The organism is Micromonospora rifamycinica, from assembly GCF_900090265.1.
GTDB lineage: Bacteria > Actinomycetota > Actinomycetes > Mycobacteriales > Micromonosporaceae > Micromonospora > Micromonospora rifamycinica.
Window position 1 is genome coordinate 6,434,418 of record NZ_LT607752.1, and the last position, 115,343, is coordinate 6,549,760.

At 72.8% G+C, this 115,343-nt stretch carries 100 protein-coding genes, 1 tRNA gene and 1 pseudogene (2 of these 102 cut by a window edge); 66 read left to right on the forward strand and 36 right to left on the reverse strand.

What is annotated here, in order from left to right:
* Positions 1-424, forward strand: the final stretch of a protein-coding gene (locus tag GA0070623_RS27315) for a rhamnogalacturonan lyase family protein (RefSeq protein ID WP_067303983.1). 1,877 nt of this gene lie to the left of the window's left edge; 424 of the gene's 2,301 nt are visible here — the last part of the coding sequence; its start codon lies off the left edge, out of view; it ends in the stop codon at positions 422-424.
* A 238-nt stretch (positions 425-662) separates the two neighbouring features.
* Here the strand turns inward: GA0070623_RS27315 and GA0070623_RS27320 are convergent, their stop codons facing one another.
* On the reverse strand, positions 663-1,673 hold the full coding sequence (locus GA0070623_RS27320; RefSeq protein ID WP_067303986.1) for an LLM class flavin-dependent oxidoreductase: 1,011 nt from the start codon (positions 1,671-1,673) through the stop codon (positions 663-665).
* Between the two features lie 456 nt (positions 1,674-2,129).
* Here GA0070623_RS27320 and GA0070623_RS27325 point away from each other — a divergent pair, with 456 nt between their 5' ends.
* The gene (locus GA0070623_RS27325) at positions 2,130-2,591 is read left to right on the forward strand and encodes a hypothetical protein (RefSeq protein ID WP_067303989.1); all 462 of its coding nucleotides are present in this window, start codon (positions 2,130-2,132) and stop codon (positions 2,589-2,591) included.
* A 237-nt stretch (positions 2,592-2,828) separates the two neighbouring features.
* Here the strand turns inward: GA0070623_RS27325 and GA0070623_RS27330 are convergent.
* A tRNA-Leu gene (locus GA0070623_RS27330) sits at positions 2,829-2,911 on the reverse strand.
* A gap of 95 nt (positions 2,912-3,006) precedes the next feature.
* On the opposite strand from GA0070623_RS27330, the gene GA0070623_RS27335 reads away from it, so the two are divergent.
* The 9 genes from GA0070623_RS27335 to GA0070623_RS27375 all read left to right on the forward strand — a co-directional run bounded on the left by GA0070623_RS27335 (position 3,007) and on the right by GA0070623_RS27375 (position 13,645).
* The gene (locus tag GA0070623_RS27335) at positions 3,007-3,630 is read left to right on the forward strand and encodes an ANTAR domain-containing response regulator (protein WP_067303992.1); all 624 of its coding nucleotides are present in this window, start codon (positions 3,007-3,009) and stop codon (positions 3,628-3,630) included.
* 61 nt (positions 3,631-3,691) lie between these two features.
* Positions 3,692-4,873, forward strand: coding sequence for a hypothetical protein (locus GA0070623_RS27340; protein ID WP_089004200.1), 1,182 nt, complete (start codon positions 3,692-3,694; stop codon positions 4,871-4,873).
* 262 nt (positions 4,874-5,135) lie between these two features.
* The gene (locus GA0070623_RS27345) at positions 5,136-6,305 is read left to right on the forward strand and encodes a branched-chain amino acid ABC transporter substrate-binding protein (RefSeq protein ID WP_067303997.1); all 1,170 of its coding nucleotides are present in this window, start codon (positions 5,136-5,138) and stop codon (positions 6,303-6,305) included.
* A 91-nt stretch (positions 6,306-6,396) separates the two neighbouring features.
* A complete protein-coding gene (locus tag GA0070623_RS27350) occupies positions 6,397-7,347 on the forward strand; it encodes a branched-chain amino acid ABC transporter permease (RefSeq protein WP_067304054.1) in 951 nt (316 codons plus the stop codon).
* Positions 7,344-8,498 carry a branched-chain amino acid ABC transporter permease gene (locus GA0070623_RS27355; RefSeq protein ID WP_067303999.1) on the forward strand — a complete coding sequence of 385 codons (1,155 nt, stop codon included), beginning with the start codon at positions 7,344-7,346 and terminating at the stop codon, positions 8,496-8,498. Before GA0070623_RS27350 ends, GA0070623_RS27355 begins: the two co-directional genes overlap by 4 nt.
* 7 nt (positions 8,499-8,505) lie before the next feature.
* Positions 8,506-9,411: an ABC transporter ATP-binding protein gene (locus GA0070623_RS27360; RefSeq protein WP_407938015.1), complete on the forward strand. Its 906-nt coding sequence runs from the start codon at positions 8,506-8,508 to the stop codon at positions 9,409-9,411.
* Positions 9,401-10,111, forward strand: a complete 711-nt coding sequence (locus tag GA0070623_RS27365; protein ID WP_067304002.1) for an ABC transporter ATP-binding protein — start codon at positions 9,401-9,403, stop codon at positions 10,109-10,111. The genes GA0070623_RS27360 and GA0070623_RS27365 overlap by 11 nt, the downstream gene beginning before the upstream one ends.
* Before the next feature lie 213 nt (positions 10,112-10,324).
* Positions 10,325-13,024: a DNA polymerase I gene (gene polA, locus GA0070623_RS27370; RefSeq protein WP_067304005.1), complete on the forward strand. Its 2,700-nt coding sequence runs from the start codon at positions 10,325-10,327 to the stop codon at positions 13,022-13,024.
* 60 nt (positions 13,025-13,084) lie between these two features.
* Entirely contained in the window at positions 13,085-13,645 is a 561-nt protein-coding gene (locus GA0070623_RS27375) for a cysteine hydrolase family protein (protein WP_067304008.1), read from the forward strand.
* A 62-nt stretch (positions 13,646-13,707) separates the two neighbouring features.
* Here GA0070623_RS27375 and GA0070623_RS27380 read toward each other — a convergent pair.
* Together GA0070623_RS27380 and GA0070623_RS27385 are read right to left on the reverse strand one after the other, a co-directional pair.
* Positions 13,708-14,052, reverse strand: a pseudogene (locus GA0070623_RS27380) (DUF3140 domain-containing protein); the annotation flags it as partial.
* 133 nt (positions 14,053-14,185) lie between these two features.
* Positions 14,186-14,995 (reverse strand): class I SAM-dependent methyltransferase, encoded by an 810-nt coding sequence (locus GA0070623_RS27385; protein WP_067304057.1) that lies wholly within the window; start codon positions 14,993-14,995, stop codon positions 14,186-14,188.
* A 404-nt stretch (positions 14,996-15,399) separates the two neighbouring features.
* On the opposite strand from GA0070623_RS27385, the gene rpsA reads away from it, so the two are divergent.
* Together rpsA and coaE are read left to right on the forward strand one after the other, a co-directional pair.
* Positions 15,400-16,896: a 30S ribosomal protein S1 gene (gene rpsA, locus GA0070623_RS27390; protein ID WP_067304014.1), complete on the forward strand. Its 1,497-nt coding sequence runs from the start codon at positions 15,400-15,402 to the stop codon at positions 16,894-16,896.
* Between the two features lie 326 nt (positions 16,897-17,222).
* Entirely contained in the window at positions 17,223-18,440 is a 1,218-nt protein-coding gene (gene coaE / locus GA0070623_RS27395) for a dephospho-CoA kinase (RefSeq protein WP_067304060.1), read from the forward strand.
* A gap of 66 nt (positions 18,441-18,506) precedes the next feature.
* Here coaE and GA0070623_RS27400 read toward each other — a convergent pair whose 3' ends face one another.
* Entirely contained in the window at positions 18,507-19,994 is a 1,488-nt protein-coding gene (locus tag GA0070623_RS27400) for a hypothetical protein (RefSeq protein WP_157517474.1), read from the reverse strand.
* A gap of 635 nt (positions 19,995-20,629) precedes the next feature.
* Between GA0070623_RS27400 and uvrB the strand changes: the two genes are divergently transcribed.
* Positions 20,630-22,738, forward strand: a complete 2,109-nt coding sequence (uvrB, locus tag GA0070623_RS27405) for an excinuclease ABC subunit UvrB (RefSeq protein WP_067304063.1) — start codon at positions 20,630-20,632, stop codon at positions 22,736-22,738.
* Between the two features lie 159 nt (positions 22,739-22,897).
* Complete coding sequence (locus tag GA0070623_RS27410; RefSeq protein WP_084261128.1) at positions 22,898-23,917, forward strand: helix-turn-helix domain-containing protein; 1,020 nt, start codon at positions 22,898-22,900, stop codon at positions 23,915-23,917.
* Here GA0070623_RS27410 and GA0070623_RS27415 read toward each other — a convergent pair.
* Both GA0070623_RS27415 and GA0070623_RS27420 read right to left on the reverse strand, forming a co-directional pair.
* Positions 23,901-24,662: an SDR family oxidoreductase gene (locus GA0070623_RS27415; protein ID WP_067304067.1), complete on the reverse strand. Its 762-nt coding sequence runs from the start codon at positions 24,660-24,662 to the stop codon at positions 23,901-23,903. The two genes, GA0070623_RS27410 and GA0070623_RS27415, sit on opposite strands and share 17 nt — an antisense overlap.
* A gap of 204 nt (positions 24,663-24,866) precedes the next feature.
* Positions 24,867-25,160, reverse strand: coding sequence for an antibiotic biosynthesis monooxygenase family protein (locus GA0070623_RS27420; protein WP_067304019.1), 294 nt, complete (start codon positions 25,158-25,160; stop codon positions 24,867-24,869).
* A gap of 425 nt (positions 25,161-25,585) precedes the next feature.
* Here GA0070623_RS27420 and GA0070623_RS27425 point away from each other — a divergent pair, with 425 nt between their 5' ends.
* Positions 25,586-26,584: a TerC family protein gene (locus tag GA0070623_RS27425; RefSeq protein WP_067304022.1), complete on the forward strand. Its 999-nt coding sequence runs from the start codon at positions 25,586-25,588 to the stop codon at positions 26,582-26,584.
* Between the two features lie 48 nt (positions 26,585-26,632).
* Here GA0070623_RS27425 and GA0070623_RS27430 read toward each other — a convergent pair whose 3' ends face one another.
* On the reverse strand, positions 26,633-27,556 hold the full coding sequence (locus GA0070623_RS27430; protein WP_067304025.1) for a C40 family peptidase: 924 nt from the start codon (positions 27,554-27,556) through the stop codon (positions 26,633-26,635).
* 61 nt (positions 27,557-27,617) lie between these two features.
* Positions 27,618-28,715 carry a mandelate racemase/muconate lactonizing enzyme family protein gene (locus tag GA0070623_RS27435; protein WP_067304070.1) on the reverse strand — a complete coding sequence of 366 codons (1,098 nt, stop codon included), beginning with the start codon at positions 28,713-28,715 and terminating at the stop codon, positions 27,618-27,620.
* Positions 28,716-28,758: 43 nt separating this feature from the next.
* Between GA0070623_RS27435 and GA0070623_RS27440 the strand changes: the two genes are divergently transcribed.
* A complete protein-coding gene (locus tag GA0070623_RS27440) occupies positions 28,759-29,556 on the forward strand; it encodes a tyrosine-protein phosphatase (protein WP_067304028.1) in 798 nt (265 codons plus the stop codon).
* 56 nt (positions 29,557-29,612) lie between these two features.
* On the opposite strand, the gene GA0070623_RS27445 is transcribed toward GA0070623_RS27440, so the two are convergent.
* The 3 genes from GA0070623_RS27445 to GA0070623_RS27455 all read right to left on the reverse strand — a co-directional run bounded on the left by GA0070623_RS27445 (position 29,613) and on the right by GA0070623_RS27455 (position 35,408).
* Positions 29,613-30,470 carry a serine hydrolase gene (locus tag GA0070623_RS27445; RefSeq protein ID WP_067304030.1) on the reverse strand — a complete coding sequence of 286 codons (858 nt, stop codon included), beginning with the start codon at positions 30,468-30,470 and terminating at the stop codon, positions 29,613-29,615.
* A 233-nt stretch (positions 30,471-30,703) separates the two neighbouring features.
* Positions 30,704-32,572: a translational GTPase TypA gene (gene typA / locus GA0070623_RS27450; RefSeq protein WP_067304033.1), complete on the reverse strand. Its 1,869-nt coding sequence runs from the start codon at positions 32,570-32,572 to the stop codon at positions 30,704-30,706.
* A 715-nt stretch (positions 32,573-33,287) separates the two neighbouring features.
* Positions 33,288-35,408: an MMPL family transporter gene (locus tag GA0070623_RS27455; protein ID WP_067304036.1), complete on the reverse strand. Its 2,121-nt coding sequence runs from the start codon at positions 35,406-35,408 to the stop codon at positions 33,288-33,290.
* Positions 35,409-35,552: 144 nt separating this feature from the next.
* On the opposite strand from GA0070623_RS27455, the gene GA0070623_RS27460 reads away from it, so the two are divergent.
* The 3 genes from GA0070623_RS27460 (at position 35,553) to GA0070623_RS27470 (ending at position 38,782) form a co-directional block, all read left to right on the forward strand.
* Positions 35,553-36,068: a MarR family winged helix-turn-helix transcriptional regulator gene (locus GA0070623_RS27460; RefSeq protein ID WP_067304040.1), complete on the forward strand. Its 516-nt coding sequence runs from the start codon at positions 35,553-35,555 to the stop codon at positions 36,066-36,068.
* 1 nt (position 36,069) lies between these two features.
* Positions 36,070-37,731, forward strand: coding sequence for a CocE/NonD family hydrolase (locus GA0070623_RS27465; RefSeq protein ID WP_067304044.1), 1,662 nt, complete (start codon positions 36,070-36,072; stop codon positions 37,729-37,731).
* Positions 37,732-37,924: 193 nt separating this feature from the next.
* Positions 37,925-38,782: a hypothetical protein gene (locus GA0070623_RS27470; protein WP_067304047.1), complete on the forward strand. Its 858-nt coding sequence runs from the start codon at positions 37,925-37,927 to the stop codon at positions 38,780-38,782.
* Positions 38,783-39,204: 422 nt separating this feature from the next.
* On the opposite strand, the gene GA0070623_RS27475 is transcribed toward GA0070623_RS27470, so the two are convergent.
* Positions 39,205-39,408, reverse strand: coding sequence for a cold-shock protein (locus GA0070623_RS27475; RefSeq protein WP_067314937.1), 204 nt, complete (start codon positions 39,406-39,408; stop codon positions 39,205-39,207).
* A gap of 205 nt (positions 39,409-39,613) precedes the next feature.
* Here GA0070623_RS27475 and GA0070623_RS27480 point away from each other — a divergent pair, with 205 nt between their 5' ends.
* Positions 39,614-40,273 (forward strand): class I SAM-dependent methyltransferase, encoded by a 660-nt coding sequence (locus GA0070623_RS27480; protein WP_407938016.1) that lies wholly within the window; start codon positions 39,614-39,616, stop codon positions 40,271-40,273.
* A 50-nt stretch (positions 40,274-40,323) separates the two neighbouring features.
* Here the strand turns inward: GA0070623_RS27480 and GA0070623_RS27485 are convergent, their stop codons facing one another.
* On the reverse strand, positions 40,324-40,977 hold the full coding sequence (locus GA0070623_RS27485) for an MBL fold metallo-hydrolase (RefSeq protein WP_067314941.1): 654 nt from the start codon (positions 40,975-40,977) through the stop codon (positions 40,324-40,326).
* Between the two features lie 6 nt (positions 40,978-40,983).
* Entirely contained in the window at positions 40,984-41,703 is a 720-nt protein-coding gene (locus GA0070623_RS27490) for a maleylpyruvate isomerase family mycothiol-dependent enzyme (protein WP_067314944.1), read from the reverse strand.
* 178 nt (positions 41,704-41,881) lie between these two features.
* On the opposite strand from GA0070623_RS27490, the gene rsgA reads away from it, so the two are divergent.
* The 3 genes from rsgA (at position 41,882) to GA0070623_RS27505 (ending at position 46,851) form a co-directional block, all read left to right on the forward strand.
* Positions 41,882-42,961 carry a ribosome small subunit-dependent GTPase A gene (rsgA, locus tag GA0070623_RS27495; RefSeq protein WP_067314946.1) on the forward strand — a complete coding sequence of 360 codons (1,080 nt, stop codon included), beginning with the start codon at positions 41,882-41,884 and terminating at the stop codon, positions 42,959-42,961.
* A gap of 286 nt (positions 42,962-43,247) precedes the next feature.
* A complete protein-coding gene (gene uvrA / locus GA0070623_RS27500; protein ID WP_067314949.1) occupies positions 43,248-46,193 on the forward strand; it encodes an excinuclease ABC subunit UvrA in 2,946 nt (981 codons plus the stop codon).
* A 187-nt stretch (positions 46,194-46,380) separates the two neighbouring features.
* The gene (locus GA0070623_RS27505) at positions 46,381-46,851 is read left to right on the forward strand and encodes a Rieske (2Fe-2S) protein (RefSeq protein ID WP_067314951.1); all 471 of its coding nucleotides are present in this window, start codon (positions 46,381-46,383) and stop codon (positions 46,849-46,851) included.
* Between the two features lie 55 nt (positions 46,852-46,906).
* On the opposite strand, the gene GA0070623_RS27510 is transcribed toward GA0070623_RS27505, so the two are convergent.
* Positions 46,907-50,146 (reverse strand): penicillin acylase family protein, encoded by a 3,240-nt coding sequence (locus tag GA0070623_RS27510; RefSeq protein WP_067304409.1) that lies wholly within the window; start codon positions 50,144-50,146, stop codon positions 46,907-46,909.
* A gap of 180 nt (positions 50,147-50,326) precedes the next feature.
* Between GA0070623_RS27510 and GA0070623_RS27515 the strand changes: the two genes are divergently transcribed.
* Positions 50,327-51,679 carry a jacalin-like lectin gene (locus tag GA0070623_RS27515; protein ID WP_067304406.1) on the forward strand — a complete coding sequence of 451 codons (1,353 nt, stop codon included), beginning with the start codon at positions 50,327-50,329 and terminating at the stop codon, positions 51,677-51,679.
* 10 nt (positions 51,680-51,689) lie between these two features.
* Positions 51,690-53,639, forward strand: a complete 1,950-nt coding sequence (gene uvrC, locus GA0070623_RS27520) for an excinuclease ABC subunit UvrC (protein ID WP_067304403.1) — start codon at positions 51,690-51,692, stop codon at positions 53,637-53,639.
* Between the two features lie 6 nt (positions 53,640-53,645).
* Here the strand turns inward: uvrC and recQ are convergent, their stop codons facing one another.
* Complete coding sequence (gene recQ, locus GA0070623_RS27525; RefSeq protein ID WP_067304400.1) at positions 53,646-55,490, reverse strand: DNA helicase RecQ; 1,845 nt, start codon at positions 55,488-55,490, stop codon at positions 53,646-53,648.
* A gap of 274 nt (positions 55,491-55,764) precedes the next feature.
* Between recQ and GA0070623_RS27530 the strand changes: the two genes are divergently transcribed.
* From GA0070623_RS27530 to GA0070623_RS27570, 9 genes are all read left to right on the forward strand, one after another.
* Positions 55,765-56,250, forward strand: a complete 486-nt coding sequence (locus GA0070623_RS27530; protein ID WP_157517480.1) for a hypothetical protein — start codon at positions 55,765-55,767, stop codon at positions 56,248-56,250.
* A gap of 596 nt (positions 56,251-56,846) precedes the next feature.
* Positions 56,847-57,758 carry an RNase adapter RapZ gene (gene rapZ, locus GA0070623_RS27535; protein ID WP_067304394.1) on the forward strand — a complete coding sequence of 304 codons (912 nt, stop codon included), beginning with the start codon at positions 56,847-56,849 and terminating at the stop codon, positions 57,756-57,758.
* Positions 57,755-58,717 (forward strand): gluconeogenesis factor YvcK family protein, encoded by a 963-nt coding sequence (locus GA0070623_RS27540; protein WP_067304390.1) that lies wholly within the window; start codon positions 57,755-57,757, stop codon positions 58,715-58,717. Before rapZ ends, GA0070623_RS27540 begins: the two co-directional genes overlap by 4 nt.
* Positions 58,718-58,771: 54 nt before the next feature.
* Positions 58,772-59,752, forward strand: coding sequence for a DNA-binding protein WhiA (gene whiA / locus GA0070623_RS27545; RefSeq protein ID WP_067304387.1), 981 nt, complete (start codon positions 58,772-58,774; stop codon positions 59,750-59,752).
* A gap of 338 nt (positions 59,753-60,090) precedes the next feature.
* A complete protein-coding gene (gene gap, locus GA0070623_RS27550; protein ID WP_067304384.1) occupies positions 60,091-61,095 on the forward strand; it encodes a type I glyceraldehyde-3-phosphate dehydrogenase in 1,005 nt (334 codons plus the stop codon).
* A gap of 52 nt (positions 61,096-61,147) precedes the next feature.
* Entirely contained in the window at positions 61,148-62,347 is a 1,200-nt protein-coding gene (locus tag GA0070623_RS27555) for a phosphoglycerate kinase (RefSeq protein WP_067304381.1), read from the forward strand.
* The gene (tpiA, locus tag GA0070623_RS27560) at positions 62,347-63,138 is read left to right on the forward strand and encodes a triose-phosphate isomerase (RefSeq protein WP_067304376.1); all 792 of its coding nucleotides are present in this window, start codon (positions 62,347-62,349) and stop codon (positions 63,136-63,138) included. Before GA0070623_RS27555 ends, tpiA begins: the two co-directional genes overlap by 1 nt.
* Before the next feature lie 95 nt (positions 63,139-63,233).
* Entirely contained in the window at positions 63,234-63,494 is a 261-nt protein-coding gene (gene secG, locus GA0070623_RS27565) for a preprotein translocase subunit SecG (RefSeq protein WP_067304373.1), read from the forward strand.
* A gap of 128 nt (positions 63,495-63,622) precedes the next feature.
* On the forward strand, positions 63,623-63,967 hold the full coding sequence (locus GA0070623_RS27570; protein WP_067304368.1) for an RNA polymerase-binding protein RbpA: 345 nt from the start codon (positions 63,623-63,625) through the stop codon (positions 63,965-63,967).
* Between the two features lie 196 nt (positions 63,968-64,163).
* On the opposite strand, the gene pgl is transcribed toward GA0070623_RS27570, so the two are convergent.
* The 5 genes from pgl to tkt form a co-directional block, all read right to left on the reverse strand.
* Complete coding sequence (gene pgl / locus GA0070623_RS27575; RefSeq protein ID WP_067304451.1) at positions 64,164-64,934, reverse strand: 6-phosphogluconolactonase; 771 nt, start codon at positions 64,932-64,934, stop codon at positions 64,164-64,166.
* 167 nt (positions 64,935-65,101) lie between these two features.
* On the reverse strand, positions 65,102-66,118 hold the full coding sequence (locus GA0070623_RS27580; RefSeq protein WP_067304365.1) for a glucose-6-phosphate dehydrogenase assembly protein OpcA: 1,017 nt from the start codon (positions 66,116-66,118) through the stop codon (positions 65,102-65,104).
* 46 nt (positions 66,119-66,164) lie between these two features.
* Complete coding sequence (gene zwf / locus GA0070623_RS27585) at positions 66,165-67,730, reverse strand: glucose-6-phosphate dehydrogenase (RefSeq protein WP_231932570.1); 1,566 nt, start codon at positions 67,728-67,730, stop codon at positions 66,165-66,167.
* 262 nt (positions 67,731-67,992) lie between these two features.
* Complete coding sequence (gene tal, locus GA0070623_RS27590) at positions 67,993-69,171, reverse strand: transaldolase (protein WP_067304445.1); 1,179 nt, start codon at positions 69,169-69,171, stop codon at positions 67,993-67,995.
* A 16-nt stretch (positions 69,172-69,187) separates the two neighbouring features.
* Positions 69,188-71,317, reverse strand: a complete 2,130-nt coding sequence (gene tkt, locus GA0070623_RS27595; RefSeq protein ID WP_067304362.1) for a transketolase — start codon at positions 71,315-71,317, stop codon at positions 69,188-69,190.
* Between the two features lie 264 nt (positions 71,318-71,581).
* On the opposite strand from tkt, the gene GA0070623_RS27600 reads away from it, so the two are divergent.
* The 3 genes from GA0070623_RS27600 (at position 71,582) to GA0070623_RS27610 (ending at position 74,165) form a co-directional block, all read left to right on the forward strand.
* Positions 71,582-72,541, forward strand: a complete 960-nt coding sequence (locus GA0070623_RS27600; protein WP_067304359.1) for a heme o synthase — start codon at positions 71,582-71,584, stop codon at positions 72,539-72,541.
* A 368-nt stretch (positions 72,542-72,909) separates the two neighbouring features.
* On the forward strand, positions 72,910-73,242 hold the full coding sequence (locus GA0070623_RS27605; protein ID WP_067304356.1) for a hypothetical protein: 333 nt from the start codon (positions 72,910-72,912) through the stop codon (positions 73,240-73,242).
* Positions 73,239-74,165: an ATP-grasp domain-containing protein gene (locus GA0070623_RS27610; protein WP_067304354.1), complete on the forward strand. Its 927-nt coding sequence runs from the start codon at positions 73,239-73,241 to the stop codon at positions 74,163-74,165. Before GA0070623_RS27605 ends, GA0070623_RS27610 begins: the two co-directional genes overlap by 4 nt.
* Positions 74,166-74,429: 264 nt before the next feature.
* Here the strand turns inward: GA0070623_RS27610 and GA0070623_RS27615 are convergent, their stop codons facing one another.
* Positions 74,430-75,413, reverse strand: coding sequence for a COX15/CtaA family protein (locus GA0070623_RS27615; protein WP_407937953.1), 984 nt, complete (start codon positions 75,411-75,413; stop codon positions 74,430-74,432).
* A 115-nt stretch (positions 75,414-75,528) separates the two neighbouring features.
* On the opposite strand from GA0070623_RS27615, the gene GA0070623_RS27620 reads away from it, so the two are divergent.
* The 9 genes from GA0070623_RS27620 to GA0070623_RS27660 all read left to right on the forward strand — a co-directional run bounded on the left by GA0070623_RS27620 (position 75,529) and on the right by GA0070623_RS27660 (position 83,524).
* Positions 75,529-76,356 (forward strand): helix-turn-helix transcriptional regulator, encoded by an 828-nt coding sequence (locus tag GA0070623_RS27620; RefSeq protein ID WP_084261145.1) that lies wholly within the window; start codon positions 75,529-75,531, stop codon positions 76,354-76,356.
* On the forward strand, positions 76,353-77,783 hold the full coding sequence (sufB, locus tag GA0070623_RS27625; protein WP_067304352.1) for a Fe-S cluster assembly protein SufB: 1,431 nt from the start codon (positions 76,353-76,355) through the stop codon (positions 77,781-77,783). Before GA0070623_RS27620 ends, sufB begins: the two co-directional genes overlap by 4 nt.
* Positions 77,784-77,901: 118 nt before the next feature.
* Positions 77,902-79,098, forward strand: coding sequence for a Fe-S cluster assembly protein SufD (sufD, locus tag GA0070623_RS27630; protein ID WP_067304350.1), 1,197 nt, complete (start codon positions 77,902-77,904; stop codon positions 79,096-79,098).
* Between the two features lies 1 nt (position 79,099).
* On the forward strand, positions 79,100-79,444 hold the full coding sequence (locus GA0070623_RS27635; RefSeq protein ID WP_067304347.1) for a non-heme iron oxygenase ferredoxin subunit: 345 nt from the start codon (positions 79,100-79,102) through the stop codon (positions 79,442-79,444).
* Complete coding sequence (sufC, locus tag GA0070623_RS27640; RefSeq protein WP_067304344.1) at positions 79,444-80,217, forward strand: Fe-S cluster assembly ATPase SufC; 774 nt, start codon at positions 79,444-79,446, stop codon at positions 80,215-80,217. Before GA0070623_RS27635 ends, sufC begins: the two co-directional genes overlap by 1 nt.
* A gap of 26 nt (positions 80,218-80,243) precedes the next feature.
* Positions 80,244-81,548: a cysteine desulfurase gene (locus GA0070623_RS27645; protein WP_067304342.1), complete on the forward strand. Its 1,305-nt coding sequence runs from the start codon at positions 80,244-80,246 to the stop codon at positions 81,546-81,548.
* Positions 81,548-82,024 carry a Fe-S cluster assembly sulfur transfer protein SufU gene (gene sufU / locus GA0070623_RS27650; RefSeq protein WP_067304339.1) on the forward strand — a complete coding sequence of 159 codons (477 nt, stop codon included), beginning with the start codon at positions 81,548-81,550 and terminating at the stop codon, positions 82,022-82,024. Before GA0070623_RS27645 ends, sufU begins: the two co-directional genes overlap by 1 nt.
* Positions 82,021-82,503, forward strand: a complete 483-nt coding sequence (locus tag GA0070623_RS27655; RefSeq protein ID WP_067304336.1) for a metal-sulfur cluster assembly factor — start codon at positions 82,021-82,023, stop codon at positions 82,501-82,503. Before sufU ends, GA0070623_RS27655 begins: the two co-directional genes overlap by 4 nt.
* Before the next feature lie 307 nt (positions 82,504-82,810).
* Positions 82,811-83,524 carry an acVLRF1 family peptidyl-tRNA hydrolase gene (locus GA0070623_RS27660; RefSeq protein ID WP_089004379.1) on the forward strand — a complete coding sequence of 238 codons (714 nt, stop codon included), beginning with the start codon at positions 82,811-82,813 and terminating at the stop codon, positions 83,522-83,524.
* Between the two features lie 77 nt (positions 83,525-83,601).
* Here GA0070623_RS27660 and ypfJ read toward each other — a convergent pair whose 3' ends face one another.
* Positions 83,602-84,519, reverse strand: a complete 918-nt coding sequence (gene ypfJ / locus GA0070623_RS27665; protein ID WP_067304431.1) for a KPN_02809 family neutral zinc metallopeptidase — start codon at positions 84,517-84,519, stop codon at positions 83,602-83,604.
* A 243-nt stretch (positions 84,520-84,762) separates the two neighbouring features.
* On the opposite strand from ypfJ, the gene GA0070623_RS27670 reads away from it, so the two are divergent.
* A complete protein-coding gene (locus GA0070623_RS27670; protein ID WP_067304334.1) occupies positions 84,763-86,367 on the forward strand; it encodes an ABC-F family ATP-binding cassette domain-containing protein in 1,605 nt (534 codons plus the stop codon).
* A 92-nt stretch (positions 86,368-86,459) separates the two neighbouring features.
* On the opposite strand, the gene GA0070623_RS27675 is transcribed toward GA0070623_RS27670, so the two are convergent.
* Positions 86,460-87,071, reverse strand: a complete 612-nt coding sequence (locus GA0070623_RS27675; protein WP_231932571.1) for a cadmium resistance transporter — start codon at positions 87,069-87,071, stop codon at positions 86,460-86,462.
* 204 nt (positions 87,072-87,275) lie between these two features.
* Here GA0070623_RS27675 and GA0070623_RS27680 point away from each other — a divergent pair, with 204 nt between their 5' ends.
* The 4 genes from GA0070623_RS27680 (at position 87,276) to GA0070623_RS27695 (ending at position 91,179) form a co-directional block, all read left to right on the forward strand.
* Positions 87,276-87,503: a helix-turn-helix domain-containing protein gene (locus GA0070623_RS27680; protein WP_007072022.1), complete on the forward strand. Its 228-nt coding sequence runs from the start codon at positions 87,276-87,278 to the stop codon at positions 87,501-87,503.
* 43 nt (positions 87,504-87,546) lie between these two features.
* Positions 87,547-88,314 (forward strand): enoyl-CoA hydratase/isomerase family protein, encoded by a 768-nt coding sequence (locus GA0070623_RS27685; protein WP_067304331.1) that lies wholly within the window; start codon positions 87,547-87,549, stop codon positions 88,312-88,314.
* A 222-nt stretch (positions 88,315-88,536) separates the two neighbouring features.
* Complete coding sequence (locus GA0070623_RS27690; RefSeq protein ID WP_172898566.1) at positions 88,537-90,519, forward strand: ABC transporter ATP-binding protein; 1,983 nt, start codon at positions 88,537-88,539, stop codon at positions 90,517-90,519.
* A 222-nt stretch (positions 90,520-90,741) separates the two neighbouring features.
* Entirely contained in the window at positions 90,742-91,179 is a 438-nt protein-coding gene (locus GA0070623_RS27695; RefSeq protein ID WP_157517479.1) for a hypothetical protein, read from the forward strand.
* 3 nt (positions 91,180-91,182) lie between these two features.
* On the opposite strand, the gene mug is transcribed toward GA0070623_RS27695, so the two are convergent.
* The 6 genes from mug to GA0070623_RS27725 all read right to left on the reverse strand — a co-directional run bounded on the left by mug (position 91,183) and on the right by GA0070623_RS27725 (position 95,640).
* Positions 91,183-91,905 (reverse strand): G/U mismatch-specific DNA glycosylase, encoded by a 723-nt coding sequence (gene mug / locus GA0070623_RS27700; protein ID WP_407937954.1) that lies wholly within the window; start codon positions 91,903-91,905, stop codon positions 91,183-91,185.
* Entirely contained in the window at positions 91,902-92,654 is a 753-nt protein-coding gene (locus GA0070623_RS27705) for an SDR family oxidoreductase (RefSeq protein ID WP_067304322.1), read from the reverse strand. The genes mug and GA0070623_RS27705 overlap by 4 nt, the downstream gene beginning before the upstream one ends.
* Before the next feature lie 32 nt (positions 92,655-92,686).
* Positions 92,687-93,121, reverse strand: coding sequence for a hypothetical protein (locus tag GA0070623_RS27710; RefSeq protein WP_067304419.1), 435 nt, complete (start codon positions 93,119-93,121; stop codon positions 92,687-92,689).
* Positions 93,122-93,189: 68 nt separating this feature from the next.
* Positions 93,190-94,008, reverse strand: coding sequence for a DUF692 domain-containing protein (locus tag GA0070623_RS27715; protein ID WP_067304416.1), 819 nt, complete (start codon positions 94,006-94,008; stop codon positions 93,190-93,192).
* Entirely contained in the window at positions 94,005-94,934 is a 930-nt protein-coding gene (locus GA0070623_RS27720) for a TIGR04222 domain-containing membrane protein (RefSeq protein WP_067304422.1), read from the reverse strand. The genes GA0070623_RS27715 and GA0070623_RS27720 overlap by 4 nt, the downstream gene beginning before the upstream one ends.
* A 133-nt stretch (positions 94,935-95,067) precedes the next feature.
* Positions 95,068-95,640, reverse strand: coding sequence for a TetR/AcrR family transcriptional regulator (locus tag GA0070623_RS27725; protein ID WP_067304319.1), 573 nt, complete (start codon positions 95,638-95,640; stop codon positions 95,068-95,070).
* A gap of 217 nt (positions 95,641-95,857) precedes the next feature.
* Here GA0070623_RS27725 and GA0070623_RS27730 point away from each other — a divergent pair, with 217 nt between their 5' ends.
* On the forward strand, positions 95,858-96,505 hold the full coding sequence (locus GA0070623_RS27730) for an HAD family hydrolase (protein WP_067304316.1): 648 nt from the start codon (positions 95,858-95,860) through the stop codon (positions 96,503-96,505).
* Between the two features lie 156 nt (positions 96,506-96,661).
* Entirely contained in the window at positions 96,662-97,585 is a 924-nt protein-coding gene (locus GA0070623_RS27735) for a serine protein kinase RIO (RefSeq protein ID WP_067304314.1), read from the forward strand.
* A 48-nt stretch (positions 97,586-97,633) separates the two neighbouring features.
* Here GA0070623_RS27735 and GA0070623_RS27740 read toward each other — a convergent pair whose 3' ends face one another.
* Entirely contained in the window at positions 97,634-97,888 is a 255-nt protein-coding gene (locus GA0070623_RS27740) for a DUF2630 family protein (protein ID WP_172898470.1), read from the reverse strand.
* Between the two features lie 217 nt (positions 97,889-98,105).
* Between GA0070623_RS27740 and GA0070623_RS27745 the strand changes: the two genes are divergently transcribed.
* The 4 genes from GA0070623_RS27745 to GA0070623_RS27760 all read left to right on the forward strand — a co-directional run bounded on the left by GA0070623_RS27745 (position 98,106) and on the right by GA0070623_RS27760 (position 102,157).
* Positions 98,106-100,616 (forward strand): sensor histidine kinase, encoded by a 2,511-nt coding sequence (locus tag GA0070623_RS27745; RefSeq protein WP_089004201.1) that lies wholly within the window; start codon positions 98,106-98,108, stop codon positions 100,614-100,616.
* Positions 100,617-100,750: 134 nt separating this feature from the next.
* Positions 100,751-101,173, forward strand: a complete 423-nt coding sequence (locus tag GA0070623_RS27750; RefSeq protein ID WP_067311052.1) for a roadblock/LC7 domain-containing protein — start codon at positions 100,751-100,753, stop codon at positions 101,171-101,173.
* Positions 101,174-101,178: 5 nt separating this feature from the next.
* Entirely contained in the window at positions 101,179-101,565 is a 387-nt protein-coding gene (locus GA0070623_RS27755; RefSeq protein ID WP_067311056.1) for a DUF742 domain-containing protein, read from the forward strand.
* Positions 101,546-102,157 carry a GTP-binding protein gene (locus tag GA0070623_RS27760; RefSeq protein ID WP_067311059.1) on the forward strand — a complete coding sequence of 204 codons (612 nt, stop codon included), beginning with the start codon at positions 101,546-101,548 and terminating at the stop codon, positions 102,155-102,157. The genes GA0070623_RS27755 and GA0070623_RS27760 overlap by 20 nt, the downstream gene beginning before the upstream one ends.
* Positions 102,158-102,236: 79 nt before the next feature.
* Here the strand turns inward: GA0070623_RS27760 and GA0070623_RS27765 are convergent, their stop codons facing one another.
* Positions 102,237-105,107 (reverse strand): aconitate hydratase, encoded by a 2,871-nt coding sequence (locus GA0070623_RS27765; protein ID WP_067311062.1) that lies wholly within the window; start codon positions 105,105-105,107, stop codon positions 102,237-102,239.
* Positions 105,108-105,300: 193 nt separating this feature from the next.
* Here GA0070623_RS27765 and GA0070623_RS27770 point away from each other — a divergent pair, with 193 nt between their 5' ends.
* The 3 genes from GA0070623_RS27770 (at position 105,301) to GA0070623_RS27780 (ending at position 106,995) form a co-directional block, all read left to right on the forward strand.
* The gene (locus GA0070623_RS27770) at positions 105,301-105,735 is read left to right on the forward strand and encodes a VOC family protein (RefSeq protein ID WP_067311105.1); all 435 of its coding nucleotides are present in this window, start codon (positions 105,301-105,303) and stop codon (positions 105,733-105,735) included.
* Between the two features lie 34 nt (positions 105,736-105,769).
* Positions 105,770-106,255, forward strand: a complete 486-nt coding sequence (locus GA0070623_RS27775; protein WP_067311065.1) for a YcxB family protein — start codon at positions 105,770-105,772, stop codon at positions 106,253-106,255.
* Positions 106,256-106,338: 83 nt separating this feature from the next.
* On the forward strand, positions 106,339-106,995 hold the full coding sequence (locus GA0070623_RS27780) for a DedA family protein (RefSeq protein WP_067311069.1): 657 nt from the start codon (positions 106,339-106,341) through the stop codon (positions 106,993-106,995).
* A gap of 117 nt (positions 106,996-107,112) precedes the next feature.
* Here the strand turns inward: GA0070623_RS27780 and GA0070623_RS27785 are convergent, their stop codons facing one another.
* The 3 genes from GA0070623_RS27785 to GA0070623_RS27795 all read right to left on the reverse strand — a co-directional run bounded on the left by GA0070623_RS27785 (position 107,113) and on the right by GA0070623_RS27795 (position 109,134).
* Complete coding sequence (locus GA0070623_RS27785; protein ID WP_067311073.1) at positions 107,113-107,769, reverse strand: C39 family peptidase; 657 nt, start codon at positions 107,767-107,769, stop codon at positions 107,113-107,115.
* Between the two features lie 358 nt (positions 107,770-108,127).
* Positions 108,128-108,853 carry an alpha/beta hydrolase gene (locus GA0070623_RS27790; protein ID WP_067311076.1) on the reverse strand — a complete coding sequence of 242 codons (726 nt, stop codon included), beginning with the start codon at positions 108,851-108,853 and terminating at the stop codon, positions 108,128-108,130.
* A gap of 98 nt (positions 108,854-108,951) precedes the next feature.
* Positions 108,952-109,134: a hypothetical protein gene (locus GA0070623_RS27795; RefSeq protein ID WP_067311079.1), complete on the reverse strand. Its 183-nt coding sequence runs from the start codon at positions 109,132-109,134 to the stop codon at positions 108,952-108,954.
* Positions 109,135-109,153: 19 nt separating this feature from the next.
* On the opposite strand from GA0070623_RS27795, the gene GA0070623_RS27800 reads away from it, so the two are divergent.
* From GA0070623_RS27800 to pulA, 5 genes are all read left to right on the forward strand, one after another.
* On the forward strand, positions 109,154-109,828 hold the full coding sequence (locus GA0070623_RS27800) for a hypothetical protein (RefSeq protein ID WP_067311083.1): 675 nt from the start codon (positions 109,154-109,156) through the stop codon (positions 109,826-109,828).
* A 137-nt stretch (positions 109,829-109,965) separates the two neighbouring features.
* A complete protein-coding gene (locus GA0070623_RS27805; RefSeq protein WP_067311087.1) occupies positions 109,966-110,355 on the forward strand; it encodes a hypothetical protein in 390 nt (129 codons plus the stop codon).
* A gap of 163 nt (positions 110,356-110,518) precedes the next feature.
* Positions 110,519-111,271, forward strand: a complete 753-nt coding sequence (locus tag GA0070623_RS27810) for a hypothetical protein (RefSeq protein WP_067311090.1) — start codon at positions 110,519-110,521, stop codon at positions 111,269-111,271.
* Positions 111,272-111,372: 101 nt separating this feature from the next.
* Entirely contained in the window at positions 111,373-112,152 is a 780-nt protein-coding gene (locus GA0070623_RS27815) for a cellulose binding domain-containing protein (protein ID WP_084261427.1), read from the forward strand.
* A 124-nt stretch (positions 112,153-112,276) separates the two neighbouring features.
* Positions 112,277-115,343, forward strand: partial view of a pullulanase-type alpha-1,6-glucosidase gene (gene pulA, locus GA0070623_RS27820; protein WP_067311095.1) — the 5' portion only. It continues 2,429 nt past the right edge of the window; the window shows 3,067 of its 5,496 coding nt (coding positions 1-3,067); it begins with the start codon at positions 112,277-112,279; its stop codon lies beyond the right edge, outside the window.

The following is a 115,343-nucleotide window of genomic DNA, read 5'->3' on the forward strand; positions in this document are numbered from 1 at the left end:
GGGCCAGAACGTCGGCCGCAAGCCGTCGTCGACGAACTTCCTCGCCTGGTGGGACGGTGACCCGGTGCGGGAACTCCTCGACGCCACCAAGATCGACAAGTACGGCACCGGCGGCGAGACCCGGCTGCTCACCGGCAGCGACGTGGCCTCCAACAACGGCACCAAGTCGACCCCGGCGCTCTCCGGCGACATCCTCGGCGACTGGCGCGAGGAGGTGATCTGGCGGACCAGCGACAGCCGGGCGCTGCGGATCTACAGCACGCCCACCCAGACCGGCACCCGGATCTACACGCTGATGCACGACCCGCAGTACCGGGCGGCGATCGCCTGGCAGAACACCGCCTACAACCAGCCGCCGCACCCGGGGTTCTTCATCGGCGACGGCATGTCCACCCCGCCCACGCCCAACATCTACCTGCGCTGACCGCTCCGGTCCGGCGCTGACCGGGCCTGGGCTGCACCGGCCCTGACCAGGCCGGCTGCCGTCGGGGCCGGAAAAGCAGGCACCGGGTCGCCAGCCGCGGAATCCGCTCAGCTGGCGACCCGGTGCACCACACCGCAGCACCCCCGACCCGTCCCGACCGGGAGTGCCGTACCACCACCGGTCATAAAGTTAGAGGTCCTGCGCGACGGTAGGGTGACGTCGCTATGAAGAGCGTGTTTCAGGCGCTCCGGGTGAGCCCGCCGGCCACCTTCTCGGCCACCAGCTCGAAGGAGCGCACCCGGTCGGCCACGTCGTACACCATCGTGGTGAGCATCAGCTCGTTCGCACCGGTGCGGGCCAGCAGCTCGGTGAGCTGCCGGCGGACCGTCTCGGGCGAACCCATCGCCTGGCCGTCGCGGCGCTGCCGGACGAACTCCCGCTCGATCTCGGTGTACGGGTACCGGGCGGCCTCCTCCGGGCTGGTCAGCGGCTCGGGCCGTCCGCTGCGCAGCTTGAGGAACGACAGCGCGCTCGGCCCGGTCAGCCACTCGGCCCGCTCGTCGGTGTCGGCGCAGACCACGTTCACCGCCACCATCGCGTACGGCTCGGCCAGCCAGCGGGAGGGCCGGAAGTGCTGCCGGTAGAGCTGGAGCGCGGGCAGGGTGTGCTGCGCGCTGAAGTGGTGCGCGAAGGAGAACGGCAGGCCGAGCAGGCCGGCGAGCTGTGCGCTGAACCCGCTGGAGCCGAGCAGCCAGACCGCCGGGGACTGGCCCAGCCCCGGGGTGGCGGTGATCGCGCCCGGATCGTCGCCGCTGAAGTAGTTCATCAGGTCGGCCAGCTCCCGGGGGAAGCCCTCCGCCGACAACCCCTCCATGGTGCGGCGCAGGGCCAGCGCGGTCCGCTGGTCGGTGCCCGGCGCGCGGCCGATGCCCAGGTCGATCCGGCCGGGGTGCAGCGCCTCCAGGGTGCCGAACTGCTCGGCGACGACCAGCGGCGCGTGGTTGGGCAGCATCACCCCGCCCGAGCCCAGCCGGATCGTGGTGGTGTGCGCCGCCAGGTGGGCGAGCAGCACTGCCGGCGCGGAGCTGGCGATCGCCGGCATGTTGTGGTGCTCGGCCACCCAGAACCGGCGGTAGCCCAGCTCCTCGGTGCGGCGGGCCAGCTCGGTGGTGTGCCCGAGCGCCTCTGCGGCGGTGGCTCCGGCGGCGACGGGAGCAAGGTCAAGGACAGACAACGGTACGTCGATCACGCCATTTCCCAACCCGTTGCGGCCCGGATGTGTTCCCCGGGGCGATGGCCCGCCGGGGTCGACGGGCACGTCGGGGGCTCCGCGCGGGCTCGGCCGGGCGGGGCCGGCCGGGCGGGGCCGGGGGTAGGCGCGGGCCGGGGGTGGGCGCGGCCGGGCGGGTTCGGCGGGCACGTCGACGGCCCCGGCACCCGTCGCGGCCCACCGCCTTTGTGCCTTTCGCCGGGATCAACACTTATGCGGCTCGGGGATCTCTCGATAGCGGCCGGCATGGTAATTGGTGTGAATGCGCGGAGGGCTGGCGGCGTAATCCCGGCGCACTTTTTCCGGCGCGGGGTTGACGCCCTCCGGCCCCGGCTGCCAGCATCTACCTGCACCATCCGATATCCCGCCGGGCGGTCGGCCCGGGGGGTGATCTCAGAAATAGGATCCTGGTGATCCAGAAGCGGGGGAAAGAAAATGCGAGTCCGGAAACTGTTAGCCACCCTGGCGATCGCCTTCTCGGTGGTCGCCGGCACGATGGTGGTCACGTCGGCTCCGGCCCAGGCCGGCACCTGCGGCACACCGTACTGCGGTGGCGTCGTGGTCAGCCGGGGAGCGAGCGTCGGCTTCAAGGTGGCGAACACCTGGTGTTCGTCTCTCGGGGCGTTCTACGTCGGCAACAAGCTGTCCTGTGTGAGCAAGCCGGACAACTGGTATGCGTGGAATGCCGACGCCACCCTGAACCCGGGCCAGAATACGGCCAGCAGGACCACCTACTATTACGATGTGGACGCTTTCGCGATTCCGGCCGGCTGCCAGATGTGGTGGTATTTCGGGGACAACACCCAGGGTCTGCAAACCGATCAGGCCGGCAGTGTGCGTAAGTGGTTCCGGATCGCCGACGGGGCACGGGTGAGCGTGACGCGCGTCAGTTGCTGACGCGACCGGGTGGGCCACGCTGCCACCGGGGCACCCCCGGCGGCGGGGCCGGTTGACGGCCGGGTCCGATCCAGCGTGTGTTCCGCCGCGGCCGGCGGGTCTCCGGTGCCCGGCTCCTTCGAGTGGGAGGAGTCGGGTGCCGAGGGGCTCGCCGGCCGGTGCGGCGGTGACGCGGCGCAGCGAACCGACCGACGCTGGGTGCAAGCACGCGTACGCTGGACGTACGTATGAAAAGGGTGCCGGGAGCGGGATTCGAACCCGCAAGCCCTTTCGGGCAGAAGTGTTTGAGACTTCCGTGTATGCCGTTCCACCATCCCGGCGTCACCCCGAGGGGCGCGTGGCTCACTGTACCCGACTAGGCTCATGCGGGAGCATGGGTGGTAGCCGTGTGGGATCTATGGTGGGGGTAGGGCTGGTGGCCGAGACGCAGACGGATGCCGAGCGCAGGCGGGTGTTGATCGCCGAGGACGAGGCGCTCATCCGACTGGACCTGGCCGAGATGCTGGTCGAGGAGGGTTACGAGGTCGTCGGCGAGGCCGGGGACGGCGAGACCGCCGTCCGGCTGGCCGAGGAGCTCAAGCCCGATCTGGTCATCCTCGACATCAAGATGCCGATCATGGACGGGTTGGCCGCCGCCGAGCGGATCGCCGGCGCCCGGATCGCCCCGGTGATCATCCTGACCGCGTTCAGCCAGCGTGACCTGGTGGAGCGGGCGCGGGCCGCCGGGGCGATGGCCTACCTGGTCAAGCCGTTCCAGAAGAGCGACCTGGTGCCGGCGGTCGAGATCGCCCTGTCCCGCTACTCCGAGCTGGCCGCCCTGGAGGCGGAGGTGGCCGGGCTCACCGACCGGCTGGAGATCCGCAAGACGGTCGAGCGCGCCAAGGGCGCGCTGATGACGACGTACGGGATGACCGAGCCGCAGGCGTTCAAGTGGATCCAGCGCACCGCGATGGACCACCGGATGACCATGAAGGAGGTCGCCGAGCGGATTCTCGCCGAGACCGCCGGTGGTGACGTCGCGGAGCAGCCCGCCTCCTGATCCGCCCGTCGGGGGCGTGCACGGGTGACCGTCAGTCGTGCCGATCGATACGCTCTGGGGCATGTCTGCTCAGCGCGTACGGGTCGGGTCCGCGGTGGCCGCCGCGACCGTGGTGCTCCTCGCCGGGTGCTGGTCGGCTCCGCAGGCCGCGCCCGCGGCGCCGCTGCGCCCCGGCTGGCAGGCGGTGACCCTGCCCGTCCCGCCGGGCACCCCCGGCCGGCTGCTGCTGCGGGACGTGGCGCAGTGCGGCGGGCGCTGGTTCGCGGTGGGCGCGGTCGCCGACGCGGCGGGCGCGACCCGGCCGGCGGCGTGGTCCAGCCCGGACACGGCGACGTGGACGCCGCTGCGGCTGACGGCGCGCAGCGCGTACGGCGCCGAGAACGTGCTGACGGCGGCGGCCTGCCGCAACGGGCTGTTGGCGGCGGTGGGCGCGAAGAGCGGCGGTGTGCACGGCAACCCCCGGATCAGCACCTGGCGACAGCTCGCCGACGGCACGGCGGTGGAGGTGCCCGCGGAGTTCGAGGTGTTCGGCGGCCCGGACGCGGTGAACGTGGGGCGGATCGCGGGGGGTCCGGCGGGGTGGCTGATCGCCGGCAACCGGGGCACCGGGGCGGCCGTCTGGTCGTCCGCCGACGCGACGGAGTTCCAGCTGGTCAGCGGCGTGGCCCCGTTGGCGTCGGACGCGGCGGGGCGCAGCTGGGCGGCGGACGCGGCAGCCACCGCCTCGGGGTGGGTGCTGGTCGGCTCGCTGCGGTCGCCGGGGCGGCCGGGTGGGGATCCGGCGGTGTGGACGTCGCCGGACGGGCGGGCCTGGCAGCGGCGGGTCCTGCCGGACGCGGCCCCGCCGGGCGATCTGCAGCGGGTGGTCGCGGTGGGGGACCGGCTGGTCGGGCTGGGCCGGCGCGGTGACTCGTTGGCGGCCTGGACCGCCGGCCCCGAGGGGGCGCAGTGGCGCCCCGGCGGATCGCTGCCGGCGGCGGCAGGTGGCCCGACGGCGCAGGTAGCGGCGCTGGCGTCGACCGGCGGCGGGGTGGCGGCGGTGGTGTCGACACCCACCGGCGTCACCGGGTGGTTCTCCCCGGACGCAGGTGGGTGGTCGGCCGTCGAGGTGCCGCGCCCGTTGCCGGGCGGGGCGGACCGGTCGGTCGCCCTGGCCGGCTCGGCGGACCGCCTGGTCCTGGCGGCGGACGACGCGGAGGGCGGCTCCCTGTGGACGGCGCAGGCCCCGGGCCGGCCCGGGTGAGCGGTCCGTCAGCTGTCTCCGAGGGGTGCCGAATGCCCGGTTTCACCCTCGTCCCGGGCGTTCTGTTACAGCACTCCGGTGAAATCGGCCACTCAACGTAACGGTTAGGTCAACCCGGCTTCGTAGGTCTTACGGCGTGCCCCGCTGGTGGGATAACGTCCCGCCCCAGACCGGGTACGCGGTCAGTTCGAGCACCCCCGCAAGGGCCAATTTCCAATTCGCGGCGGGCGTTCGGGCTTTGGGACTGAGGAGGGTACGAGCCGTGAGGCAGAAGCTCGCACGGGTGCTCGGTGGCGTTGCCATCGGCGCGCTCGTTATCAGTGGCACGGCCGCGTGTAAGGCCGACAGTGGCAGCGAAGGTAGCAGCGGGAACTCGGCGGCCTGCGACCTCAAGATCGGCTTCTTCGGCCCGTTGACCGGCGACGCCGCGGGTCTCGGTATTCACATGCGCAACGGCACCAAGCTGGCGATCGACCAGTACAACAAGGACAACGCGGACTGCAAGGTCAACCTGTCCGAGTACGACTCGCAGGGTGACCCGGCCAAGGCCCCGGCCCTGGCGCAGCAGGCGGTGGGCGACACCAAGGTCGTCGGCATGATCGGCCCGGCGTTCTCGGGCGAGTCCGAGGTGGCCGACCCGATCTTCGAAGAGGCCGGCCTGCCGATCATCACCCCGTCGGCGACCCGTCCGAGCCTGAGCACCAAGGGCTGGAAGATCTTCCACCGGGGTGTCGGCAACGACACCTCCCAGGGTCCGGCCGCCGGCCGGTACATCAAGAACGTGCTGAAGTCGGACAAGGTCTACGTCGTCGACGACCAGTCGGCGTACGGCGCGGGCCTGGTGGACGAGGTCAAGAAGGTCCTCGGCACCGTGGCGGGCGAGGACAAGGTCCAGGTCAAGCAGACCAACTTCTCCGCGGTCGTCACCAAGATCGTCGGCAGCGGCGCGAACGTCCTGTTCTTCGGTGGCTACTACACCGAGGCGGGCCTGCTGCTCAAGCAGCTCAAGGGTGCCGGCTGGAAGGGCACCATGGTGGCCGGTGACGGCGTCAACGACGCCAACTTCGTCAAGGTCGCCGGTCAGCAGGTCGCTGAGGGCACCGTCCTGACCTGCCCCTGCGCCCCGGCCACCGCGGCCAAGGGCACCTTCGTGACCGACTACAAGGCGGCCTTCGAGAACGCCGAGCCGGGCACCTACGCCGACGTGTCGTACGACATCACGAAGATCTTCCTTGAGGGCATCAAGAGCGGCAAGGCGTCCCGTGCCGACCTGCTGGCCTTCGTGAAGTCCTACAACAAGGCCGGTGGCGCCACCGGTGTCACCTACAAGTTCGAGCCCACCGGTGAGCTGGACCCTGCCCAGGTGCTGGTCTGGGCGTTCAAGGTCAACGCGGGCCAGGTCGTTCCGGACATCGAGATCCCGAAGGCCTGACCGGTTCGCCGGTCCCGCCAGGGATACCAGACGACGCGGCCGGGAGTGACCCTCCCGGCCGCCTCGTTTGGCCGCACAGTTGGAGCCCTACTTGAACTTCGATGAGTTGCTCGGGAACTTCCCGGCTCTGACCATCACCGGGCTGGAACAGGGCGCGATCTACGCCCTGGTGGCCCTCGGATACACCCTGGTCTATGGCGTTCTGCGCCTGATCAACTTCGCCCACTCCGAGGTCTTCATGGTCGGCACCTTCACCGCCCTGTGGACCTGGGAGGCCCTCGGCTACGACCAGAACTCCCCCTCGCCGGCCATCGGGCCACTGGTGCTCGCGCTGGTCGCCGGACTGATCGTGGCGGGGGTCGCCTCCGCGGCGACCGCCGTGACCGTGGAGCTGGTCGCCTACCGGCCGCTGCGGCGGCGCAACGCGCCCCCGCTGGCCTTCCTCATCACCGCGATCGGCGCGTCGTTCGTGCTCGCCGAGTCGTTCGGCATCGGCACCCGCCGGGCCCCGTTCGGCATGCCGACGCTGCTGCCCTCCGAGACGGTGTTCACCGTCTTCGGTGCCAGCGTGACCAACATCCAGCTGCTCATCCTCGGGGTGACGCTGGTGATGATGATCGGCCTGGACCAGTTCGTGAACCGCAGCCGGCTCGGCCGCGGCATCCGGGCGGTGGCCCAGGACGCGGACACCGCCGCCCTGATGGGCGTCAACAAGAACCGGGTGATCCTGCTGGTGTTCGTGCTCGGTGGCCTGATGGCCGGCGTCGCGGCCCTGCTGTGGAACGTCCGTTACGGCTACACGAAGTTCAACGTGGGCTTCCTGATCGGGCTCAAGGCGTTCGCCGCGGCGGTGCTCGGCGGCATCGGCAACCTCCGCGGCGCGCTGCTCGGCGGCCTGCTGCTCGGGGTGGCGGAGAACTACGCCGCGGGCCTGTTCGGCGGAGACTGGAAGGACTTCACCGGTTTCGTGCTGCTCATCGTGCTGCTGATGTTCCGGCCCACCGGCCTGCTCGGCGAATCTCTCGGGAGGGCGCGCGCATGACCGCCACCGTGAACAAGGGCCGGCTCTCCGGCGCCAAGGGGCGCTGGGCGGCCATGCCGAAGCAGATCCGCTGGGCCGGGATCGCGGCCCTGGTCGTCCTGCTCTACATCCTGCCCAACAAGTGGTTCTACGAGTACCTCGGCTTCCCCATCGGCAGCGAGTACTTCGCCCTCTACACCACCCGCTCGGACTTCGCGGGCGTGCTGTTCGACACCGCGGTCTTCGTGCTGCTGGCCGTGGGCCTGAACGTGGTGGTCGGCTTCGCCGGTCTGCTCGACCTCGGCTACTTCGGCTTCTACGCGCTCGGCGCGTACACGGTGGCGTTGTTGACCTCGCCGGAGAGCCGGCTGGGGACGAACTGGCCGTGGCTGGCGGCGGTGCCGATCGCGGTGATGGTCGCGATGGTCTCCGGTGTCATCCTCGGCGGCCCGACGCTGCGGCTGCGGGGCGACTACCTGGCCATCGTGACGCTCGGCTTCGCCGAGATGATCAGGCTCTACGCGGCCCGCAACGAGGGTGTGCTCCAGGGTCAGCGGGGCATCCCGGCGATCCCGCACCCGCCGGGCACCGGCTCGGACGGCAAGCCGCTGTTCGGCGTGGTGGACTCCCGCCCCTACTACTGGCTGCTGCTGACGCTGATCCTCCTGGTCATCGTGCTGGTCCGGAACCTGGCCAACAGCCGGGTCGGCCGGGCCTGGGTGGCGACCCGGGAGGACGAGGACGCGGCCGAGGTGATGGGCGTGCCGACGTTCAAGTACAAGCTGTGGGCGTTCGCGATCGGGGCGGCGGTGGCCGGCCTGACCGGTGCGGTCTTCGCCGGCAAGCAGACGTTCATCAACTCTGACCAGTTCGTGCTGGAGAGCTCCATCCTGGTGCTCGCCGCGGTCATCCTGGGCGGCGCCGGCAACATCAAGGGCGCCATCGTCGGCGGCGCGATCACCTGGTACCTGCCGGAGTGGCTGCGTGGTGTCGGCGACCTGATCGGGGTGGAGTTCGACGCGGCGGAGTACCGGATCCTGATCTTCGGCCTGGTCATCATCGTGATGATGATCTTCCGACCGCAGGGTATCGTGCCCAACCGGCGGCGGGCGGCGGAGTTCGCCGACCGGCGCCAGGAGGCGGTTCCGCAGGAGAAGGTGCCCAGTGAGTGATCCGCAGATGAAAAGCGAGCGCGACGCCAGCAGCGACCGCGACGTGGTCGCCGACGGCCGCAGCACCGTCGGGGTGCCGCCGGAGCCCGGTTCCGGTGCCCCGACGGCGGCCACCCCGGCGGGGCGGGACGCCGCCGGGCGGGAACCGCTGCTGGAGGTCGACGACGTCACCCTGCGCTTCGGTGGTGTGGTCGCCCTCGACAAGGTCAACTTCACCCTCTACCGGGGGGAGATCCTCGGCCTGATCGGCCCCAACGGCGCCGGCAAGACGACCTGCTTCAACGCGATGACCGGCGTCTACCGGCCCACCGAGGGCGAGATCCGGTTCAAGGGGCAGCGCACCAACGGCAAGCGGCGGTCCTGGATCACCAAGGCCGGCATCGCCCGGACGTTCCAGAACATCCGGCTGTTCCCCGAGATGACGGCGCTGGAGAACGTGATGGTGGGCACGGACGTCCACCACAAGACCAGCGTCATCGCGGCCATGCTCCGGCTGCCGCGGCACTGGCGGGAGGAGCGGGAGGGCCGGGAGAAGGCGTACGAGCTGCTGCGGTTCGTGGGCATCGAACGGCGCGCGAACGACCTGTCCCGCAACCTGTCGTACGGTGAGCAGCGCCGGCTGGAGATCGCCCGGGCTCTCGCGACCGACCCCGCCCTGCTCTGCCTGGACGAGCCGGCCGCCGGCTTCACCCCGGCGGAGAAGGAGGAGCTGCTCGGCCTGATCCGCATGATCCGCGACAAGGGCATCACCGTGCTGCTGATCGAGCACGACATGCGGCTGGTGATGGGCGTGACCGACCGGATCGTCGTGCTGGAGTTCGGCAAGAAGATCGCCGAGGGCCTGCCGGCCGAGGTCCGGGACGACCCGAAGGTGATCGCCGCGTACCTGGGGGTGCCGACCGATGCTGCTTGAGATCAAGGACCTGACCCTGCTCTACGGGCGCATCCAGGCCCTGCACGGGATCAGCCTGGTGGTCAACGAGGGCGAGGTGGTCGCGCTCATCGGCGCCAACGGCGCGGGCAAGACCACCACGATGCGGGCGATCTCCGGGCTGCGTCCGGTGGCCGAGGGCTCGATCGTCTTCGACGGCACCGACGTCACCCGGATGCGCGCCGACCTGCGGGTGACCCGGGGGATCGGGCAGGCACCGGAGGGCCGGGGCGTGTTCCCGGGCATGACGGTGCTGGAGAACCTGGAGATGGGGGCGTACACCCGGCGTGACCGGCCGGAGATCGCCAAGGACCTGGCCATGGTGCTGGACCTCTTCCCCCGGCTGGCCGAACGGCGCAAGCAGGCCGGCGGCACCCTCTCCGGCGGCGAGCAGCAGATGCTGGCCGTGGGGCGGGCGCTGATGGCCCGGCCCCGGCTGCTGCTGCTCGACGAGCCGTCGATGGGGCTCGCGCCGAAGCTGATCCAGCAGATCTTCGAGATCATCACCCGGATCAACGAGCAGGGCACCACGATCCTGCTCGTGGAGCAGAACGCCCAGCAGGCGCTCTCCCGCGCCCACCGGGGCTACGTGCTGGAGACCGGGCGGATCGTGAAGGAGGGCTCCGGTCAGGAGCTGCTGCACGACCCGGCGGTCAAGGAGGCGTACCTCGGCGTCGCCTGAACCCGCTCCACCCGGCTGCCGTCCGTCCCCTCGCGGGGCGGACGGCAGCCGCCGTCGTGGTGCCGGTGCCCCGGTGCGGCCGGCCTCGTGGTGCGGCTCCGCGAGCGCGCTGCGGCTCGGTGCCCCCGGTGCGGCCGGCCTCGCCGTGCCGCTCGGCGGCGCGGGCCGTGCCGAGCGGCGGGGTTGTCGGGGGTACGGACTAGAGTCGCTGCCGTGACAGCTACGACGCCGCGCCTGCTCCTCGTCGACGGACACTCCCTGGCATACCGGGCGTTCTTCGCCCTGCCGGTGGAGAACTTCTCCACCACGACCGGGCAGCCGACCAACGCGGTCTACGGCTTCACCTCGATGCTGATCAACGTGCTCCGCGACGAGCAGCCCACCCACATCGTGGTCGCCTTCGACGTGTCCCGCCGCTCCTTCCGCACCGAGAAGTACGCGGAGTACAAGGCCGGCCGCAGCGAGACCCCGGCCGACTTCAAGGGCCAGGTCAGCCTGGTCAAGGAGGTCCTCGACGCGCTGCGCGTCCCGGTCGTCGAGCGGGAGGGCTACGAGGCCGACGACGTCATCGCCACCCTCGCCTGCCAGGCCCGGGACCAGGGCATGCAGGTGCTGATCAGCACCGGCGACCGGGACGCCTTCCAGCTCGTCGGCGACCAGGTGACGGTGCTCTACCCGCGCAAGGGCGTCTCCGACCTGGCCCGGATGGACCCGGCGGCGATCGAGGCGAAGTACGGCGTCGGCCCGCAGCGCTACCGCGACCTGGCCGCCCTGGTCGGGGAGACCAGCGACAACCTGCCCGGCATCCCCGGCGTCGGCCCGAAGACGGCCGCCAAGTGGATCCAGACGTACGGCGGGGTCGAGGGCGTGGTCGCGCGGGCCGACGAGATCAAGGGCAAGGCCGGCGAGAGCCTGCGTGAGCGGCTCGCCGACGTGATCCGCAACTACGAGATCAACCGCCTGGTCTCCGACCTGGAGCTGCCGATCCGCCCCGAGGACGCCCGCTGGCAGGGCTGGGACCGCGAGGCCGTGCACCAGGTCTTCGACACCCTCCAGTTCCGGATCCTGCGGGACCGGCTCTACCAGTACCTGGAGGCGGTGGAGCCGGAGGCCGAGGCCGGCTTCGACCTGGCCGGCGAGGTGCTCACCGCGCCCGGCGCGCTGGCCGGGTGGCTGGCTGCGCACGCCCCGGCCGGCAGCGCGATCGGGCTGGCCGCCAAGCTGGACACCGGCCCCAACCGGCGGCACACCGCCTCGGTGACCGGCCTGGCCCTGGCCACCGCCGACGGCGCCGCGGCCTGGGTCGACCCGGCCGGTCTGGAGCCCGCCGACGACACCGCGCTGGCCGACTGGCTGGCCGACGCCGGGCGGCCCAAGGTGCTGCACGACAGCAAGCCGGCGCTGCTGGCGTTCGCCGCGCACGGCTGGGCGCTGGCCGGCATCGCCCGGGACACCCAGATCGCCGCCTACCTGGCCCGCCCCGACCAGCGTTCCTACGACCTGACCGACCTCGCCCTGCGCTACCTGCACCGCGAGCTGCGGGTCGACGCCCCGGAGACCGGCCAGCTCACCCTCGACGGGCTGGGCGACGAAGGGGTGGCCGAGCAGAACCTCATGCTCCAGGCGCGGGCCACCCTCGACCTGGCCGACGCGATCGACGCCGAGCTGTCCCGCGACGGCGAGCAGTCCGCCCGGTTGATGGCCGAGGTGGAGCTGCCGCTGATGCGGGTGCTCGCCAACCTGGAGACCACCGGAATCGCCGCCGACACGGACTACCTCTCCGAGCTGGAGGCGCACTTCGCCGCCGAGGTGAAGGCCGCCGCGCAGGGCGCGTACGCGGCGGTCGGCCGGGAGTTCAACCTCGGCTCGCCCAAGCAGCTGCAGGAGATCCTCTTCACCGAGCTGGGCCTGCCCAAGACCAAGAAGATCAAGACCGGTTACACCACCGACGCCGACGCGCTCCAGTGGCTCCACGCGCAGAACCCGCACCCGGTCCTGGGGCACCTGCTGCGCCACCGGGACGTGGCCAAGCTCAAGTCGACGGTCGACGGGCTGCTCAAGTCGGTCTCCGACGACGGCCGGATCCACACCACCTTCAACCAGACCGTCGCGGCCACCGGCCGGCTCTCCTCCACCGAGCCCAACCTCCAGAACATCCCGATCCGTACCGAGGAGGGGCGGCGCATCCGGCGGGCCTTCGTGGTGGGGGAGGGCTACCAGACGCTGCTCACCGCCGACTACAGCCAGATCGAGATGCGGATCATGGCGCACCTGTCGTTGGACGAGGCGCTGATCGAGGCGTTCAACTCCGGCCACGACTTCCACGCCGCCACCGCGTCGTCGGTCTTCGCGGTCCCCGTCGGCGAGGTCACCGCCGACCAGCGCCGCAAGATCAAGGCCATGAACTACGGGCTGGCGTACGGGTTGAGCGCCTTCGGCCTGTCCCAGCAGCTCGGCATCACCGCCGAGGAGGCCCGGGGGCTGATGGAGAACTACTTCGCCGGGTTCGGCGGGGTGCGCGACTACCTGCACGAGGTGGTGGCGCGGGCCCGTCAGGACGGCTACACCTCCACCATCCTGGGCCGCCGCCGCTACCTGCCCGACCTGGTCAGCGACAACCGGCAGCGACGGGAGATGGCCGAGCGGATGGCCCTCAACGCGCCCATCCAGGGCTCGGCGGCCGACATCATCAAGGTCGCCATGCTGCACGTCGACACCGCGCTGCGCGCTGCCGGGCTGCGGTCGCGGATGCTGCTCCAGGTGCACGACGAGCTGGTCTTCGAGGTCGCCCCCGGTGAGCGGGAGGCGCTGGAGGCGCTGGTGCGGCAGGAGATGGGCACCGCGTACCCGCTGTCCGTGCCGTTGGAGGTCTCCGTCGGCGAGGGCCGGGACTGGAACAGCGCCGACCACTAGCCGGCCGCCCGACCCCGGCCGGAGGTGTTCCGGCCGGGTTCATCGTCACCAGGGGGAGAGATGACCACACTCGCCGACCGGCCGCACACCGCGCTGCTCGTCGTCGACGTGCAGAACGGCGTGGTGGCCGGGGCGTTCCGCCGGGACGAGGTCGTCGCCCACGTCGGCGCGCTGGTGGAGCGGGCCCGGCGGGAAGGGGTGCCGGTCGTCTGGGTGCAGCACTGCGACGCCCAGCTCGTCCCGGGTGGCGCCGACTGGCGGATCGTCCCCGAGCTGACGCCGGGGCAGGACGAGCCGAGGGTCGAGAAGCGTTACGGCGACTCCTTCGAGGACACCACGCTGGAGTCGGTGCTGGCCGGGCTGCGGGTCGGCCGGCTCGTCCTGGCCGGTGCGCAGACCGACGTGTGCGTCCGGTCGACCCTGCACGGCGCGTTCGTCCGGGGCTACGACACCATTCTGGTCAGCGACGCCCACACCACGGAGGACATGACGGCCTGGGGTGCCCCGCCGCCGGAGCAGGTCGTCGCGCACACCAACCTCTACTGGTCCCACCAGTCGGCCCCGGGGCGTACGGCCGGCACCGTCGAGACCCGGGACGTCGACTTCACCGCCACCGCCTGACCCCGGTGCCCGGCCGCCCGGTCCACACCTCGGGTTCGTGCCGGGTGGGGGCGGGCCGGTCAGCGCAGCGGGTCGTGGCCCCAGTTCATCAGCGACCAGCGCCACTTCGTCTCCCGGACGTCACCGCCGGGCCGCTGCGCCAGGTGCCGGTGCACGTACCCGATCACCTTGCGCATGTGCCGGTAGTCGGCGGCGGAGAGTTCGGTCCGCTTGCGGCGCAGCAGGTCGACGATCCGCCGACCGGACGCGTGCCCGACCGACTCGCCACCCCCGGCGCGTCCGCCGCTGTGCCAGCCCACCCGCTTGGACTCCTCGGTCTGCAACCAGGCGGACAGCTCGCCGGGTCTCATGTTCACCGCCTCGGTGAACTCCCGGTAGGTCTGCTGCGGATCGTCGGTCCGGCTCACGGCGCACCACCCCCGGCACGCCCCGGGCCCTCGGGACGGACGCGGAACCTCTGCACGGCCATGGCGGCCGGGTACCCGGCGGCGGTGCACCGAAACGACCGGCCCGGAGCCGGGATTCGTCGGGACCGCCCGGTCAGGCGGTGGCCGGCTTCTCGGCGACGAAGATCGCGGTGCCGGGGAAGAGCCGCCCACGCAGCGGGCTCCACTGCCCCCAGGTCTCCCGGTGCCCCGCCGGCCACTCCGGCTCCACCAGGTCGAGCAGGCGGAAACCCGCGCCCACCAGCTCGCGGATCCGGTCGCCGAGGGTCCGGTGCTGCTCCACGTAGCTGGCCACCCCCCGGTCGTCCTGCTCCACGTAGGGCGAGCGGTCGAAGTAGGAGTGCACGGCGGTCAGCCCGCCCTCGCCCGGGTCGTCGAGGAAGACCCAGCGCATCGGGTGGGTGACCGAGAAGACCCACCGCCCGCCGGGGCGCAGCACCCGGTGCACCTCGGCCATCAGCGCGGCCGAGTCGTCGACGAACGGGATCGCCCCGAAGGCGGTGCAGGCGATGTCGAACGACGCCCCGGCGAAGGGCAGGGCCAGGGCGTCGGCCTGCACCAGCGGAACGGGCACCCCGCTGGCGCGGGCGGCGCGGGCGGCGTGCCGCAGCATGCCGGCGGAGAGGTCGAAGGCGACCGGGTGCGCGCCCTGGGTGGCCAGCCAGCGGGCGCAGGCCGCGGCCCCGCAGCCGACCTCCAGGACCCGTCGTCCGGCCAGCTCGCCGAGCAGCCGCACGTCGGCCTCGCGCAACCCCTCGGGGCACCAGCGGAAGTCCACCTCGCCCAGGAACGCGCCGTGCTCGGCCTGGTAGTCGTCGGCGTCGTGGTCCCACCAGCCACGGTTGGCCCGTCGGGTCTCCGTGGCGCCCACCCGGCGGCGGAGCACCCGCTCGTCGTCGCTCACCTGCTCGTTGTCGTGCACCCGCTCACGCTAGGCCCTGGGTGGGTGCCACCTGACGGACCCCGGTGCGCGCGGCGTGCCGGACGGCCGTACGCTGTCGGTCCCGTGAGGTGGAGGTGACGGATGAGACAGCGGAGGTGTCTTCCGACCGAAATCTCCGCTTTCGCAGCTGACGAGGTCGCGAGGACCCGGGAGGGCTTGCACGCTGTGGTAATGCAGCGGGTAGGCTAGACGATGCGCTCGTGGATCGTGTACCTCGGCAGGGAGCAGGTGCGCGGTCGTCGGAGCACCAATGGTCTTCTCTTGGCGATCGTTCGGTGTGCCCGGTGGCGGATCCGCTGGCGCGAACGGGTCACTGCGACACCACGCCTGCTGTGACAACCCATCCGACCGGAGCAACCGCCCACATGACGAGCAGCATCGAGGCCCCCTCGAGCGCCACCCGGGTCACCCACGACGATCTCGGTTCCGAGGAGGCTTTCCTCGCCGCGATCGACGAGACCATCAAGTACTTCAATGACGGCGACATTGTCGAAGGCACCGTCGTCAAGGTCGATCGGGACGAGGTCCTGCTCGACATCGGCTACAAGACCGAGGGCGTCATTCCCTCGCGGGAGTTGTCGATCAAGCACGACGTGGACCCCGCCGAGGTCGTCTCGGTCGGTGACCACATCGAGGCCCTGGTCCTCCAGAAGGAGGACAAGGAGGGTCGTCTGATCCTCTCCAAGAAGCGGGCGCAGTACGAGCGGGCCTGGGGCACGATCGAGAAGATCAAGGACGAGGACGGCGTCGTCCGCGGTTCGGTCATCGAGGTGGTCAAGGGTGGCCTCATCCTCGACATCGGGCTGCGCGGCTTCCTGCCCGCCTCCCTGGTCGAGATGCGGCGGGTGCGTGACCTGCAGCCGTACGTCGGCCGCGAGCTGGAAGCCAAGATCATCGAGCTGGACAAGAACCGCAACAACGTGGTCCTGTCCCGCCGGGCCTGGCTGGAGCAGACGCAGTCCGAGGTTCGCACCGAGTTCCTCAACAAGCTCCAGAAGGGGCAGGTCCGCAAGGGCGTCGTCTCGTCGATCGTCAACTTCGGCGCGTTCGTCGACCTGGGCGGCGTGGACGGCCTGGTGCACGTCTCCGAGCTGTCCTGGAAGCACATCGACCACCCGTCCGAGGTCGTCGAGGTCGGCCAGGAGGTCGAGGTCGAGGTCCTGGACGTCGACCTGGACCGGGAGCGGGTCTCGCTGTCGCTGAAGGCGACCCAGGAGGACCCGTGGCGGCAGTTCGCCCGCACCCACGCGATCCAGCAGATCGTGCCGGGTAAGGTCACCAAGCTGGTCCCGTTCGGTGCGTTCGTCCGGGTGGACGACGGCATCGAGGGCCTGGTCCACATCTCCGAGCTGGCCGAGCGTCACGTGGAGATCCCGGAGCAGGTCGTCCAGGTGGGCTCCGAGGTGATGGTCAAGGTCATCGACATCGACCTGGAGCGTCGCCGGATCTCGCTGTCGCTCAAGCAGGCCAACGAGGGCTTCGTCGAGGGCGAGGAGCACTTCGACCCGACCCTCTACGGCATGGCCGCGACGTACGACACCGAGGGCAACTACATCTACCCGGAGGGCTTCGACCCGGAGACGGGCGAGTGGCTCGAGGGGTACGACAAGCAGCGCGAGACCTGGGAGAACCAGTACGCCGAGGCGCGTCAGCGCTGGGAGGCCCACACCAAGCAGGTGCAGACCTCCCGGGCCGCCGACGCCGAGGCCGCCGCCAACCCGGCGCCTCCGGTCGCCACCGGTGGCACCACCACCTCGACCAGCTCGTCGGCCCCGAGCCGGCAGGCCGAGGAGCCGGCCGGCACGCTGGCCACCGACGAGGCGCTCGCCGCCCTGCGGGAGAAGCTCGCCGGCGGCAAGTGATCCGTAAGCTGCCTCCCACCCGGTACGACGTCTGACGTCACCCCCGGTCCGGGTCGCCGCTGACACAGAAGCCCCGTCCCCGATCCGCCACGCGGATCGGGGACGGGGCTCTGTGCCGTTCCCGGCCGCCGCCGCTCCCGTCCCGCGACGGGACGGGACGGGACGATCGACTCAGGGGTGGCGATGTTGCGGTCCAGGTGACATCGGATACCGCTACCTCGCCGACTGTGCGGGACGCCCCGGGCGCGCCGGGCTGGGTGAGGCGGTCCGACTCGGTGTGGTGGGTCGGTGTGGTGTGGCGGACGCCGATCCGGTTGACTGGGTCGGTGTTGAGGGTGGGACTGACCGGGGGCATCGGGTCCGGTAAGAGCGCGGTGGCGGCGCGACTGGCCGCGCTGGGCGCGGTGATCGTCGACTCCGACCGGATCGCCCGCGAGGTGGTCGCGCCGGGGAGCGACGGGCTGGCGGCCGTCGTCGCCGCCTTCTCCGACCGGGTGCTGGCCGCCGACGGGACGCTGGACCGGGCCGCGTTGGGCGCGCTGGTCTTCGCCGACGGGGCCGCCCGTCACCGGTTGGAGGAGATCACCCATCCCCGGGTCCGGGCCCGGTCGGCGGAACTCTTCGCCGCGGCGCCCCCGGACGCGGTGGTGGTCAACGACGTACCGCTGCTGGTGGAGGTGGGGCTCGCGCCGACGTACCACCTGGTGGTGGTGGTGCGGACGGCGGTGGCCACCCGGCTGCAGCGGTTGGCGCGGGACCGGGGGATGTCCCGGGCGGAGGCCGAGCGGCGGATCGCCGCCCAGGCCGACGACGCCCGCCGCGCCGCCGCCGCCGACGTGCTGCTCGACAACGACGGCGGCCTCGACGACCTGCACGCCGCGGTGGACGCCCTGTGGCGGGACCGGCTGCTGCCCTACGAGCGCAACGTGCGGGAGCACCGGGTGGCCGGGGAACCGGTGGTGGTACGGCCCGAGCCGGATCCGACCTGGCCGCAGCAGTACGCCCGGCTCGCCGCCCGGATCCGGCACGCGCTGGCCCCGGCCGACCTGCGTCTCGACCACGTCGGCTCGACCGCCGTCCCCGGACTGGCCGGCCGGGACGTCGTCGACGTGCAGGTGACCGTGCCGTCGCTGGCAGAGGCGGACGGCCCGCTGGCCCAGCGGCTCGCCGACGCCGGCTTCCCGAGGCTGCCCGGCCGGTGGTGGGACTGCCCCCGGACGGCGGTCGGCAGGGGCCGGGCCGGCGACGAGGGCGGGACGGGTGACGACGGCTGGGAGAAGCGGTGGCACGGCAGCGCCGATCCGGGCCGCGCGGTCCAGGTGCATCTGCGAGTGGCCGGCTCGCCCGGCTGGCGGCACGCCCTGCTGATGCGTGACCACCTGCGCGCCGATCCCGACCGGCGGGCCGCCTACCTGCTGGTGAAGCGGGAGTTGGCGGCCTCGGCACCGGCCGGCGTCGAGGCCGACACCGCCGCCGACCCGTGGTTCGACGAGGAGTACCTGCGCGCCGAGGCGTGGGCCGCGCAGACCGGCTGGCGCCCCTGACGGGTCCGGGTCCACCCACCGACCCGTCACGCGTCGACCGTGCCGGTGTCCGGGCCGACCGGGCGTTCAGCCGGCCCGGACCGGCCCGCCGGCCTTCCCCGGCGGGGACGCGGCCCGGGGTGGCTTCGGGCCGGCTGGCTTCGGGGCGGGCGGGGTGACTCCGGCCGGCAGTGGTCCGGGTGTCAGGTCCAGCTGCGCCCACGCCCCACCGGCGGTGCGCAGTTCCAGCCGTCGGGGGAATCCGGACCGGTCCAGCCAGTACCGCAGGCACTGGCCCCGGTGGCGTACCTCGAACACGTCCACGGGCCGGTCGGCCCGCCGGTCGCCCCGGATGCGTACCGTCGCGTCGGCCGGTGGGGGCGGCCCGCCGGCCCGGAGCGCGGTGTCGACCAGCATGTCCAGTTCGTCGGCCGGTCGTCCGGCGAGCCGCCAGCCGACGTCGGGCGGGGGCGGCAGCGGCGGTCCGGGGGCCGCGGTGCCCGGTTCCACCGGTACGTCCGCACGGGCGAAGCCGGCCCGGTCCCGGCGGAGCAGCGTACGGCGGCCGAGCGTGTCCAGCTCGGCCACCGACAGGTAGGCGACCCCGGCGGACCAGCTCAGCCAACCGGTGCCCCGCAGGTTGGCGGTGCCGCCGAGCGGTGCCGCGACGGTGACGGCGGCCCCGGGTCCGGTACGTAACCGGGTGGCCAGCCGGCCCAGCCGGGCGGCCTCCTCGTCGGTGGGCGCCCGGGGCAGCCCGGACCGGCCACCGAGCGCGTCGACCGGCCACAGCGCCGGCCGGTCGGCGTGGTCCAGCTCCACGGTGATCGGAAGGCCGTCGGCCAGCCGTCCCGCCCAGCGACGCAGCCGGGCGTCCCGGTCCACCCACCAGCGGGGGTCCGCCCCGCCGGCCGTCGGCTGCCCGGGGGACGCGCCGGCCGGACCGGTCGGCGTGCCGTCGGTCCGGCCGGTGGGCGGCCAGGCCGCCTGGAGGACGTCCACCTGTTCGCCACCGACGGTGTCCCGGCCGAGCCAGCGTCCACCCCCGGCCCGCAGTGGTTCCACGGCCCCGGTCCGGTCGGCGGCGAGCCCGAACAGGACGGCGAGCGCCCCGGCCAGGCCCCGGCCGGCCGGCAGGCTCCGGAGCCGCCACCGGTCCCCGGGCGGGACCAGCGGCGGCCGGGCCGGGGCGACGATCACCGTGGGGTCGGGGCGGTGCACCACCGCGGTCGGGGTGGCCTGCACCAGACCCCGGTCCCGGCCCGCCCCCGGACCACCGACGCCGAGGTAGGCCAACGGACGGGACCAGTCGACCCAGCCGATCAGGTCGGTACGGCCGGCGCCGGTGCCGAGGACCACCCGCACCCCGGCCCGGACGTCCCGGTAGGTGGCGACCCGGGCGGCGGCCAGCCGTTCGGCCTCGTCGCCGGTCAGCGCGCGGGCCGCCTCCGTCGGGGCGGGCGTCCAGCTGAGCAGGCCGGCCACCAGGGCGACGGCGGAGGAGACGGCGACCACCCCCAGCGCGACCAGGGTGACCCGCCGCCGCCCGGGGGCGCTGTCGTCGACGCTCGCCACCGGGGGCACGGTGCTCCGTCGGCCGGCTGACCGGTGGTGCCCGCCGGGTCGTCGTCGACCCGGGCCGGCGGGTGGGGCACCGGTGGTCCCCCGGGGGTGTCGTGGCCGGTCGGGCGAGGTCTCCACGTGTGGTTGAACGGGCCGGGAGCGGGCTCGTAACGGCGGTGGGCGTGCCGGTGCGGGCGGTGGGCTCCCGGCGGCAGTCGGATCCGGCGGCGCGGGCGCGGGCGGCGTCCCTGGGGACGGGTGGTGGGGGCGTTCCGGAGGGCGGCAGGGGCACGCTGAGGGGACAGGGGCGCTGCAGGGGCGTACCGGGGTGATCGAGGGGTGACACAGGCGCTGAGGGCGACAGGGAGCGCTGAGGATGCAGGGGCGCTCGCGGCGGCCGGTCTGCGCCAGGGGCGCGACCACGCCGGGGCGCGCACGCCGGTGATGTCCGGGTGCTGCGACCCCAGGGTGCCGGGCGGTGCGAGCCTGTCGAGGGCCCGGCCTCCGCCGCGGTCGGCCGCCGCGAGCGGCCTACGGTGTCCAGGCTAGCCCTCCCGGATGTGGGCCACAATGGCAATATCGAAGCTGATCACAGGCTTGGTCAAGGTCGCGGTGAAGTGTCGGACCTGCGGCGTACCGTGGGAACCATGGCGCTCGACATTCCCCGGCTCGACGGTCGTTTCCAGGTCGTCAGCGATTTCCAGCCGGCCGGCGACCAGCCGGCAGCCATCGATGATCTTGAGCGTCGGGTGCGGCGTGGCGACCGCAACACCGTGCTGCTCGGCGCCACCGGCACCGGCAAGAGCGCCACCACGGCGTGGCTGGTCGAGCGGCTGCAACGGCCGACCCTGGTGCTCGCCCCCAACAAGACGCTCTGCGCTCAGCTCGCCAAGGAGTTCAGCGAGCTGCTCCCGCACAACTCGGTGGAGTACTTCGTCTCCTACTACGACTACTACCAGCCCGAGGCCTACATCCCGCAGACCGACACCTACATCGAGAAGGACTCCTCGATCAACGAGGAGGTGGAGCGGCTGCGGCACAAGGCGACCATGTCGCTGCTCACCCGGCGGGACACGATCGTGGTGGCCACCGTGTCGGCCATCTACGGCCTGGGTACCCCCGAGGAGTACCTCGACCGGGCCGTCCGGATCGCCGTCGGGCAGGAGCTGGACCGCGACCAGCTGCTACGCCGGCTGGTCGACATCCAGTACACCCGCAACGACATGGCCTTCCAGCGCGGCACCTTCCGGGTCCGCGGCGACACCCTGGAGATCATCCCGGCGTACGAGGAGCTGGCGGTCCGGATCGAGCTGTTCGGTGACGAGGTGGAGAAGCTCTACTACCTCAACCCGCTCACCGGCGACGTCGTCAAGGAGGTCGACCACCTGCTGATCTTCCCGGCCACCCACTACGCGGCGGGGCCGGAGCGGATGGAGCGGGCGACCCGGGACATCGAGGCCGAGCTGGGGGAGCGGCTGGCCGAGCTGGAACGGCAGGGCAAGCTGCTGGAGGCCCAGCGGCTGCGCATGCGGACCACCTACGACCTGGAGATGATGCGCCAGGTCGGGTTCTGCTCCGGCATCGAGAACTACTCCATGCACATCGACGGCCGGTTGCCCGGCAGCCCGCCGCACTGCCTGCTCGACTACTTCCCGGACGACTTCCTCACCGTGGTCGACGAGTCGCACGTCACCATCCCGCAGATCGGCGGCATGTTCGAGGGGGACGCCTCGCGCAAGCGGATGCTGATCGACCACGGGTTCCGGCTGCCCAGCGCCGCCGACAACCGCCCGCTGCGCTTCGACGAGTTCCTCGAGCGGGTCGGTCAGCTCGTCTTCCTGTCGGCCACGCCGGGCCCGTGGGAGATGGAGCAGGCCCAGGGCGAGTTCGTCGAGCAGGTCATCCGGCCGACCGGCCTGATCGATCCGGAGGTCGTGCTCAAGCCGACCAAGGGGCAGATCGACGACCTGATGCACGAGATCAAGCTGCGTACCGAGCGCGACGAGCGGGTGCTGGTCACCACGCTGACCAAGAAGATGGCCGAGGACCTGTCCGACTACCTCCTGGAGAACGGCATCCGGGTGCGCTACCTGCACTCCGAGGTCGACACCCTGCGCCGGGTGGAGCTGCTGCGCGAGCTGCGCAAGGGCGACTACGACGTGCTGGTCGGCATCAACCTGCTCCGGGAGGGCCTCGACCTGCCGGAGGTCTCCCTGGTGGCGATTCTGGACGCCGACAAGGAGGGCTTCCTGCGCAGCGGTCGGTCGCTGATCCAGACCATCGGCCGGGCCGCCCGCAACGTCTCCGGCCAGGTGCACATGTACGCCGACAAGATCACCCCGTCGATGGCGGCGGCGATCGACGAGACCAACCGCCGCCGGGCCAAGCAGATCGCGCACAACGAGGCGCACGGGATCAGCCCCGAGCCGCTGCGCAAGAAGATCCACGACATCCTCGACGACATCTACCGCGAGGCGGAGGACACCGAGAACGCCCGGGTCGGTGGGGCGGCCCGGCAGCTCTCCCGGGGCAAGGCGCCGGTCAAGGAGACCCGCAGCCGTGGTCGGGCCGGCGTGGACACCCCGTCCCGGGAGGGGATGGCCCGGGCCGACCTGGCGCAGCTGATCCAGGAGCTCAACGATCAGATGCTCGCCGCCGCCCGCGAGCTGCAGTTCGAGCTGGCCGCCCGGATCCGCGACGAGGTGGCCGACCTGAAGAAGGAGCTGCGGGGAATGGACGCCGCCGGGGTCAGGTGAGGGCGCCGCGTCGCCGGGCGTACGCTGCCGGGCGGGGAACGGTCGAACCGCCTGGCAGCGGAGGGGATCCGAATCCGACTCGGATGCACATTGCAGCGTGCGAGCGAGGTGTTGCCCTGGGTGATGATCCTGCGTACCCTCCCTCGTGGGGAGGCTGGGATGCCATTGTCATCGAGTCCTGTCATTCGACGTGCGCGGCTCGGCGCCGAGCTGCGCCAGTTGCGCAGACGGGAGGCGCTGACGCTGGAGCAGGTGTGTACCCGGTTGGGCTGGGCCTCCACATCGAAGCTGTCCCGCATCGAGCTGGGGCAGAGCCGACCGGATCTGGCCGACGTGCTCGACCTGCTGGACGTCTACGAGGTCCCGTCACCGCAGCGTGAGGCGCTGATCGTCATCGCCCGGGACGCGGCGACCGGTCGCGGCTGGTGGAAGGCGCTCGGCGAGATGAGCGAGCGGCAACGCACCTACGCCGAGCTGGAGGCAGGTGCGGCGAGCATCGTGGAGTACCAGCCGGCGGTACTGCCCGGTCTGCTCCAGGCGCCCGGCTACGCCCGGCTGCGGATCACGGCCGGTCGACTGCTGCATCCGGACATCGACGTCGAGGCCGATCTGCGGGCCAGGCTCACCCGGCAGGCGGTGTTGCGCCGGCCCGATCCGCCGCGGTACACCGCCCTGCTCGACGAGCGGGCCTGCGACCCCGGCGACCTGCCCGCCGACGTCTGGCGCGAGCAGGTGGACCAGTTGCTGGCGATGGCCGAGCTGCCGCACGTGACGATCCGGGTGGTGCCCGGTACGGCGGTCCCGCCCGGCGGGGCCTACCCGTTGACGGCCTTCTCGTGCTACTCGTTCCCCGACCCGGCCGACCCGCGCACGGTGATGCTGGAGGCGATGACCACCGACGTCCGGCTGGCCTCCGACGCGGACGTCAGCCGGTACGACCGGATGACCGGTTGGCTCTCCGCCGCCGCGCTGAGCCCGGCGGAGACGGTGGAGCTGTTCTGCCGTCGGGCCGCCGACCTCGCGGCCGATCCGGCCGCCGGCCCGGCCGTCGCCCTGTCGGGCGACGACGAGGCTGCCCGGGACGAGCAGGCGGCCGACGAGGAGGCCGGTGACGTCGTGCCCGGGGATCCGGAGGCCACCCGGCGGACGGCCGTTCCGGGGCTCACCCGTAGCGGTTGAACCCACCCTCGGAGTCGATGACCTGACCGGTGATCCAGCCCGCCTCCGGCGAGCAGAGGAACCGGACCAGCCGCGCCGCGTCCTCGGCCGTTCCCCAGTGCCCGGTGGGGAAGCGCGCCGCCACGGCGGCGTGCGCGTCCGGTGCGGCGTAGCCGGTGTCGGTCGGGCCGGGGTTGAGGCAGTTGACGGTGATCCCGCGGGGCATGAGCAGCGGGGCGAGCTGGGCGGTGAGGTTCTCCACGCCGGCCTTGCTGGCCGCGTAGGCCAACTCGGTCGGCATCGGGCCGAGCCGCTGGCCGCTGGAGAAGAGCACCAGCCGGCCCCCTGCCCCGGCGGTGAAGGCGGCGCTGAACGCGTCGGCCAGCAGCAGGGTGGCCCGCACGTTCACCAGCAGGTGCCGGTCGATCTGGTCCGCCACCAGCTCGCCCAGGCGGGTCGGGTGGGAGTGCGCGTGTGCCGCCACCACCGCGTCGAGTCGGCCGTGCCGGCGTACCGCCTCCGCGACGAGCGCCGCCGGGGCGGCGGGGTCGAGCAGGTCGGCGGTCACGTGGTCGGCGGCGCCGCCCAGCTCGGCCAGGAGCGCCGGTACACCGTCCGGGTCGCCACCGTAGGGCTGGCCGTCGTCGTAGCCGGGCAGGCCGGTGAGGAGCAGCCGGTGTCCGTCGGCGGCGAGGGTGCGGGCGACCGCCGCCCCGATGCCGATCCGTCGACTCACCCCGGTCACCAGGAACACCCGCTCAGCCATGCCGGCCAGTGAACCGGACCGGCCGGTCCGGACGCCACGGGTTATCCGTCGCCGACCCGTGCCGGCAGGGGTGGTCACCGCGTGGACCACCGGACCCGGCACCCCCGAACGCGTCGGGGCCGGTGTGCCTCGCGTGCGCCGGAGGATAACCCGGGGGTACGACAGTTCCGGTCGAGTCGGGATCGACCAGAGTGGATTCGTTCCTCAGGCCGGTACGTCGACGAAGTGCTCGACCCGGGGCGGGGCGGCGAAGTGCGGGCCGATCAGCGCGCGCCACCTGTCGAAGGCCTCGGTGCCCCGGAAGTTCTGCTCGTGGGCCTGCACCGAGTCCCACTCGACCAGCAGGACGAACCGCGAAGGGCTTTCGATGCCCCGGGTCATCCGGACCGAGCGGCAGCCCTGGACGGCGACGATGATCGCGTGCGCCTGCGCGTAGGCGGCGGCGAAATCATCCTCGTGGCCGGGTGTTACGTCGATGAGCGCGACCTCAAGCACCATGTCCGACAGCCTGCCACGTCACCCCGTCCGGCCGCCGTGCCGGGGGCGACTCCGTCACCGGCTGGCCGACGGCGGGCACCGATCACCCCTAGTCTCCTAGGACGCACTGCGCGATGTGCCGGGCGTGAGGGGCCAGGCGGGTGCCCGAACGTGACGCTGTCGGCAATGCGGGCCGCAGGAGATGCGCCCGTGGCCCTCGATGGTGAACAATGGCGGCCGAGGAGGGGAGTATTCCCCCGCGACGGAGTCGTCAGCACGGTCGAGCGTCACCCCCGGCGATCGACCCGGCTCCGCCGGTCGGCGTCCCGTTCGCGGGTCACCGGCGGAAGAGACCTCCGACAGTCACCAGTGTGTGCGTCGTCGCCCACCCCGCCGTCACGCGGCGTACGGTGTGCCCGACGCCGCGTGTCTGCCGGAGGAATGGATTGAACGTGTCCGGAATGGTGTGGGCGGGAACCCTCGTCGCACTCACGGCGGTGCTCCTCGTCGACCTCTTCATCATCGGTCGCCGGCCGCACGAGCCGAGCGTCCGCGAGTCGAGCCTCTGGGTCAGCTTCTACGTCGGCCTGGCCCTGCTCTTCGGGGCCGGCCTGTGGGTCACCGCGGGCGGCAACGTGGCCGGCCAGTTCTACACCGGTTGGTTGACCGAGTACAGCCTCTCGGTGGACAACCTCTTCGTCTTCGTGATCATCATGGCCCGGTTCGGGGTACCCCGGAAATACCAGCAGAAGGTGCTGCTCGTCGGCATCGTGCTGGCCCTGGTCATGCGGGGCGGCTTCATCGCCGCCGGGGCGGCGCTGCTCGCCCAGTTCTCCTGGGTGTTCTACATCTTCGGCGCGTTCCTGATCTACACGGCGATCAACCTGGCCCGCCAGGGGGAGCCGGAGGAGGACGAGTTCAAGGAGAACGTGCTGATCCGGTGGAGCCGCAAGGCGCTGCCGATCTCACGGGACTACGACGGCGCGAAGCTCACCACCCACCAGGCCGGTCGGCGGTTGTTCACGCCGATGCTGGTGGTGATGATCGCGATCGGCACGACCGACCTGATCTTCGCGCTGGACTCGATCCCGGCGATCTTCGGGATCACCCAGGAGCCCTACCTGGTCTTCACCGCGAACGTCTTCGCGCTGATGGGCCTGCGGCAGCTCTACTTCCTGGTCGGCGGACTGCTCGACCGGCTGGTCTACCTGAGCTACGGGCTGGCGGTGGTGCTCGGCTTCATCGGCGTGAAGCTGGTGCTGGAGGCGCTGGCCGACAACAACCTGCCGTTCCTCAACGACGGCGAGCCGGTCGGCTGGGCACCGCACATCCCGATCTGGTTGTCGTTGACGGTCATTCTCGGGTGTCTCGCCGTGGCGACGGCGGCCAGCCTGGTCAAGTCGGCCCGGGACCGGCGCCGCGAGCTGGTCGACGTCCACCGCTGACCGGGGCCGGGCAGGGGCGTCGCCGTACCCGGCGGCGTTCCTGCCCGGTCAGACCCGGTGCGCGCCGACCAGGGTGGCGACCCGGTCGGGCGGCAGCGGCTCCGCCAGCACCCGCTGCTGCCGGTAGCAGGCGTGCAGCATCCGGGGTCCACTGCCGGCGGTGACCAGACCGACGTGGTGGATGCCCCGTCCGGGTCGGGCGAAGAAGTAGAGGTCACCGGGGCGTTCCTCGCCGGCCGGTACGGGCGTGGTGACCGCCGCCTGGTCGTCGGCGTCCCGGGGCAGCGGCACGCCGAAGCGCCGCCAGGCCAGATGGACCAGGCCGGAACAGTCGATCCCGTGCCCGGAGAGCCCGCCCCAGACGTACGCGACGTCCCGCAGCCGGGCGGCGACGGCCAGCACGTCGTCGGCCGACGGCGCCACGGCCGGCAGGCCGGCGACGTCCACCTCGGGCACCCACAGCGGGTCGGGGCGACCCGGCACCCGGACCGGTCGCCATCCGCCGACGGCCGGACCCAGGGGAGGGAGCCGGGTGCCGAGGACGACCCCGGGCAGGGCCACCGGGCCACCCGGTGCGGCGCGCAGGTCGGTGCTGACCGCGTCGACGACCAGCGGTGCGGGCGGGTCGCCGGCCCTCCGGTCGCGGGTCGCCGGGGCCGGGGCGAGCTGCGCGGTGGGCAGCCACCCGGGATAGCCGCGCGGGTCACGGCGGGGAGCGGCCTGTTCCACCGCGACCACCTCGGCCCAGCCGCCAGGGAGTACCGCGGTGACCAGCACCCGCTCGCCGAGCAGCAGTTGGCTGAGCACGCAGTCGCCGACCCGCTGGGCGGCGTCCATGCCGGTGATCCAGCCGTCGGTGTCGGAGGGCACCGCCAACGCCGGCCGGTCGACCGGCCGGGTGGCCGCCGGGTCTGTCCAGAGGGTGGCGACAGCTACCCGTACCAGGGCCTCGCGGCCCGGCTCCAACTCCACGTCGACCTCCGGCTCACGTGTCGGTGCCTACCCCGGACGATAGAGAAAAAATTTTCCGCCATCAAATTCGGTGCTGGACTTTTGTTTCGGTCACCGCGGTGATACCGAGCCCCGGGGCGTCCGGCAGCACCACCGTGGCGCCCTCGTACCGCAGCCCGCCGCGCACCGGCGACGAGGCCAGCCACCAGGCGGCATCCAGGTCGGACACCACGCTGGTCCGGTAGGCGGCGGCCAGGCTGGCCGCCGCACCGACCCCGACCTGGCTCTCCATCATGGATCCGACCAGGGTGCCCATCCCGTGCGCGCGGGCCAGTTCCAGCAGGGTCCGCGCGGGTCGCAGGCCGCCGCACTTGGCGAGCTTGACGTTGACCAGGTCGGCGGCCTGCCGTCGGATCACCTCGACCAGGTCCCGCACCCCGAACACCGCCTCGTCGGCCAGGATCGGCACGTCCACCCGGTCGCCGACCCAGGCCATGCCGTCGAGGTCCCAGCGGGCCACCGGCTGCTCGACCAGCTCCACGTCGAGCCCGGCGTCCTCCACGCCCCGGATCACCCGGACCGCCTCGCGCGGCGTCCATCCCTGGTTGGCGTCCAACCGGATCCGCACCTGCGGGCCGACGGCCGCCCGGACCGCGCGGACCCGTTCCAGGTCCCCGGCCGGATCCGTGCCGACCTTCAGCTTCAGCACGTCGAACCCCTCGGCCCGCCGCTGCCGGGCGGCCGCCGCCAGCTCCGCGCCGTCCCCGGCGGCCAGCGTGACGTCCGTCGGAAGCCGCAGCGCCGCACCCCCGAGCAACCGCACCAGCGGTACGCCGAGCCGCCGTGCCGCCAGGTCGTGCAGGGCGACGTCCAGCGCCGACCGGGCCGCCTCGTTGCCGGCCACCGTCGCCTCCATCTCCGCGCAGCGGGCCAGCACGTCGTCGGCGTCCCGGCCCACCACCGCCGGGGCGAGCAGCTCGCGGACGCACGCCTCCGCCCCGGCCACCGACGCCCCGGTGACCTGCCACACCTGCGGCGCCTCGCCGTAACCGGACCGCCCGTCGGTGTCGGTCACCTCCACCACCAGGGTCCGCACCGTCGTGGTCCGGCGCAGCGCGGTGACGAAGGGGGTGTGCAGCGGCGCGGACAGCCGGTGGGTGCGTACCGCGGCGATCGTCATGTGCGGCACCCTATACGCACGACAGCGCCGGAGAGGGAGGCCGATGAACGCGCGGAACTGGGAGCTGGTGGGCGCACCGAACGCCCGTGACCTGGGCGGACTGCCCACCATCGACGGGCGGCGGGTGCGGGTCGGCCGGTTGATCCGCACGTCCGCGCTGGGGCGGCTCACCGAGGACGACCTGACGGTGCTGGGCCGGCTCGCCCCGGCCTGCGTCGTCGACCTGCGCGACGACTCCGAGACCGCGCTGGCCCCGCCGAACCGGCTGGTCGGCGACCCCTGCCTGGTCCGGCTGCCGGTGCTGGACCCGGCACAGCCGGCGTTCACCTACCTCTCGGCGCTGCTGCACGGCCACGACCTCGACGGGTACGACGAGGTGGCCCGGCAGGGCGCGGCGGCGGCGATGGCGATGGTCTACCGCTGGTTCGTCACCGGTGCGGCGGCCCGTGACGGCTTCGCCCGCGCGGTGCGGCTGGCGACCGACCCGGCGAACCTGCCGCTGCTGTTCCACTGTTCGGCCGGCAAGGACCGCACCGGATGGCTGGCGGTGGTGCTGCTCACCGCGCTGGGTGTCGACGAGGAGACGGTACGGGCGGACTACCTGCGGCACAACGAGCTGACGGTGGAGCTGCGCGGGGCGATGTCGGCGGTGATGCTGCGGCAGCGGCCGGGGTTGGATGCGGAGACGGCGCGGGCGGTGCTGGAGGTCCGCCCCGAGTACCTGGACGCCGGATACGACGAGGCGCGTCGGGTGTACGGGTCGTTCGACGCCTACCTGGCCGACGGGTTGGGGGTGACCGCCGAGGTCCGCGCCGCCCTGTGCACACACCTGCTGGACTGACACCGGTCGCGCGCCCCGGTTCCGGCCGGTGCGACGCCGGTGCGCTGCGGTGCGGGTCAGCCGGTCAGGTCGTGCCGGGCGGCCCAGGCCGTCGCCGAGATCTCGGCGACCAGCCGGCAGGCGTCGTCGAGGTCGGCGTCGGGGGAGGCGGCGAGGTCGGTGGTGGTGCACACGGCGATCACGTACGCCGGGGCGTCGTCGGGCAGGACCACGCCGACGCCGTGCCGCACGCCGCGTACCCAACCGTTCTTGTGGGCGATCCGGGTGCCGGCGGGCAGCCCGGCGGCGAGATCCTCGCGGTGCCGCTGGTCCAGCAGCACGTCCACCATGGCGGCGCAGGCCGCCGGGGAGGCCAGTGGACCGGCCCGGTGCACGCCGACGGCCAGCCCGCCGAGCAGCGCCGCCAGGTCGGCGACGGTGACCAGATTGGTGATGCCCGCCTCCCGGGCGGCGGCGTCCTCGATGCCCCGGCCGGTGACGCTGTGCCGGGCCCCGGCGAGCTGCCACGCCCGCGCCACGGCGGGGAGCCCGACCCGGTCGACGAGCAGGTTGGTGGCGAGGTTGCTGGACCGGGTGATCATGCGGTCGGCGAGCCACCGCGGGGTGGCCCGCCCGCCCAGGCGTTCCCAGACCGCGTCGTCGTTGTCGTAGTGCCGGGCGCAGGAGAACCGGGGTGCGCCCGGCTGGGCCGAGTCGAATTCGTTGACCACCGGGACCGGGTGGTCCAGGGCGAGGGTGCCGGCCTCGGCGGCCCGGTGCAGGGCCAGCAGCACCGCGACCTTCATGGTGCTGGCCGCGTAGTGGGTGGCGTCGGGGGTGCGGGTCCAGGTGGGCGGCGCGTCGAGCCGGCCCAGGTACGCCGAGACGGTGCCGGGCACCCGGTCCAGCCGGGCGTCGAGATCATCCCAGGTCATGCCCGTGACGCTAGCGGACCTCCGGGGCCGGGCACGGCCGGAGCCCCGGGATCGGGGACGGGCGGACCTCCGGGGCCGGGCACGGGCAGAGCCCCGGGGCCGGTGACGGGCGGACCTCCGGGGCCGGGCACGGGCAGAGCCCCGGGGCCGGGGACGGGCGGACCTCCGGGGGTGACGGCCGGAGCCCCGGTCCGCGTGCGGCGGGCCGGGGCTCCGGGTGAGGCGTGGGTGGCTCAGCCGGCGTGCTTGCGGCGGGCGGCCATCCGGCCCCGCTGGGTCTGGTCCAGCACCACCTTGCGGATCCGGACGGCGACCGGGGTCACCTCGACGCACTCGTCCTCGCGGCAGAACTCCAGCGCCTGCTCCAGGGAGAGCTTGCGCGGCGGGATCAGCTTCTCGGTCTCGTCGGAGGTCGAGGCCCGCATGTTGGTGAGCTTCTTCTCCTTGGTGATGTTGACGTCCATGTCGTCGGAGCGGGAGTTCTCCCCGACGATCATGCCCTCGTACACCTCGGTGGTGGGCTCGACGAAGAGCTGGCCGCGCTCCTGAAGGTTGATCATGGCGAACGGGGTGACCACACCGGTCCGGTCGGCCACCAGCGACCCGTTGTTGCGGGTCCGCAGCTCACCGAACCACGGCTCGTACGACTCGAAGACGTGGTGCAGGATGCCGGTGCCCCGGGTGTCGGTGAGGAACTCGGTGCGGAAGCCGATCAGGCCGCGCGCCGGCACCAGCCACTCCATCCGGATCCAGCCGGTGCCATGGTTGACCAGCTGCTCCATCCGGCCCTTGCGGGTGGCCAGGAGCTGGGTGATCGCGCCCAGGTACTCCTCCGGCGCGTCGATGGTCAGCCGCTCCACCGGCTCGCAGGTCTTGCCGTCGATCTCCTTGGTGACCACCTGCGGCTTGCCGACGGTCAGCTCGTAGGACTCGCGGCGCATCTGCTCGACCAGGATGGCCAGGGCCAGCTCGCCACGACCCTGCACCTCCCAGGCGTCCGGCCGCTCGGTGGGCAGCACCCGCAGCGACACGTTGCCGATCAGCTCCTTGTCGAGCCGGTCCTTGACCATCCGGGCGGTGACCTTGGCGCCCTTGACCCGGCCGACCAGCGGCGAGGTGTTGGTGCCGATGGTCATCGAGATGGCCGGCTCGTCCACGGTGATCAGCGGCAGCGGGATCGGGTTCTCCGCGTCGGCCAGGGTCTCGCCGATCATGATCTCGGGGATGCCGGCGACGGCGATGATGTCGCCCGGCCCGGCCGACTCGGCGGGCTTGCGCTCCAGGCCCTCGGTCATCAGCAGCTCGGAGATCCGGACCCGCTGGGTGCTGCCGTCGGTGCGGCACCAGGCCACGGTCTGGCCCTTGGTGATGGTGCCCTGGCGCACCCGGCACAGCGCCAGCCGGCCGAGGAACGGCGAGGCGTCCAGGTTGGTGACGTGCGCCTGGAGCGGGGCGTCCTCGTCGTAGGAGGGCGGCGGGATGGTGTCGAGCAGGGTCCGGAACAGCGGTTCCAGGCTGCTGCTGTCGTCGGGCACCGAGCCGTCGGCGGGCTGGGTCAGCGAGGCGATGCCGTCGCGGGCACAGGCGTAGACGATCGGGAAGTCGATCTGCTCCTCGTCGGCGTCCAGGTCGAGGAAGAGTTCGTAGGTGTCGTCCACGACCTCCTTGATCCGGGCGTCGGGGCGGTCCACCTTGTTGATCACCAGGATGATCGGCATCCGGGCCTTGAGCGCCTTGCGGAGCACGAACCGGGTCTGCGGCAGCGGGCCCTCGCTGGCGTCGACCAGCAGCACCACCCCGTCGACCATGGTCAGGCCCCGCTCGACCTCGCCGCCGAAGTCGGCGTGACCGGGGGTGTCGATGATGTTGATGGTGACCGGGTCGGAGCCATCCGCCGGCAGGTACCGCACGCCGGTGTTCTTGGCCAGGATGGTGATGCCCTTTTCCCGTTCGAGATCCATCGAGTCCATGACGCGCTCGGTGTTCTCACCACGGGCCCCGTAGGCGCCGGCCTGCCGCAACATGGCGTCGACCAGGGTCGTTTTGCCGTGGTCGACGTGGGCGATGATGGCGACATTGCGGAGGTCGGTGCGAAGCTGCATACCCTCCATACTCCTGTCTACGGTTGCCGGGGCAGGTGCCGGGGTCGTCCCGTCGCCGCCCGGATCTCTGCCGGAACTGCTGTTCCGGCCGTGCCAGCTGCGGATCTGCCGCTCCCACCGGCAGCCCGTCGGCCCGGTGGGCCGGCAGGCACCTGGTAGCTGCGACGGTCACGGCGGACGGGGCCGCGGTGATCGTCGCGCTGACGGTGCCGGGGGAGTCGACCCTGCTGGTCGGTCTCCTAGCGTACGCGGGCCCGGGAAGGCCCGTCTCGGCACTGCTCCCGCTGACCGGGCCGGCCGTGACCGGCACCACATCCCCGCACCTCCGCCCACCCGTCCCGCCGCCCGTCGCCCGCGTTCGCCCACCCCCGCGTTCGCCCACCCCCGTCGCTCGTGCCCGCGTCCGCTGTCCGCGGCGTCCCGCCCCGGCCCGCCCGCGCCCGCCGCCCGTGTTCGCCCCCGAACAAGGTTGTAGTGGTGTTCGAAGCTGCGGAGGCAACGACAACCAGGATCGAGCGCGATCTTGCTCGCGGGCGCCCGGAGCGGGGACGGGAGGTGGTGCGAGGGGCCGGGAGCGAGGGGCGCGGCGGGAGGTGGTGCGAGGGTCGGTAGCGCGGGATCTGGGGTGGGAGGTGGCTGGAGATGAGGGGTGGGCGGAGGGCGGAGGTGGGTTCAGTCTCGTGGGGTGGTGGCGCCCGTGTCGGGGGCGGCTGGGTCAGGGGTGGGCGGCTGGCTCGGGGGTGATGGCCGAGTCGGGGGTCTCCCGGTGGATCCGGCCCGGCCACCAGAACCGGTCGCCGAGCACGAACGCCAGCGCCGGCACCAGCACCGTACGCACCAGCAGCGTGTCGAGCAGCACACCGAGACACACGATGATCCCGATCTGGGTCAGCAGGATCAGCGGCAGCACGCCGAGGACGGCGAAGACCGCCGCGAGCAGGATGCCCGCACTGGTGATCACCCCGCCGGTGACCCGCAGGGCGGACAGCATCCCGTCCCGGGTGCCGGCGGCCCGGGCGTCCTCCCGGGCCCGGGTGACCAGGAAGATGTTGTAGTCCACCCCGAGCGCGACGAGGAACACGAAGGCCAGCAGGAGCACCCCGCTGTCCAGCGCGGGGAAGCCCAGCACGTGGTCGAAGAGCAGCCACGCCGCGCCGAGGCTGGCGAAGAAGGACGCGATCACGGTGAGCACCAGCAGCAGCGGGGCGAGCAGGCCGCGCAGCAGCAGCACCAGCACGGCGAGGACGAGCACCAGGATGATCGGCAGGATCAGCCACAGGTCGCGGGTGTTGGCCTCGTCGGAGTCGTAGGTCGCGGCGACGGTGCCCCCGACGAGCGCGCCGTCGGGCGGGTCGACGCCCGCGACGGCCGGTGGTGCGGAGTCGGGTACGGCGGCGACGGCGTCGCGCAGCGCCGCGACGGCCCGGTCGGACGCCGGGGTGCCCGGTTCGTCGGTCAGCACCACGTCGACCTGGGCGACGGTGCCGCCGGCCGGGCCGGGCCGGGCGGAGGCGACCCCGGGCACGGCCGCGGCGACCCGGGTGACCGCCGGGGCGGCGGCCGGGTTGGTGATGACGGCCACCGGCTGGGTGGTCCCGGCGGGGAAGGCGCGGGCCAGGGTCTGGGCTCCGGCGACCGCCTCCGGCTCGACCCGGAACTGTTCGGTCTCGGACAGGCCGGTGCGGATGCCGAGGCTGCCGAGGGCGAGGCCGGCGAGCAGCAGGATGGCGAGCGCGGCGACGGGCACCGGGCGGCGCACCACGGCCGCGCCGAGCCGGCCCCACAGTTTGCCCTCCCGGGCCGGGCCGCCGACCCTGGGCACGAACGGCCAGAACAGCCCCCGGCCGAAGACGACCAGCACGGCGGGGAGCACGAACAGCGCCGAGAGCATGGCGAACACGACCCCGGTGGCGCAGGCCACGGCGAGCGCCCGGTTGGTCTCCTGCTCGGACAGCAGCAGCGTGAGCACGCCGAGCACGACGGTGCCGCCGCTGGCCAGGATCGGTTCGGCGGTACGGCGTACGGCGGCGCGCATCGCGGCGAACCGGTCCTCGTCGCGGCGCAGCTCCTCCCGGTAGCGGGCGATGAGCAGCAGGGCATAGTCGGTGGCGGCACCGAAGACCAGCACGCTGGCGATGCCGGTGACCGCGCCCTCCTGGAGGTTGATGCCGACGGCCGGGACGATGGTCTCGACGGCCCGCAGGGTGAGCTGTTCGGTGGCGGCGACCACGATCAGCGGCACGATCCACAGGAACGGGCTGCGGTAGGTGATCAGCAGCAGCAGGGCGACCACGCCGGCGGTGACCGCGAGCAGGGTGACGTCGGCGCCCTCGAAGACCTTGGTCAGGTCGGCGGTGAACGCGGGTGCCCCGGTGACCGCGACGGTGATCCCGTCGGGCAGGCCGGTGAGCGCGGCGCGTACCTGGGCCACCTCGTCGGCGACGGCCTGCTGGCCGCCGGCGGTGTCCAGCGGGACGGCGAGCAGCGCGACGGTGCCGTCCGGGGAGACCTGGGGTGGGCTGACCTGGCCGCCGACGGCGAGTCGGGCCAGCGCGGCGGACCGGTCGGTGACGGCGGCCCGGTCGGCGTCGGTCAGCGCGGCGCCGTCGTCCCGGCTGACCACGACGATCGCCGGCTGGACGTCGCGTTGCGGTAGCTGCTCCTGGAGGCGTTCCACCTGGGTCGACTGCCACTGCGCGGACAGGCCGGTGGTGGAGACGGGGGCGGGGTTGTCGGGCCTGGGGAGCCCGAAGACGACCGCGCCGACGACGATCGCGGCGACCACGGTGAGCCAGGCGGCGAGCCGGCTGCGGGCGACGCGGGTGAACAGAGACATCGGCTGCCCTCTTGGTCGGTGGTGACGCGGACGGAGAGATAACCCGCCCTTCGAGTATCTTGATGGGCGAGATTATCTGGAGCTGCTCTATGCTGCAACCGGGCGCATCGACAGGGGGCGGCGGCGGGCGTGGCAGCGCACGAGATGTACCGGCGGCGGGACGATCCGCGCGGGCGGATGGTGGCCGACATCACCAACGACCTGCGGCGTTACTCGGCCGACGCGCAGCACATCGGGCACGCCTTCGCCAACCTGCACGGGCTCAACCCGACCGACCTGCAGGCGCTGATCGCGGTGATGGAGGCCGAACTCCTCGGCGAGCCGATCACCCCCGGCCGGCTCGGCGAACAGCTCAACCTCTCCTCCGGCTCGGTGACCGCGCTGATCGACCGGCTGGAACGCGCCGGGCACATCCGCCGCGACCGGGACACCGCCGACCGGCGCAAGGTGTTCCTGCACTACGCCGACCAGGGGGCGGCCCTGGCGATGAGCTTCTTCGGCCCGCTCGGGCGGCGTACCGACGCGGTGATGGCCCGGTTCACCGACGAGGAATTGGCGGTCGTGCACCGGTTCATGACCACCATGGTCGCCTCGATGCGGGAGCACCGCGACGCCGTGCGGGCCACTCGTCCCGAGTCGCCCCGCCGCGCGGCGGACTGACGTGCTGGACCGGCCGCTGGCCCGGCTCGCCGCCGCCGCGCTGCGGCTGCCGACCGTACCCACCCACCGGGTCGACGTCACCCGGGGCATCGTGGTCCGGGCCCGCGACGGGGCACGGCTGCGCACCGACCACTACGCCCCCCGGCTGCCCGCGGCGCCGACCGTGCTGATCCGCACCCCGTACGGCCGGGGCGGGCCGATGCGGCTGCTCGGCCGGCTCGTCGCCGGGCGCGGCCTGCACCTGGTGATCCAGTCCTGCCGGGGCACCGACGGCTCCGACGGGCGGTTCGACCCGCTGGTGCACGAGCGCGACGACGGCCTCGACACGGTCGACTGGCTGCGCCGGCAACCCTGGTACACCGGCCGGTTCGGCATGTTCGGGGCCAGCTACCAGGGCTTCGTCCAGTGGGCGCTGGCCGCCGACGCGGGGGAGGAGCTGGCCGCGATGGTCGCGGTGGTCACCGCCTCGGCCACCCGCGACTCGACGTACGCGGGGGAGTCCTTCGCCCTGGACACAGTGCTGACCTGGGCCGAGCTGCTCCAGGCGCAGACCGTGCCGTGGCTGGCCCGGCAGTGGGAACTCAAGCGCGGGCAGCCCCGGCTGGCCGCCGCCCTGGCCCACCTGCCGCTGGCCGAGGCCGACCGGGTGGCGACCGGGGTGACCGTGCCGTTCTTCCAGGAGTGGCTGCGCCACCACACCCCGGACGCCGACTACTGGCGGACCCGGGTCTTCGGCGCGCGGATCGCCGAGGTGCGCGCCCCGGTGACGATGGTCACCGGCTGGCAGGACATCTTCCTCCCCGCCCAGCTCGCCGACCACGCCGCGCTGCGGGCGGCGGGCGTGCCCACCCGGCTCACCGTCGGCCCGTGGACGCACGGCAGCCCCGGGCTGCTGGCGGAGGCGCTGCGGGAGGGGCTGGGCTGGCTCGACGCCCACCTGCACGGCCGGCCCGCGCCGCCGCGCGCCCCGGTGCGGGTGCACGTCGGCGGGGAGGGCGGCGGCTGGCGCGACCTGCCCGACTGGCCGCCGCCGGCGACCGGGACCTCCTGGCACCTGCACGCCGGGGGCCGGCTCGCCCCGCAGCCGCCGGCCCCGTCGACGCCGGACACCATCCGGTACGACCCGACCGACCCGACCCCCTCGCTGGGCGGCCCGCTGCTGGTCGCCCAGCGCGCCGGCCCGGTCGACAACCGTCCCGTCGAGGCCCGGCCGGACGTGCTGGTCTACACCAGTGCGGTGCTGACCGCCCCGGTGGAGGTGCTCGGCCCGGTCCACGCCGAGATCCACGTCCGCTGCGACCTGTCGTACCTGGACGTCTTCGTGCGGCTCTGCGACGTGGACCGGCGCGGCCGGTCCTGGAACGTCTGCGACGGCCTGGTCCGGGTCGCTCCGGGCCGGTTCCCCGTCGACCCGGACGGGGTGACCCGGGTGCCGGTGCCGCTGTGGCCGGCGGCGCACCGCTTCGCCACCGGGCACCGGCTGCGGGTGCAGGTCTCCGGCGGTGCCCACCCCCGGTACGCGCGCAACCCCGGCACCGGCGACCCGCTCGGTGCGGCGATCACGCTCCGCGCTGGGGTCCGGCAGATCCTGCACGATCCATCGCATTTGTCCCGGCTGGTGCTGCCGGTGCTCCCCGCCGTATCCCCACTTGGACCTATCTGAAGACAAGCCTCCTGAGCTGGGGTTTTTAGGTGGTTGTGGATATCGTTTCTCGCAACGCCCGATGACGTGCACCAGTGGCCGACTCCGCTCTCCCGGCAGGCGCTGCCTACGTGGAGTGACGACGATTCCCCGGTCCTGGCCTGCTGCCGAAGCAGTCGGCACCCCCGGTCCCGGCTGCGGAAAGGGGGACGTCATGACGACGGCTCCGGCCAATCTGCTGGCGGTCCGCCGGCTCCTGCTCGACACCATCCGGGGCCTCGACCCCGCCGCGGTGGGGATCGTCGGAGATCCGGCCCACCGGGGCGGCTACCACACCGGCTCCGACCGGGTGGTCCCCAACGACTACTCCGTGGTCGAGTCGCCCCGGGACTCCGCCGGCCTCACCCTGTACGCCTCGGCGCTGGACGTCGGCACGTTCAGCGTCCGGTCCGGGGGCACCACCCACAATCTCCAGTCGTTCTCCACCTGGTGCGTCGCCCAGTGCCGGGCGAACACGGCGGACAGCCGTGACCTCCGGGAGATCATCTACAGCCCGGACGGCAAGGTCGTGCGGCGCTGGGACCGGCTCGGCAAGCGCAGTACGGGCGACGACTCGCACCTGTGGCACACCCACTTCAGCTTCTTCCGCGACTGCACCAAGGCCGGACGGGACCAGACCCCGCTGTTCCGGCGCTACCTGACCGGCATCGGACTCCTGGAGGACACGGACATGACACCCGAAGAGCACGCCTGGCTGGAGACCGTCCACAAGAACCTGACCGTCCTGGACGGCCGTAACCCGGTGGGGCAGATCTACACCCGGATGGCGATGGGGGAGGACCACACCAACCCCGACTTCGTCGTTCCGCACCCGAGCCTGAAGTCGCTGGGCGCCCAGTTGGCGTCGTTGCAGACCGCGCTGACCGCACTGGCCAACAAGGACTTCACCGACGAGTCGGCCATCGTCACCGGGGTGCTGGCCGGGTTGACCCCGGAGAAGATCGCCGCCGCCATCCCGCCCACCATCGCCCGACAGGTCGCCGACGAGTTGGCCAAGCGCCTGGTCGCCTGAGGGTGGACCCCGTGGCACCCCTTCCGGGCCGCCTCCTGCGGAGGGGGTGCCACGGCGGACCGGTGCCGTCGCCGGGTGTCCGGCGCGGCGGGCATGGGCGTGACGTCCGGTGAGGTGACGCGTCGGGTGAGGTGGCGCGTCCGGTGGCAGGGGCCGCCAGGTACGCGACGTGCAGGGCGGCCGGTGGCCGCGGTGTCGCAGGGCGGCCGGTGGCGGAGGTGTCGCAGGGCGGCCAGGGGCGGAGGTGTCGCAGGGCGGCCGGTGGCGGAGGTGTCGCAGGGCGGCCAGGGGCGGCGGTGTCGCAGGGCGGCCAGGGGCGGCGGTGTCGCAGGGCGGCCGGTGGCCGCGACGTGCAGGGCGGCCAGGGGCCGCCGGAAAGCGCTCGGTGGCGGCGGCCACCGGCCGCCGCCACCGGCACGGACCTACAGCGGGCGGACGTTCTCCGCCTGCGGACCCTTCTGCCCCTGGGTCACATCGAACTCGACCTTCTGGGCCTCCTGCAGTTCCCGGTAGCCGCTGGTGGCGATCGCCGAGTAGTGAACGAAGACGTCGGGGCCTCCGCCGTCCTGCTCGATGAAGCCGAAGCCCTTTTCCGAGTTGAACCACTTGACCGTGCCGGTTGCCATGCATCTCTCCCTGTTTACAACGGGTGATCCCGCCGCTACGGCGGACGATCGCCCTGTACTGCCCCGACAGTAACCGGCCGATCCGATTTTTGCCTGCTGAAGTGCCGCAAGATTCAGCGGAAACTCGCGGCGGACGGCGAAACGCCATCCACCGGGCGGCCGGCTCCGGCACACTCGACCGGTGAACGGACCGAGCGTCGCCGCGTTGACCGCGCTGGAACGGGAGATCGACGCGCCGGGCGACGGACTGGACCGGCTCCGGCTGGTGTCCACCCCGTTCGTGCCCGAGGTGCGGCTGCACCTCGCCGAGGACGCCATCGTGTGGTGGGCCCGGATGGAGGCGGCCGCCGGTCGTACCCTGCCGCCGCCGTTCTGGGCCTCGGCCTGGGCCGGTGGCCAGGCGCTCGCCCGTCACCTGCTGGACCATCCCGACCTGGCCGCGGGCCGCCGGGTGCTCGACCTGGCCGCCGGCTCCGGGCTGGTCGCCATCGCCGCCGCGCTGGCCGGCGCCGCCCAGGTCGTCGCCAACGACGTGGACCCGTACGCGGTGGCGGCGGTGACCGTCAACGCGCGGGCCAACCGGGTACGGGTGCTCGCCCACCAGGGGGACCTGCTCGACGAGGCCGGGCCGCAGTTCGACCTGCTGGTCGCCGGGGACGTGCTCTACGACCGGAAACTGGCGAGGCGGATGCTGCCGTACCTGCGGCGGGCCGCCGAGGGTGGGGCGCAGGTGCTGGTCGGCGATCCGGACCGGGGGCACCTGCCGGCGGAGGCGCTGGAGCTGGTGGCCAGCTATCCGGTGCCGACCACCGAACCGTCGGTCGACTCAGCGGTCCGGCGGGTTCAGGTGCTGCGGCCCTGCTGACCGCGGCGGGGCCGGGCGGCGTCGGCCGGTCCGGCCGACGCCGCGCACGGTCACCAGCCGCGCGCCCGCCACTGCGGCAACGAGGCCCGTTCCGCGCCGAGGGTGCTGTCCGCGCCGTGCCCCGGATAGAACCAGGTCTCGTCGGGCAGCCGGCCGAAGAGCTTGTGCTCCACGTCGTCGATGAGCTGGCCGAACCGCTCCGGATCCCGGTCGGTGTTCCCCACTCCGCCGGGGAAGAGGGAATCGCCGGTGAACAGGTGCGGTGTGCCGGCCGGGTCGCGGTAGAGCAGCGCGATCGAGCCGGGGGTGTGCCCCTTGATGTGGATGACCTCCAGCGTCTGCCCACCCACCGCCACGGTGTCGCCGTCGGCCAGGGTCTGCGCCGGGATCGGCAGGCCGTCGGCGTCGTCGGCGTGCACCAGGGCCTGGGCACCGGTCTTGGCGACGACCTCCTCCAGCGCCACCCAGTGGTCCATGTGCTGGTGGGTGGTGACCACCGAGGTCAGGCCGGCGTCACCGACCAGGTCGAGCAGCCGGGGTGCCTCGTTCGCGGCGTCGATCAGCACCTGCTCGCCGGTGTCGCGGCAGCGCAGCAGGTAGGCGTTGTTGTCCATCGGGCCGACCGACAGCTTGGTGACGGTGATTCGGTCCAGCTCCCGGACGGCGGGCGGGCCGCCGTGGGTGACGTCTCCGGTGTAGCTCATGGGGCTCTATATCCATTCCGGTGGGGTCGGCAGCGGACCGTCCGGGGTGACGGTCAACTCGTCGCCGCTGCTGCGGCCGATCAACCAGGCGGCCAGGCCGGCGGCGGTCCCGGCGACCAACGGGGCACCGGCCGGGTCGCCCACCACCAGCTCCGGCCGGTTGCCGTCGACGGGTCGCAGCACCAGCGCCGGCGCGTCCGCACGGTCGGCGAGCCCGCCGGCCACCTCGTGCAGCAGGTGCTGGGCGACCACGGGCGGCCAGTCCGCCGGCCGGTAGCCGGTGGCCAGGTCGACGTGGTGCACCTCCAGCTCGCGCAGCCGGGCCCAGACCACCAGGGCGGCCTGCCACGGGCCGTGCCGGGTCCGCACGGTGGCGCCCCACGCCTCGACCGGCATGGCCGCCACCGCCGCGGCGAACCGCTCGGTGCTGTGGCGCAGGTCGGCCAGCTGCTCGGCGGGGGGCCGACCGGCACCGGCGGCGATGTCGGCGTTGCGGGCCTCGACGCTGGCGTACATCGGGATGTCCTCGCCGGTGCGGGCGGCGGTGAGCAGGTTGACGAACCCGTCGGCGTTGCGGGCCAGGTGGGTCAGCACGTGGCCACGGGACCAGCCGGGCAGCAGGCAGGGGGCCGCGACGTCGGCCGCGTCGAGACCGGCCGCGGTGTGCAGCAGGCGGGCGGTCGCGTCGTCCACCTCGCCGGTCAACAGCAGGGGATCCGTTGTCACGCCCCGACCCTAGCGGTCCGGCCCGTGCCGCGCCGCCGGGGAATTCGCTTTCGGCACGTCGGCGCGCGGCCTACCGTCGGTTCCGACGCGGTGACAGGACGACGGACGGGGGTGGTGACCATGCCGGTCGCAGTACGGGTGTTGCGCCACGACCAGCTCCGACCCTGATGAGGATGATATGACCATCGATCTGACCGCGCTCGGCCTGGATGCGGAGCGGGCGGCGTACGCGCGGCGGTGGCCGGACCGTCGGCCCGGCCGGGTGGCCCGGGTCGACCGGGGGGTGTGCACCGTGCTCGGCGCGGACGGCCCGGTCCGGGCCAGCCTGGGGCCGGCGGTGCTGGCCGCCGCCGCCCGGGACCTGACCGCCCTGCCGTGCGCCGGCGACTGGGTGCTGCTGGCCCGGTGGCCGGACGGCCCGGTGACCGTCGACGCGGTGCTGCCCCGGCGGACCGCGCTGATCCGGCGGACCGCCGGCAAGGACGCCAGCGGGCAGGTGCTCGCCGCCAACCTCGACACCGCCGCGGTGGTCGAGCCGGTGCACCCGGAGCCGGACGCCGCCCGGATCGAACGGCTGCTCTCCCTGGCCCACGAGTCGGGCGCCCGGCCGCTGCTGGTGCTCACCAAGGTCGACCTGGCCGCCGACCCGCGGGCGGTGGCCCGGCAGCTCGCCGCGGTGGCCCCCGGGGTGCCGGTGCTGCCGGTCAGCGCCGAGCGCGGCACCGGCCTGGAGCCGCTGCGTCCGCTGGTCGCGCCGGGTCTGACGCTGGCCCTGCTCGGCCCCTCCGGGGCGGGCAAGTCGAGCCTGGTGAACGCCCTGGTCGGCGCGGACGTCATGGCCACCCAGGCGATCCGGCGCTCCGACGGCAAGGGCCGGCACACCACCACCTGGCGGGCGCTGGTGCCGGTGCCCGGCGGCGGTGCGGTGCTGGACACCCCCGGGGTCCGGGCGGTGGGCCTGCTGGACGGGCACACCGGGCTGGACCGGGCGTTCCTGGACATCGCCGAGTTGGCCACCGGCTGCCGGTACGCCGACTGCGGGCACACCGCCGAGCCGGCCTGCGCGGTGCGGGCGGCGCTGGAGACCGGGGAGCTGCCGGCCCGGCGCTGGGAGAGCTGGCGTCGCCTCCAGCGGGAGGTGGCGTTCGAGAGCGGTCGCCGGCAGAGCCGGCTGGCCGCCGAGCGGCGGGGCGGCTGGCGGGGTGGCCGGCGGCGGCCCTCCCGCCCGGTGACGCCACCGCGGCCGGGCGGATTCTGACCGGTCCCGGTCCCGGTCCCGCCCCGGGTACCGACCCGGCTCGGGGCGGGTCGGCACCCGGGGCCGGCGGGGGCGGGTCGGGTCGGGCGGTGCCGATCGGCTCGGGCGGGCGGCGGGCGGTGGGGTGACCGACCGGGGCGAGCGGGCGGAACATGCGGGCGAGAGAAGTTGTCGTACCCCGGGGCTAGAGTTGCCCAGGCGTTCCTTCTGCGCCCGCAAAACCGCTCAGATTTCCCTCGGAGCGGACAGATCCGCCTCATATTTCTCTTCCGGGAGCATCCGCACCGTGGCCGACCGTCTGATCATCCGTGGCGCGCGCGAGCACAACCTGCGTGACGTCAGTCTCGACCTGCCCCGGGACGCGCTCATCGTCTTCACCGGGCTCTCCGGCTCCGGCAAGTCGAGCCTGGCCTTCGACACCATCTTCGCCGAGGGGCAGCGCCGCTACGTCGAGTCGCTGTCGTCGTACGCCCGGCAGTTCCTCGGCCAGATGGACAAGCCGGACGTCGACTTCATCGAGGGGCTGAGCCCGGCCGTCTCCATCGACCAGAAGTCGACCTCGCGCAACCCCCGTTCCACCGTCGGCACCATCACCGAGGTCTACGACTACCTGCGGCTGCTCTTCGCCCGGATCGGCGAGCCGCACTGCCCGGTCTGCGGCGAGCGGATCTCCCGGCAGAGCCCGCAGCAGATCGTCGACCGGGTGCTGGCGATGGCCGAGGGCACCCGGTTCATGGTCCTCGCCCCGGTGGTCCGGGGCCGCAAGGGCGAGTACGTCGACCTCTTCGCCGAACTCCAGGCCAAGGGCTACGCCCGCGCCCGGGTCGACGGGGTGGTGCATCCGCTGACCGAGCCGCCGAAGCTCAAGAAGCAGGAGAAGCACACCATCGAGGTGGTGATCGACCGGCTCAGCGTCAAGGCGAGCGCCAAGCAGCGGCTGACCGACTCGGTGGAGGCCGCGCTCGGCCTCTCCGACGGCCTGGTGCTGCTCGACTTCGTCGACCTCGCCGAGGACGACCCGGCCCGGGAGCGTCGCTACTCCGAGCACCTGGCCTGCCCGAACGACCACCCGTTGGCGATCGAGGACCTGGAACCCCGGGTCTTCTCGTTCAACGCGCCCTACGGGGCCTGCCCGGAGTGCACCGGCCTGGGCACCAAGAAGGAGGTCGATCCGGATCTGGTCGTCCCCGACCCGGAGCGCACCCTGCGCGAGGGCGCGTTGCAGCCCTGGTCCACCGGGCACAACCTGGAGTACTTCCTGCGGCTGCTGGAGGCGCTGGGCGAGAGCCAGCACTTCGACGTCGACACCCCGTGGCGGGCGCTGCCGGCGCGGGCGCAGAAGACGATCCTGCACGGCTCCGACGACCAGGTGCACGTGCGCTACCGCAACAAGTTCGGCCGGGAGCGCTCCTACTACACCGGTTTCGAGGGTGTGGTGCAGTGGATCGAGCGCCGGCACACCGACACCGAGAGCGAGTGGTCGCGGGACAAGTACGAGGGCTACATGCGCGACGTGCCGTGCGCGGCCTGCGGCGGCACCCGGCTGAAGCCCGAGGTGCTGGCGGTCACCATCGCCGGCAAGAGCATCGCCGAGGTCTGCAACCTGTCGGTGGGCGAGGCGGCCGAGCTGCTCGCCGGTATCGCGCTGACCGACCGGCAGAAGATGATCGCCGAGCGGGTGCTCAAGGAGATCAACGCCCGGTTGCGGTTCCTGCTCGACGTCGGCTTGGACTACCTCTCCCTGGACCGGGCGGCCGGCACCCTGTCCGGCGGCGAGGCGCAGCGTATCCGGCTGGCCACCCAGATCGGGTCCGGCCTGGTCGGCGTGCTCTACGTGCTCGACGAGCCGTCCATCGGCCTGCACCAGCGGGACAACCACCGGCTGATCGAGACCCTGCTGCGGCTGCGCGGCCTGGGCAACACGCTGATCGTGGTCGAGCACGACGAGGACACCATCCGGGTCGCCGACTGGATCGTCGACATCGGGCCCGGCGCGGGCGAGCACGGCGGCCGGATCGTGCACAGCGGTTCGGTGCCGGCGCTGCTGGACAATCCCGAGTCGGTGACCGGGGCGTACCTGTCGGGTCGGCGGGAGATCCCGACGCCGAAGCGACGCCGGCCGCAGACGCCGGAGCGGGAGCTGGTGGTGCACGGGGCGCGCGAGCACAACCTGCGCAACCTGACCGTGCCGTTCCCGCTCGGCCAGCTCATCGCGGTCACCGGCGTCTCCGGCTCGGGCAAGTCGACGCTGGTCAACGACATCCTGTACGCGGTGCTGGCCAACCAGATCAACGGTGCCCGGCTGGTGCCCGGCCGGCACACCCGGGTCTCCGGGCTGGAGCACGTCGACAAGGTGGTCGGCGTCGACCAGTCGCCGATCGGCCGGACGCCGCGCTCCAACCCGGCCACCTACACCGGGGTCTGGGACCACGTGCGCAAGCTGTTCGCCGAGACCACCGAGGCCAAGGTCCGGGGGTACGGGCCGGGCCGGTTCTCGTTCAACGTCAAGGGGGGGCGCTGCGAGGCGTGCTCCGGCGACGGCACCATCAAGATCGAGATGAACTTCCTGCCGGACGTCTACGTCCCGTGCGAGGTGTGCAAGGGCGCCCGGTACAACCGGGAGACCCTGGAGGTGCACTACAAGGGCAAGACCGTCTCCGACGTCCTGGAGATGCCGATCGAGGAGGCGGCCGAGTTCTTCTCCGCCATCCCGGCCATCCACCGGCACCTGCGGACGCTCAACGACGTGGGCCTGGGCTACGTACGGCTGGGCCAGTCCGCGCCGACGCTCTCCGGCGGTGAGGCGCAGCGGGTCAAGCTGGCCGCCGAGTTGCAGAAGCGGTCCACCGGCCGGACGGTCTACGTGCTCGACGAGCCCACCACCGGCCTGCACTTCGAGGACATCCGCAAGCTGCTGCTGGTGCTGGAGGGGCTGGTCGACAAGGGCAACACGGTGATCACCATCGAGCACAACCTCGACGTGATCAAGACGGCCGACTGGCTGATCGACATGGGTCCGGAGGGCGGCCACCGGGGCGGCACGGTGCTGGCCACCGGCACCCCGGAGGAGGTCGCCGAGGTCGCCGAGAGCCACACCGGCCAGTTCCTGCGGTCGGTGCTCAAGCTCGACGGGGAGGCCCGGGGCGCCAAGGCGGCGTCGACCCGGGCGGCCAGGGCCAACGGCGCGACGCCGAAGGCGCGGACCCGCAAGGTGCCGGCCGGGGCGCGCTGAGCCGACGGCGGACCCGGCCCGGGGACCGGCAATCCGATCCCCGGGCCGTGCAGCCGTCCGCTATCGTCAGCCGTCCGACGGGTGCCGGCGGGCGGGGGTGAACCGCCGGGACACCGTGGTGCGTGTGCTCAGGTACGGCCGCGAGGGCCGACGATTCTGGTAACGGCAGTGGAGAGAAGGGCCGGAGATGAACGACGATCAGGCGCTGACCGGGGCCGGGAAGCAGACCCGACGCGCCCTGCTGGCCGGGGCGGGTGCGGTGGGGGCGTCGGTGCTCCTGACCGCCTGCGGCGACGATTCCGGTGACGAACCGACCGGCGGTACGGCCAGCAGCGGTGCGCCGGCCGCGTCCAACGCCGGTGGCGGGCCGGGCACTGTCGTCGCCAAGACCGCCGACATCCCGGTGGGGGGCGGGCAGGTCTACGCCGCGCAGGGAGTGGTGATCACCCAGCCGACGGCGGGGCAGTTCAAGGCGTTCGACCCGATCTGCACCCACCAGGGCTGCCCGGTGTCGAACGTCGACGGCGGGACGATCAACTGCACCTGCCACAACAGCGCGTTCGCCATCACCGACGGCGCGGCGAAGAGCGGCCCGGCGACCACCCCGCTGGCCGCCAAGCAGATTAAGGTCGAGGGAGACCAGATCGTGCTGGCCTGACCGGTGCCGGCCGGCGCGGCGGGGGTGACCCGCCGCGCCGGCCGGCACCGTCGGCTCAGTGCGCGTACACCGCCATCTCCCAGAGGGAGTAGCCGTACGAGGTGGCCCGGGTCACTCCGTGCATCCGGACGTACCGGGCGGTCGTGGTGGGGAAGGCCGCCACGTCGGTGCCGCCGTCGCCGGCCGTGGTCGACCAGACCGTCCGCCAGGTCGACCCGTCGTTCGACACCTCGATCCGGTACGACCGGGCGTACGCCGACTCCCAGGCCAGGGTCACCCGGCCCACCTGGCGGGCCGACCCGAGGTCGACGGTGAGCCACTGGTCGTCCGCCCAGCTGCTCGCCCAGCGGGTGCCCAGGTCGGAGTCGACGGCCTTGGCCGCCCCGAAGAACAGCTCGCTGCCCGACGCGCTGACCGGCCGACCGGCGGCCAGGTTGGTCAGGTCGTCACCCCGCCGGGACGGGAACGAGACCACCTGCTGGAAGGTGGGCCGGTTCTGCCAGGCGATGGTGGCGTGCTTGATCCCGCCCAGCGGGGACTGGATGATCGCGTCCGCGCACCACTGGTCACCGGCGGCGCAGCTCGCGTCACCGGGGTACACCTGCTCAGCCGGGGTGGCCGCCGCCGTGCGCAGCGTGTCCAGCAGCACCTGCCGGCAGCCGGCCAGGTTCCCGGCGCCGCAGTAGCCCCGGCCCAGCCCGCCGCGCACCGGGTCGCCGAGCACCGCGCGCAGGTCCTTGTCGACGTAGCCCCACCAGCCGTACTGGAAGGACGAGCCCTTGTGCGACTGGGCCTCGTTGGCCGAGGTCGGCAGGTTGGACCTGTCGCCCTGCTGGTGCCCGGAGGGGGACTCGTTGATCTGGATAGCGTTGATCAGCGACTGGTAGAGGTCCGGGCCGAGCTGGTCGCGGAACATCCCCCGGACCAGCAGCGGCCACCAGGCGTCGAAGGTGCGGATCGCCTCGGCGTGCCGGTAGACCTTCGACCCCTTCGCCGTCTCCACCCGCAGCGCGCCGTCCTGCCGCCACGCCCTGAGCCGGCTGATCTCGGTGGCCAGCGCGGCGTCGGTGACGGGCTGGCTCTCCAGCACCCGGATCAGCTCGTCGAGCACCTCGGCCCCGCGCAGGTCGGTCAGGCCGGCCTGCTCGACCAGCGCGGTCAGCGAGCCCCGGTCGTACTTCCGGCCGGCGGCCAGGCCCGCCTTGAGCGGGCGGTCCAGCAGGTCGGCCCGGTGTACCGCGCCGAAGCTGTAGTTGCCGTCCGCGCCGCCGAAGTCCTTGGCCTGCTTGTTGTTCCAGCTGACGTAGTAGTCCTGGTCGACCGACCGGGGGTGGGCGGCCAGCGGGGCGTAGCCGGCGGTGTTCGTCGCCGGGTCGAAGCCCTGCCACTCGTAGGCCGGTTCGGCCTTCATCGGCAGGTTCGGGTTGGACCCGGCGGCCCGCACCGGGTTCAGCCCGGAGTTGAAGTACGCCGACTCGGTGGAGTTGACGTAGAACCAGTTGAAGGCGTACTCGACGTTGTTGGCCGAGGCGACGAAGGCGTCCGCCGAGCCCATCTGCTCCGGATCGTTGAACATCTGGAAACCGATCGCCGAGTCGGCCTCGTGCCGGTAGGTGGACCGGAGCTGGGTGAAGGCGTGCGGCCGACCGCCGACGGTGGCCCGCCAGGCGACCAGGCCGAGCTTCGTCCGCCAGGCCACCAGCTTGTACGACCCCTTGGCGGTGCCGTCGGCGAGGGTCGGCGTCCACTTGTTGACGTGGGCGAGCTGCTCCATCGCCAGGCACTGGCCCCGGTAGAGGTAGTGGTCGGCGGCCAGGGTCGGGGTGCTGCCGTCGGTGGTGCACAGCGGCACCGCGTAGCTGTCGGTGATGTCGTGGATCGACGAGGTGGCGCTCCAGGCGTAGTCCTGGCCCCGGCCGAGCAGCACGTAGAGGTTGAGACCGGCGAACGCCGCGCCTCGGGCGCTGATCCCCGGCCCCTGCAACTCCTGCACCATCAGCAGCTGTGGGGAGAAGTAGCCGGTCTGCGGGCCGAAGACCGCGACCGGGTGGCCGGTGGCCGAGTTGGCGGCGGAGACCACCGCCGCGTTGGACATCCCCCGGTGCGCCGGGCTGATGGTCAGCCCGGACAGCGCGGCGGCCAGCTCACCGGACGCGCTCGTGCCGGTACGGGCCGGGGCGGCGGTGCTGCCGGCGGAGCCGGTCGGGTCGGTGAAGATCGGCTCGACCCGGGCGGAGCCGGCGTCGGGCAGCACCACGCTCGCCGCGTCCGGGGAGGCGTCGCCGTACGGGAAGCTCTGCCCGTCGTGCAGGGTCAGCACGGTCTCCGGGTCGTTCTGGTTGCGGAACGCCGTCCACACCTTGTCGCCCTCGGTGGTGCCGTACTTCGCGCGGGCGGCGATCCGGACCAGCGCGGACTGCATCTCGGTGCCGCCCCCGCCGCCGAACAGCCCGCCCACCACGCCGGCGATGGCGATCAGGTCGGTGAGCTGGAACGGCTCCGGGCCGCCGGCGTTGGTGACCGCGTCGAGGTGGCCGGTGAGCACGTACTCGCCGGGGCAGTTGCGGGCGCCCATGCAGACGCCGATGTAGGCGTTGATGCCGGCGATGTACTCCTGTACGTCGGCGTAGAGCTGCTGGCCGCGCGGACCCTTGGTACGCAGCGCCTCGACCTGGGCCTGGAGGTCCGCCTCGGTGTACGGCGAGTTGCGCCAGACGCTCTGCTCCAACGCCCGGTTGCCGGGGGCGCCGCCGGCGAACGAGGTGAGGGTGCCCCGGCCGACGTGGCGCAGCAGGTCCATGGTGAACAGCCGGTCCTCGGCGCCGGCGTAGCCCGCGCCGTACATGGTGCCGCCCCGGGTGGTGCCGGTGACGTGCGGGACACCGGTCGCCCTGTCCCGCAGGATGCGGACGTCGGAGCGGGGCGAGTAGTCGCGTTCGACCTGCCCCTGCGGGACGCCGAAGGAGGCGTCGTTGAAGAACGAGCCGATCTGTTCCTCGCGCAGCCCGGCGTAGCCGTACACCAGGTCGGCGTAGCGGCCGAGCTGGTCGGCGGAGTGCCGGGGCAGGGTGCCGAGGGTCTGGTTGCCGAGCACCTCGACCAGGGTGGCGTTGCCGTTCTGGCCGGGCGGCAGGATGTCGCCGCACTCGCCGAGGCAGTAGTCCTCGGGGGCGAACGCGGTACGCGGCGCGGCGGCCTCGGCCGGGGTGGTGGGCGTCGCGGTGAGCAGGGCGGCGACGCTGATGCCGGCGGTCAGACCGGCGAGCAGGCGGCGGACGGTGGGGGGACGGGGCATGGTGATCCTCCAATGAGGATGGGGATCTTTATATGAATAACATTCGGTTACCGGATGGTAATCTCCGTTGGTCGATATCGGAAGACGTCCATCGCGCGGCTGCCGGATCTTCGCCAGGTGGTACCGGGCCGGTCGGTGCGCGTGGATAGCCTTCGATCCCCCGCTCAGATTGGATCGTCGATGAAGGTCGTCCGTCTGCTCGCGTCCGCGACGCTGCTCGCGGTCGCGCTCACCCCGTCCGGGCCGGCCGCCGCCTCGGCCGCCCCCGCCCCTGCCCCCGCCGGGACCGCCGCCGCCCCCACCTCGGGCGCGTTCTCCGTGCTCACCTACAACGTCGCCGGCCTGCCCGACATCATCTCCAGCGGCGACCCGGCGACCAACACCCGGCCGATCGGCGAACGGCTCGGCGGGTACGACATCGTGCACGTCCAGGAGGACTTCAACTACCACGCCGACCTGTACGCCACCGACCAGCACCCGTACCGGACCCCGACCAGCGGGGGCGTGCCGTTCGGCAGCGGCCTCAACACGCTGTCGAACTACCCGTACAGCGACTTCGCCCGGGTGAAGTGGAACTCCTGCAACGGCACCGACTGCCTCACCCCGAAGGGCTTCACCGCCAGCCGCATCCGGCTGGCCGAGGGCGTCTACGTCGACTTCTACAACGCCCACCCGAACGCCGGCAGCACCGACGCCGACCTGGCCGCCCGGCGCGCCAACATCAGCCAGCTCTCCGCGTACGTCGCGGCGAACTCGGCCGGCAACGCGGTGGTGCTGATGGGTGACCTGAACGTGCGCTACACCCGTACCGGCGACAACATCCGCGACCTGGTGGCGGCCAACGGCCTCACCGACGTCTGGGTGCAGCAGGAGCGGGGCGGCCAGCCGCCGGCCGCCGGTGACCCGGCGCTGCTCTGCGACGAGGCCAACGTGACGGACTCCTGCGAGGTGGTCGACAAGATCCTCTACCGGGGGAACAAGCTGGTCCGGCTCAGCCTGGACCGCTACCACAACGAGCACGCCCGGTTCCTCACCCCGACCGGCGGGCCGCTGTCCGACCACTACCCGCACGCCGCCTGGTTCGACTGGACCCTCGCCCCCGATCTGCGGGCCAGCGACACCTGGGGCGGCCCGCACGGCACGCCGTTCACCGACGCCGACCGGGTCGGCCCGGCGGTCACCCGGGTCACCCTGCGCGGCGGCTCCCGGCTCGACGCCGTCGGGGTGGACCTCGCCGACGGCGGCCAACTGCGCCACGGCGGCACCGGCGGGACGGAGAGCAGCCTCACCCTGGCCCCCGGCGAGCGGGTCACCCAGGTCACCCTCACCCAGGGCCAGAAGGACGGCCGGACCCGGATCTTCTCGGCCCGGCTCAGCACCGACCAGGGGCGTACCCTCACCGCCGGCACGCCCACCTCGGCGGCGGTCACCCTCACCGCGCCCCCCGGTGGCCGGCTCGCCGGGTTCTTCGGCCGCAGCGGCAGCGAGGTCGACCAGCTCGGCGTGATCTGGAGTGTCAGCGGTAACGGTTAGTCTCGGTGCCGTGGCTGATCCCTCGACCTACCGCCCCGCGTCCGGCACGATCCCCGAGTCCCCCGGGGTCTACCGGTTCCGGGACGGCACCGGCCGGGTGATCTACGTCGGCAAGGCCAAGAACCTGCGTGCCCGACTCAACTCCTACTTCGGCGATCTGCTGGGTCTGCACGAGCGGACCCGGCAGATGGTCACCACCGCCGAGTCGGTCGACTGGATGACCGTCGCCACCGAGGTCGACGCCCTCCAGCAGGAGTTCACCTGGATCAAGCAGTACGACCCCCGGTTCAACGTCCGGTACCGCGACGACAAGTCGTACCCGTACCTGGCGGTCACCCTCGACGAGGAATACCCGCGGCTGCAGGTCATGCGGGGTGCGAAGCGTAAGGGCGTGCGGTACTTCGGGCCGTACTCGCACGCCTGGGCGATCCGCGAGACGCTCGACCTGCTGCTGCGGGTCTTCCCCGCCCGCACCTGCTCCGCCGGGGTGTTCAAGCGGGCCGGGCAGGTGGGTCGCCCCTGCCTGCTCGGCTACATCGGCAAGTGCTCCGCGCCCTGCGTGGGCACCGTCTCCGCCGACGCGCACCGGGCGATCGTCGACAACTTCTGCGAGTTCATGGCCGGTCGCACCGACAGCATGGTGCGCCGCCTCGAACGCGAGATGACCGAGGCCAGCGAGCAGTTGGAGTTCGAGCGGGCGGCCCGGCTACGCGACGACGTGGCCGCCCTGCGCCGGGCCATGGAGAAGCAGACGGTGGTGCTCGGTGACGGCACCGACGCCGACGTGGTCGCCTTCGCCGACGACCCCCTCGAAGCCGCCGTGCAGGTCTTCCACGTCCGTGACGGCCGGGTCCGCGGCCAGCGTGGCTGGGTGGTGGAGAAGACCGAGGAGCTGACCACCGGCGACCTGGTGCACCACTTCTGCACCCAGGTCTACGGCGGTGAGCAGGGCGAGGCGGACGTCCCCCGGGAGCTGCTCGTCCCCGAGCTGCCCGCCGACGCCGAGGCGCTCGCCGACTGGCTCAGCGCCCGTCGGGGCAGCCGGGTGTCACTGCGGGTGCCCCAGCGGGGCGACAAGAAGACCCTGCTGGAGACGGTGGGCCGCAACGCCAAGGACGCGCTGGCCCGGCACAAGCTCAAGCGGGCCGGTGACCTTACCACCCGGGGCAAGGCGCTCGACGAGATCAGCGAGGCGCTCGGGATGCGTACCGCGCCGCTGCGCATCGAGTGCTTCGACGTCTCCCAGATCCAGGGCACGGACGTGGTGGCCAGCATGGTCGTCTTCGAGGACGGGCTGCCCCGCAAGAGCGAGTACCGCCGGTTCATCGTCCGGGGGGCCACCGACGACCTGTCGGCGATGTCCGAGGTGCTGCGTCGCCGCTTCGCCCGCTACCTCGACGCCCGCGCCGAGACCGGCGAGCTGGGCGAGGAGACCGCGTCCGACCCCGACCGCCCCGGCATCGACCCGGCCACCGGTCGGCCGCGCCGGTTCGCGTACCCGCCGCAGCTGGTGATCGTCGACGGGGGTGCCCCGCAGGTGGCGGCGGCGGCCCAGGCGCTGGCCGAGCTGGGCATCGACGACGTGGCGCTGTGCGGGCTGGCCAAGCGGCTGGAGGAGGTCTGGCTCCCCGACGACGACTACCCGGTCATCCTGCCGCGCACCTCCGAGGGGCTATACCTGCTGCAACGCGCCCGCGACGAGGCGCACCGGTTCGCCATCACCTTCCACCGGCAGCGGCGTTCCAAGCGGATGACCGAATCGGCCCTGGACACCGTCCCCGGCCTCGGCGAGGTCCGCCGCAAGGCGCTGCTGCAACACTTCGGTTCGCTCAAACGGCTCTCCGCGGCCACCGTGGAGGAGATCGTCGAGGTGCCCGGGGTCGGCCGCCGTACCGCCGAGGCGATCCTCGCGGCCCTCGACGGTGACCCGAAGACCACCGCCCCCACCCCGACCGACTGACGGCGGTCAGGGCTGGTCGGCGAGGACGGCGAGGATCGACTCGCCGTACTTGGCGAGCTTGTTCTCGCCGACGCCGCTGATCCGGGACAGCTCGGCCAGCGAGGCGGGAGCGTCGGTGGCGATCTGCCGCAGCGTCGCGTCGTGGAAGATGACGTACGCGGGCACGCCCTGTTCCTTGGCGGTGGCCCCCCGCCAGGCCCGCAGCCGCTCGAACAGCGACCCGGCCGCCGGGGACAGCTCGGCGACCACGGTCGCCGCGCCGCGCGGCTTGGCCGACCGGGTCGGGGCGACCTTCTCCGGCTCCCGGCGCATGGTGACCGTGCGGCGGCGGCCCAGCACCTCCGTGCTGGCCTCGGTGAGCGCCAGCGTGCCGTAGTCGCCCTCGACCGCCAACAGCCCCTCGGCGAGTAGCTGCCGGACCACCCCGCGCCACTCCGCCTCGCGCAGCTCGGTGCCGATGCCGAAGGTGCTCAGCGCGTCGTGGCCGTACTGGCTGATCTTGTCGTTCTGCTTGCCGAGCAGGATGTCGATGCAGTGCCCCGCGCCGAAGCGCTGGTTGCGTTCCCGGTCGAGCCGGTAGACGGTGGAGAGCAGCTTCTGCGCGGCCACCGTGCCGTCCCAGGTCTCCGGCGGGGTCAGGCAGGTGTCGCAGTTGCCGCAGTCGGCCGTGCCGGGCTGGCCGAAGTATTCGAGCAGCTGCACCCGCCGGCAGCGGACCGTCTCGCAGAGCGCCAGCATGGCGTCCAGGTGGGTGGCGAGGTTACGCCGGTGGGCGAGGTCGCCGTCGGACGTCTCGATCATCTTGCGCTGCTGCACCACGTCCTGGAGGCCGTAGGCGAGCCAGGCGGTCGACGGCAGGCCGTCCCGGCCGGCCCGACCGGTCTCCTGGTAGTAACCCTCGACCGACTTCGGCAGGTCGAGGTGGGCCACGAACCGGACGTCCGGCTTGTCGATGCCCATCCCGAAGGCGATCGTGGCGACCATGACCAGGCCGTCCTCGCGCAGGAAACGCTGCTGGTTGGCGGCGCGGGTGCCCGAGTCCAGGCCGGCGTGGTAGGGCAGCGCGGCGACCCCGTTGGCGACCAGGAACTCGGCGGTCTTGTCCACCGAGGCCCGGGACAGGCAGTAGACGATCCCGGCGTCACCCGGGTGCTCGTCGCGCAGCAGGGTCAGCAACTGCTTGCGCGGCTCCTTCTTGGGCACGATCCGGTACTGGATGTTGGGCCGGTCGAAGCTCGCCACGAAGTGCTTCGCCCCGGTGAGCTGGAGCCGGGTGGCGATCTCGGCCCGGGTGGCGCTGGTGGCGGTCGCGGTCAGCGCGATCCGGGGCACCGCCGGCCACCGCTCGTGCAGCATCGACAGGGCCAGGTAGTCCGGGCGGAAGTCGTGCCCCCACTGGGACACGCAGTGCGCCTCGTCGATGGCGAACAGGCCGATCCGGCCCCGGTCGAGCAGCTGCTGCACGCCCCGGGTGCCCAGCGCCTCGGGGGCGAGGTAGAGCAGATCCAGCTCCCCGTCGACGAACGCCTGCTCGACCGTGCGCCGGGCCGCGTAGTCCTGCGTCGAGTTGAGGAAGCCGGCGCGCACGCCGACCGCCGTCAGCGCGTCGACCTGGTCCTGCATGAGGGCGATCAGCGGGGAGACGACCACCGCGACGCCATCGCGGACCAGGGCGGGGACCTGGTAGCACAGCGACTTGCCGCCACCGGTGGGCATCAGCACCAGGGCGTCCCCGCCGGCCACCACGTGGTCGATGACCTCCTGCTGGAAGCCCCGGAAGGCGTCGTAGCCGAAGACCCGGCGGAGCACGTCGAGGGCGTCGGAGGCGCGCAGCTCGGTGGGGGAGGCCATCCGGGGAGTCTACGGACCCGCCCCGACAACGCCCTCCACGACGCCCCCTGCTGCCGGTCCGCCCTGCCCCGGCCTCCGCCTGCTGTGGTGCCCCGCCGCTGTTCTGTCCCTGCCGCCGGTCGCGCTTCCCGCATTCGTGGCGCTCGTCCGGCCGCCCTCACCCGGGGCTGTCGCGTCGCCCGTCGTGGGCGGCGCGGTCCGGCGGCCGACGTGGTGGGGACGGCGCACCGCCCCTGACGTCACCGTGGTCGATCCGGTGCGGTTGGATGGCCCGATGGCGGTGAGCATCGACATCGACGCGCTCCGGGAGGCGGCCGGAGCCGACGTCTGCGCAGCGGCGGACAGGCTGACGGTCGCCGGCGAGCCGGCGGAGGTCCACCCGCTCGGCGGCGGGGCGTCCGGGCTGGTCCGCGAGGTGGGGCAGCCGTCGTACGAGGTCTGGGTGGGGGTCACCGCGGACGGCTTCACCGTCGAGTGCGACTGCGCCGCCGATGCCGACCTGTGCCCGCACGCGGTGGCCCTCACCGCCGCTGCCCTGGCCGACGGCTTCCCGTGGTCCTCCGCGGCCACCCCGCCGTCGTGGGCGGAGATCGACCCGCGGATCGCCGAGCTGGCCGACCTCGCACGTGCGCTGCCCGCCCGCCGGCTGGCGGCGCTGGTCGCGGAGTGGGCGGCCACGGACCCGGCATGGGAGAGCAGGCTACGGGCACAGGCCAGCCAGGCCGCCCCCCACACCGCCGCCGCCATGGACGGCAGCTAGACCGCCTCGCCGTGCCGGCCCTGTGCCGTGCCGGCCGCCTCGTCGTGCCGGGCCCGTGCCGGCCGCCGTCATCGGCCTCGGGCGGGGACCATCTCCCCATGGAGTCGTATGCCTGTGGGTCATGAATATGACAGGTAGGCATACCACTCAGTGTCGAACGATGCTCTGGATGCTGTTCGGATTCCTGGCCCGGCCCGCCCCTGTGGACCTGCGGCGATCGGGTGAGTCGGGTGGCGAGCGCCGGACCCGGTCCCGTCGGCGGGCGGTCGGTGCCGTCCGTCAGCACCCGACCCCCGTCGCCGGGCGCGGACCCGTCGGCGCCCGGTGCGGTCCGCCGGGCACCCGGTCCCGTGCCCGGCACGTTCCGTCGGCGGGTACCCGATGCCGTCGCCGGGCATCCGGTCCGACGTGGGGCATCCGGTCCGACGCGGGGCACGGTCCCGTCGTCCGGCAGGCCCTGCCTGCCGGAACGCGCCGCCGGGCGACCCGCCATCGGCCGTGCGGGGATCGACGCCGTCCGCCGGGATAGAGTCGTCGACTGACCATGCGCGGCCGGTCCACCGGGGCGCGGCGCGACGTACTCGGGGGTAACAGCGGTGAGCGAGGCGCGGACAGCCGGCGGGTACGTCGAGGGCGGCACGGCGGAGTCGGACACCACGCTGGTGGTGGTCACCGGCCTGTCCGGCGGTGGCCGCAGCACGGTGGCCCGCGCCCTGGAGAACGTCGGCTACTACGTGGTGGACAACCTGCCGCAGGCGCTGATGCTGGACATGGCCGAGCTGGCGATGAAGGCCGGCGGCGCGGCCCGGCGTACCGCGATGGTGCTGGACGTGCGGTCGCGGGCCTTCTCCACCGACCTGGCCGGGGCGATCCGGGAGCTGAAGGACCGGGGCTTCTCGCCCCGGGTGGTCTTCGTCGACGCCGACGACGAGGTGCTGATCAGGCGGTTCGAGAGCGTCCGCCGGTCGCACCCGTTGCAGGGCGAGGGGCGGTTGGCCGACGGCATCGCCGTCGAGCGCGCCCTGCTGGAGGAGGCCCGGGACCAGGCCGATGTGATCATCGACACCAGCCACCTCAACGTCAACCAGCTCCGTCGCCGGGTCGAGGAGCTGTTCGGCGGCGAGGACGCCCGTCGGCTGCGACTCACCGTGCTCTCCTTCGGCTTCAAGTACGGCCTGCCGCCGGATGCTGATTTCGTGCTCGACGCCCGGTTCCTGCCGAATCCGTACTGGGTGCCGGAGCTGCGGGAGCACACCGGTCGGGAGCCGGCGGTCAGCGCGTACGTGCTCGGGCAGGAGGGCGCGGACACCTTCGTCGCCTCGTACGCCGACCTGGTCAACGCCACCACCGCCGGGTTCGAGCGGGAGGGCAAGCGCTACCTGACGGTGGCGGTCGGCTGCACCGGCGGCAAGCACCGCAGCGTGGCGATCGCCGAGGAGTTGGCCGAGCGGCTGCGCCAGTCGGGGCTGGCCGCCAACGCGCAGCACCGGGACCTGGGGCGGGAATGACGGCGACGTCGGTGGTCGCCTTCGGCGGTGGGCACGGCCTGTCCGCCTCGCTGCGGGCACTGCGACACTGCGCCGGGGAACTGGACCTGGACATCACCGCCGTGGTCACCGTCGGCGACGACGGCGGTTCCAGCGGCCGGCTGCGGGCCGAACGCGGCGGCCTGCCCCCGGGTGACCTGCGGCAGGCGCTGGTCGCGCTGGCCGGGGACCATCCGGCCACCCGGCGCAGTGCCGGGCTGTTCCAGCACCGGTTCACCGGCGACCCCCGGGACGGGCTGGCCGGGCACGCGGTGGGCAACCTGGTGCTCTGCGGCCTGATGGAGCAGCTCGGCGACCCGGTCGCCGCGCTGGCACACGCCGGGGCGATGCTCGGCACGGTCGGCCGGGTGCTGCCGATGTCCGCCCAGCCGGTGGACATCGAGGCGCAGGTACGCGGGGTCGACCCGGCCCACCCCGACGAGCTGCGCACCGTGCGTGGTCAGCACCAGGTGGCGGTGACCACCGGCACGGTGGAGGCGCTGCGGCTCACCCCGGACGCCCCGGTGGCCTGCCCGGAGGCGGTGGCCGCGGTCGGCGGTGCGGACTGGCTGATCTTCGGGCCGGGTAGCTGGTACACCAGCGTGCTGCCGCACCTGCTGGTGCCGGGGCTGGCCGAGGCGATCGTGACCAGCCCGGCCCGCCGGCTGGTCACCCTCAACCTGGCCGCCGAGCAGGAGACCCTGGGTCTCTCGGTGGCCGACCATCTGGCCGCGCTGCGGTGGTACCTTCCGCAACTCACCGTGGACTACGTGGTGGCCGACTCCAAAGCGGTGGGTGACCCGGAACCGGTCGGGCGTGCGGCAGAATCGCTGGGTGCCCGGTTGGTCCTCGCCCCGGTCGCCGTCGACGACGGCACACCCCGTCACGATCCGGCCGCCCTGGCTGCCGCACTGGTGCCTGTCCTGGGCGCCGATCGTTAAGCACGTACGTAATCACCGGCGACACGCCGGTACCGGTCCGTGAGGGGGCGCACAATGGCGATGACGGCTGCGGTCAAGGACGAGCTGAGCCGGGTCGACGTGCCCAAGCCCTGCTGCCGGCGGGCGGAGATGGCCGCCCTGCTGCGCTTCGCCGGTGGGCTGCACATCGTCTCCGGCCGGGTGGTGGTGGAGGCGGAGCTGGACACCGGGGCGGTGGCCCGCCGGCTGCGCCGGGAGATCGCCGAGGTGTACGGCTACCCCAGCGAGATCCACGTGCTCGCCTCGGGCGGGCTGCGCAAGGGAAGCCACTTCATCGTCCGGGTGGTCAAGGACGGCGAGGCGCTGGCCCGGCAGACCGGCCTGCTCGACGTCCGGGGTCGACCGGTACGCGGCCTGCCACCGCACGTGGTGGCGGCGAACGTCTGCTGCGCGGTGTCGGCCTGGCGGGGCGCGTTCATGGCGCACGGCTCGTTGACCGAGCCGGGCCGCTCCAGTGCGCTGGAGATCACCTGCCCCGGGCCGGAGTCCGCGCTGGCCCTGGTCGGCGCGGCCCGCCGGATCGGCATCACCGCCAAGAACCGGGAGGTGCGCGGGGTGGACCGGGTGGTGGTCAAGGACGGCGACGCGATCGCCGCGCTGCTCACCCGGATCGGCGCACACTCCAGCGTGCTGGCCTGGGAGGAGCGCCGGGTGCGCCGCGAGGTGCGGGCCACCGCCAACCGGCTGGCGAACTTCGACGACGCCAACCTGCGCCGCTCGGCGCGGGCCGCGGTGGCCGCCGCCGCCCGGGTCACCCGGGCGCTGGAGATCCTCGCCGACGACGCCCCGAACCACCTCACCTCGGCCGGTCAGCTGCGGCTGGAGCACCGGCAGGCGTCGCTGGAGGAGCTGGGCGCGCTGGCCGACCCGCCGTTGACCAAGGACGCGATCGCCGGGCGGATCCGCCGGCTGCTGGCGCTCGCCGACAAACGCGCCCGTGACCTGGGCATCCCGGATACCGAAGCGGCCGTCACGCCGGACATGCTCGTGGTCTGATAGGACGGTGGGTCGCCATCCGGCGGGCGCGTGCGGGGCACGGGCCGGCGGGGGTGACGTGCCACGGGTCGGGCGGGTGGGGCGTGCCGTGCCGTCGACCCGGCGGGGTCACCACCCGCCGCATCGCGGCGGGGCACGCTCGGATAGGGTCGACGGGTACGGCAAGGGGGCCGGCACAGGCACTCCTCGCCGTGCACGCCGCCTCAGGCGGTCAGGTCCTCCCAGACCGTGGCGGGGTGGCCGAGACGAATCGTCAACGGCCGGCTCACCGGCCGGCGCACACACCTCCGCCGGCCCGTTCTGACGTCGGCGGACCAGAACGCGAGGAGATGGGACCTGTGACCATCCGGGTTGGCATCAACGGCTTCGGCCGCATCGGCCGTAACTTCTTCCGGGCCGTGCTGGCGTCCGGCGCCGACATCGAGGTCGTCGCCGTGAACGACCTGACCGACAACGCGACGCTCGCCCACCTGCTCAAGTACGACAGCATCCTCGGTCGTCTGCCGCACGAGGTCAAGGCCACCGCCGACGAGATCACCGTCGGTGGCAAGACCATCAAGGCGTTCGCCGAGAAGGACCCGTCGAAGCTGGCGTGGGGCGAGGTCGGCGCGGACGTCGTCATCGAGTCCACCGGTTTCTTCACCGACGGCACCAAGGCCAAGGCGCACGTCGACGGCGGGGCCAAGAAGGTCATCATCTCCGCCCCGGCGAAGAACGAGGACGTCACGGTCGTCATGGGCGTCAACCACGACCAGTACGACCCGGCCAAGCACACGATCATCTCGAACGCGTCGTGCACCACGAACTGCCTGGCTCCGATGGCGAAGGTCCTGCAGGACACCTTCGGCATCGAGAAGGGCCTGATGACCACGATCCACGCGTACACCCAGGACCAGAACCTCCAGGACGCGCCGCACAAGGACCTGCGTCGGGCCCGCGCCGCCGCGCTGAACATCGTCCCCACCTCGACCGGCGCCGCCAAGGCGATCGGGCTGGTGCTGCCGGTGCTCAAGGGCAAGCTGGACGGTTACGCGCTGCGGGTGCCGATCCCGACCGGCTCGGCCACCGACCTGACCGTCGAGGTCGGCCGGGAGACCAGCGTGGACGAGGTCAACGCCGCGATCAAGGCCGCCGCGGACGGTCCGCTCAAGGGCATCCTGGTCTACAACGAGGACCCGATCGTCTCGTCGGACATCGTCACCGACCCGGCGTCGTGCATCTTCGACGCGCCGCTGACCAAGGTCATCGGCAACCAGGTCAAGGTCGTCGGCTGGTACGACAACGAGTGGGGCTACTCCAACCGGATCGTCGACCTGGTCAAGCTGGTGGGTTCCTCGCTGTGAGTGCGAGGAGTGAGCTTGCGAGCCCCGCAGTCACGAACGGAGAGTTAGCTCTGTGAGCATCCGCAACCTCGACGACCTGCTCGCCGAGGGGGTGTCGGGTCGGCGCGTGCTGGTGCGCGCCGACCTGAACGTCCCGCTCGACAAGCAGACCGGGGAGATCACCGACGACGGCCGGATCCGGGCCGTCCTGCCCACCCTGGGCGCGCTGGTGCAGGCCGGGGCGAAGGTCGTGGTCTGTTCGCACCTGGGCCGCCCGAAGGGCGCCCCGGACCCGCAGTACAGCCTCCGCCCGGTCGCCGGGCGGCTCGGTGAGCTGCTGGACGCGCCGGTGCACTTCGCCACCGACACCGTCGGCGAGTCCGCCCGCGCCACGGTGGACGCGCTGGCCGACGGTCAGGTCGCCCTGCTGGAGAACCTCCGCTTCAACAAGGGGGAGACCAGCAAGGACGACGCCGAGCGGGGGGCCTTCGCCGACCAGCTCGCCGCGTTCGGCGAGGCGTACGTGGACGACGCGTTCGGTGCGGTGCACCGCAAGCACGCCAGCGTCCACGACGTACCGGCCCGGTTGCCGCACGTCGCGGGCCGGCTGGTCCTGCGCGAGGTGGAGGTGCTGTCCCGGCTGACCGGGGAGCCGGAGCGCCCGTACGTGGTGGTGCTCGGCGGTTCCAAGGTCTCCGACAAGCTGGCGGTCATCGAGGCGCTGCTGCCGAAGGTCGACCGGCTGCTCATCGGCGGCGGGATGTGCTTCACCTTCCTCAAGGCCCAGGGCCACGAGGTGGGCACCTCGCTGCTGGAGGAGGAGATGGTCGAGACCTGCGGCAACCTCCTGGCCCGCGCCGACGGCAAGATCCTGCTCCCGGTCGACGTGGTGGCCGCGGACGCCTTCGCCCCGGACGCCGCGCACGACACGGTGCCCGCCGACGGCATCCCCAGCCACCGGCTCGGCCTGGACATCGGCCCGGAGACGGTGGCCGGCTTCACCGCCGCGCTGTCCGGCGCGAGGACGGTCTTCTGGAACGGCCCGATGGGCGTGTTCGAGATGCCGGCGTTCGCGGGCGGCACCCGGGGGGTCGCCGAGGCGATCACCAAGACCGACGCGTTCACCGTGGTCGGTGGCGGGGACTCCGCCGCGGCCGTCCGGGCGCTCGGGCTGGACGAGTCGTCGTTCGGTCACATCTCCACCGGCGGCGGCGCCTCCCTGGAGTACCTGGAGGGCAAGACCCTCCCCGGCATCGCGGCCCTGGAGAACTGATGGCGAGCGTCACCCGCCGGCCGCTGATGGCCGGCAACTGGAAGATGAACCTCAACCACCTCGAGGCCAACCTGCTGGTGCAGAAGCTGGCCGCGAGCCTCACCGAGCAGCAGCTCACCGCCGTCGAGACGGTGGTCCTGCCGCCCTTCACCGACCTGCGTACCGTGCAGACCGCGGTGGACGGCGACAAGCTGCTCATCGGCTACGGCGGGCAGGACCTCTCGCCGTACCAGTCCGGCGCGTACACCGGGGACATCTCCGGGGCGATGCTGGCCAAGCTGGGCTGCACCTACGTGACGGTCGGGCACTCGGAGCGGCGGCAGTACCACTACGAGGACGACGCGATCGTCAATGCCAAGGTGGCCGCGGCGCTGGCCAACGGGCTGACCCCGATTCTCTGCATCGGTGAGGGCCTGGAGATCCGCGAGCAGCTGCGGCACGTGCCGCACTGCTGCGACCAGCTCGACGGCGCCCTCAAGGGGCTCACCGCCGAGCAGGTCACCCAGGTCGTGGTCGCGTACGAGCCGGTCTGGGCGATCGGCACCGGCAAGACCGCCACCCCCGAGGACGCCCAGGAGGTCTGCGGGGAGGTCCGCAAGCGGCTGGTCGAGACCTACGACCAGGGCACCGCCGACCAGGTCCGGATCCTCTACGGCGGCTCGGTCAAGTCGTCCAACGTCGCATCGATCATGTCCCAGCCGGACGTGGACGGGGCGCTGGTGGGCGGGGCCAGCCTGGACGCCGAGGAGTTCGCGAAGATCTGCCGCTTCCCGGAGCACACGGTCGCCTGATCGCTCGCTATTCTTGACTCCGCCCGTCCACCGGTCGGTGCCGCCGTGCCCGATCTGTCCGGGCGAGGATCGTAACGAGAGGACTGACCCCAGCCATGCCGATCTGGTTCGCATACACGTTGATCGTGTTGCTGGTCATCACGAGCGTTCTGCTCACCATGCTCATCCTGCTGCACCGGGGTAAGGGCGGCGGGCTGTCGAGCATGTTCGGCGGCGGGGTCAGCTCCAGCCTGGCCGGCTCGTCGGTGGCCGAGAAGAACCTGGACCGCTACACCGTCCTGGTGAGCATCGTCTGGTTCGCCTGCATCGTCGGGCTCGGCCTCTGGCTCCGGCTCCAGCTCAACAGCGGGGCCTGAGCGACTCGATCAGGTCGTACAATCTGCGCGCGGTCCGTCACGGACCGCGCGCAGTTTTGTTTCTCCGTCCCGTCGCCCGTCGCCCGCCTCCGGCGGCGGGTTCCCTCCGACGACAGGAGCGAGCAACAGTGGCCAGTGGCAACGTCATCCGCGGTTCACGAATCGGGTCGGCACCCGAGCGTCCCACCGAACGGCACGAACCGGCCCCCCGCCGCGCGGTCACCTACTGGTGCCGCAACGACCACGCCACCGAGATCCGGTTGGCGTTGGACGCCGAGGAGCCGGCGGTCTGGGACTGCCCGCGCTGCGGCGTGCCGGCCGGGCGGGACGCCCAGAACCCGCCCGGACGCACCCGCCCCGAGCCCTACAAGACCCACCTGGCGTACGTGAAGGAGCGCCGCACCCCCCAGGAGGGGGAGGCGCTGCTGAACGAGGCACTGGCCGCGTTGCGCCGCCGCCGCGGCCGGGAGTGACCACGGAGCCCCCACGGTCGGGAACGACCACTACGGCCCCGCTGTCGGGAACGACCGCTGCGCCGCCGCAGCGGCCGGACACGACCCCGGCGGCGCGGGCGCGCTGACCCGGGCCCGCACCGCCGGGTCGCTGCGGCTCTACCCGGTCCGGAGGGCCGGGGCGCTGCGGCTCAGCGCGGCCGGGTCGCCCCGGGGCTCAGCGCAGGCTGCGCAGTCGGGGCGGCACGTCGGCCGCCGCCGCCCGGTCGAGCAGCCAGAGGGTCCGCGAGACGCCCTGCACCCCGGCCGCCGGCAACTGCTTCGGGCCGGCTCCGGCCAGCGCCATCCCCACCGCCCGCGCCTTGTCGGCCCCGCTGGCGACCAGCCAGACCTCCTCGGCGGTGTTGATCGACGGCAGGGTGAGGGTGGTCCGCACCGGCGGCGGCTTCGGGCTGCCCCGGACCGCGCTGACCGGCCGGCTGTCGTGGTGCACCGGGTGCTCGGGGAAGACCGACGCCACGTGCCCGTCCTCGCCGACGCCCAGCATCAGCACGTCGAAGTGGGGCAGCGCGGCGTGACCGGGCCGGGCCGCCCGCGCCAGCTCCTCGGCGTACGCGGCGGCGCCGGCCTCCGGGTCGTCACCGGTGGGGCCGTCGGTGGCCGGCATCGGATGCACCCGGGCCGGGTCCAACGGCACCAGGTCCAGCAGCGCGGCCCGGGCCTGCGTCTCGTTGCGTTCCGGGTCGCCGGCCGGCAGGAAGCGCTCGTCGCCCCACCAGACGTCCACCCGGGACCAGTCGACCGCGTCGTGGGCGGGCAGCGCGACCACCGCCCGGTGCACCGCCGCGGCGATCCGACCGCCGGTCAGCACGATCGACGCCGCACCCCGCTCCGCCTGCGCGTCGAGCAGCTTCACCACCAGCCGGGCCGCCACCGCCTGCGCCAGCAGGTCGGCGTCGGCGTGCACGGCGACACTCGCCTCACTCATCTTGGCCTTTCCCGACCGCTCGGCGCGGTCCTGCTCGTCGTGGCGGGACCGGTCGGCCCGCCGGGTGCCGGCTGTCACCAGCGCGTCGTGCCGGGGCGGGTGGTCGACCCGCCGCTGCCCCGACCGGCCGGTGCGCGGCCCGCCAGGACCGCCCACCGGCCTACGGTCTAGGACGCCGCGCTGGTGCCGGCGTGCGTGCTCACGCCCGCCTCCGCCCGCCGCGCGGTGGCCGGGTCCTTCCAGACGTGCACCCGCTGCGACGGGCGCTGCTCCAGACCGGACAGGCCGGCCGCCGCGCCCAGCGCCTCGGCGTAGACCTGGTCGGCGTCGAGCCGGCGCAGCTCCTCGGCCAGCTCGTCACCGAGCGGGCGACGCACCAGCGGCAGCACCCGGTCGTCCTGGCCGGTACGCCGGAACGTGGCCAGGCTGTCGTCCCGGGTCAGGGTCAGCTCGTCGCCGTTGGCGCAGCGCAGCTGCACCTGACGCATCCGCGGGTGGTCGTCGGTGTGCTGCCACTGCGGCTCGATGCCGAGCCGGGCGGCCAGCCAGCCCTGCATCAGCGCCGCCGTCGGATCCCGGCGCGGGGCCACCACTGTCGCCTCGGTGACCCGGGCCTCGGTGGTGTCGAACGCCCCGGCGACCAGGGTGCGCCACGGGGTGATCCGGGTCCAGGCCAGGTCGGTGTCGCCGGGGGCGTAGTCCCGGGCCCGTTCCCGCAGCGCCTCGATCGGGTCGGCCGCCTGCGCGCAGTCGGTGATCCGCCGGTCGGCGACCACCCCGAGGAAGTCGGTGGCGATCTCCGCCGGTGGCTCGCCGTGCCACCAGGTGACCACCGGCACGTCCGGCACCAGCAGCGGCATCACCACCGATTCGGCGTGCAGGGCGAGCCGGCCGTACATCCGGGTCACCACCGCCTCGCACGGCCCCAGTCGGCCGCCGACCACGATCTCCGCGTCCAGCCGGTTGCGTTCCCGCTCGACGTCGGCGCGGACGACCACGAGCAGCCGGCAGGGGTGGGCGGCGGCGGCGATGGTGGCCGCCGCCTCCGCGTCCCGGACCCGCTTCTCGTCGACCACCACGATCAGGGTCAGCGCCATCCCGCTGGCCACCCCGCCCGCGCTCCGCCGCTCGGCGGCGAGTGCCTTGACCACCTCGTTGCCGGTGGTGTCCCACAGCCCGATCACTGGTGCCTCCCGGTCCGCCCGCTGTGCCTGCTGCCCTCGTGGCCGTTCACGCCCGCCGCCAGGCGCGGCCCTCACGGGCCAGCATCTCGTCGGCGGCCCGGGGGCCCCACTCGCCGGAGCGGTACGGCTCCGGCTTGGTGCCCTCCCAGGCGTGTTCCAACGGGTCCACCACCGCCCAGCTCTGTTCCACCTCGGAGGCGTCCGGGAAGAGCGTCCGGTCGCCGATCAGCACGTCCAGCACCAGCCGCTCGTACGCCTCGGGGCTGGACTCGGTGAACGCCTCGCCGTACTGGAAGTCCATCGCGATGTCGCGGACCTCCATGGTGGTGCCGGGCACCTTCGAGCCGAACTTGAGCACCACGCCCTCGTCCGGCTGCACCCGGATGACGAGCTGGTTGTTGCCCAGCGACTCCATGTCGGCGGCGTTGAACGGCAGGTGCGGGGCCTTCTTGAACATGATGGCCACCTCGGTCACCCGCCGCGGCAGCCGCTTGCCGGCCCGGATGTAGAACGGCACCCCCGCCCAGCGGCGGTTCTGGATGCCCAGCTCCACGGCGACGTACGTCTCGGTGGTGGAGTCACCGGGGACGCCGTCCTCGTCGAGGTAGCCGACGGCCCGTTCGCCGCCCACCCAGCCGGGCAGGTACTGGCCGCGTACGGTGCCCCGGGCGACGTCCTTCGGCAGGGTGATCGCCTTGAGCACCTTCAGCTTCTCGGCCCGGATCTCGTCGGCGTCGAAGCTGGTGGGCTCCTCCATGGCGACCAGGGCGAGCAGTTGGAGCAGGTGGTTCTGGAGCACGTCGCGGGCGGTGCCGACCGAGTCGTAGAAGCCGGCCCGGGAGCCGATGCCGACGTCCTCGGCCATGGTGATCTGCACCGAGTCGACGTACTTCGAGTTCCACAGGGGCTCGAAGAGGTTGTTGGCGAAGCGCAGGGCGAGGATGTTCTGGACCGTCTCCTTGCCCAGGTAGTGGTCGATCCGGAAGACGTCCTGCCGGGTGAACACGTCGTCGACCAGGTCGTTGAGCTCCTTGGCCGACGGCAGGTCGTTGCCGAACGGCTTCTCCACCACCACCCGCCGCCAGCCGCCGCACTTCTCGTTGTCGGCCATGCCGGTGCGGGCCAGCTGCTTGAGCACCACCGGGAACGCCGTCGGGGGGATGGAGAAGTAGAACGCCGCGTTGCCGTGGATGCCGTGGCTGTCGCGCAGCTGGTTCAGGGTCGCCGCGAGCTTGTCGAAGGCGGCGTCGTCGTCGAACGACCCACCGACGAACTTGACGTTGCCAGCCAGCCGGGACCACACCTCCTCCCGCCACGGGGTCCGGGCGTGCTTCTTCGCCGACTCGTGGGCAAGCGCCTCGAAGTCGCCGTCGCCCCAGTCCCGACGGGCGAAGCCCAGCACCACGAAACCGGGTGGCAGCAGCCCCCGGTTGGCCAGGTCGTAAACCGCCGGCAGCAGCTTCTTGCGCGCCAGGTCACCGGTCACTCCGAAGATCACCAGGGCGCACGGCTCCGGGATCCGGGGGAGCCTTCGGTCCTGCGCGTCGCGCAGCGGATTCACGCCGCCTCCTCGCTCCGTCTGGTGCATGTCGTCCATCGTCACGTCCGCCATCGTCCGGTCACCGTCAGCACGGCCGGGGGCCGCCGAAAGGTCCCGGTCGGATGGTGCCACCGGGAGGCCCTGCGCGTACAGGGCAGCCGGCGCCGGAGCGGACGCGGTCGGTTCGACCACGTCCGCTCCGGGCACCGCGGGACCGGCGTCGGCGTCGGCCGGGCCGGTCGGCAGGTCACTCACGTCGCCGCCGGTGCCGCGGTGACGCCGACGTGGCGCGTCGCGGGGCGGCCCGGCCCCGCGACGCCGGCTACGCCGTCGGTCACGCGTTTCCCCCGGCCCGCTGGGCCGCCTCGGCGTTGCCCTTGGCGGCCTCGTTCGGGGCAGCGCTGCCCTGCGCCGCGGCGGCCAGCGACGTGCGGACGCCGTCGAGCAGCTCACTCCAGCTCGCCTCGAACTTCTCCACGCCCTCCCGCTCCAGGGTGGCGATCACCGCGTCCATGTCGATGCCGACGGCGGCCAGGTCGGCGAAGACCTGCCGGGCGGCGTCGTACGCGCCGGTGATGGTGTCGCCCCGGGTCTCCCCGTGCTCGGCGTACGCCTGGACCACCGACTCCGGCATGGTGTTGACGGTGCCGGGGGCGATCAGCTCCTCGACGTAGATCACGTCCCGGTAGTCCGGGTTCTTGGTCGAGGTCGACGCCCACAGCGGGCGCTGCGGGTGGGCGCCGGCGTCGGCCAGCGCCTGCCACCGGTCAGAGGAGAAGACCTCGGTGTAGCGCTCGTAGGCGAGCTGGGCGTTGGCCACGGCGGCCTTGCCGCGCAGCGCCTTGGCCTCCTCGGAACCGATCTTGTCGAGCTGCTTGTCGATCTCGGAGTCGACCCGGGAGACGAAGAACGAGGCCACCGAGCCGATGGTGGACAGGTCGTGACCGTTGGCCTTCGCCTGCTCCAGGCCGGCGAGGAACGCCTCCATCACCGCCGAGTAGCGGTCCAGCCCGAAGATCAGCGTGACGTTGACGCTGATCCCCTCGGCCAGGGTCGCGGTGATCGCGGCCAGTCCCTCCTCGGTCGCCGGGATCTTGATGTAGAGGTTGGGCCGGTCCACCAGCCACCACAGCGCCTTGGCCTCGGCCACCGTCCTGTCGGTGTCGTGGGCGACCCGGGGGTCGACCTCGATGGAGACCCGGCCGTCGACACCGGCGCTGCCGTCGTACGACGGCCGCATCACGTCGCACGCCCAGCGCACGTCGTAGGTGGTGAGCATCCGGACCGCCTCTTCCACCTCGATGCCCCGGGTGGCGAGGTCCTTCAGCTGCCAGTTGTACTCGTCGGCGTCGCTGAGCGCCTTGGCGAAGATGGTCGGGTTGGTGGTCACCCCGGCCACGTGCTGCTCGCGGCGGAGCCGGTCCAGCCCGCCGGAGCTCAGCCGTACCCGGGAAAGGTCGTCGAGCCAGACCGCCACTCCGGCGGCGGTGAGGTCACCCAGTCTGTCCGTCATGTCGTCCACGCTCCCCTCAGTTGCCGGTCGTGAAACCGGTGATGTCGCCCACCCGGGTCAGCGCCGCGTGCGCGGCGGCGACGATCCGGTCGGGGGTGAAGCCGAACTGCTCGAACAGCACGGTGTGCGGGGCGCTCGCCCCGTAGTGCTCCAGGCTGACGCTCTCGCCCAGGTCACCGACGATGCCCCGCCAGGACATCCCGATCCCGGCCTCGACGCTCACCCGGGCCTGCACCCCGCGCGGCAGCACCGACTCGCGGTACGCCTCGTCCTGCTCGTAGAACCACTCCTGGCAGGGCATCGAGACGACCCGGGTGGGGGTGCCGTCGGCCTCCAACCGCTCCCGGGCGGTGAGGCAGAGCTGCACCTCCGAGCCGGTGCCCACGATGATCACCTGCGGCTTGCCGTTGGACGCCTCGGCCAGCACGTAGCCGCCCTTGGCGGTGCCCTCCGCGCCCGCGTACGTCTCCCGGTCCAGGGTCGGCAGCGGCTGCCGGCTCAGCGCCAGCGCGGTCGGCCGGTCGGTGTGCTCCAGCGCCTGCCGCCAGGCCCAGGCGGTCTCGTTGGCGTCGGCCGGCCGGACCACGTCCAGGCCCGGGATGGCGCGCAGCGCGGTCAGGTGCTCCACCGGCTGGTGGGTCGGGCCGTCCTCGCCGAGGCCGATCGAGTCGTGCGTCCAGACGTACGTCACCGGCAGCTTCATCAGGGCGGCGAGCCGTACCGAGGGGCGCATGTAGTCGCTGAACACCAGGAAGGTGCCGCCGTACGGGCGGGTGCCGCCGTGCAGGGCGATGCCGTTGAGGATCGCGCCCATGGCGTGCTCACGGATGCCGAAGTGCAGCGTGCGGCCGTACTCGTGGCCGGGGAAGTCCTTGGTGGCGTGGGCGGCCGGGATGAACGACGGCTCGCCCTTCATGGTGGTGTTGTTGCTCTCGGCCAGGTCGGCCGAGCCGCCCCACAGCTCCGGCAGCACCGGGGCGAGCGCCTCCAGCACCTTGCCGGAGGCGGCCCGGGTGGCCACGCCCTTGGCGTCGGCGGGGAAGACCGGCAGCGCGTCCGTCCAGCCCTGCGGCAGCACCCGGCCGGCGATCCGGTCGTAGAGCGCCTTGCGCTCCGGGTTGGCCTGCGCCCAGCCGTCGAACTCGCCGGTCCACGCCTGCTCGGCCTCGCCGCCACGGGTCAGCACCCCCCGGGCGTGGGCGAGCACGTCCTCGTCGACCTGGAAGCTCTGCTGCGGGTCGAAGCCGAGGATCTCCTTGGTGGCCTTCACCTCGTCGGCCCCGAGCGCCGAGCCGTGGATCTTGCCGGTGTTCTTCTTGTTGGGCGCGGGCCAGCCGATGATGGTGCGCAGCGCGATGAACGAGGGCCGGCCGGTCTCCGCCTTCGCCGCCAGCAGCGCCTGGTAGAGCGCCTCGACGTCCTCGTGGTAGTCGCCCTGGTCGGCGTCGCCGGCCCGCCAGTCGACGGTCTGCACGTGCCAGCCGTACGCCGCGTAGCGGGCCGCCACGTCCTCGCTCTTGGCGATCCGGGTGTCGTCCTCGATCGAGATCTCGTTGTCGTCGTAGATCAGCGTGAGGTTGCCGAGCTGCTGGTGCCCGGCCAGGGCGCTCGCCTCGTGGCTGATGCCCTCCTCGATGTCGCCGTCGGAGGCGATGCACCAGATCTGGTGGTCGAAGACCGACGCGCCCGGCTCGCTCTCCGGGTCGAACAGGCCGCGCTCGCGGCGGGCCGCCATCGCCATGCCCACCGCGTTGCCCAGACCCTGCCCGAGCGGGCCGGTGGTGGTCTCGACCCCCGGGGTGTGCCCGTGCTCCGGGTGGCCCGGGGTGAGCGACCCCCACTGCCGCAGCGACTTGAGGTCGTCCAGGCTCAGCGGGTAGCCGGCGAGGAAGAGCTGGATGTAGAGCGTCAGGCTGGAGTGCCCGGCGGACAGCACGAACCGGTCCCGGCCGGGCCAGTTCGGGTCGGCCGGATTGTGCCGCATCACCCGGTTGAACAGCAGGTACGCCGCGGGCGCGAGGCTCATCGCGGTGCCGGGGTGGCCGTTGCCGGATTTCTCCACGGCATCCATGGCCAGGACGCGGACGGTGTCGACGGCCCGGCGGTCGAGGTCGGTCCAGTTGAGTGCGGGTCGGTTGGCAGCCACTATGGTTGTGCTCCTCGGCAGATGGGCGGAACCCTCAGTGGTGACCCTATCGAGCGGGTCTAAACGTCCGCCCGGGGATCTCAGCAGGCAGTTACGTACGGGCGGGCCGGATCGTTCGGTCACCCGTCAGGTGTGACGGCCCGCACCGTTGTCGGGTCGGCCGGGCAGCGAAAACGACGGCGCGTAGTGTGTGGTGCGGTGTGCGGACCCGATGGGGTTCCGCCGGACCGAATCTCCCCTGGCGACGCCGGAAGGTGGCAATCCGTGAGCATGATCACCGAGCGCCCCGTCAGCAATCCTGCCGGGCAGCCGCCGGTGCGTGCGGTGCCCCGGGAGCCGGTGCCGGGCCGGCGGGACGTGCGGGCGATCGTGTCCGCGTACGTGGCGCTCACCAAGCCCCGCATCGTGGAGCTGCTGCTGGTGACCACGGTGCCGGCGATGATGCTCGCCGACGGTGGCCTGCCGTCGCTGTGGCTGATGGCCGTGGTGCTGGTCGGCGGCTCGTTGGCCGCCGGTGCGGCGAGCGTGCTGAACTGCTACATCGACCGGGACATCGACCAGTTGATGCGGCGGACCAAGCGGCGTCCGCTGCCGGCGCACACCGTCTCGCCCCGCAGCGCCCTCGTCTTCGGGCTGGTGCTGGCGGCGGTGTCGGTCGCGCTGATGGCGACGTTCACCAACCTGCTGGCCGCCGCGCTGACACTGGCCGCGATCGCCTACTACGACCTGGTGTACACGCTGTGGCTCAAGCGGACCACGACGGCGAACACCTTCTGGGGCGGGGCGTGCGGGGCGGCTCCGGTGCTGATCGGCTGGGCCGCGGTGACCGGGTCGTTGGCGGCGCCGGCCTGGGCGCTGTTCGCGGTGGTCTTCTTCTGGCAGATGCCGCACTTCTACCCGCTGGCCATGAAATACAAGGACGACTATGCCCGCGCCGGCATCCCGATGCTGCCCGTGGTGGCCTCGGCCCGGCGGGTCAACGCCGAGATCCTGGTCTTCGCCTGGCTGACCGTGGCGACCTCGCTGGCGCTGTGGCCGCTGGGCATGAGCGCGGTCTACGGGGTGCCGACCGCGGTGGTGGGCGCGGTCTTCCTGGTCGAGGCGCACAGGCTCTGCCGACGGGTGACCCGGGGCGAGCCGGTCAAGCCGATGCGTCTGTTCCACTGGTCGACCACCTACCTGACCATCGTCTTCGCCGCCGTGGCCCTCGACGCGCTGCTCTGACCGGCACGGCGTCTCCGGGTCGGCGCACGGCGTCTCCCGGGCCGACGTGCGGCGTCTCCCGTCGGCGGGCGGCGTCCGGGCGGAACGTCCGCGCCGGCCGGGCGGGCCGGGTTCGGGCGGTGGCGCGACGTCCCCGACCCACCGTCGGTCGGCGGAAATCATGTCCGGATGGTGAGATTTTCTCCGGTGGCGACCAGCTGGGGCAAGCCGGACGCACGGGGATGATGCGGTCAGACCATTACGCCCACATTTATCCGACATGTCCGGGCAATATCCCCCGGTATTTACGATAAACCCTCGGGTAATTGGTATCACAAATAGTTCATGATTCTCGCGCGTAGGGGGGCCGGTCTGCTTAGGCTTCGCCCATGGCAGAAGGTTCCGATACGACGCTGACGGCTGAACAGACCGCCGAGCCGGCCCCCACCGGGCTGGTCTCGGGCCTCAGGTCCTTCGCCGCCGGACACGGCGGCGCGAAGGCGGTCATCGAGTACGTCGGCAAGCGTGGCGCACGGATCGTCCTGGTCGGTGCGGATGGTGTGTGGGGCGACCAGTTCGCCGAGGACACCGTGACCGCCCGGGAGGCGTGCGCCCAGGCGGGCGTCACCGTCGAGAACGCCTGGGAGCGTGAACTGATGGACCAGATGCGGCCGAGCAACGACCTCTGGCGGTCGATGGCCCGACGCACGATGTCCCGTTGACGGACCACCACCCGACCCACCAGCCGACCCGGGGGGAACCCCGGGTCGCTCTCGTCACCTGCTCCCGCTTCGCCGACCTCTACCCGGACGACCGGCTCGTGGTCGCTCCGCTGGCGGCGCGGGGCGTCACCGTCGAGGCCGCCGTCTGGGACGACCCCGGGGTGGACTGGGAGCGGTACGACCTGGTCGTGCTCCGGTCGCCCTGGGACTACGTGCCCCGCCGGGACGAGTTCGTCAGCTGGGCGCGGCGGGTGCCGACCCTGGTCAACCCGGCCGACGTGGTGGAGTGGAACACCGACAAGCGCTACCTCGGCGCGCTCGCCGACGCCGGGGCGCCCACCGTGCCGACCTCCTGGATCGAGCCGGGAACCCCCTGGGAGCCGCCCGCCACCCCGGGCGAGTACGTGGTGAAGCCGGCGGTCAGCGTCGGCAGCCAGGACACCGGCCGCTACGACCTGACCGACCCGGGGGACCGGGAACTGGCCGCCGGGCACGTCCGCCGGCTGTCGGCCGCCGGCCGGGTCGCCATGGTCCAGCCGTACCTGGCGGCGGTGGACACCGTCGGGGAGACCGCGCTGCTCTTCTTCGCCGGCCCGGACGGCCTGGCCTTCAGCCACGCCATCCGCAAGGGCGCGATGCTCGACGGCCCGGACCCGGGCGTCGAGGGGCTCTACAAGCCGGAGCGGATCAGCCCGCGCACCGCCACCGACGAGCAGCTGGCCGTCGCCGCGCGGGTGCTGGCCGAGGTGCCGGGCGGGTCGCGGCGGCTGCTCTACGCCCGGGTCGACCTGATCCCGGGGCCGGACGGCACACCCGTGCTGATCGAGCTGGAGCTGACCGAGCCGTCGCTGTTCCTCGGCCACGCCGACGGTGCCCCGGAGCGTCTCGCCGACGCGGTGCTGACCCACCTGGCCCGCCGCTGACCCCGCCCCGGCCGTCCTACCTTTCCGGGCCGCCGCGCCTGTGCCCGGTCGGGCCGTCTGACGGACGCCTGCCGGTCCGGGCCGCCGCCTTTCCTTCCGCTCGGGCTGTCCCGCGGCCTGCCGGGCAAGATCTTGCTACTTCCACGTTGTAGTGGCCTTCCGCGGTGAGGATGCCACTACAACGTGGTTCGAGCGCGATCTTGGCGGCGCGGTCCCGCGGGCGCGGGCGTGGGCCTGCCGGGGCGGAGGGTCGGGGAGGGGTGCTCAGACGGTGGCCGGGATCCGCTCTCCGGCCGGGGTCCGCGCCGGGCCGGCCGGCAGCCCCCGGCGCTGCCGGGTCGACCAGAGCACCGCCAGGGTGGCCAGTAGCACCAGGCAGGAGCCGAGCATGTGCGCGGCGACCAGCACGGCGGGCAGCTGGGTGAAGTACTGCACGAAGCCGATCAGGCCCTGTCCCAGCTCCACCGCCACCAGCACCAGGGCGGCGCGGGCCGGGCCGGTCGCGCCGACCGCCCGTAACGCCAGGACCAGGGCGACGGAGAGGCCGATCAGCAGGAACACCCCGTCGGCGTGCACCTGGGAGATCGTCTCCGGGTCCAGCCCGTTGCGGGCCGCGCCGTGGTCGCCGGCGTGCGGGCCGCTGCCGGTCACCCAGGTCCCGACGACCAGCACCGCGACGCTGACCGCGGTGGTGAGCCGGGCCAGCGTGCGCAGCGGCCCGGGCACGACCGGCACCGCCGGGCCGTCCGGGTCGACCACCCGCCGCCAGAGGGCGTAGGCCGCCGCGATGACCGCCATCGAGGCGAGGAAGTGCAGCCCGACCACCCACGGGTTGAGGTTGGTCAGCACGGTGATCCCGCCGAGCACGGCCTGCGCCGGGATGCCGAGGAACACGGCGACGGCCAGCGGACGCAGCCCGGTGCGCCGGGGCCGGTGGGCCAGCACGGCCAGCAGGGTGGCCAGGGCGATCGCCCCGACGGCGAAGGTGAGCAGCCGGTTGCCGAACTCGATCACGCCGTGCACGCCCATCTCGGCCGTGGTGGTGTACGACCCGTCGGTGCACCGGGGCCAGGTGGGGCAGCCGAGCCCCGACGCGGTGAGCCGGACCGCCCCGCCGGTCACCACGATGGCCACGTTGGCCACGATCGAGGCGTACGCGAGACGGCGCAGCAGGGTGGTCGAGACCGGATACCGGTCGGGCAGGCGGACCAGCGCGGCGGGGACCGGGAACCGGACGGATCGCTTCACGCCGCGAATCCTACGCACCGTAGTGGAGCCCGATCGGGTGACTCCGCCGCTGCGGTGGGCGGAATCACCGGGGTCTCGTTTGCGGCCCCCCGGCGAATTACGTAACGTTGGCGTTGTGAAAAACGCGGCGGCGCTCTCCGGGCACCCGCCGACGGCCGCCCCGGCCGTCGGGGTGGGTTCCCGGTCCCGGCGTGCCGGCCGGGCCGCCGGGCCGGAGGTCGGGCGGCGGGCCGCGCCGCAGCCGGCGTCGGCCGCGTCCACCGATCTTTCCACCCGGGACCGGGTGACCCAGCTGCTGCTGGCGCAGGGGGCGACCACGGCCGGTCAGCTCGGCTCGGCGCTCGGCCTCAGCCCCGCCGCGATCCGCCGGCACCTCGACGCGATGCTGGCCGACGGCGACGTGCTCGCCCGGGAGCAGACCGTTCGGGGCAGCCGGGGTCGGGGCCGACCGGCGAAGGTCTTCCTGCTCACCGACGCGGCCCGGGTGCGCTGCGGCACCCACCACTACGACAACATGGCCACCGCCGCGCTGCGGTGGATCGCCCGCAACGGTGGCCCCGACGCCGTCGAGGCGTTCGCCGCCGACCAGGTCGCCGCGCTGGAGGCCCGCTGCCGGGCCGCCATGGAGGACGCCGGCGACGATCCGCTCGCCCGTTCCGAGGCGCTCGCCGGTGCGCTCACCGCCGAGGGCTACGCTGCCAACGCGTCCACGATCGCCTCCGGCGGGCAGCTCTGCCAGCACCACTGCCCGGTGGCGCACGTGGCCGCCGAGTTCCCCCAGCTGTGCGAGGCCGAGACGGCGGTCATCTCCCGTCTGGTCGGCACCCACGTGCAGCGCCTGGCCACCATCGCGCACGGCGACGGGGTGTGCACCACGCACATTCCGACCCAGCCGCGCGCCCAGTCCGGTAACACCGTCACCACTGTGAGGACAGATAGATGACCGAGCAGATCGTCCAGCCCCTGACCCAGGAAGAGCAGCTCGCCGCCCTCGGTCGGTACGAGTACGGCTGGTCCGACTCCGACGTCGCCGGGGCCGCGGCCCAGCGCGGCATCAACGAGGCGGTGGTGCGGGACATCTCGGCGAAGAAGAACGAGCCGGCCTGGATGCTCGACCTGCGGCTGAAGGGCCTGCGGCTGTTCGGCCGCAAGCCGATGCCGTCCTGGGGCGCCGACCTCACCGGGATCGACTTCGACAACATCAAGTACTTCGTGCGCTCCACCGAGAAGCAGGCCACCAGCTGGGAGGACCTGCCGGAGGACATCAAGAACACCTACGACCGGCTGGGCATCCCCGAGGCGGAGAAGCAGCGGCTGGTCGCCGGGGTCGCCGCGCAGTACGAGTCCGAGGTGGTCTACCACAAGATCCGTGAGGACCTGGAGGAGCAGGGTGTCGTCTTCCTCGACACCGACACCGCCCTCAAGGAGCACGAGGACATCTTCAAGGAGTACTTCGGCACGGTGATCCCGGTCGGCGACAACAAGTTCGCCGCGCTGAACACCTCCGTGTGGTCCGGCGGCTCGTTCATCTACGTGCCGAAGGGCGTGCACGTGGAGATCCCGCTCCAGGCGTACTTCCGGATCAACACCGAGAACATGGGCCAGTTCGAGCGGACGCTGATCATCGTCGACGAGGGCGCGTACGTGCACTACGTCGAGGGCTGCACCGCGCCGCTCTACTCGTCCGACTCGCTGCACAGCGCGGTCGTCGAGATCATCGTCAAGAAGAACGCGCGCTGCCGCTACACGACCATCCAGAACTGGTCGAACAACGTCTACAACCTGGTCACCAAGCGGGCCGTCTGCCACGAGGGTGCGACCATGGAGTGGGTCGACGGCAACATCGGCTCCAAGGTCACCATGAAGTACCCGGCGGTCTACATGACCGGCGAGCACGCCAAGGGCGAGGTGCTCTCGGTGGCGATGGCCGGCGAGGGCCAGCACCAGGACGCCGGGGCCAAGATGGTGCACGCCGCGCCGCACACCAGCAGCACCATCGTGTCGAAGTCGATCGCCCGGGGCGGCGGCCGTACCTCGTACCGGGGCCTGGTGCAGGTGCTGGAGGGGTCGCACCACAGCCGGAGCACGGTCAAGTGCGACGCGCTGCTGGTCGACACCATCTCCCGCTCGGACACCTACCCCTACGTCGACATCCGCGAGGACGACGTGTCGATGGGGCACGAGGCGACCGTTTCCAAGATCAGCGACGACCAGCTCTTCTACCTGATGAGCCGGGGGCTGAGCGAGGACGAGGCGATGGCGATGATCGTGCGGGGCTTCATCGAGCCGATCGCCAAGGAGCTCCCGATGGAGTACGCCCTGGAGCTCAACCGTCTGATCGAACTCCAGATGGAGGGCGCGGTCGGCTGACGCCGCCCGTCGGGCCGCATCGGGTACCGACCTGCCCGCAGCGGCCCGGCCCGCGACCGGCCCGACCCACCCTCCGCTCAATGACACCGTCGTCACGGACAGACAGACCAAGGAAGAGATGACTATCCAGGCTTCCGCGCCGCCGAGCACCAAGTCGCAGGCGCTGCGCTCGTACGACGTCGCCGACTTCCCGGCCCTGACGGGGCTGGAGGAGGAGTGGCGCTTCACCCCGCTCAAGCGGCTCCGCGGGCTGACCGGGGGAGCGCCGGCCGCCACCGCCACGGTCCGCCACGAGTACGCCGACCTGCCGGCCGGCGTCACCGTCGGGCGGATAGACCGGGACGACCCCCGGGTGGGCAGCGTGCTCACCCCGGTCGACCGGGTCAGCGCGCTGGCGTACGGCGGGGCCGGGCAGGCCCTGCTGGTCGAGGTCGCGGCCGACGCGGTGGTCGACGCGCCGGTGACCCTGCGGGTGGTCGGCGAGGACGCCGACGGGCTGGCCTTCGGGCACACGTTCGTCGACGTGGGGCGGTTCGCCGAGGTGGTGCTGGTGCTGGAGCACGTCGGGGCGGCGACGCTGGCCGACAACGTCGAGGTCGCGGTGGCCGACGGGGCGAAGCTGACCCTGGTCACGGTGGCCGACTGGGCCGCCGACGCGGTGCAGGCGCAGCACCTGAAGGTCCGGCTCGGCCGAGACGCCAAGGTGTCGCACGTCCAGGTCAGCCTGGGCGGTGACCTGGTCCGCCAGTACACCACTGTCGAGTACACCGGCCGGGGCGGCGAGGCCGAGCTGTACGGCGTCTACTTCGCCGACGGCGGCCAGCACCTGGAGCACCGCCAGCTCGTCGACCACAACGTGCCGGACTGCCGCAGCCACGTCGGCTACCGGGGCGCGTTGCAGGGCGAGCAGGCGCACACCGTCTGGGTGGGCGACGTGCTGATCCGGGCCGAGGCGACCGGTACCGACACCTACGAGATCAACCGGAACCTGCTGCTCTCCGACGGCGCGCGGGCGGACTCGGTGCCGAACCTGGAGATCGAGACCGGCGAGATCGCCGGTGCCGGGCACGCCAGCGCGACCGGCCGGTTCGACGACGAGCAGTTGTTCTACCTGATGGCCCGGGGCATCCCGGAGGGTGAGGCCCGCCGGCTGGTGGTCCGGGGCTTCTTCGCCGAGGTGATCAACAAGATCCCGGTCGAGGCGTTGCGTGAGCGCCTTGGGGACGCGATCGAGGCCCGGCTGGCGAGCGGGAACAGCGAGTTCGCCAGCCCCGTACCCGTGGGCGGAGACACCGCCGTCGGGGCCGGAGCCTGACATGATCCGGATCTGCTCCACCGAGGACGTGCCGAAGGGCACCGTGATCAGCGCCGACGTCGACGGCACCCAGATCGCCGTGGTGCACGGCACCGACGGCGGGTTCTACGCCGTGCACGACGAGTGCTCGCACGCCTCGGTGGCCCTCTCCGAGGGCGAGGTCGAGGGCTGCACGCTGGAGTGCTGGCTGCACGGTTCCCGGTTCGACCTGCGCACGGGTGAGCCCAGCGGGCTGCCCGCCACCGAGCCCGTCCCCGTCTACGCCGTCGAGGTACGCGACGGCGACATCTATCTTCCCGTGGGCGCCGACGGCCGCCCGACGCCGAGCAATGGAGTGACCCGATAATGAGCACCCTGGAGATCCGCGACCTGAAGGTGTCGGTCAAGCTGCCCGAGGGTGAGCTCAAGCCGATCCTGTCCGGTGTCGACCTGACCGTCCGGTCCGGGGAGACCCACGCGATCATGGGGCCGAACGGCTCCGGCAAGTCGACCCTGGCGTACTCGGTCGCCGGTCACCCCAAGTACGAGATCACCGGCGGCTCGGTGACCCTCGACGGCGTCGACGTGCTGGAGATGACCGTCGACGAGCGGGCCCGTGCCGGCCTCTTCCTGGCCATGCAGTACCCGGTCGAGGTGCCCGGCGTCTCGGTGGCGAACTTCCTGCGCACCGCCAAGACCGCCATCGACGGCGCGGCCCCGAAGCTGCGCAGCTGGGGCGGCGAGCTGCGCGGTGCGATGGAGAAGCTCCAGATGGACCCGGCGTTCGCCCAGCGCAACGTCAACGAGGGCTTCTCCGGCGGCGAGAAGAAGCGGCACGAGATCGTGCAGCTGGAGCTGCTCAAGCCCAAGATCGCCATCCTCGACGAGACCGACTCCGGGCTCGACGTGGACGCGCTGCGGGTGGTCAGCGAGGGGGTCAACCGGGTCCGTGACACCGGTGACACCGGCCTGCTGCTGATCACCCACTACACCCGCATCCTGCGCTACATCAAGCCCGACTTCGTGCACGTCTTCGTGGCCGGCCGGATCGTCGAGCAGGGCGGCCCGGAGCTGGCCGACAAGCTCGAGGAAGAGGGCTACGAGCGGTACGTCGCCGGGGCCGGCGCGGCGCGGGCCTGAACTCACACGGACAGGGGTCTGCTGAGATGACCACCATCGCCATCCCGGACGGGATGCCGCAGTACGACGACGTGCCGCGCTTCGACGTGGCCGCGGTGCGGGCCGACTTCCCGATCCTCGACCGGGAGGTCAACGGGCACCGGCTGGTCTATCTCGACAGCGCCAACACCTCGCACAAGCCGCGGCAGGTGCTCGACGTGCTCACCGGGCACTACGCGAGGCACAACGCCAACGTGTCGCGCTCGGTGCACACCCTGGGCACCGAGGCGACCGAGGCGTACGAGGGGGCGCGGGCGAAGGTCGCCGCGTTCGTCAACGCGCCGAGCGTGGACGAGGTGGTGTTCACCAAGAACTCCACCGAGGCGATCAACATCGTGGCGTACGCCTTCTCCAACGCCTCGCTGCGCGCGGACGCCGACGAGCGGTTCCGGCTCGGCCCCGGCGACGAGATCGTGATCTCCGAGATGGAGCACCACTCGAACATCGTCCCGTGGCAGCTGCTGGCCGAGCGGACCGGCGCGACCCTGCGCTGGTTCCCGGTCACCGACACCGGGCGGCTGGACGAGTCGGGGCTGGACGAGCTGGTCACCGAGCGGACGAAGATCGTCTCGCTGGTGCACACCTCGAACATCCTCGGCACGGTCAACGCCACCTCCCGGATCACCCGGCGGGTCCGGCAGGTAGGGGCGCTGCTGCTGCTCGACTGCTCGCAGTCGGTGCCGCACCTGCCGGTGGACGTGGTCGACCTGGACGCCGACTTCATCGTCTTCACCGGGCACAAGATGTGCGGGCCGACCGGCATCGGCGTGCTCTGGGGGCGGGGCGAGCTGCTCGCCGCGATGCCTCCGGTCATGGGCGGCGGCTCGATGATCGAGACCGTGTCGATGGCCCGGTCCACGTTCGCCGCGCCGCCGGCCCGGTTCGAGGCGGGCACCCCGCCGATCGCCGAGGCCGTCGCGCTCGGCGCGGCGGTCGACTACCTCACCGGCGTCGGGATGCGGGCGATCCAGTGGCACGAGAAGGAGCTGACCGCGTACGCGCTGGACGCTCTCACCACCGTGCCGGGGCTGCGGATCTTCGGTCCGACGGTGCCGGTCGGCCGGGGCGGCACCATCTCGTTCGCGCTCGGCGACGTGCACCCGCACGACGTCGGGCAGGTCCTCGACTCGCTCGGGGTGCAGGTGCGGGTGGGCCACCACTGCGCCAAGCCGGTCTGCACCCGGTTCGGGGTGCCGGCGATGACCCGGGCGTCGTTCTACCTGTACACCACCACGGAGGAGATCGACGCCCTGGTGGCGGGTCTCGAACAGGTGCGGAGGATCTTCGACTGATGCAGCTGGACCAGCTCTACCAGGAGATCATCCTGGACCACTACAAGCGTCCGCAGGGACGCGGTCTGCGCGACGCCGACGATCCCGCCGCCCAGGTGGCCGAGGCGCACCACGTCAACCCGACCTGTGGTGACGAGGTGACCGTGCGGGTGGCCGCCGTCGGCGACGTCGTGGTGGACATCTCGTACGACGGCGCGGGCTGTTCGATCAGTCAGGCGTCGGCGAGCGTGCTGTACGACCGGCTCTCCGGCCGGCGCACGGGGGAGATCGCCGCCGTGCACGCCGGGTTCGTGGAGTTGATGTCCGGCCGTGGCCAGGTCACGCCGGACGAGGAACTACTCGGTGACGGGGTGGCGTTCGCGGGTGTCGCCCGCTACCCGGCCCGGGTCAAGTGCGCGCTGCTGCCGTGGATGGCGTTCAAGGACGCCGCGGCACGCGCGGGGGTGGGCGTGAGCCCGACGGAGGTTGAGGCATGAGCGAGGACACCGCTACCGCGGCGACGCCGGAGACCGGCGACGCCAGCACCACGCCGCCCGGCGTGGTGACGCCGCCGGTCGCCGAGGGGGCCGCCCGCACGACGGAGGCCGCCGGGTCGGCGGGCACGACGGAGGCCGCCGGGTCGGCCGGTGGCCGGGCGGCCATCGCCGACATCGAGGAGGCGATGAAGGACGTCGTCGACCCCGAGCTGGGCATCAACGTGGTCGACCTCGGCCTGGTGTACGGCGTGCACGTGGACGACCAGAACGTCGCCACCCTGGACATGACGCTGACCTCGGCGGCCTGCCCGCTCACCGACGTGATCGAGGACCAGGCCCGCCAGGCGTTGACCACCGGCCCCGGCGGGGGACTGGTCGACGACATCCGGATCAACTGGGTCTGGCTGCCGCCGTGGGGCCCCGACAAGATCACCGACGAGGGTCGGGACCAGCTCCGCTCCCTCGGCTTCAACGTCTGACCCCTGCCGCTCGCGCGGGCACGGTACCCCGAGCCGGGTGCCGTGCCCGTTTCGCGTCCGCGGCCCCCGCACCGGCTGCGGCGCCCGCCGCCGTCCACGCCGCCCTGGTCCGGGCGGGGTGATCGACTCAACGGGGCCGATGTAGGGGCGTCCCGGGCCGCTGATGCCGCTGTTTCGCCCCCGGCGGGTCGATCATCCGCTAGCGGCGGACAGTCCGGTGTCGGGGCGTCGGGGCGTCGGGGCGTCGGGGCGTCGGGTCGTCGGGTCGTCCGTCGGGCCGCCGGCCGTCGTGCCGTAGGGTCGGGTGGTGAGCAGTCGACCCGCGGCCGGTGGCGGCCGGTGGATCGAGGTCGATCCGACCCGCGTCGCCCGCTGGGTGGAGGGTTTCGCCGACCGGCACGGTCCGCCCGTCGTCTCCCCGCAGGGGTACGGTCTGCTGCTCACCGCCCCCGACGGGACGACCGCCGAGCTGCATCTCCCGCCGGGCGCCGACGGCGGCGCTCCCGGGGAACCCGCACAGGCCCACGACGCGGCGGGGGAGGTCACCGGCGCGTCCCGGCGGGTCGACGACGTGCCGGGGTTCGTCGACGCGGCCACCGCGCCCCGCCGGATCGGCCTGTTGCTGGCCCGCAAGGGCGCGGTGGCGGTCGGTGTGGCGCTCGGCGAGAAACTGCTGACCTCCAAGGTGGACACCCGGTACGTGCAGGGCCGCACCGCCGCCGGGGGCTGGTCCCAGCAGCGGTTCGCCCGGCGGCGGGACAACCAGGCGAAGGCGGCCCTGGGCGATGCGGCCGAGCTGGCCGTACGGCTGCTGCTGCCGGAGGCGGCGACGTTGGCGGCGCTGGTCTGCGGTGGCGACCGGCGGGCCGTCGACACGGTGCTGGCCGACCGGCGGCTGGCCCCGCTCGCCGCCCGGCGGGTCGCGCGGCTGCTCGACGTGCCCGAGCCCCGGCATGCGGTGCTGGTCGGTGCGGTCAGCGCCGCCCGTGCGGTCCACATCCTGCTCCGCGACCCGGCCTGAGCCCGGCCGGGAGCGACGACGGCGGCCGGCGGGCGTGAGCCCGGCCGACCGCCGCGATGCTGCCGGCGCGGTGCCGGTCAGAGGCTGCCGCTGAAGGTGTCGCAGGCCTTCGGGTCGCCGGTGGTGTAGCCCTTGGTGAACCACTGCTTGCGCTGCTCGGAGGAGCCGTGCGTGAACTCCTCCGGGTTCACCGGCCGGTCGGCCCGCTTGGAGATCGCGTCGTCGCCGATCTTCTCGGCGGTGTCGATCGCCTGCGCGATGTCCTGCTCGGTGATGCTCTTGAAGATCTTCTGCCCCTGCTCGTCGGCGGTGCCGGTGGCGTTCTTGGCCCAGGCGCCGGCGTAGCAGTCGGCCTGGAGCTCCAGCTTGACCGAGAGGGCGTTCGCGCTGCCCGGGTCGCGCTGCTGCTGGCGGCGCATCTGCGCCTCGGTGCCGAGCAGGTCCTGCACGTGGTGGCCGTACTCGTGGGCGAGCACGTACGGCTGGGCGAACTCGCCCTGGGCGCCGAGCTGGTCGGCGAGGGTCTGGTAGAAGGTCAGGTCGATGTAGACCAGGTCGTCGGCCGGGCAGTAGAACGGCCCGACGCCGGAGTCGGCCTGGCCGCAGCCGGTGTTGACGCCCTGGCTGAAGAAGACCGTCTTGGACGGCTGGTACTGCTGGCCGAACCGCTCCGGCAGTGCGGTACGCCAGTACGCCTGGATCGAGTTGACGTAGAGGGTGTTGCGGCAGTCCAGCTGCTTCAACGCGTCGTCGGCCGCACACTTCTGCTCCAGCGCCGTGTTGTCGCCCGACTCGGCGCCGCCACCGTTCATGGCGTTCAGCCCGAACCCGCCACCCACCAGGGCCACCAGCACGGCGATGATGAGCCCGACGATGCCGCCGCGCCCACCGCCGCCCGGCAGGGGGATCGGGATGCCCGCCCCGCCACCTCCACCGGACCCCCGCCGGTCGTCCACCTGGCCGGTGTCGATCCGCGCGTTCTCGTTCAGCTCCATGTTGACCCCGATCACCGTTTCGTCACGTCTGAGGGTTGCGGTACCGGACGGGTCCGGACGGCGTTTCCGGTACCCGATGATCTTGCCCGGTAATCCGGGCGGTGCGCGCCGGGCCGCCCGGTACACTAGTCGGGTGCTGCGCTGCGAAGGCTGAATCGCCCCGCGCCGACGGGAACCATGGACCCGCCGGCGCTTTCGCGTGCCCTGAGTCAGCCCTTCAGACCCCGAGAGCGAGTACCGGAAATGATCAGTGTCACCGGCCTGGAACTGCGCGCTGGTTCCCGGATCCTACTGTCCGACACCACCCTGCGGGTGCAGCCGGGTGACCGGATCGGATTGGTCGGCCGCAACGGCGCGGGCAAGACCACCACCCTCAAGGTGCTGGCCGGCGAGGGACAGCCCTACAGCGGGGAGATCGACCGGCGCAGCGCCATCGGCTACCTGCCCCAGGACCCCCGTACCGGCGACCTGGAGGTAACCGGGCGGGACCGGGTGCTCTCCGCCCGGGGGCTGGACGTGCTGATGGCCCAGATGAAGGAGATCGAGCAGCGGCTCGCCGACGGCGTCGACGACAAGCTCGTCCGCCGCTACGGCGCGCTGGAGGACCAGTTCGCCTCGCTGGGCGGGTACGCCGCCGAGGCCGAGGCCGCCCGGATCTGCGCCAACCTGGGGCTGCCCGACCGGGCGCTCGCCCAGACCATCGGCACCCTCTCCGGCGGTCAGCGCCGCCGTATCGAACTGGCCCGGATCCTGTTCCGCGACGCCGGTGAGAACGGCGGCGGCATCCTGCTGCTCGACGAGCCCACCAACCACCTCGACGCCGACTCCATCACCTGGCTGCGTGGCTTCCTCGCCAACCACAAGGGCGGGCTGATCGTGATCTCCCACGATGGTTCGCTGCTGGAGTCCGTGGTCAACAAGGTCTGGTTCCTGGACGCGACCCGTTCCGTGGTCGACGTCTACAACCTGGGCTGGAAGGCGTACCAGGAGGCGCGGGAGACCGACGAGCGGCGGCGTCGCCGGGAGCGGGCCAACGCCGAGAAGAAGGCCGGCGCGTTGATGGCGCAGGCCGACAAGATGCGGGCCAAGGCCACCAAGACCGTCGCGGCGCAGAACATGGCCCGGCGGGCCGAGAAGCTGATCGCGGGGCTGGAGGAGGTACGCGTCTCCGACAAAGTGGCGAAGGTCCGCTTCCCCAACCCCGCGCCGTGCGGCAAGACCCCGCTCACCGCGACCGGCCTGTCCAAGTCGTACGGCTCGCTGGAGATCTTCACCGACGTGAACGTCGCGGTCGACCGCGGCTCCCGGGTGGCCATCCTCGGGCTCAACGGCGCCGGCAAGACCACCCTGCTGCGGATGCTCGGTGGGCTGCTCCCTCCGGACACCGGCGAGGTGCACGCCGGGCACGGCCTGCGGCTGGGCTACTACGCCCAGGAGCACGAGACGCTGGACGTGGAGCGGACGGTGCTGGAGAACATGCGGGCGGCGGCGATCGAGCAGTCCGACACCGACCTTCGCAAGATCCTCGGTGCGTTCCTCTTCTCCGGCGAGGACGTCAACAAGCCCGCCGGGGTGCTCTCCGGTGGCGAGAAGACCCGCCTCGCGCTGTCCACCCTGGTCTGCTCCGGCGCCAACGTGCTGCTGCTGGACGAGCCGACGAACAACCTCGACCCGGTCAGCCGGGAGCAGGTGCTCGACGCCATCGCCAACTACCCCGGCGCGATCGTGCTGGTCACCCACGACCCGGGCGCGGTGCTCGCGCTCAAGCCCGACCGGGCCATCCTGCTCCCCGACGGTGACGAGGACGCCTGGAGCGACGACCTTCTCGAACTGGTCGAGCTGGCCTGACCCGCCTCGGGCTGGCCTGATCTGCGCCGGTCGGCCAGCCTGACCGGCCTGACCAGGGCCGACCTGACCAGGGCCGGTCGGGCCGGGCACGGTCAGCCGGCGAGGTCGACCAGCCGGCCGGGGACGCCCGAGCCGACCAGGATCACCAGGCCGATGGCGACGAAGATCGCCGGGACCAGCCAGTGGCCGATCCGCCCGACCAGGTCGACCACCCGCCGGTGCCCGCCGAGCAGGGCGGCGACCCCGCACCAGACACCGACCAGGGCGGTGAAGACCACCAGGTAGACCACCCCGTCGCCCGGGTCGAGGGTGCGGAACACCGGGACGTAGACGGCGATGTTGTCGGCGCCGTTGGCGATGGTCACCCCGGCGACCCCGAGCAGGCCGCCGACCACCGCCGGCGGCGGGGTGTCGTCGTCGGTGCGGGGCCGGCTGCGCAGTGCCCGCACGCCGAGCGCGATCGGTAGCAGCCCGAGCAGGCCGGTCCAGGGCTCGGGGAGCACCAGCAGACCGGCGGCGACCACCACGGCCGCCGCGACCAGGGCGGTGATGCCCAGGTACTGCCCGGTCACGATCTGCCACCGGCGGGGTCGTCCGGTGCCCCGGGCGGCTACGAAGAGCACGGTCAGCACCACGATGTCGTCGAGGTTGGTGGCGGCGAAGACGGCCGTCGCGGCGCTCGCGGTGGCCCACAGGTCGGTCACGACGGGCAGGCTACGGGCCGTCCACCCGGGGCCTGCGCACGGCGGGGTGGGTCGATCACCGTCCGGAGGGTCACTCTATCGGGTTGGCGACAATACATAGCGTGTCGGTTGGCGAAGAGTTGATATCTGGCGCATGATCGTTCGAGGCGGTCTAATAGGTATGACCGTATCCGAAGCGCACAGTCTGGGACGTGAGGAATCAGCATGGCAGCCACTGGCACAGCCACCAGCACTGAGAAAGGTCGCCGGATCGTCGGAGCCGAGCGTCAGACGCTCGCCAAGGACCTGGTAAAGCGGTACACCGGTGGGGAGAGCATCCGGGCGCTCGCCGCGTCGACCGGGCGATCCTACGGGTTCATCCACCGCGTGCTCACCGAGTCCGGCGTGCAGCTGCGGCAGCGCGGCGGCGCCCGACGTCGCAAGAAGGCGTGACCCGCCCACCAGCGTCGTCCATGAGTGCACCCGGGGCGGTCCGGTGACCGTCGAGACCGCCGGGGTGCGACTGCACTGTGCCGGGCCGGTCGCGACGGTGACGTTGTGCCGGCCCGACGTGCTCAATGCCCAGACCCCGGCGATGTGGCGCGCGATGAGCGACTTCTCCCGGGACCTGCCCGGCGACGTGCGCGTCGTGGTGGTACGCGGCGAGGGGCGGTCGTTCTCCGCCGGCCTCGACCTGTCGGTGGCCGGTGCCCAGGGGCCGGGTTCGTTCGCCGAGCTGTCCACCCTGCCCGAGCAGGAGTGCGCCGACCGCATCGCCGGTTACCAGCAGGGTTTCACCTGGCTGCACCGACCGGACGTGATCTCGGTGGCGGCCGTGCAGGGCCATGCCATCGGCGCGGGCTTCCAGCTCGCGCTCGCCTGTGACCTGCGGGTGCTCGCCGAGGACGCCCGTTTCTCGATGGCCGAGGTGACCCTCGGCCTGGTCCCTGACCTGGCCGGTACGAAGCGGCTGGTCGAGCTGGTCGGCTACGCGCGCGCCCTGGAGCTGTGCGCCACCGGCCGGCGGATGGACGCCGCCGAGGCCGACCGGATCGGGCTGGCCAATCTGGTGGTGCCGAACGCCGAGCTGGACGACGCGGTCCGTGACCTGACCGCCGGCCTGCTCGCCGGGAACCGGGACGCGGTGGTGGAGATCAAGGCGCTGCTCGCCGGGGCCGCCGGTCGCTCCCACGCCGATCAGCAGCGGGCCGAGCGCGAGGCGCAGACCCGCCGGCTGCGCGACCTCGCGGGCCGGGGCGACTAGCCAGCGGGCGGTGGCGACCAGGCAGAGCCGGTCGCGGGTCGCGATGACCGGGCGGACCCGCTCGCGGGTCGCGATGACCGGGCGGAGCCGGTCGCGGGCCGGGGCGACCGGGCGGACCCGCTCGGGAAGCACCGGGTGACCGTCGAGGTTGTCGTAGTCGTCGGGAGAATCGAACCCGACGGTGTGTCGCCCACGACGCGGAGGTGTCCGATGTCCAACCCGATGGCGGGCGGCAACATGGCGGGTTGGAGCATGCTCCGGTCGATCCGCCAGGACGGCGAGGTGTCCGCGCACCGGCTCAAGCGTGGCACCGCCCGGCGGATCATGGCCTTCGCGCACCCGTACCGGCGGGACATCGTCGTCTTCCTGGTGACCGTGGTGATCGCCGCCGTGATCGGGGTGGCCACCCCGGTGCTCGCCGGCCACGTGATCAACGCGATCAGCGGGGGTGGCCCGGAGGCCGGCGCCACCGTCGTCCGGTTCGCCCTGATCATCGGGGTGCTGGCCGTGGCCGACGCGCTCTTCTCCCTCGCCCAGCGGTGGTACTCGGCCCGCATCGGCGAGGGGATCATCCTGGACCTGCGCACCCGGGTCTACGACCACGTGCAGCGGATGCCCCTGCAGTTCTTCACCCGGACCCAGACCGGTGCCCTGGTCAGCCGGCTCAACAACGACGTGATGGGTGCCCAGCGGGCGTTCACCTCCACCCTGTCCGGGGTGGTCAGCAACGTCATCCAGCTCGTGCTCACCGCCGGGGTGATGTTCACCCTCTCCTGGCAGATCACCGCGCTCTCCCTGGTGCTCCTGCCGATCTTCGTGATCCCGGCGCGGCGGGTCGGCAAGCGGCTGGCCGAGATCACCCGGGAGTCGTACGACCTCGACGCCAAGATGAACGCCACGATGACCGAGCGGTTCGGGGTGGCCGGCGCGCTGCTGGTCAAGCTGTTCGGCTCGCCCGAGGTGGAGGCCGACCGGTTCGCCGGGCGGGCCGAGCGGGTCCGCGACATCGGCATCCAGTCAGCGATGTACTCCCGCACCTTCTTCGTGGCGATGCTGCTGGTCGCCTCGCTGGCCCAGGCGCTCACCTACGGGCTCGGCGGCTGGCTGGCGGTCACCGGCGCGGTCAGCGCCGGCACCGTGGTCACCCTCGCCCTGCTGCTCACCCGCCTCTACGGTCCGCTGACCGCGCTGTCCAACGTCCGGGTGGACGTGATGAGCGCGCTGGTCTCCTTCGACCGGGTCTTCGAGGTGCTCGACCTGCGTCCCGGCATCGAGGAGAAGTCCGACGCGGTGCCGGTGCCCCGGGGTGCCGGGCGGGTGGAGTTCCGCGACGTCCGGTTCCGTTATCCGGCCGCCGCCGACGTCTCGCTGGCCTCGCTGGAGGAGGTCGCCACCCTCGACCGTACGGCCAACGAGCCGGTGCTCAGGGGCGTCTCGTTCAGCGTCGAGCCGGGGCAGATGGTGGCCCTGGTCGGGCCGTCCGGCGCGGGCAAGTCCACGCTGTCCATGTTGGTCTCCCGGATCTACGACGTCACCGACGGCGAGGTGCGGGTCAGCGGGGTCGACGTCCGGGACGCCACCCTCGCCTCGCTGCGCGACGAGATCGGCGTGGTCACCCAGGACTCCCACCTGTTCCACGAGACGATCGCCGAGAACCTGCGGTACGCCAGGCCGGACGCCACCGACGACGAGATCTGGACGGCGCTGGCCGGCGCGCAGGTGGCCGACCTGGTGCGGTCCCTGCCCGACGGGCTGGAGACGACGGTCGGCGAGCGCGGCTACCGCTTCTCCGGCGGCGAGAAGCAGCGCATCGCCATCGCCCGGCTGCTGCTCAAGGCCCCGTCGATCGTGATCCTCGACGAGGCCACCGCGCACCTCGACTCGGAGAGCGAGGCGGCGGTGCAGCGCGCCCTGTCGGTGGCGTTGACCGGGCGGACCGCGCTGGTGATCGCGCACCGGCTCTCCACCGTCCGGGACGCCGACCAGATCCTCGTGCTCGACGACGGGCGGATCGTCGAGCGGGGCCGACACGAGGAGTTGGTCGCGGTCGGCGGGCTCTACGCCGAGCTGTACCGGACCCAGTTCGCCGTGGCCGACTCGCCCGCCCCGCACGCCGAGGTCGAGCAGCCCGAGCCGATCGTCACCACCGTGCCGATGGGCACCTACGTCGCCCAGGAGGCGCTGCCCCCGGCCGTGGCCAACTAGGCCCGTCCACCTGTCGACCGGTGGTTGCGGTGCGTCGCCCCGGCCGGTCCCCGGTGTCGTGTAAATGATGACATTGAGGTAAGAAATTGCGGTAGTACGCATTGTTCAACGATTGATGTAATTCAATTTCGTGCGTGCTTTTGAGTGGGGGCTGCCATACCATTGGTATGCCATCGACCACCGGTCGGGAGCGCACTTTCCTCTTTATGTCTGGAGTGAGGCATGCCGCACGTCCGTTCTTCCCGCTTCGTCCGTCTGCTGGCCGCGTGCACCGCCGGAGTGGCCGCGGTGGCCGTGCTCCCGATGGCCAGCGCCCAGGCGGCCACGGCCCCGTTCACCGTCTCGGTCACCGGCGGTTACAACAACACCCAGTCCCTCGGCACGGCCACCGGAACGGTGACGGGAACGGGGGGAAGTGCCCAGGCGAGTTACTCGGTGACACTGTGCGGACAGAGCACCTACCCGAGTTCCCGGGTGACCATTCAGGGCGGCACCGCCAGCGTCAGCCACACCGTCTACTACCAGAACTGCGAGACCTTCACCGGCGATCTCGTCTCCAGCTACGGATTCTCCAACGCGCAGATCACCGTCTCCGGATCCACCTTCTACCCGGGCAACCAGTACACCACGTACACGAAGAGCAGGACGGTGTACTTCTGACCGTCAGCCGACGGCCTGGGGCGGGTGACCGGCGACGGCCGCGCGTAGCTCACCGAAGGCGGCCCCCAGCGTCCGCGGGGTGAAGTGGGCGTTCAGACCGCTCGGATTGGGCAGCACCCAGAGCCGCGCGCCGGCCAACGGTTCCGGCTGCGGGCCGAAGCCGGCCTTCGGCCGGGCGAACCCGATCCGGTACGCGGTCACCCCGACCACCGCCACCCAGGCCGGTCGGTGCCGGGCCACCTTGTCGGTCAGCGTCCGCGCGCCGGCCACCAGCTCCGCCGGGGTCAGCTCGTCCGCCCGCGCACTGGCCCGCGCCACCATGTTGGTGATGCCCAGCCCGTACCCGGGCAGCGTGTCCTGTTCGCTCGGGTGCAGCTGGCGCGGAGTGAAGCCGCCCCGGTGCAGGGCTGGCCAGAAGCGGTTGCCGGGCCGGGCGAAATGCCATCCGGTGGCCGCCGACCAGAGACCGGGGTTGATCCCGACGAAGAGCACGGTCAGCCCCGGGCCGAGCACGTCCGGGATGGTCCGGTCGGCTGCCGCGGCCAACGCCGCCCGGTCCGGTCGCCAGGCGACCGGTTCGCGGGCACGCCGGACCGCACCGGCGGTGGGACCGGTCTCGGCCGGCCCGGCGGTGGGGTCGGCCGGTCCGGGCCTGGGGTCGGTCGGCTCGCGGGAACGGCCGGCCGGCCCGGCGGTCGGGTCGGCGGGCTGGCGGGCCGGGGTCACAGGCTGCGCAGGGCGCCGCCGTCGACCGGCACGCTGACCCCGGTGACGTAGCCGGCGGCGGGGGAGAGCAGGAAGGCGGCGACCCGGCCGAACTCGGCCGGGTCGCCGATGCGGCGCAGCGGGATGCCGGCCTCCACCCGGGACCGGGCCGCCTCGTCGTCGCCGAGCAGTTCCCGGCTGCGGTCGGTCAGGAACCGTCCGGGCAGCAGGCCCAGCACCCGGACGCCGTGCGGGCCGTACTCGTCGGCCAGGTCCTTGGCCACCCCGGCCAGGCCGGGCCGCAGGCCGTTGGAGATGCCGAGGCCGGTGATCGGCGACCGGACCGAGGTGGACAGCACCAGGCCGATCGCCCCGCCCTCGGTGAGCGCGGCGGCCACCGTACGGGCCGTGCGTACCGTGCCCAGGAAGACCGTCTCGAAGGACTCCCGCCACTGCGCGTCGCTGACCTGCGCGGCGGTGCCCGGAGGTGGTCCGCCGACCGAGACGAGCGCCCCGTCGAGCCGGCCGAAGTGCCCGTGCGCGGCGGCCACCAGCCGCTCGGGGGCGTCCGGGTCGGCCAGGTCGGCGACCAGGCCGATCGCGTGCCCGGGTCCACCCAGCCGGTCGACCGCCTCGGCGACCCGCTCCGGTGTCCGGGCCGACAGGACCACCCGCGCCCCGTCGTCGACCAGGCACCGTGCGGTCGCGAAGCCGAGCCCCCGGGACGCGCCGGTCACCACGTACACCCGGCCGGTCAGTTCGAGATCCATACCGCGATCCTGCCGTATCCGGACCGGTGGGGTCAGTGGCGGGCCGGCCGCAGCAGGCGTACCCGACCGGCGAGCTGGAGGGCGACGGCGCCGTCGACCCGGGCGAACGCGGGCATCCGGCGGTGCCGGGGCGGGTGCCGGCCGTCGTAGTGGTGGACGGCCTCCCGGACGACCAGCTCCTCCGCGCCGAGCGCGGGGAGCGCCGAGCGGTCCCGCAGCTCGCGGGCGAGGTCCCAGCCGTCGCGCAGCGAACCGGCGGTGGGCCGGTCGGCCGCCCAGTCGCGGAAGGTGGCCCACCAGGCGTCGTCGAGGCCGGCGGCGAGCAGCGGCCAGTGCCGGGCGACCTCGCCGGCCCGCTTGCGCAGCAGGGCCGTCCGGGCGGCGTCGACCCGGTCGGTGGCGAAACCGGCCGGCACCGGAGCGCCCGCGACCAGCGCTGCTACCAGCGCGGCCTGCCGGGCGGCCAGTCCGGTGGCACCGGGCGCGGGGGCCGCCCCCGCCGCCGGGGGGCCGGGATCGGCCGGGCGGGGGACGGTCACGTGACGACCGGGTGGCCGGACACGGCGGCGAGGGCGTCCAGCTCCGCCCGCAGGGTGGCGGCGGGCGGGTAGTGGCCGTCGCGTTCCAGCAGCAGCGGGGGTGGCCGACGACCGGCGCAGAGCGCGCCGACCAGCGCCAACACCTCCGAGGGCACCGGATCGGTGTGCGTGTCGTGGTAGAGCCCGTCGCGCTCCGCCCCGCCGGCCACGTGCAGGTAGGAGATCCGTTCCACCGGCAGCCGGTCGAGCAGGAGCCGCGGGTCCGCACCCCGGTTGCGGGCGTTGGCGTAGACGTTGGCCACGTCGAGCAGCAGCCCCGCCCCGGTGGCGTCGAGGATCTCGGTGAGGAAGTCCGCCTCGTCCAGCTCGTCGTCGGGCCAGTCGAACAGCGCGGCGATCGGCTCCAACGCCAGCGGCACCGGCAGCTCCGCCTGTGCCCGCCGGACGTTGGCCACCACCGCCGCCACCGCCTCCCGGGTGCGCGGCAGCGGCAGCAGGTGCCCGGCCTCCAGGCCGCCGGCCCGGACGAAGGCGATGTGCTCGCTGACCAGCGGTGCCTCGACCAGTTCGGCCACCCGGGCCAGGTGCGTCACCCGGGCCGGGTCGACCGGTTCGGCACCGCCGAGGGAGAGCCGCACCCCGTGCGGTACGACGGTGACGCCGGCCTCCCGGAGCGCGGCGAGCCCCGGCGGGAGCGGACCGGCCGGGGCGACCGACTCCGCCACCACCTCGACGAAGCGCAGCCCGGGTAGCCCGGCGACGAATCCGGCGATCTCCGGCCGCCAGCCGATGCCCACCCCCTGCGGGCCGGTCATCCGCCGCACCCTCCGCCGCCGCACCCTCCGCCGCCGCCGCCGCAGGAGGAGGACGAGCCGCCGCTACAGGACGAGGTGCTGCCACCGCACGAGGTGCCCGAGTAGCTGCTGCCGCTGCCGGAACTCAACGCCTGCCGCTGGATCGCCGCCTGTGCGGCGAAGCCGGGGTCGAGCGCGTAGAGGGAGGCGGTGCCGAACAGGGCCACGCCCATCGCCGCGCCGGCCGCGCCGTAGGTCGCGTAGGCCGGGGCGGAGTCCGGGGAGAGGTGGTGGCTGCTGCTGCGCAGGTGGCGCAGGGCCGTGTTCGCCGACCTGGTCCGGCGGGGCGTGCGGGCGATCAGGGCGAACGTCAGCCCGAGCCCGGCCAGGGCGAGCAGCAGCCAGCCGACAGGACGACCGTTGACCAGGCCGGCGACCAGCCGCACCACCCCGAGGGCCAGGAGCACCAGCAGCAGGTTGCGCCCTCGACGCAGCGCCCGGACCCCGTCGGCGTCGATCAGCAGGCCGTGTTGCTCCAACCCCTGGCGCAGCTGCTCCAGGGCGCGGGCCACGCCGGGATCCCGCCCCAGCTTCCCGGCGGCGACCGGCCGGCGGGCGGCGTTCCGGATCGCGTGGTCGAGCGGGGTGACGCCGGTCGGGGTCGGCCCGGCGGCGATCAACCGGCGGTCCGACCGTACGTCGATCGCGCCGGCCGCCCGCAGGCCACCGAGCGCCGACCAGACGGCGAGCTGGTCACCGCCGTTGAGGTAGGCGACCTGCTGGGGCCCGAGCTGGTCGATGCCGGCGGCGTCGGGGGGACCGGCGGTGGTCCGGCGGCGGTGCAGCAGCGTGCCGACCACGGCGACGACCGCCACCATCAGGTAGAGCTTGAGGAAGAGCGGGCCGGGGATACCCCAGGTGTCGCCCGGTGCGGCGAGGATGTTCATCGGCTGCTCCTGTCGCGCGAGGAGGGGGATCGCGGCCTCATTGTGGGGCAGCCCCGCCACGCCGGCGTCGCCGGCGGTGGCGAGTTACCGAGCCGAGACCTGCCCGCCCACCCGGCCGGGCGCATGGGCCTCGTCAGTGCCGGCGGACGGCCTCCTCGACCAGGTCCAGCACCGGCCCGAGGTCACCGGCGGGCCGCCCCATGGCCAGGTGCAGCACCAGCCCGTCGTACGCCAGCTCCAGGAACTGGGCCAGCACGTCGATGTCGATGTCCTCGCGGAGCACCCCGGCCTCGCGCTGCCGGACGAGCCGGTCCCGGGTCGCCTCGGCGATGGCGGCGGAGCGTTCCGCCCAGCGCCGGGCGAAGGCCGGGTCGGTGCGCAGCCGGCGGGACACCTCCAGCTGGCTGCCCAGCCACCCGGTGGTGTCCGGGGAGACCGCGCGGGCCAGCAGGTCCCGCATGACCTGCACCAGGCCGTTGCGGGCGACCGTGGAGACCATCACGGCGGCGTCGTCCTCGGCCACGGCGAGGAAGAGCGAGTCCTTGTCGCGGAAGTGGTGGAAGATGGCACCCCGGGACAGCCCGGTGGCCTCCTCCAGCCGGCGCACGGTGGCTCCCTCGTATCCGTGCCGGGCGAAACAGGCCCGAGCCGCGCCGAGGATCTCCTGCCGGCGCGCGTCGAGCTGGTCCTGACTTACTCTGGGCACGGGTCGATCGTCGCAGGTGACCCTCCGCAAGGCAAACCGTACGTACGGCTTGCTATTTGCCCGTCGCCCCGGCTGCAGGACGCCCGTCCGGTTAGGATCGGCCGATGCCGACAGCCCCGGTCACCTCCCCTTACCCACCCGCCGCCGGCTGCCCGACGGTCGTCGGCGGGTAGCTCGGCCCTGTCGGCGGCCGTCCCCTCTCCCGTAAGGTGCCTCAGTGCCGTTGCTCCTGCTCGACCTGGACAACACCCTGCTCGACCGGGCCGGGCCGTTCCGCGCCTGGGCCGAGGGTTTCCTGGCCGAGATCGGTGCCCCGGCGACCGACATCGACTGGCTGCTGTCCATCGACGCCGACGGCCTGACCGACCGGTGGGACATCGCCGACGCCATCCGGGACCGGTACGCGCTGCGCATCCCCTCCATCGACCTGGTCGAGGAGCTGTACGACGGGGTGGTCGGATACACCCGGCTGGACCCGCTGGTCGCCTGCGCGCTGCGGATCGCCGACGACGCCGGGTGGCTACCGGTGGTGGTCACCAACGGGTCGGTCCGGCTGGAGGACGCCAAGATCCGGCAGACCGGCCTGGACCGGTACGTCGCCGACTGGGTGATCTCCGAGGAGGCCGGGGTCAGCAAGCCCAACCCGCGGATCTTCGCGCTGGCCGCCCAGCGGGCCCGGCTGCCGCTGCGCGGCGCGTGGGTGGTGGGGGACAGCCCGGAGGCGGACATCGGTGGGGCCGCCGCGGTCGGTCTGCCCAGCGTCTGGCTGCACCGCGGGCGGAGCTGGACCGACACCCGGTTCGCCCCCACCCGTACCGTCGACTCGTTGATCGCGGCGGTCTCGGTGGTGCTGGCCGGCGGATAAATCGGTGGTGCCGGCCGGGTGGGTCCGTCAGCATGGGGCCACACGGACGTGCGTGGCCGGGCGGTGCCCGGTCGAGGAGAGGAGGTCGGTCATGACCGTCTTCGCAGGGTCGTACCACCTGCCTCCATCAGCCTCGATCAAGGGATCACCGACACCGTGCGTGACCACGACCTCCCGGCGCCGCAGCGCCGGGGCCGCGGCAAGAGCCGCTTCGACGACGACGAGACACCCTTCCTGACGTACGGCCGGCAGCCGGCCCGTACCGCCCCCGACGACGAGCCCGACCCGGCGGACCAGTGGTCCTCCTGGGGCGAGGCCGTCCACGGACCCGAACCCCACCCGCCGTGGCTGGTCACCGAGCTGGCCGCCCGGGACACCGACCTCGGGGTGCTCAAGACCGGCAAGGAGGCGGACGTCCACCTCGTCCGCCGGGCGGTGCCCGACACCGACCGGTCCTGCCTGCTGGCCGCCAAGCGGTACCGGGACGCCCAGCACCGGCTCTTCCACCGTGACGCCGGTTACCTGGAAGGCCGCCGGGTACGCCGGTCCCGGGAGAACCGGGCGATGGCCGGTCGGACGGCGTTCGGCCGGCAGCTGATCGCCGGCCAGTGGGCCGCGGCCGAGTTCGCCGCGCTGTCCCGGCTCTGGGAGATCGGTGCCGCATCCGGGCGGATCGCCGTGCCGTACCCGGTGCAACTGCTCGGCACCGAGCTGATGCTGGAGTTCGTCGGCGACCCCGACGAGGGGACCGCCGCGCCCCGGCTGGCCCAGGTACGGCCCGACCCGGCGCAGCTGCGCTCACTCTGGGCACAGCTCGTCGACGCCCTGGTGGTGCTGGCCCGCGCCGGCTACGCCCACGGCGACCTGTCGCCGTACAACCTGCTGGTGCGGGCGGGACAGCTCGTCGTGATCGACCTGCCGCAGGTGGTCGACGTGGTGGCCAACCCGCAGGGGCCGGAGTTCCTGGCCCGGGACGTCCGGGTGGTGGCCGCCTGGTTCACCGCCCGGGGGCTGCCCGCCGTCGACACCGACCCGGCCGAGCTGACCGCGATGCTGCTGCGGGAGGCGGGGGTGCGCTGACCGGGCGCCGCCCCGGACGACTCCCACCGTCCGGGGCGGCACCGGTGCTCACTGGAGGTAGCGCTCCACCTCCGACACCGGTCGGGCGCCCTGGGCCTCCGGGTCGCCGTGGGCCTCGCGGGCCGCCCGACGGCGACGCAGCAGGTCCCAGCACTGGTCCAGGGACTCCTCCAGCGCGTGCAGTCGTTCCCTGGCCTCGTCGTCGGTGCCGGACTCGTGGGCCTGGGCGGTCGACCGGAGCCGGTGCTCCTCGTCGACCAGTTCCGAGATCCGGTGCAGGATGGTCTTGTCGTCCATGTCCATGAGCGTGGCACAGCGGGGTCGGCTACGCCCGTGTTCAGGGTCGGCCGGCACCGGCCACGGGCGTCACCACCACCGCCGGAGCTGCGGCACCCGGCGCTGTCGCCATGATCAGCTGAGCTTGAGCGATGGTGGTACCGGCTGCTAGCGTGCGCCGGGTTCAGGTGTGCCGTGACGCGTCGGGCGTCCGGCGGCCACGGTCCGGCCCGGGGGCGGTGTGATGGGTTCCGGCAGCACGCGTCTGCGTACCAAAATCGTCGCCCTGCTCACCTCGCTCGTCGCGCTCTGGTCCTTCGCCGCCTGGGTCACCGTCCGGGACGGCTTCAACCTGCTCTGGGTCCAGACCCTCAACAGCCGGGTGGCCGACCCGGGGGAGGCGCTGCTCACCGCCCTCCAGGACGAGCGCCGGCTCGCCAACGCCTACCTGGGCGAGCGCGGCCAGCGGCAACTCGACGCGTTGACCACCCAGTGGCAGCGTACCGACCAGGTGGCCGACGACTTCGGCACCTCGGTGGGTAGCTGGCAGGCGGAGCTGGCCACCGGGGAGGACACCCGGCGTCGGGTGGACGAGGTGCTGACCGGCCTGAGTGGCCTGACCGGGGTACGCGAGTCGGTCCGCGACGCCGGGGTGAACCGGGCCGAGGCGTCCACCGCGTACACCGCGATCCTCGCCGCGGTGCTGCGGATGTACGGATCGCTCGGTCAGCTCGACGACGCGCGGATCGCCGCGGAGAGCGAGACCCTGGTCGACCTCTACCAGGTGCGGGAGCTGATCTCCCAACAGGATGCCCTGATCACCGGCGTGCTCGCGGCGGGCCGGATGACCGGCGACGAGTACGCCCGCTTCGCCCAGCTGGTCGGCGCCCAGCGTTACCAGACCGCGGAGGCGGCCGGCGAGCTGTCGCCGGCCGACCGGGTCCGGTACGACCAGCTCGCCGGCTCGGACGCGGTGGCCCGGTTCCGGGTGCTGGAGGACCGGGTGATCCAGCAGTCCCGGTCGGGCACCGCCCTGCCGTTGACCGCCGAGGAGTGGCAGTCGACCGTCGGGCCGGCGATGCAGGCCCAGGTGGAATTCGGGGTGACCGTCGGCGACGCGCTCATCGAGCAGGCCACCCCGATCGCGGTGGGCGTCATCATCCGGCTGGTGCTCGCCGCCGGCCTCGGCCTGATCGCCGTGATCGCCTCCATCGTGGTGTCGATCAGCACCGCCCGGAACCTGGTTCGTCAGCTCGCCCGGCTGCGGGACGCCGCGCTGCGGCTGGCCCACGAACGGCTGCCCGGCGTGGTGGACCGGCTCGGCCACGGCGAGGACGTCGACGTGGCCCGGGAGGCCCCGCCGCTGGACTTCGGCGACGACGAGATCGGCCAGCTCGGCCGGGCCTTCAACGCCGTCCAGGAGACCGCGGTCCGCACCGCGGTGGAGCAGGCCGAGCTGCGCCGCAACGTCCGGGCGGTGTTCCTCAGCCTGGCCCGGCGGACCCAGGCGCTGGTGCACCGCCAGCTCACCCTGCTCGACGCGATGGAGCGACGGGAGGACGACGCGGAGGAGCTGGAGGACCTGTTCCGGGTCGACCACCTGGCCACCCGGATGCGGCGCAACGCGGAGAACCTGATCGTGCTCTCCGGGGCCACCCCGGGCCGGGCCTGGCGGCGCAACGTGCCCATGGTGGACGTGGTGCGCGGCGCGGTCGCCGAGGTCGAGGACTACACCCGGGTGGACGTGCTGCCGCTCGGGCCGGTCGCGCTCGCCGGCCGGGCGGTCGGCGACGTGATCCACCTGCTCGCCGAGCTGATCGAGAACGGACTGTCCTTCTCCCCGCCGCAGACCACCGTCGAGGTGCGGGGCCGGTTGGTGACCGCCGGGTTCGTCATCGAGATCGAGGACCGGGGCCTGGGCCTGACCGGGGAGGAGCTGGTCGCCGCCAACCGCCGTATCGCGGACCGGTCCGAGCTGAACCTGGCCGACGCCGCCCGGCTGGGGCTGTACGTGGTGAGCCGGCTGACCGAGCGGCACGGGGTGAAGGTGCAGCTCAAGGAGTCGGCCTACGGGGGGACCACCGCCGTGGTGCTGATCCCGGCGGAGCTGGTCGTGCCGGCGGACCCGAGCCCGTCCGGCGCGCTGCCGGTCGTCACCGGCCGTCCGGCCGCCCCTGAACCCCCGGCCGCCCCGGCCACCGCCGCCCCGGCCCCGGCCCCGGCAGCTCCGGCCCCGACTGTGGCCGCCCCGGCCCCGACCGCCGCCGCCCCCGCCGCCGCGCCGCCGGTGGCTCCGGTCGCGACGCCGCCGACCGGGGTGCTGAGCCCGGCGGGTCTGCCGACCCGGTCCCGCAAGCGGCCGGTCTCGCAGGACGCCCTGCACGCGCCGACCGTCCCGACCGGCCTGCCGGTGACCCGCCCCCGTCCGCACACCCCGGCCGACCAGCCGACCCCCGACGGGCCGACGGCGGACGACGGTGACCGTCCGCCGTCGCCTACTGTGGAGGGGCCGGTGACCGACGCGGGCCTGCCGGTCCGGGTACGACAGGCCAACCTGGCCCCCGAGCTGCGGACCCTGCCGACCGGCGGGGAGGCCGGGGCCGGTGGCGCGGTCCGGCGGGCACCCGAGCAGGTGCGCCAGATGATGAGCGCCTACCAGTCGGGCACCCGGCGGGGGCGGACCGACGCGGCCCGGCTGCTGGAGGGCAGCCGCACCGGCGACCGGTCGGACGACGGAGACGACGCGGCGACCTGACGGCGTCGCGGCCGACGCGGCGACGTGACGGCGTCGCGGCCGACGCGGCGACGTGACGGCGTCGCGGCCGACGCGGCGCCGACGACGGGTACGACAACCGAGCACGGCGGAACCGCCGGGGAAGAGGACGACGAGTGGGGCAGACGACGGCATCGGGTGCCGACCTGACGTGGTTGCTGGACGATCTGGTCGGCCGGGTGAAGCAGGCCGAGCACGCTGTCGCGCTCTCCACCGACGGCCTGCTGATGGCCGCGTCCCAGGGCATGGGTCGGGACGACGGGGAACACCTCGCCGCGATGGCCGCCGGCATCCAGAGCCTGGCCCGGGGAGCCGGCAAGCGGTTCGGTGGCGGGCAGGTCCAGCAGACCATCATCGAGATGGAGTCCTCGTTCCTCTTTGTCACCGCGGCCGGGCCGAACGCCTGCCTGGCGGTGCTGGCCGGCACGGACGCCGACGTCGGCCTGATCGCGTACGAGATGGCGATGCTGGTGGTCCGGGTGGGCAAGTACGTGGCGTCGCCGGCCCGGGGCGCCGACCAGCCCTCCGGTGGGAACTGACCGCGATGGCCGGTGAGGGCGACACCGAGGACGAGCGGTGGGTCGACGAGCACGCGGGTCCGGTGGTGCGCCCGTACGCGGTGACCCGGGGTCGGGCCCGCCCGGTGACCGGCTCGTTCGACCTGATCTCCCTGGTCACGGCGACCCGGACGACGGTCGTCGAGGAGGGCGGGCTGGGGCCCGAGCACGTGGCGATAGTGGCGCTGACCCAGCACATCCAGTCGGTGGCCGAGGTCGCCGCCCGGCTGGACCTGCCGGTGGGTACCGTTCGGGTGCTCCTCGGTGACCTGGTGGCGCGGGACCTGGTTCGGGTACAGGAGCCCCGGGAGCCGTCCGGTGTGAAGGACGAGAGCATCTACGAGGCGGTGATCAATGGACTACGGGCACTCTGAACGTCCGGCGGGGGCGCGGGTGCTGCCCACCGCGCTCAAGGTTCTGGTGGCGGGCGGGTTCGGGGCGGGCAAGACGACACTGGTCGGTGCGGTGAGCGAGAGCCGTCCACTGCGGACCGAGGAGGTGCTGACCGAGACCGGCATCGGCGTCGACGACCTGTCCGGAGTGGAACGCAAGAGCACCACCACGGTGGCGATGGACTTCGGCCGGATCACCATCAGCGACGACCTGGTGCTCTACGTCTTCGGCACGCCGGGGCAGGACCGCTTCTGGTTCCTCTGGGACGAGCTGGCGGTGGGCGCGCTCGGCGCGGTGGTGCTCGCCGACACCCGGCGACTGGCCGACTGTTTCCCCTCGATCGACTACTTCGAGGGGCGGGGCACGCCGTTCGTGGTGGCGGTGAACTGCTTCGAGGGTGCCCGACGGTTCGGCCTGGACGAGGTGCGTACCGCGCTGGACCTGGACCCGGAGGTGCCGCTGCTGCTCTGCGACGCCCGGCTGCGGGAGTCCGGCCGGGACGTGCTGATCACCCTGTTGGAGCACGCGATGAAGACCCGGGACTCCCGACGTCGCCCGGCCGGCGGTCACTGACCCGACCCGTCCGGCGGCCACCGTGCCGAAACGGGCCTCTCCCCCCCGCGGGGGGAGAGGCCCGTTTCCACGCCGTGGATCAGCTCGCGATCATGCGACGCAGCACGTACTGCAGGATGCCGCCGTGCCGGTAGTAGTCCGCCTCACCGGGGGTGTCGATCCGGACCACGGCGTCGAACTCCACGCCGGTGTCGGTGCTGACCCGCACCGTACGCGGGGTGTCGCCGTCGTTGAGCGCGGTCACCCCGGTGACGGAGAAGGTCTCCGTGCCGGTGAGCCCGAGCGACTCGGCGGTGGTGTCCACCGGGAACTGCAACGGCAGCACACCCATGCCGATCAGGTTGGACCGGTGGATCCGCTCGTACGACTCGGCGATGACCGCCTTGACGCCCAGCAGCATGGTGCCCTTGGCCGCCCAGTCCCGCGACGAGCCGGAGCCGTACTCCTTGCCGGCCAGGATGACCAGCGGCACGCCGGCGGCCTGGTAGGCGGTGGAGGCGTCGTAGATGGTGGTCTGCTCGCCGGTCAGGTGGTTGACGGTGAAGCCGCCCTCGGGGAGCGCGGCTCCCGCGTCGGGAAGTCGCAGCTGGTTACGCAGCCGGATGTTGGCGAAGGTGCCCCGGATCATCACCTCGTGGTTGCCCCGACGCGAGCCGTACGAGTTGAACTCGTGGCGCGGCACGCCGTGCTCGGCGAGGTAGTGGCCGGCGGGGGAGTCGGCCTTGATCGCGCCGGCCGGGGAGATGTGGTCGGTGGTCACCGAGTCGCCCAGCTTGGCCAGCACCCGGGCACCGGCGATGTCGACGACCGGGCTCGGCTCCTGCTGCATCCCCTCGAAGTACGGGGGCTTGCGGACGTAGGTGGAGTCGTCCGCCCAGGCGAAGGTGTCGCCGGTCGGGGTGGGCAGCGACTGCCAGCGCTCGTCCCCGGCGAACACGTCGGCGTAGGCGGCGCTGAACCCGGTCGCGCCGATCGCCTGGGCGATGACGTCCTGGATCTCGGCGCTGTTGGGCCAGATGTCGCGCAGGTAGACCGGCTCGCCCTGGGCGTCCTCGCCGAGCGGCTCGTTGGCCAGGTCGATGTCCATCGTGCCGGCCAGCGCGTACGCCACCACCAACGGCGGGGACGCCAGGTAGTTCATCTTGACGTCCGGGTTGATCCGGCCCTCGAAGTTCCGGTTGCCGGACAGCACCGACACGACGGCCAGGTCGTTCTCGTTGACCGCGGCGGAGACCTCCTCCGGCAGCGGGCCGGAGTTGCCGATGCAGGTGGTGCAGCCGTAGCCGACCAGGTTGAAGCCGAGCTTGTCGAGGTAGGGGGTGAGCCCGGCCCGCTCGTAGTAGTCCATGACGACCTTGGAGCCGGGGGCGAGCGTGGTCTTGACCCACGGCTTGCGGCTCAGGCCCTTGTCGACGGCGTTACGGGCCAGCAGCGCGGCCCCGATCATCACCTGCGGGTTGGAGGTGTTGGTGCAGGAGGTGATCGCGGCGATCACCACCGCGCCGTGGTCCAGCTCGTACTCCACCCCGTCGCTGCCGGTGACCCGGACCGGGTTGCTGGCCCGGCCGCCGGCACCGACGGCGGCGGTCTCCAGGTCGCGCGGCTCGTCGGCCGGGTCGCTGAACTGGTTGGCCGGCGGGTCGCTGGCCGGGAACGACTCGGCGCTGGCCTCGTCGGCCGGGCCGTTCGCGCCCCGGGGGAGCTGCTCGCGGGCCACACCGGGCTTGAGGTCGCGCTCACCGGCGGAGTCGTCGGCGACGTAGTCGGTCAGCGCCGAGCGGAACAGCGTCTTGGCGGCCCCGAGCGGCACCCGGTCCTGCGGGCGCTTCGGCCCGGCCAGGGACGGCTCGATGGTGCCCAGGTCCAGCTCCAGGCGCTCGGAGTACGCCGGCTCGTGGTCCGGGTCGTGCCAGAGCCCCTGCTCCTTGGCGTACGCCTCGACCAGCGCGACCTGGGCGGCGTCCCGGCCGGTCAGCTCCAGGTAGCGGACGGTCTCGGCGTCGATCGGGAAGATCGCGACGGTGGAGCCGTACTCGGGGGACATGTTGCCGATGGTGGCCCGGTTGGCCAGCGGCACGGCGCTGACGCCGGGGCCGTAGAACTCGACGAACTTGCCGACCACGCCGTGCTTGCGCAGCATCTCGGTGATGGTGAGCACCAGGTCGGTGGCGGTGGTGCCGGCCGGCATCTCGCCGGACAGCTTGAAGCCGACGACCCGGGGGATCAGCATGCTGACCGGCTGGCCGAGCATCGCGGCCTCGGCCTCGATGCCGCCGACGCCCCAGCCGAGCACGCCCAGGCCGTTGACCATGGTGGTGTGCGAGTCGGTGCCGACGACGGTGTCCGGGTACGCCTGACCGTTGCGTTCCATGATCGTCCGGGCCAGGTACTCGATGTTGACCTGGTGCACGATGCCGGTGCCGGGCGGGACGACCTTGAACTCGTTGAACGCGCTCTGGCCCCAGCGCAGGAACTGGTAGCGCTCCCTGTTGCGCTCGTACTCCAGCTCGACGTTGCGGGCGAAGGCGTCCTCCCGGCCGAACAGGTCGGCGATGACCGAGTGGTCGATGACCAGCTCGGCCGGCGCGAGCGGGTTGACCTTGGTGGCGTCGCCGCCCAGCTCGCGGACCGCCTCGCGCATGGTGGCCAGGTCGACCACGCACGGTACGCCGGTGAAGTCCTGCATCAGCACCCGCGCCGGGGTGAACTGGATCTCCACGCTCGGGTCGGCGGTGGGATCCCACGCGCCGAGCTGGGAGATGTGGTCGGCGGTGATGTTCGCGCCGTCCTCGGTCCGCAGCAGGTTCTCCAGCAGGATCTTCAAGCTGTAGGGCAGTCTGTCGTGCCCCGGCACCTGGCTGATCCTGAAAATCTCGTAGCTCGCGTCTCCGACGCGTAGCTGGGTCTTCGCACCGAAGGTGTCGAGGCTCGCCACGTCGTACTCCTTCACACCAGCGACCGTGAGTAGTCCTGAGCAGTCTGTCGCACCGGGCGGAACGCCGCCCAGGTTAGGTAACACTTACCACCGATTCGTCGGCTTCAACAAAACCGTACGTCCGTCTTGCTATTCACGCAACCTCGTGCCAGGGTTCGGGACGGGCGGCGGACGTGGCCGTGTCGGACCCGGCCGCTACCGTGTGCCGATGGTGTCGGTCAAGCAGGTCCAGGTCACCTTCGACTGCGCCGAGCCCGAACGGGTCGCCCGCTTCTGGTGCGCGGTGCTCGGTTACGTCGTCCCACCACCGCCGCCGGGGTTCGCCGACTGGGGCGCGTTCGACAGTGCCCTGCCGCCCGAACGGCAGGGCTCGGCGTTCGCCTGCGTCGACCCCACCGGCACGGGCCCACGACTGTTCTTCCAGCGCGTGCCCGAGGGCAAGGTGGTCAAGAACCGGCTGCACCTCGACGTGCGGGTCGGCACCGGGCTGGTCGGCGAGGAGCGGGTGGCCGCGCTGGAGGCCGAGTGCGCCCGGCTGGTCGCCCTCGGCGCGACCCGGGTACGCCTGCTGACCGCCGACGGGTTCAACGAGTCGTGCCTGGTGATGCAGGACGTCGAGGGCAACGAGTTCTGCCTCGACTGAGCCACCAGCGCCGCGCCGCACTATCGTTTCCGCCGTGCACATCCGTTTCGACGTCCCGGCCGACCCCGCCTACCCGGGGCGGGTGGCGGCCGCGCTCAGCAGCGTCCGGCTGCGCCGGTTCAGCCTCATCGGCGCGGCGCTGGCGGCGGCCGGTGCGGCCGGCCTGCTCGTCTCCTGGGGCGACCGGTTCTCGTCGCTGTGGCTGGTACTGCTCGTGGGCGGGCTGTTGTCGATGCTCTACGCACCCTGGGTGCGCTGGCGGGCCCGACGTCGCTCCGACGACTACGCGGTCGAGGGCGGCTACGACATCACCGACGACAACATCATGATGCGCAGCGGCTCGGAGTCCGGCGGCATCGCCTGGGACGGGGTGGCGCAGGTGCGCGAGGTCGGCGACTTCTGGATCGTGTACGTGGGCCGGATGCCGGCGACGGTGATCCCCCGCTGGCTGATGTCCGCCGGGGACGCCGAGACGCTGCGTGCCTTCATGGCCGCCCGCGGTCTGCTCGCGGCCGACTGAGCCGTACCCCCCCCGGCCGCAGTCGCCCCACCCGGTCCGCCCGGCGCGGGTAGGGTTCGAGGCCGGGTCGGAAGGGGTGCGTAGTGGTCGACGTTCAGCACTGGCTCGTAGCGCTTCCTCCGGGCGTGGTCTACCTGATCGTCGCCGGGGTGATCGGCGTCGAGAGCATGGGTGTCCCGTTGCCCGGCGAGATCGTGCTGGTCAGCTCTGCACTGTTGGCCGCCACCGGGGTGGTCGAGCCGCACTGGGTCGCCTCGGCGGCGGCGTTCGGCGCGATCGTCGGGGACTCCGTCGGCTACGCGGTGGGTCGCCGGGGCGGCCGTCCGCTGCTGGCCCGGCTGGGTCGGCGTTTCCCGAAGCACCTGGGTCCGGCGCAGCTCGCCCGCGCCGAGCAGAGCTTCGCCCGGCACGGTGTCTGGGCGGTCTTCTTCGGCCGGTTCGTGGCCCTGCTGCGCATCCTGGCCGGGCCGCTGGCGGGCGCGCTGCACGTGCCGTACCGGCGGTTCCTGGTGGCCAACGCGGCCGGCGGGCTGGTCTGGGCCTTCGGCACGACCTACCTGCTCTACAGCCTCGGGCGGGCGGCCGAGCACTGGCTCAAGGACATCTCCTGGGCGGGCCTGGTGCTGGCCGTGCTCGGCGGGCTGGTCAGCACCTGGTGGCTGCGCCGCCGCGCCCGCCGCCTGGAGTCGGCGACGACCACCGGCGAGGCGGAACCGGTGGCGGCCGGCACCGACCGCTGAACCCCGCGCCGGGCCGGCACCGACCGTTGAACCGCGCCGGGCCGGGCGCGGGGGCCGGGCGCACCCGACGACGATCGGGCCGCCCCCGGGTGGGGACGGCCCGATCGGTGTACGGGGTCAGGACGAGTAACCGCGGGTGGCGATCCAGTCGGCGAGGTTGTCCACGCTCATCCGGTAGGACGCGGTGTCCGGGTTGGCCGAGTCACCGATGGTCACGGTCTTCCCACCGTCGCGGTAGCCGATGACGCTGATGTAGTGGCCGCCCTCGAAGGAGTGGGCGTTGCCGTCGGTGTCCACGGCGGTGCCGGCGATGTTGGCCACCACGGCCCGGCCGTCGTCGACGGCACGCACGATGTCGGCGCGCAGCTCGTCGGTCTGCTTGTCGTCGGCCTTGGTGCTGCGGATCTCGGTGCTCTCGTACGCCTTGCGGCCGGTCTCCTTGTTCAGCACCGGGGTGATGTCGTTGATGCTGTCGGTGCCGTCCTCGGTGGTCCGCATCTCCTTGGCCATGGCGTCGACGTCGATCTTCTTGCCCTGGACGGACAGGGCGTTGCGGGTCGCGGCGGGGCCGCAGTAGTAGAAGTTCGGCTGCGCCTGGTAGTCCATCGTCAGCTCACGCTCGCCAGCGGGCCGGCGCTCGGCCTGCACCGAGGCGGGGGCGGTGGTGCGGGCCTCGGCGGCGTAGGCGGCGGTCAGCGGGCCGGCGATGGCGCCGGTGGTGAAGGCGAGGCCGGCAGCGGTCAGGGCGGTCTTGCGGATCAGATCGGTACGCATGGTCGCGTGCTCCTCTGCATTCGGGGGTGTGGCGGACGCCCACCGGGGGCGGGGCGTCGCCGGAAGTTCGGCGGGATCGCCCGGCGATCGGGGGGACCTGCTCGGGCGTCCGGGGGTAGATAACCGTCCCGGTGGCGACCGCATTCCGCGATCGGGGTTCCGGGGCCGTCCCCGCGGCTGGGGGAGTGGCGGTGGTATGCCAGATACAACGCCCCGCCCCCGGCGGCGATTCCGCCGTGCGGGTGGCCCCGGCCACGGGACGATCGGGCACGAACGGGTTTGTCCGGGGCCGGACCTCAGGCCGGAACCGGACGTCCGGGCGGCTACCGGACCCGGTGCGGTGGGTGACGGATCAGGCTCAGTCGGCGCGGATCAGGTCGATCACCGCGTCCCGGGCCGCCCGGACGGCGTCGCGGGACTGCTCCGTGTGGTCCAGGATGTCGAAGGCGTGCTGGCCGTCCGGCACCTCCACCAGGCGCACCGGTCGACCGACCCGGTCGGCGGCGTCGAGGAACGCCGCGATGCCGGCCAGCAACCCGGGGAGCTGGTCCTGCCCGGCCCGGGTCAGCACCACCGGCGTGGTCGAGCCGGCACCGAGGGCGTCGACCGGCAGGAACCGGGGCGGCACCTCCCAGCCGGGCAGCGGGACGAGCAGCGGATAGGTCAACGCGATCCCCCGCACCCAGGCCGGCGCGGCGCGTAGCCAGTCGGCCGACAGCAGGCTCCCGCCGGAGAAGAACCAGAGCACCACCCGTTGCGGGTCGACCCGGGGATCGGCCCGGACGGTCTCGACCAGGCCGGCGATGTCGTCGGCGGTGGCGGGCAGCGCGGCCAGGTCGGTCACCCGGTAGCTGAGCAGGGCGGCGACCAGGCCCTGCTCGGCGAGGAGCGCCCCGTAGCCCCGGTAGAGCAGCCAGTCCCGGGGGTCCGGCGCGCCCGGCGGCAGCGGAGCGCCGTGCACCACGACCACCACGGGGTGCGGGCCGGGGCCGGCCGGCAGGTGCAGGTCGACCCGGCCGTGCCGCTCCACCGGCGCCGTGGGCGGTGACAACACGAAGGGTTGCTGCTCGACCGCGTTTTCCATGCCGGGGAGCCTAACCGTCCACGGCCCGTCCGACCGCCCCGTCGGGACCACCGTGGACACTGCGGGCGGTCGACCGGTCACCGACCGCCCCGGGACGGTCAGGCCGGGTCGTCGCCGGACCTCGCGGCCTGGGCGTGCCGCTCGCGCAGCCGGTCCCGGATCTCCTCCGGGGTGTACGCGCGACGCCGCCGTTCGGCGCGGGCGACGACCACCCCGGTCGCGGCGACCCCCGCGAGACCCGCCAGGCCGAGGACCTTCCACCACTGCATCCGTTGCCGCATCGGCCTAGGGTAGACGCTCATGAGCATCAGCCTGGACGAGGCCGTCGACCTGACCCGTACCGGTGACGTGTGGGTGTTCCGGGGCCGCAGCGTGCCGGACCGGGCCATCCAGTTCACCACCAACAGCCCCGTCAACCACGTCGGCATGGCGGTGGTGCTGGACGACATGCCGCCGCTGATGTGGCACGCCGAGCTGGGGCGGTCGCTGCGGGACATGTGGACCGGCACCCACCAGCGCGGTGTGCAGCTGCACGACCTGCGGGACGCAGTCTGCGTCTGGGCCAACCGGTACGGCCAGCGGGCCTGGCTGCGCCAGCTCGAACCGTCGGCCGACCCGGCGATGGAGCAGGCGGTGCTGCGGACGGTGGCCCGGCTCGACGGCACCCCGTTCCCGTCCACCGCCCAGCTGGCCCTGCGGTGGGCCAGGGGACGGGTGCCGCACCTGCGACTGCCGGTGCCGGGTCGACGGGACCGGGGCGACGGGCGGGCCGAGCGGCCGGTCGGGGACCGCGCGCTGGAGACCGCGTACTGCGCCGAGGTGGTGGCGGTGACCTACGAGGCGATGGGGTTGCTGCCGGCCGGTCGTCGACCGAACTGGTACGACCCCGGCCGGTTCTGGAGCGGTGACGACCTCGACCTGACCGGTGACGCGCGGCTCGGCGTGGAGATCGAGGTGCACGTCCCGCCCCGCTGAGGCCCGCCGGTGGCGGGAGGCCCGTCGGTGGCGGGAGGTCCGTCGGTGGCGGGAGGCCCGCCGGCGGCGGGAGGTCCGTCGGTGGCCGATGGCGGGAGAAGGTTTGCCGGCGGCCGGTGGGGGCAATTGGTGACGCCGTGAGAGCCTCCACCGACCTCGATACGCTGAGCGACTTCTTCGACCGGTACGGGGTGGCGCTCACCACCGGCGACGTGCCCGCCATCGCCGGCTGCTACGCCCTGCCGGGGTTGGTGGTCGCCGACACGTACAGCTTCTCGTTCAGCACGATGGCCGCCGTCGCGCTCTCCTTCGTCGGGGCCGCACCGGACTACCAGGAGCGGGAGCTGGTCGCGGCGCACGCGTTGATCGAGGAGGTGGAGCCGGTCTCGGCCCTGCTGACCATGGTCGCCGTGCGGTGGGAGTTCCTGGACAGCGAGGGCCGGTCGGTGCCCGGGGAGCGCTACCGGTACCTGCTGCGCGGCACCGAGGACGGCCCGGCGATCTGCACCGTCATCCGGACCGGCTGACCGGCCGCCGGCGTCCCGGCCTGGTGACCGGCCGCCGGCGTCCCGGCCTGGTAACCGGCTTCCCGACCGGCTGCCCGGCGCCCTGACCGGCGTCCCGGCCCCCGGTGATCATCCGTACTGGACGGTCGCTAGTCTCTGGGCACGGGGCCGACCGAGGAGGATCATGCCGGGCACGCGCTGGACGCGGTGGACCGCTCGGGTGCCGCACGTGGTCGCGGTGCTGCCCTGGATTCTCGCCTCAGCCGCGGTGATCGTTCTGATCTTCCTGCTGGTGACGGCGATGGTGGCGGTCTTCGGCCACGACCGTTACGCCGAGCACGGTCCCGGTTCGCGCAGCGAGGCCGTCATGGTGCCGGGGGTGCCGGTGGCGACCACGTCGGTCCTGCCGTCGCCGTCGCCCACCCGGAGCAGGCGGGAGTCCGGCGGCCGGCCCGGCGACGCCGCGCCCCCGGCCGGGCGGCCGCCCGCCGCGTCCCGGTCGGCGACGCCGTCGGCCTCCGGGTCGCCGTCGACCGCACCTCCCTCGCCGACGCCGACCAGGCTGCTCAACGACGACGACCCGGGGATCTCGTACCGGGGCAGGTGGGCGGTGTCGCGGGGTCGACCGTTCGGCGACCACCGTGACGACGTGCACTACACGGTGCACGACGGGGACTCCTTCAGCTTCACGTTCACCGGCACCGGGCTGGACTACATCACCTCGCGGGATCCCGAGTACGGGGACGCCGACGTGTGGGTCGTCGACGCCGGTGGCCGGCCGGTGCGACAGCAGCGGGTGAGTGCGCGGGCGGACCGTTACCTGCCGCAGCAGACGGTCTTCAGCGTCCGGGACCTGCCCCGGGGGACGTACACCCTCTGGGCGGTGAAGCGCAACGGCGTCTACTTCCAGGTGGACGCGCTACGGGTGCGCGGCTGATCCGGCGATCTGTCCGGTTAGGACAAACTCCGGACGTTGGGTACTTTCCGACAATCGCCTGAATCGTTACTCTTCTCGGACGGGGCCGACCAGGGAGGGTCATGTCCGGCATGCGTCGCGCGCAACCGCGGGCACACGGAGCGGGTGCGCTGGCGTCGTCGCCATGGGTGGTGGTCGGCACGGGCGCGCTGGTGATGGTCGTGCTCCTGATCGTGGCGCTGGCGTCGTACCGCAGCCGTGGGCCGGCCTTCGACGCCCGGCCGGTCGACCCGATGCCCACCTATCCGCTGTCCGAGTCGACGGCCACCAATCCGGCACGGGTGGCGGCGAACCTGCCCGAGCCGGTCGTCCCCGGGCTGACGCCCCGCCGCACCGATCTGCCCCCGGGCGGGCTGCCCGACGACGTGGTGCCGGGGGTGCCGTCGACCGGTGGCGAGGCGGTTCCGCCGCCGGCCGGCGGGGTCGTTCTGCCGTCGCCGGGGGACGGGGACGCGCCGCCACCCCGGCCGACCACGGCACCGCCCCCGCCTCCACCGCCGCCACCCCCGCCGTCGTCGCCGATGAGCGGCCGGTTCCGGGTGATGGACAGCTGGAACAACGAGGCGTTCATCGGCGAGGTGCTGCTGTACAACCGGGACCGGGTGTCCCGGCCGTGGACGGTCCGGCTGGTCCCGCCGCCCGGCAGCCGGCTGGTCACCTCGTGGGTGGAGGGTGCGCCGCAGGGCAGTTCCCGGATGTCCGGCGGGGTGTTCACGTACACCAGCGGGGTGAACGTCGGACCGGGCGCGTCGGTGCCGTTGCGGTTCCACTTCGAGCACACCGGGGGCAGCATCCGACCGTCACGCTGCACTGTCGACGGGGTGGCCTGCTCCGGTCTCTGAGGGCGCGACGCCGTTCGGGTCTCTGCAAGGTTGCTGCTTTGTTGCGACTTGGTTTGCAAGGTATTGCAGAACGTTTCAGCAAGGGCTAGCGTGCGGGCGAATCACGACCATAGGAAGGCCGTCGATGAAACCCCCGCTGCCGCGCAAGGCGCTGCTCGCCCTGGTCTCCACCCTCACCCTCGCCCTCGTCGGCCTCCCGGTCGCCGTCCGTAACCTCGGTGCCGACGCCACCGACCGGCCGTCCACCGTCGACGCCCTCGCCGCGGCCGGCGCCGCCCAGTGGGGTGCCGAACCCACCACCGAGGCGCTGCTCGCCGCCGGCACCGGCCGGGGCCGCGCCGAACAGTTCTACTTCGTCCTGCCGGACCGGTTCGCCAACGGCGACCGGCGCAACGACACCGGCGGCCTGACCGGCGACCGGCTGCGCACCGGCCTCGACCCGACCGACAAGGGCTTCTACCACGGCGGCGACCTCAAGGGCGTGATCGACAAGCTCGACTACATCCAGGGTCTCGGCACCACCGCCATCTGGCTGGCGCCGGTGTTCAAGAACCGTCCCGTGCAGGGCAGCGGCGCGGACGTCTCCGCCGGCTACCACGGCTACTGGATCACCGACTTCACCCAGGTCGACCCGCACTTCGGCACCAACGAGGAGATGAAGCGGCTGGTCCGGCTGGCCCACCAGCGTGGCATCAAGGTCTACCTCGACGTCATCGTCAACCACACCGCCGACGTCATCAAATATGCCGAGGACAGGTACGCCTACGTCGACAAGAAGACGTCGCCGTACACCGACGCGCAGGGGCGGGAGTTCGAGGACCGCAACTACGCCGACGGCACCCGGGACTTTCCGACGGTGAACCGGGACTCCGGGGCGTACACGCCGACCTTCGCCAGCCCCGCCGACGCGAAGGTCAAGGTCCCGGCCTGGCTGAACGACCCGACGATGTACCACAACCGGGGTGACTCCACCTTCTCCGGCGAGAACAGCGAGTACGGCGACTTCTACGGCCTCGACGACCTGTGGACCGAACGGCCCGAGGTGGTCCGGGGCCTGACCAAGGCGTACGGCGACTGGATCGCCAGCACCGACGTCGACGGGTTCCGGCTGGACACCGTCAAGCACGTCAACCTCGACTTCTGGCCGCAGTTCAGCCAGGGCATCAAGCGCGCCGCCGACAAGGCGGGGAAGAAGGACTTCTTCATGTTCGGCGAGGTCTACAGCGCCGACCAGGAGGTCACCTCCACCTACGTGCGGCGCGGCGGGCTGCCGGCCACCCTCGACTTCTCCTTCCAGGAGGCGGCCCGCGGCTACGTCACCGCCGACGGCTCGGCCAAGGCGCTGGCCGACGTCTACGCCAAGGACCCGCTGTACGCCGCGCGGGACACCGACGCCGGTCGGCTGACCACCTTCCTCGGCAACCACGACATGGGCCGGATCGGCTCGTTCATCGCCGCCGCCGGGGGCGACGACGCCCGCCAGCTCGGCCGGGACCGGCTCGCCCACCAGCTGATGTTCCTCACCCGGGGGCAGCCGGTGGTCTACTCCGGCGACGAGCAGGGCTTCACCGGGCCGGGCGGGGACAAGGACGCCCGGCAGGACATGTTCGCCACCCGCACGGCGGACTACCTCGACGACGACCTGATCGGCACCACCCGCACCCACGCCAGCGACCAGTACGACACCACCCACCCGCTCTACCGGACCATCGCCGAGCTGGGCCGGCTGCGGGCCGCACACCCCGGCCTGCGCGACGGCGTGCAGGTCACCCGGTACGCCGCCGACGGGCCGGGCGTCTTCGCCTTCTCCCGGATCTCCCCGGCCGACCGTACCGAGTACCTGGTGGCGGTGAACAACGCCGGCACCCCGCAGACTGTCCGGGTGGAAACCTGGTCACCCGGCACCACCTTCACCGGCATCTACGGCGGCACGGCCACCTCAGCCGCCGGCACCGACGGACACCTGAACCTGACCGTGCCGGCCGGGTCGGCCGTGGTGCTCCGGGCCGGTCGGCCCGTGCCGCAGGCCACCACGAAGCCGACCGTCACCCTCACCGGGCCGGGCACCGACCCGGTCGCCACCCGGGCCGCCGTCACCGCGCAGGTGACCGGTGACCCGCTGGCCACCGTCACCGTCGCCGCCCGGGTCGCGGGCGGGAAGTGGACCCTGCTGGGCAGCGCGCACACCGCGCCGTACACCGTCCACCACGACCTGACCGGGCTGGCCGGGGGCACCCGGGTCGAGTACAAGGCGGTCGTCCGCGACGGGAAGGGCCGCACCGCCGCCACCCGGTCGACCGCAGTGGTCGGCACCCCGGCGCAGGGCGCGTCCCGGGACTGGGTGGTGGTGCACTACCAGCGCCCCGCCGGCGGCTACGCCGACTGGGGGCTCTACGCCTGGGGTGACCTCGACCCGGCGTACGTCACGCAGTGGCCCGCCGGGCAGCCGTTCGCCGGCGAGGACTCGTACGGCCGGTTCGCCTGGGTGAAGCTCAAGCCCGGCGCGAAGTCCGTCGGGTTCCTCGTGGTCGACAAGGCGGGCACCAAGGACGTCGCCGACGACCGGACCATCGACGTGACCACCACCGGCGAGGTCTGGGTCAAGCAGGGCGACCCGGCGCTCTATCCCACCCGGCAGGCCGCCACCGGCGAACCCGACCCGCCCGTCGACCCGAACACGGCGGTCATCCACTGGCGCAAGGCCGACAACGACTACGCCGGCTGGGGCCTGCACGTGTGGGACGGCGCGGCCACCCCGACCGACTGGGCCAGCCCGCTGCCGCCCGAGAAGGTGGACTCCTTCGGCGCGGTGTTCCGGGTGCCGCTGGCAGCCGGCGCGACCGGGCTCAACTACATCATCCACCGGGGCGACACCAAGGACCAGCCCGACGACCAGCGTCTCGACCTGACCGGGGTCGGCCACGAGGTCTGGCTGCTGGGCGGGGTGCCCGGCCGGCTGCTGCCCCCCTCGGCCGTCGGCCCGGCGAAGCACGTCGACATCACGAAACAGCAGGCCAAGTGGATCGACCGGGCCACTGTCGCCTGGTCGACCGGCCCGACCGACGGCAAGGCGTACGCCCTGGTGGCGGCACCGGCGGGCGGGCTGGGTGTGGTCGACGGCGAGCTGTCCGGGACGTACACCACGCTGCCGTTGCGGGCGCAGCGCAACGGGCTCACCGAGGCCCAGCGGG

Coding starts and splice junctions, on each gene's coding strand:
- pgl (WP_067304451.1), bottom strand. CDS start 64,934: ATGAGTGAGGCGAGTGTCGCCGTGCACGCCGACGCCGACCTGCTGGCG.
- GA0070623_RS27790 (WP_067311076.1), bottom strand. CDS start 108,853: ATGGAAAACGCGGTCGAGCAGCAACCCTTCGTGTTGTCACCGCCCACG.
- GA0070623_RS27670 (WP_067304334.1), top strand. CDS start 84,763: ATGATCAGTGTCACCGGCCTGGAACTGCGCGCTGGTTCCCGGATCCTA.
- rsgA (WP_067314946.1), top strand. CDS start 41,882: ATGACCATCGATCTGACCGCGCTCGGCCTGGATGCGGAGCGGGCGGCG.
- GA0070623_RS27715 (WP_067304416.1), bottom strand. CDS start 94,008: ATGACCGGCCCGCAGGGGGTGGGCATCGGCTGGCGGCCGGAGATCGCC.
- rpsA (WP_067304014.1), top strand. CDS start 15,400: ATGACGAGCAGCATCGAGGCCCCCTCGAGCGCCACCCGGGTCACCCAC.
- whiA (WP_067304387.1), top strand. CDS start 58,772: ATGGCGATGACGGCTGCGGTCAAGGACGAGCTGAGCCGGGTCGACGTG.
- GA0070623_RS27810 (WP_067311090.1), top strand. CDS start 110,519: ATGCCGGGCACGCGCTGGACGCGGTGGACCGCTCGGGTGCCGCACGTG.
- GA0070623_RS27815 (WP_084261427.1), top strand. CDS start 111,373: ATGTCCGGCATGCGTCGCGCGCAACCGCGGGCACACGGAGCGGGTGCG.
- GA0070623_RS27515 (WP_067304406.1), top strand. CDS start 50,327: ATGAAGGTCGTCCGTCTGCTCGCGTCCGCGACGCTGCTCGCGGTCGCG.
- GA0070623_RS27505 (WP_067314951.1), top strand. CDS start 46,381: ATGAACGACGATCAGGCGCTGACCGGGGCCGGGAAGCAGACCCGACGC.
- GA0070623_RS27635 (WP_067304347.1), top strand. CDS start 79,100: ATGATCCGGATCTGCTCCACCGAGGACGTGCCGAAGGGCACCGTGATC.
- GA0070623_RS27420 (WP_067304019.1), bottom strand. CDS start 25,160: ATGGTGCTTGAGGTCGCGCTCATCGACGTAACACCCGGCCACGAGGAT.
- GA0070623_RS27475 (WP_067314937.1), bottom strand. CDS start 39,408: ATGGCAACCGGCACGGTCAAGTGGTTCAACTCGGAAAAGGGCTTCGGC.
- GA0070623_RS27530 (WP_157517480.1), top strand. CDS start 55,765: ATGGCGGTGAGCATCGACATCGACGCGCTCCGGGAGGCGGCCGGAGCC.
- GA0070623_RS27355 (WP_067303999.1), top strand. CDS start 7,344: ATGACCGCCACCGTGAACAAGGGCCGGCTCTCCGGCGCCAAGGGGCGC.
- GA0070623_RS27705 (WP_067304322.1), bottom strand. CDS start 92,654: ATGGATCTCGAACTGACCGGCCGGGTGTACGTGGTGACCGGCGCGTCC.
- GA0070623_RS27435 (WP_067304070.1), bottom strand. CDS start 28,715: ATGACGATCGCCGCGGTACGCACCCACCGGCTGTCCGCGCCGCTGCAC.
- GA0070623_RS27375 (WP_067304008.1), top strand. CDS start 13,085: ATGACCACACTCGCCGACCGGCCGCACACCGCGCTGCTCGTCGTCGAC.
- GA0070623_RS27460 (WP_067304040.1), top strand. CDS start 35,553: ATGTACCGGCGGCGGGACGATCCGCGCGGGCGGATGGTGGCCGACATC.
- GA0070623_RS27690 (WP_172898566.1), top strand. CDS start 88,537: ATGGCGGGCGGCAACATGGCGGGTTGGAGCATGCTCCGGTCGATCCGC.
- sufU (WP_067304339.1), top strand. CDS start 81,548: ATGCAGCTGGACCAGCTCTACCAGGAGATCATCCTGGACCACTACAAG.
- secG (WP_067304373.1), top strand. CDS start 63,234: ATGCCGATCTGGTTCGCATACACGTTGATCGTGTTGCTGGTCATCACG.
- typA (WP_067304033.1), bottom strand. CDS start 32,572: ATGCAGCTTCGCACCGACCTCCGCAATGTCGCCATCATCGCCCACGTC.
- GA0070623_RS27655 (WP_067304336.1), top strand. CDS start 82,021: ATGAGCGAGGACACCGCTACCGCGGCGACGCCGGAGACCGGCGACGCC.
- GA0070623_RS27800 (WP_067311083.1), top strand. CDS start 109,154: ATGAGCATCAGCCTGGACGAGGCCGTCGACCTGACCCGTACCGGTGAC.
- GA0070623_RS27785 (WP_067311073.1), bottom strand. CDS start 107,769: ATGCGTACCGATCTGATCCGCAAGACCGCCCTGACCGCTGCCGGCCTC.
- GA0070623_RS27695 (WP_157517479.1), top strand. CDS start 90,742: ATGCCGCACGTCCGTTCTTCCCGCTTCGTCCGTCTGCTGGCCGCGTGC.
- GA0070623_RS27360 (WP_407938015.1), top strand. CDS start 8,506: ATGAAAAGCGAGCGCGACGCCAGCAGCGACCGCGACGTGGTCGCCGAC.
- recQ (WP_067304400.1), bottom strand. CDS start 55,490: ATGGCCTCCCCCACCGAGCTGCGCGCCTCCGACGCCCTCGACGTGCTC.
- sufD (WP_067304350.1), top strand. CDS start 77,902: ATGACTATCCAGGCTTCCGCGCCGCCGAGCACCAAGTCGCAGGCGCTG.
- sufC (WP_067304344.1), top strand. CDS start 79,444: ATGAGCACCCTGGAGATCCGCGACCTGAAGGTGTCGGTCAAGCTGCCC.
- uvrB (WP_067304063.1), top strand. CDS start 20,630: ATGGCGCTCGACATTCCCCGGCTCGACGGTCGTTTCCAGGTCGTCAGC.
- GA0070623_RS27605 (WP_067304356.1), top strand. CDS start 72,910: ATGGCAGAAGGTTCCGATACGACGCTGACGGCTGAACAGACCGCCGAG.
- ypfJ (WP_067304431.1), bottom strand. CDS start 84,519: ATGGAGCTGAACGAGAACGCGCGGATCGACACCGGCCAGGTGGACGAC.
- GA0070623_RS27760 (WP_067311059.1), top strand. CDS start 101,546: ATGGACTACGGGCACTCTGAACGTCCGGCGGGGGCGCGGGTGCTGCCC.
- GA0070623_RS27745 (WP_089004201.1), top strand. CDS start 98,106: ATGGGTTCCGGCAGCACGCGTCTGCGTACCAAAATCGTCGCCCTGCTC.
- GA0070623_RS27740 (WP_172898470.1), bottom strand. CDS start 97,888: ATGGACATGGACGACAAGACCATCCTGCACCGGATCTCGGAACTGGTC.
- GA0070623_RS27455 (WP_067304036.1), bottom strand. CDS start 35,408: ATGTCTCTGTTCACCCGCGTCGCCCGCAGCCGGCTCGCCGCCTGGCTC.
- GA0070623_RS27445 (WP_067304030.1), bottom strand. CDS start 30,470: ATGACCTGGGATGATCTCGACGCCCGGCTGGACCGGGTGCCCGGCACC.
- zwf (WP_231932570.1), bottom strand. CDS start 67,730: ATGGCGGACGTGACGATGGACGACATGCACCAGACGGAGCGAGGAGGC.
- GA0070623_RS27365 (WP_067304002.1), top strand. CDS start 9,401: ATGCTGCTTGAGATCAAGGACCTGACCCTGCTCTACGGGCGCATCCAG.
- GA0070623_RS27440 (WP_067304028.1), top strand. CDS start 28,759: ATGAACGCGCGGAACTGGGAGCTGGTGGGCGCACCGAACGCCCGTGAC.
- GA0070623_RS27485 (WP_067314941.1), bottom strand. CDS start 40,977: ATGAGCTACACCGGAGACGTCACCCACGGCGGCCCGCCCGCCGTCCGG.
- GA0070623_RS27470 (WP_067304047.1), top strand. CDS start 37,925: ATGACGACGGCTCCGGCCAATCTGCTGGCGGTCCGCCGGCTCCTGCTC.
- GA0070623_RS27510 (WP_067304409.1), bottom strand. CDS start 50,146: ATGCCCCGTCCCCCCACCGTCCGCCGCCTGCTCGCCGGTCTGACCGCC.
- tpiA (WP_067304376.1), top strand. CDS start 62,347: ATGGCGAGCGTCACCCGCCGGCCGCTGATGGCCGGCAACTGGAAGATG.
- GA0070623_RS27410 (WP_084261128.1), top strand. CDS start 22,898: ATGCCATTGTCATCGAGTCCTGTCATTCGACGTGCGCGGCTCGGCGCC.
- GA0070623_RS27720 (WP_067304422.1), bottom strand. CDS start 94,934: ATGAACATCCTCGCCGCACCGGGCGACACCTGGGGTATCCCCGGCCCG.
- sufB (WP_067304352.1), top strand. CDS start 76,353: ATGACCGAGCAGATCGTCCAGCCCCTGACCCAGGAAGAGCAGCTCGCC.
- GA0070623_RS27540 (WP_067304390.1), top strand. CDS start 57,755: ATGACGGCGACGTCGGTGGTCGCCTTCGGCGGTGGGCACGGCCTGTCC.
- tal (WP_067304445.1), bottom strand. CDS start 69,171: ATGACGGACAGACTGGGTGACCTCACCGCCGCCGGAGTGGCGGTCTGG.
- GA0070623_RS27680 (WP_007072022.1), top strand. CDS start 87,276: ATGGCAGCCACTGGCACAGCCACCAGCACTGAGAAAGGTCGCCGGATC.
- GA0070623_RS27340 (WP_089004200.1), top strand. CDS start 3,692: ATGTCTGCTCAGCGCGTACGGGTCGGGTCCGCGGTGGCCGCCGCGACC.
- GA0070623_RS27325 (WP_067303989.1), top strand. CDS start 2,130: ATGCGAGTCCGGAAACTGTTAGCCACCCTGGCGATCGCCTTCTCGGTG.
- GA0070623_RS27770 (WP_067311105.1), top strand. CDS start 105,301: ATGGTGTCGGTCAAGCAGGTCCAGGTCACCTTCGACTGCGCCGAGCCC.
- GA0070623_RS27645 (WP_067304342.1), top strand. CDS start 80,244: ATGACCACCATCGCCATCCCGGACGGGATGCCGCAGTACGACGACGTG.
- GA0070623_RS27755 (WP_067311056.1), top strand. CDS start 101,179: ATGGCCGGTGAGGGCGACACCGAGGACGAGCGGTGGGTCGACGAGCAC.
- GA0070623_RS27415 (WP_067304067.1), bottom strand. CDS start 24,662: ATGGCTGAGCGGGTGTTCCTGGTGACCGGGGTGAGTCGACGGATCGGC.
- GA0070623_RS27795 (WP_067311079.1), bottom strand. CDS start 109,134: ATGCGGCAACGGATGCAGTGGTGGAAGGTCCTCGGCCTGGCGGGTCTC.